Source organism: Pseudomonas sp. TH32 (genome assembly GCF_016650855.1).
Lineage (GTDB): Bacteria > Pseudomonadota > Gammaproteobacteria > Pseudomonadales > Pseudomonadaceae > Aquipseudomonas.
The window spans coordinates 342,391-457,343 of sequence record NZ_JAEKFA010000001.1; the positions used below are offsets into that span (position 1 = coordinate 342,391).

General features: G+C 60.6%; 107 protein-coding genes, 1 tRNA gene and 3 pseudogenes (2 of these 111 only partly in view). 45 read left to right on the forward strand and 66 right to left on the reverse strand.

The window, feature by feature from the left end:
- On the forward strand, positions 1-379 hold the final stretch of the coding sequence (locus JFV30_RS01585; RefSeq protein ID WP_201121610.1) for a TIGR02285 family protein. The gene continues 500 nt to the left of window position 1, outside the view; 379 of the gene's 879 nt are visible here — the last part of the coding sequence; its start codon lies beyond the left edge, outside the window; its stop codon occupies positions 377-379.
- 171 nt (positions 380-550) lie between these two features.
- Here JFV30_RS01585 and JFV30_RS01590 read toward each other — a convergent pair whose 3' ends face one another.
- Positions 551-835 carry a DUF3509 domain-containing protein gene (locus tag JFV30_RS01590; protein ID WP_010176819.1) on the reverse strand — a complete coding sequence of 95 codons (285 nt, stop codon included), beginning with the start codon at positions 833-835 and terminating at the stop codon, positions 551-553.
- Positions 836-1,138: 303 nt separating this feature from the next.
- Here JFV30_RS01590 and JFV30_RS01595 point away from each other — a divergent pair, with 303 nt between their 5' ends.
- Together JFV30_RS01595 and JFV30_RS01600 are read left to right on the forward strand one after the other, a co-directional pair.
- Positions 1,139-1,339, forward strand: a complete 201-nt coding sequence (locus JFV30_RS01595) for a hypothetical protein (RefSeq protein ID WP_177046462.1) — start codon at positions 1,139-1,141, stop codon at positions 1,337-1,339.
- Positions 1,340-1,489: 150 nt separating this feature from the next.
- A complete protein-coding gene (locus JFV30_RS01600; protein WP_169387195.1) occupies positions 1,490-2,143 on the forward strand; it encodes a response regulator transcription factor in 654 nt (217 codons plus the stop codon).
- Here JFV30_RS01600 and JFV30_RS01605 read toward each other — a convergent pair.
- The 11 genes from JFV30_RS01605 to ffh form a co-directional block, all read right to left on the reverse strand.
- Positions 2,112-3,356, reverse strand: a complete 1,245-nt coding sequence (locus tag JFV30_RS01605) for an EAL domain-containing response regulator (protein ID WP_201121611.1) — start codon at positions 3,354-3,356, stop codon at positions 2,112-2,114. The genes JFV30_RS01600 and JFV30_RS01605 overlap by 32 nt on opposite strands.
- A 73-nt stretch (positions 3,357-3,429) precedes the next feature.
- Complete coding sequence (locus tag JFV30_RS01610; protein WP_207201796.1) at positions 3,430-6,978, reverse strand: transporter substrate-binding domain-containing protein; 3,549 nt, start codon at positions 6,976-6,978, stop codon at positions 3,430-3,432.
- Between the two features lie 142 nt (positions 6,979-7,120).
- On the reverse strand, positions 7,121-8,530 hold the full coding sequence (gene thrC, locus JFV30_RS01615) for a threonine synthase (RefSeq protein WP_169387192.1): 1,410 nt from the start codon (positions 8,528-8,530) through the stop codon (positions 7,121-7,123).
- 67 nt (positions 8,531-8,597) lie between these two features.
- On the reverse strand, positions 8,598-9,902 hold the full coding sequence (locus tag JFV30_RS01620) for a homoserine dehydrogenase (protein WP_010176825.1): 1,305 nt from the start codon (positions 9,900-9,902) through the stop codon (positions 8,598-8,600).
- A gap of 127 nt (positions 9,903-10,029) precedes the next feature.
- Positions 10,030-10,761, reverse strand: coding sequence for a bifunctional protein-disulfide isomerase/oxidoreductase DsbC (gene dsbC / locus JFV30_RS01625; protein WP_003209582.1), 732 nt, complete (start codon positions 10,759-10,761; stop codon positions 10,030-10,032).
- Between the two features lie 154 nt (positions 10,762-10,915).
- Positions 10,916-11,812 (reverse strand): site-specific tyrosine recombinase XerD, encoded by an 897-nt coding sequence (gene xerD, locus JFV30_RS01630; RefSeq protein ID WP_010176826.1) that lies wholly within the window; start codon positions 11,810-11,812, stop codon positions 10,916-10,918.
- Positions 11,813-11,923: 111 nt separating this feature from the next.
- Positions 11,924-12,274 (reverse strand): 50S ribosomal protein L19, encoded by a 351-nt coding sequence (gene rplS, locus JFV30_RS01635; protein ID WP_003175895.1) that lies wholly within the window; start codon positions 12,272-12,274, stop codon positions 11,924-11,926.
- 45 nt (positions 12,275-12,319) lie between these two features.
- Positions 12,320-13,030, reverse strand: coding sequence for a tRNA (guanosine(37)-N1)-methyltransferase TrmD (gene trmD / locus JFV30_RS01640; protein ID WP_237151084.1), 711 nt, complete (start codon positions 13,028-13,030; stop codon positions 12,320-12,322).
- Positions 13,031-13,073: 43 nt separating this feature from the next.
- Positions 13,074-13,610 carry a ribosome maturation factor RimM gene (gene rimM, locus JFV30_RS01645; RefSeq protein WP_003175898.1) on the reverse strand — a complete coding sequence of 179 codons (537 nt, stop codon included), beginning with the start codon at positions 13,608-13,610 and terminating at the stop codon, positions 13,074-13,076.
- Positions 13,611-13,615: 5 nt separating this feature from the next.
- Positions 13,616-13,867: a 30S ribosomal protein S16 gene (gene rpsP, locus JFV30_RS01650; RefSeq protein ID WP_003209587.1), complete on the reverse strand. Its 252-nt coding sequence runs from the start codon at positions 13,865-13,867 to the stop codon at positions 13,616-13,618.
- Positions 13,868-14,117: 250 nt separating this feature from the next.
- Positions 14,118-15,494, reverse strand: a complete 1,377-nt coding sequence (gene ffh / locus JFV30_RS01655; protein ID WP_003209589.1) for a signal recognition particle protein — start codon at positions 15,492-15,494, stop codon at positions 14,118-14,120.
- 234 nt (positions 15,495-15,728) lie between these two features.
- On the opposite strand from ffh, the gene JFV30_RS01660 reads away from it, so the two are divergent.
- From JFV30_RS01660 to JFV30_RS01670, 3 genes are all read left to right on the forward strand, one after another.
- A complete protein-coding gene (locus JFV30_RS01660) occupies positions 15,729-16,541 on the forward strand; it encodes a cytochrome C assembly family protein (protein ID WP_010176828.1) in 813 nt (270 codons plus the stop codon).
- A 12-nt stretch (positions 16,542-16,553) separates the two neighbouring features.
- The gene (locus JFV30_RS01665; RefSeq protein WP_201121613.1) at positions 16,554-17,792 is read left to right on the forward strand and encodes a transporter associated domain-containing protein; all 1,239 of its coding nucleotides are present in this window, start codon (positions 16,554-16,556) and stop codon (positions 17,790-17,792) included.
- Positions 17,793-18,014: 222 nt separating this feature from the next.
- Positions 18,015-19,325 carry an MFS transporter gene (locus tag JFV30_RS01670; RefSeq protein ID WP_201121614.1) on the forward strand — a complete coding sequence of 437 codons (1,311 nt, stop codon included), beginning with the start codon at positions 18,015-18,017 and terminating at the stop codon, positions 19,323-19,325.
- A gap of 94 nt (positions 19,326-19,419) precedes the next feature.
- Here JFV30_RS01670 and purT read toward each other — a convergent pair whose 3' ends face one another.
- The 5 genes from purT to JFV30_RS01695 form a co-directional block, all read right to left on the reverse strand.
- The gene (gene purT, locus JFV30_RS01675; protein WP_177083579.1) at positions 19,420-20,601 is read right to left on the reverse strand and encodes a formate-dependent phosphoribosylglycinamide formyltransferase; all 1,182 of its coding nucleotides are present in this window, start codon (positions 20,599-20,601) and stop codon (positions 19,420-19,422) included.
- A 70-nt stretch (positions 20,602-20,671) separates the two neighbouring features.
- A complete protein-coding gene (locus JFV30_RS01680; RefSeq protein ID WP_003209599.1) occupies positions 20,672-21,139 on the reverse strand; it encodes a hypothetical protein in 468 nt (155 codons plus the stop codon).
- Between the two features lie 102 nt (positions 21,140-21,241).
- Entirely contained in the window at positions 21,242-21,457 is a 216-nt protein-coding gene (locus JFV30_RS01685) for a DUF1289 domain-containing protein (protein ID WP_087695119.1), read from the reverse strand.
- Complete coding sequence (locus tag JFV30_RS01690) at positions 21,454-21,978, reverse strand: gamma carbonic anhydrase family protein (protein ID WP_201121615.1); 525 nt, start codon at positions 21,976-21,978, stop codon at positions 21,454-21,456. Before JFV30_RS01690 ends, JFV30_RS01685 begins: the two co-directional genes overlap by 4 nt.
- Before the next feature lie 39 nt (positions 21,979-22,017).
- Positions 22,018-22,620, reverse strand: a complete 603-nt coding sequence (locus JFV30_RS01695) for a CoA pyrophosphatase (protein ID WP_010176834.1) — start codon at positions 22,618-22,620, stop codon at positions 22,018-22,020.
- 146 nt (positions 22,621-22,766) lie between these two features.
- Between JFV30_RS01695 and JFV30_RS01700 the strand changes: the two genes are divergently transcribed.
- From JFV30_RS01700 to JFV30_RS01740, 9 genes and pseudogenes are all read left to right on the forward strand, one after another.
- Positions 22,767-23,315 carry an NUDIX hydrolase gene (locus JFV30_RS01700; protein WP_003209606.1) on the forward strand — a complete coding sequence of 183 codons (549 nt, stop codon included), beginning with the start codon at positions 22,767-22,769 and terminating at the stop codon, positions 23,313-23,315.
- A 43-nt stretch (positions 23,316-23,358) separates the two neighbouring features.
- A complete protein-coding gene (locus JFV30_RS01705; protein WP_010176835.1) occupies positions 23,359-23,862 on the forward strand; it encodes a L,D-transpeptidase family protein in 504 nt (167 codons plus the stop codon).
- A 263-nt stretch (positions 23,863-24,125) separates the two neighbouring features.
- Positions 24,126-24,884, forward strand: coding sequence for a GntR family transcriptional regulator (locus JFV30_RS01710; RefSeq protein ID WP_010176837.1), 759 nt, complete (start codon positions 24,126-24,128; stop codon positions 24,882-24,884).
- Positions 24,885-24,894: 10 nt separating this feature from the next.
- A complete protein-coding gene (gene nagA / locus JFV30_RS01715; protein ID WP_201121616.1) occupies positions 24,895-26,001 on the forward strand; it encodes an N-acetylglucosamine-6-phosphate deacetylase in 1,107 nt (368 codons plus the stop codon).
- Complete coding sequence (locus JFV30_RS01720; protein WP_201121617.1) at positions 25,982-27,004, forward strand: SIS domain-containing protein; 1,023 nt, start codon at positions 25,982-25,984, stop codon at positions 27,002-27,004. The genes nagA and JFV30_RS01720 overlap by 20 nt, the downstream gene beginning before the upstream one ends.
- A gap of 36 nt (positions 27,005-27,040) precedes the next feature.
- Entirely contained in the window at positions 27,041-29,548 is a 2,508-nt protein-coding gene (ptsP, locus tag JFV30_RS01725) for a phosphoenolpyruvate--protein phosphotransferase (RefSeq protein WP_201121618.1), read from the forward strand.
- A gap of 74 nt (positions 29,549-29,622) precedes the next feature.
- The gene (gene nagE, locus JFV30_RS01730) at positions 29,623-31,281 is read left to right on the forward strand and encodes an N-acetylglucosamine-specific PTS transporter subunit IIBC (RefSeq protein WP_207201819.1); all 1,659 of its coding nucleotides are present in this window, start codon (positions 29,623-29,625) and stop codon (positions 31,279-31,281) included.
- Between the two features lie 205 nt (positions 31,282-31,486).
- Positions 31,487-31,669 (forward strand): annotated as a pseudogene (locus JFV30_RS01735) (PTS N-acetyl-D-glucosamine transporter); the annotation flags it as partial.
- A 224-nt stretch (positions 31,670-31,893) separates the two neighbouring features.
- Positions 31,894-32,076: pseudogene (locus tag JFV30_RS01740) on the forward strand (PTS N-acetyl-D-glucosamine transporter); the annotation flags it as partial.
- A 188-nt stretch (positions 32,077-32,264) separates the two neighbouring features.
- On the opposite strand, the pseudogene JFV30_RS32965 reads toward JFV30_RS01740, so the two are convergent.
- From JFV30_RS32965 to purL, 3 genes and pseudogenes are all read right to left on the reverse strand, one after another.
- Positions 32,265-32,446, reverse strand: a pseudogene (locus JFV30_RS32965) (DUF6124 family protein); the annotation flags it as partial.
- 111 nt (positions 32,447-32,557) lie between these two features.
- The gene (locus tag JFV30_RS01745; RefSeq protein ID WP_063032975.1) at positions 32,558-32,869 is read right to left on the reverse strand and encodes a hypothetical protein; all 312 of its coding nucleotides are present in this window, start codon (positions 32,867-32,869) and stop codon (positions 32,558-32,560) included.
- Between the two features lie 4 nt (positions 32,870-32,873).
- Complete coding sequence (purL, locus tag JFV30_RS01750) at positions 32,874-36,770, reverse strand: phosphoribosylformylglycinamidine synthase (RefSeq protein WP_201121959.1); 3,897 nt, start codon at positions 36,768-36,770, stop codon at positions 32,874-32,876.
- 287 nt (positions 36,771-37,057) lie between these two features.
- Here purL and mltF point away from each other — a divergent pair, with 287 nt between their 5' ends.
- Positions 37,058-38,518, forward strand: a complete 1,461-nt coding sequence (gene mltF, locus JFV30_RS01755) for a membrane-bound lytic murein transglycosylase MltF (protein ID WP_201121621.1) — start codon at positions 37,058-37,060, stop codon at positions 38,516-38,518.
- A 151-nt stretch (positions 38,519-38,669) separates the two neighbouring features.
- Here the strand turns inward: mltF and JFV30_RS01760 are convergent, their stop codons facing one another.
- The 5 genes from JFV30_RS01760 to treP all read right to left on the reverse strand — a co-directional run bounded on the left by JFV30_RS01760 (position 38,670) and on the right by treP (position 45,997).
- Positions 38,670-38,966, reverse strand: a complete 297-nt coding sequence (locus tag JFV30_RS01760) for a PTS transporter subunit EIIB (protein WP_201121622.1) — start codon at positions 38,964-38,966, stop codon at positions 38,670-38,672.
- 1 nt (position 38,967) lies between these two features.
- Entirely contained in the window at positions 38,968-41,499 is a 2,532-nt protein-coding gene (gene ptsP, locus JFV30_RS01765) for a phosphoenolpyruvate--protein phosphotransferase (RefSeq protein WP_201121623.1), read from the reverse strand.
- A gap of 48 nt (positions 41,500-41,547) precedes the next feature.
- Entirely contained in the window at positions 41,548-42,768 is a 1,221-nt protein-coding gene (locus JFV30_RS01770) for a maltoporin (RefSeq protein WP_201121624.1), read from the reverse strand.
- Between the two features lie 74 nt (positions 42,769-42,842).
- On the reverse strand, positions 42,843-44,489 hold the full coding sequence (gene treC / locus JFV30_RS01775; RefSeq protein WP_201121625.1) for an alpha,alpha-phosphotrehalase: 1,647 nt from the start codon (positions 44,487-44,489) through the stop codon (positions 42,843-42,845).
- Positions 44,490-44,554: 65 nt separating this feature from the next.
- Positions 44,555-45,997 (reverse strand): PTS system trehalose-specific EIIBC component, encoded by a 1,443-nt coding sequence (treP, locus tag JFV30_RS01780; RefSeq protein WP_201121626.1) that lies wholly within the window; start codon positions 45,995-45,997, stop codon positions 44,555-44,557.
- Positions 45,998-46,233: 236 nt separating this feature from the next.
- On the opposite strand from treP, the gene treR reads away from it, so the two are divergent.
- The gene (gene treR / locus JFV30_RS01785) at positions 46,234-46,938 is read left to right on the forward strand and encodes a trehalose operon repressor (RefSeq protein ID WP_169387175.1); all 705 of its coding nucleotides are present in this window, start codon (positions 46,234-46,236) and stop codon (positions 46,936-46,938) included.
- A 57-nt stretch (positions 46,939-46,995) separates the two neighbouring features.
- On the opposite strand, the gene JFV30_RS01790 is transcribed toward treR, so the two are convergent.
- Positions 46,996-48,228 carry a type II toxin-antitoxin system HipA family toxin gene (locus JFV30_RS01790; protein ID WP_201121627.1) on the reverse strand — a complete coding sequence of 411 codons (1,233 nt, stop codon included), beginning with the start codon at positions 48,226-48,228 and terminating at the stop codon, positions 46,996-46,998.
- Positions 48,221-48,466, reverse strand: coding sequence for a helix-turn-helix domain-containing protein (locus tag JFV30_RS01795; RefSeq protein WP_201121628.1), 246 nt, complete (start codon positions 48,464-48,466; stop codon positions 48,221-48,223). Before JFV30_RS01795 ends, JFV30_RS01790 begins: the two co-directional genes overlap by 8 nt.
- A 557-nt stretch (positions 48,467-49,023) precedes the next feature.
- Between JFV30_RS01795 and JFV30_RS01805 the strand changes: the two genes are divergently transcribed.
- Positions 49,024-51,096: a TerD family protein gene (locus tag JFV30_RS01805; protein WP_201121630.1), complete on the forward strand. Its 2,073-nt coding sequence runs from the start codon at positions 49,024-49,026 to the stop codon at positions 51,094-51,096.
- A gap of 165 nt (positions 51,097-51,261) precedes the next feature.
- On the opposite strand, the gene guaA is transcribed toward JFV30_RS01805, so the two are convergent.
- From guaA to JFV30_RS01825, 4 genes are all read right to left on the reverse strand, one after another.
- Positions 51,262-52,839 carry a glutamine-hydrolyzing GMP synthase gene (gene guaA, locus JFV30_RS01810; RefSeq protein ID WP_003209644.1) on the reverse strand — a complete coding sequence of 526 codons (1,578 nt, stop codon included), beginning with the start codon at positions 52,837-52,839 and terminating at the stop codon, positions 51,262-51,264.
- An 81-nt stretch (positions 52,840-52,920) separates the two neighbouring features.
- Positions 52,921-54,390, reverse strand: coding sequence for an IMP dehydrogenase (gene guaB / locus JFV30_RS01815; protein WP_010176852.1), 1,470 nt, complete (start codon positions 54,388-54,390; stop codon positions 52,921-52,923).
- Between the two features lie 160 nt (positions 54,391-54,550).
- On the reverse strand, positions 54,551-55,099 hold the full coding sequence (locus JFV30_RS01820; RefSeq protein ID WP_003209647.1) for a hypothetical protein: 549 nt from the start codon (positions 55,097-55,099) through the stop codon (positions 54,551-54,553).
- Positions 55,100-55,236: 137 nt separating this feature from the next.
- Positions 55,237-56,004: a sulfite exporter TauE/SafE family protein gene (locus JFV30_RS01825; protein WP_201121631.1), complete on the reverse strand. Its 768-nt coding sequence runs from the start codon at positions 56,002-56,004 to the stop codon at positions 55,237-55,239.
- 99 nt (positions 56,005-56,103) lie between these two features.
- Between JFV30_RS01825 and JFV30_RS01830 the strand changes: the two genes are divergently transcribed.
- The 5 genes from JFV30_RS01830 (at position 56,104) to leuA (ending at position 65,474) form a co-directional block, all read left to right on the forward strand.
- Positions 56,104-56,994: a LysR substrate-binding domain-containing protein gene (locus JFV30_RS01830; RefSeq protein ID WP_201121632.1), complete on the forward strand. Its 891-nt coding sequence runs from the start codon at positions 56,104-56,106 to the stop codon at positions 56,992-56,994.
- A 10-nt stretch (positions 56,995-57,004) separates the two neighbouring features.
- Positions 57,005-58,384 (forward strand): exodeoxyribonuclease VII large subunit, encoded by a 1,380-nt coding sequence (gene xseA, locus JFV30_RS01835; RefSeq protein WP_169387173.1) that lies wholly within the window; start codon positions 57,005-57,007, stop codon positions 58,382-58,384.
- A gap of 3 nt (positions 58,385-58,387) precedes the next feature.
- A complete protein-coding gene (locus tag JFV30_RS01840; protein WP_010176856.1) occupies positions 58,388-59,209 on the forward strand; it encodes a peptidoglycan DD-metalloendopeptidase family protein in 822 nt (273 codons plus the stop codon).
- Between the two features lie 298 nt (positions 59,210-59,507).
- On the forward strand, positions 59,508-63,419 hold the full coding sequence (locus JFV30_RS01845; protein ID WP_342215020.1) for a membrane-targeted effector domain-containing toxin: 3,912 nt from the start codon (positions 59,508-59,510) through the stop codon (positions 63,417-63,419).
- A 375-nt stretch (positions 63,420-63,794) separates the two neighbouring features.
- The gene (gene leuA, locus JFV30_RS01850; RefSeq protein WP_201121634.1) at positions 63,795-65,474 is read left to right on the forward strand and encodes a 2-isopropylmalate synthase; all 1,680 of its coding nucleotides are present in this window, start codon (positions 63,795-63,797) and stop codon (positions 65,472-65,474) included.
- Between the two features lie 202 nt (positions 65,475-65,676).
- Here the strand turns inward: leuA and JFV30_RS01855 are convergent, their stop codons facing one another.
- The 21 genes from JFV30_RS01855 to trmJ all read right to left on the reverse strand — a co-directional run bounded on the left by JFV30_RS01855 (position 65,677) and on the right by trmJ (position 84,504).
- The gene (locus tag JFV30_RS01855; protein WP_201121635.1) at positions 65,677-66,468 is read right to left on the reverse strand and encodes an amidohydrolase; all 792 of its coding nucleotides are present in this window, start codon (positions 66,466-66,468) and stop codon (positions 65,677-65,679) included.
- Positions 66,456-67,604 carry a pyridoxal phosphate-dependent aminotransferase gene (locus JFV30_RS01860; RefSeq protein ID WP_201121636.1) on the reverse strand — a complete coding sequence of 383 codons (1,149 nt, stop codon included), beginning with the start codon at positions 67,602-67,604 and terminating at the stop codon, positions 66,456-66,458. Before JFV30_RS01860 ends, JFV30_RS01855 begins: the two co-directional genes overlap by 13 nt.
- A gap of 108 nt (positions 67,605-67,712) precedes the next feature.
- Positions 67,713-69,182 carry a ribosome biogenesis GTPase Der gene (gene der, locus JFV30_RS01865; protein ID WP_003209661.1) on the reverse strand — a complete coding sequence of 490 codons (1,470 nt, stop codon included), beginning with the start codon at positions 69,180-69,182 and terminating at the stop codon, positions 67,713-67,715.
- A gap of 139 nt (positions 69,183-69,321) precedes the next feature.
- A complete protein-coding gene (gene bamB / locus JFV30_RS01870) occupies positions 69,322-70,473 on the reverse strand; it encodes an outer membrane protein assembly factor BamB (RefSeq protein ID WP_029616169.1) in 1,152 nt (383 codons plus the stop codon).
- On the reverse strand, positions 70,466-71,107 hold the full coding sequence (locus JFV30_RS01875; RefSeq protein ID WP_010176862.1) for a YfgM family protein: 642 nt from the start codon (positions 71,105-71,107) through the stop codon (positions 70,466-70,468). The genes bamB and JFV30_RS01875 overlap by 8 nt, the downstream gene beginning before the upstream one ends.
- A gap of 40 nt (positions 71,108-71,147) precedes the next feature.
- Positions 71,148-72,437 carry a histidine--tRNA ligase gene (hisS, locus tag JFV30_RS01880; protein WP_003209664.1) on the reverse strand — a complete coding sequence of 430 codons (1,290 nt, stop codon included), beginning with the start codon at positions 72,435-72,437 and terminating at the stop codon, positions 71,148-71,150.
- A gap of 23 nt (positions 72,438-72,460) precedes the next feature.
- Positions 72,461-73,570, reverse strand: coding sequence for a flavodoxin-dependent (E)-4-hydroxy-3-methylbut-2-enyl-diphosphate synthase (gene ispG, locus JFV30_RS01885; RefSeq protein WP_003209666.1), 1,110 nt, complete (start codon positions 73,568-73,570; stop codon positions 72,461-72,463).
- A 4-nt stretch (positions 73,571-73,574) separates the two neighbouring features.
- Positions 73,575-74,582, reverse strand: coding sequence for a RodZ domain-containing protein (locus JFV30_RS01890; RefSeq protein ID WP_201121637.1), 1,008 nt, complete (start codon positions 74,580-74,582; stop codon positions 73,575-73,577).
- On the reverse strand, positions 74,582-75,340 hold the full coding sequence (gene pilW / locus JFV30_RS01895) for a type IV pilus biogenesis/stability protein PilW (protein ID WP_010176865.1): 759 nt from the start codon (positions 75,338-75,340) through the stop codon (positions 74,582-74,584). The genes JFV30_RS01890 and pilW overlap by 1 nt, the downstream gene beginning before the upstream one ends.
- Positions 75,341-75,352: 12 nt before the next feature.
- Positions 75,353-76,501, reverse strand: coding sequence for a 23S rRNA (adenine(2503)-C(2))-methyltransferase RlmN (gene rlmN / locus JFV30_RS01900; protein ID WP_003209670.1), 1,149 nt, complete (start codon positions 76,499-76,501; stop codon positions 75,353-75,355).
- Between the two features lie 30 nt (positions 76,502-76,531).
- On the reverse strand, positions 76,532-76,957 hold the full coding sequence (ndk, locus tag JFV30_RS01905; RefSeq protein WP_003175956.1) for a nucleoside-diphosphate kinase: 426 nt from the start codon (positions 76,955-76,957) through the stop codon (positions 76,532-76,534).
- A gap of 90 nt (positions 76,958-77,047) precedes the next feature.
- Positions 77,048-77,248: a Fe-S cluster assembly protein IscX gene (gene iscX / locus JFV30_RS01910; protein WP_010176866.1), complete on the reverse strand. Its 201-nt coding sequence runs from the start codon at positions 77,246-77,248 to the stop codon at positions 77,048-77,050.
- Between the two features lie 14 nt (positions 77,249-77,262).
- Positions 77,263-77,604 carry an ISC system 2Fe-2S type ferredoxin gene (gene fdx / locus JFV30_RS01915; protein ID WP_010176867.1) on the reverse strand — a complete coding sequence of 114 codons (342 nt, stop codon included), beginning with the start codon at positions 77,602-77,604 and terminating at the stop codon, positions 77,263-77,265.
- A gap of 3 nt (positions 77,605-77,607) precedes the next feature.
- The gene (hscA, locus tag JFV30_RS01920; RefSeq protein WP_169387168.1) at positions 77,608-79,470 is read right to left on the reverse strand and encodes a Fe-S protein assembly chaperone HscA; all 1,863 of its coding nucleotides are present in this window, start codon (positions 79,468-79,470) and stop codon (positions 77,608-77,610) included.
- 51 nt (positions 79,471-79,521) lie between these two features.
- A complete protein-coding gene (gene hscB, locus JFV30_RS01925) occupies positions 79,522-80,043 on the reverse strand; it encodes a co-chaperone HscB (protein ID WP_010176869.1) in 522 nt (173 codons plus the stop codon).
- A gap of 8 nt (positions 80,044-80,051) precedes the next feature.
- The gene (iscA, locus tag JFV30_RS01930; RefSeq protein ID WP_003209680.1) at positions 80,052-80,375 is read right to left on the reverse strand and encodes an iron-sulfur cluster assembly protein IscA; all 324 of its coding nucleotides are present in this window, start codon (positions 80,373-80,375) and stop codon (positions 80,052-80,054) included.
- A gap of 28 nt (positions 80,376-80,403) precedes the next feature.
- A complete protein-coding gene (gene iscU, locus JFV30_RS01935; protein WP_003175965.1) occupies positions 80,404-80,790 on the reverse strand; it encodes a Fe-S cluster assembly scaffold IscU in 387 nt (128 codons plus the stop codon).
- Positions 80,791-80,892: 102 nt separating this feature from the next.
- A complete protein-coding gene (locus JFV30_RS01940; RefSeq protein ID WP_008438290.1) occupies positions 80,893-82,107 on the reverse strand; it encodes an IscS subfamily cysteine desulfurase in 1,215 nt (404 codons plus the stop codon).
- Between the two features lie 50 nt (positions 82,108-82,157).
- Positions 82,158-82,649 (reverse strand): Fe-S cluster assembly transcriptional regulator IscR, encoded by a 492-nt coding sequence (iscR, locus tag JFV30_RS01945; RefSeq protein WP_003210305.1) that lies wholly within the window; start codon positions 82,647-82,649, stop codon positions 82,158-82,160.
- Between the two features lie 299 nt (positions 82,650-82,948).
- Positions 82,949-83,731 carry a serine O-acetyltransferase gene (cysE, locus tag JFV30_RS01950; RefSeq protein WP_201121638.1) on the reverse strand — a complete coding sequence of 261 codons (783 nt, stop codon included), beginning with the start codon at positions 83,729-83,731 and terminating at the stop codon, positions 82,949-82,951.
- A 2-nt stretch (positions 83,732-83,733) separates the two neighbouring features.
- Positions 83,734-84,504 (reverse strand): tRNA (cytosine(32)/uridine(32)-2'-O)-methyltransferase TrmJ, encoded by a 771-nt coding sequence (trmJ, locus tag JFV30_RS01955; protein WP_122720278.1) that lies wholly within the window; start codon positions 84,502-84,504, stop codon positions 83,734-83,736.
- A gap of 145 nt (positions 84,505-84,649) precedes the next feature.
- Here trmJ and suhB point away from each other — a divergent pair, with 145 nt between their 5' ends.
- Positions 84,650-85,465, forward strand: coding sequence for a type III secretion system regulator SuhB (suhB, locus tag JFV30_RS01960; protein WP_003175971.1), 816 nt, complete (start codon positions 84,650-84,652; stop codon positions 85,463-85,465).
- Positions 85,466-85,516: 51 nt separating this feature from the next.
- Here suhB and JFV30_RS01965 read toward each other — a convergent pair whose 3' ends face one another.
- The 6 genes from JFV30_RS01965 to queA all read right to left on the reverse strand — a co-directional run bounded on the left by JFV30_RS01965 (position 85,517) and on the right by queA (position 91,596).
- Positions 85,517-86,065, reverse strand: a complete 549-nt coding sequence (locus JFV30_RS01965; protein ID WP_003210309.1) for a glycine zipper 2TM domain-containing protein — start codon at positions 86,063-86,065, stop codon at positions 85,517-85,519.
- 123 nt (positions 86,066-86,188) lie between these two features.
- Positions 86,189-87,103: a protein translocase subunit SecF gene (gene secF, locus JFV30_RS01970; RefSeq protein WP_003210311.1), complete on the reverse strand. Its 915-nt coding sequence runs from the start codon at positions 87,101-87,103 to the stop codon at positions 86,189-86,191.
- Positions 87,104-87,112: 9 nt separating this feature from the next.
- Entirely contained in the window at positions 87,113-88,981 is a 1,869-nt protein-coding gene (gene secD / locus JFV30_RS01975) for a protein translocase subunit SecD (RefSeq protein ID WP_010176872.1), read from the reverse strand.
- 62 nt (positions 88,982-89,043) lie between these two features.
- A complete protein-coding gene (gene yajC, locus JFV30_RS01980) occupies positions 89,044-89,382 on the reverse strand; it encodes a preprotein translocase subunit YajC (RefSeq protein ID WP_003175975.1) in 339 nt (112 codons plus the stop codon).
- Between the two features lie 43 nt (positions 89,383-89,425).
- The gene (tgt, locus tag JFV30_RS01985; RefSeq protein WP_201121961.1) at positions 89,426-90,541 is read right to left on the reverse strand and encodes a tRNA guanosine(34) transglycosylase Tgt; all 1,116 of its coding nucleotides are present in this window, start codon (positions 90,539-90,541) and stop codon (positions 89,426-89,428) included.
- 5 nt (positions 90,542-90,546) lie between these two features.
- On the reverse strand, positions 90,547-91,596 hold the full coding sequence (queA, locus tag JFV30_RS01990; protein ID WP_169387167.1) for a tRNA preQ1(34) S-adenosylmethionine ribosyltransferase-isomerase QueA: 1,050 nt from the start codon (positions 91,594-91,596) through the stop codon (positions 90,547-90,549).
- 108 nt (positions 91,597-91,704) lie between these two features.
- Here queA and JFV30_RS01995 point away from each other — a divergent pair.
- Both JFV30_RS01995 and JFV30_RS02000 read left to right on the forward strand, forming a co-directional pair.
- A tRNA-Leu gene (locus JFV30_RS01995) sits at positions 91,705-91,789 on the forward strand.
- 94 nt (positions 91,790-91,883) lie between these two features.
- On the forward strand, positions 91,884-92,213 hold the full coding sequence (locus tag JFV30_RS02000) for a hypothetical protein (protein WP_201121639.1): 330 nt from the start codon (positions 91,884-91,886) through the stop codon (positions 92,211-92,213).
- On the opposite strand, the gene JFV30_RS02005 is transcribed toward JFV30_RS02000, so the two are convergent.
- On the reverse strand, positions 92,210-92,845 hold the full coding sequence (locus tag JFV30_RS02005) for a LysE family translocator (protein ID WP_201121640.1): 636 nt from the start codon (positions 92,843-92,845) through the stop codon (positions 92,210-92,212). The genes JFV30_RS02000 and JFV30_RS02005 overlap by 4 nt on opposite strands.
- Before the next feature lie 157 nt (positions 92,846-93,002).
- Between JFV30_RS02005 and JFV30_RS02010 the strand changes: the two genes are divergently transcribed.
- From JFV30_RS02010 to JFV30_RS02030, 5 genes are all read left to right on the forward strand, one after another.
- On the forward strand, positions 93,003-93,371 hold the full coding sequence (locus tag JFV30_RS02010; protein ID WP_177075462.1) for a PH domain-containing protein: 369 nt from the start codon (positions 93,003-93,005) through the stop codon (positions 93,369-93,371).
- A gap of 37 nt (positions 93,372-93,408) precedes the next feature.
- Entirely contained in the window at positions 93,409-93,729 is a 321-nt protein-coding gene (locus JFV30_RS02015; protein WP_201121641.1) for a DUF6966 domain-containing protein, read from the forward strand.
- A 125-nt stretch (positions 93,730-93,854) separates the two neighbouring features.
- Positions 93,855-95,018, forward strand: a complete 1,164-nt coding sequence (locus JFV30_RS02020; protein WP_201121642.1) for an S-type pyocin domain-containing protein — start codon at positions 93,855-93,857, stop codon at positions 95,016-95,018.
- A gap of 19 nt (positions 95,019-95,037) precedes the next feature.
- A complete protein-coding gene (locus tag JFV30_RS02025; RefSeq protein WP_342215027.1) occupies positions 95,038-95,310 on the forward strand; it encodes a colicin E3-like toxin immunity protein in 273 nt (90 codons plus the stop codon).
- 9 nt (positions 95,311-95,319) lie between these two features.
- Positions 95,320-95,790, forward strand: coding sequence for a hypothetical protein (locus tag JFV30_RS02030; protein ID WP_201121644.1), 471 nt, complete (start codon positions 95,320-95,322; stop codon positions 95,788-95,790).
- Here the strand turns inward: JFV30_RS02030 and JFV30_RS02035 are convergent.
- Together JFV30_RS02035 and JFV30_RS02040 are read right to left on the reverse strand one after the other, a co-directional pair.
- On the reverse strand, positions 95,747-97,144 hold the full coding sequence (locus JFV30_RS02035) for a sensor histidine kinase (protein WP_201121645.1): 1,398 nt from the start codon (positions 97,142-97,144) through the stop codon (positions 95,747-95,749). The genes JFV30_RS02030 and JFV30_RS02035 overlap by 44 nt on opposite strands.
- Positions 97,141-97,803 (reverse strand): response regulator, encoded by a 663-nt coding sequence (locus tag JFV30_RS02040; protein ID WP_201121646.1) that lies wholly within the window; start codon positions 97,801-97,803, stop codon positions 97,141-97,143. The genes JFV30_RS02035 and JFV30_RS02040 overlap by 4 nt, the downstream gene beginning before the upstream one ends.
- A gap of 147 nt (positions 97,804-97,950) precedes the next feature.
- Here JFV30_RS02040 and JFV30_RS02045 point away from each other — a divergent pair, with 147 nt between their 5' ends.
- The 9 genes from JFV30_RS02045 to phnX all read left to right on the forward strand — a co-directional run bounded on the left by JFV30_RS02045 (position 97,951) and on the right by phnX (position 107,102).
- The gene (locus JFV30_RS02045) at positions 97,951-98,217 is read left to right on the forward strand and encodes a PepSY domain-containing protein (protein ID WP_010176882.1); all 267 of its coding nucleotides are present in this window, start codon (positions 97,951-97,953) and stop codon (positions 98,215-98,217) included.
- Positions 98,217-98,762: a cytochrome b/b6 domain-containing protein gene (locus tag JFV30_RS02050; protein ID WP_201121647.1), complete on the forward strand. Its 546-nt coding sequence runs from the start codon at positions 98,217-98,219 to the stop codon at positions 98,760-98,762. Before JFV30_RS02045 ends, JFV30_RS02050 begins: the two co-directional genes overlap by 1 nt.
- 37 nt (positions 98,763-98,799) lie before the next feature.
- A complete protein-coding gene (locus tag JFV30_RS02055) occupies positions 98,800-100,053 on the forward strand; it encodes a sialidase family protein (protein WP_201121963.1) in 1,254 nt (417 codons plus the stop codon).
- On the forward strand, positions 100,053-100,652 hold the full coding sequence (locus JFV30_RS02060; protein ID WP_201121648.1) for a hypothetical protein: 600 nt from the start codon (positions 100,053-100,055) through the stop codon (positions 100,650-100,652). Before JFV30_RS02055 ends, JFV30_RS02060 begins: the two co-directional genes overlap by 1 nt.
- A complete protein-coding gene (locus JFV30_RS02065) occupies positions 100,652-102,670 on the forward strand; it encodes an LTA synthase family protein (RefSeq protein WP_201121649.1) in 2,019 nt (672 codons plus the stop codon). The genes JFV30_RS02060 and JFV30_RS02065 overlap by 1 nt, the downstream gene beginning before the upstream one ends.
- A 126-nt stretch (positions 102,671-102,796) precedes the next feature.
- Positions 102,797-103,888 carry an iron-containing alcohol dehydrogenase PsrA gene (psrA, locus tag JFV30_RS02070; protein ID WP_201121650.1) on the forward strand — a complete coding sequence of 364 codons (1,092 nt, stop codon included), beginning with the start codon at positions 102,797-102,799 and terminating at the stop codon, positions 103,886-103,888.
- A gap of 93 nt (positions 103,889-103,981) precedes the next feature.
- Complete coding sequence (locus tag JFV30_RS02075; RefSeq protein WP_010176888.1) at positions 103,982-105,277, forward strand: MFS transporter; 1,296 nt, start codon at positions 103,982-103,984, stop codon at positions 105,275-105,277.
- 36 nt (positions 105,278-105,313) lie between these two features.
- Positions 105,314-106,186 carry a LysR substrate-binding domain-containing protein gene (locus JFV30_RS02080; protein ID WP_201121651.1) on the forward strand — a complete coding sequence of 291 codons (873 nt, stop codon included), beginning with the start codon at positions 105,314-105,316 and terminating at the stop codon, positions 106,184-106,186.
- Between the two features lie 88 nt (positions 106,187-106,274).
- Positions 106,275-107,102, forward strand: a complete 828-nt coding sequence (phnX, locus tag JFV30_RS02085) for a phosphonoacetaldehyde hydrolase (RefSeq protein WP_201121652.1) — start codon at positions 106,275-106,277, stop codon at positions 107,100-107,102.
- Between the two features lie 39 nt (positions 107,103-107,141).
- On the opposite strand, the gene JFV30_RS02090 is transcribed toward phnX, so the two are convergent.
- Positions 107,142-108,107 carry an oxidoreductase gene (locus JFV30_RS02090; RefSeq protein ID WP_201121653.1) on the reverse strand — a complete coding sequence of 322 codons (966 nt, stop codon included), beginning with the start codon at positions 108,105-108,107 and terminating at the stop codon, positions 107,142-107,144.
- A gap of 97 nt (positions 108,108-108,204) precedes the next feature.
- Here JFV30_RS02090 and JFV30_RS02095 point away from each other — a divergent pair, with 97 nt between their 5' ends.
- The gene (locus JFV30_RS02095; protein ID WP_201121654.1) at positions 108,205-109,125 is read left to right on the forward strand and encodes an AraC family transcriptional regulator; all 921 of its coding nucleotides are present in this window, start codon (positions 108,205-108,207) and stop codon (positions 109,123-109,125) included.
- A gap of 1 nt (position 109,126) precedes the next feature.
- Here the strand turns inward: JFV30_RS02095 and JFV30_RS02100 are convergent, their stop codons facing one another.
- Genes JFV30_RS02100 through JFV30_RS02110 form a run of 3 tightly spaced genes read right to left on the reverse strand, consistent with a single transcriptional unit; the run spans position 109,127 to position 110,598 of the window.
- Positions 109,127-109,510: a c-type cytochrome gene (locus JFV30_RS02100; protein WP_201121655.1), complete on the reverse strand. Its 384-nt coding sequence runs from the start codon at positions 109,508-109,510 to the stop codon at positions 109,127-109,129.
- Between the two features lie 27 nt (positions 109,511-109,537).
- A complete protein-coding gene (locus JFV30_RS02105) occupies positions 109,538-110,059 on the reverse strand; it encodes a GNAT family N-acetyltransferase (RefSeq protein WP_201121966.1) in 522 nt (173 codons plus the stop codon).
- Between the two features lie 14 nt (positions 110,060-110,073).
- Positions 110,074-110,598, reverse strand: a complete 525-nt coding sequence (locus JFV30_RS02110) for a demethoxyubiquinone hydroxylase family protein (RefSeq protein ID WP_275965049.1) — start codon at positions 110,596-110,598, stop codon at positions 110,074-110,076.
- A gap of 163 nt (positions 110,599-110,761) precedes the next feature.
- Here JFV30_RS02110 and JFV30_RS02115 point away from each other — a divergent pair, with 163 nt between their 5' ends.
- The 4 genes from JFV30_RS02115 to JFV30_RS02130 all read left to right on the forward strand — a co-directional run bounded on the left by JFV30_RS02115 (position 110,762) and on the right by JFV30_RS02130 (position 114,393).
- A complete protein-coding gene (locus JFV30_RS02115; protein ID WP_201121657.1) occupies positions 110,762-111,139 on the forward strand; it encodes a response regulator in 378 nt (125 codons plus the stop codon).
- A gap of 101 nt (positions 111,140-111,240) precedes the next feature.
- Complete coding sequence (locus JFV30_RS02120) at positions 111,241-111,855, forward strand: biliverdin-producing heme oxygenase (protein WP_201121658.1); 615 nt, start codon at positions 111,241-111,243, stop codon at positions 111,853-111,855.
- A complete protein-coding gene (locus tag JFV30_RS02125) occupies positions 111,852-114,080 on the forward strand; it encodes an ATP-binding protein (protein WP_201121659.1) in 2,229 nt (742 codons plus the stop codon). The genes JFV30_RS02120 and JFV30_RS02125 overlap by 4 nt, the downstream gene beginning before the upstream one ends.
- 139 nt (positions 114,081-114,219) lie before the next feature.
- On the forward strand, positions 114,220-114,393 hold the full coding sequence (locus JFV30_RS02130; RefSeq protein ID WP_201121660.1) for a hypothetical protein: 174 nt from the start codon (positions 114,220-114,222) through the stop codon (positions 114,391-114,393).
- A 13-nt stretch (positions 114,394-114,406) separates the two neighbouring features.
- Here JFV30_RS02130 and JFV30_RS02135 read toward each other — a convergent pair whose 3' ends face one another.
- Positions 114,407-114,953 carry the 3' end of an ATP-binding protein gene (locus JFV30_RS02135; protein WP_201121662.1) on the reverse strand. 773 nt of this gene lie beyond the right edge of the window, so 547 of the gene's 1,320 nt are visible here — the last part of the coding sequence; its start codon lies off the right edge, out of view; the stop codon is at positions 114,407-114,409.

Consider the following 114,953-nt stretch of genomic DNA (forward strand, 5'->3'; position numbering starts at 1 on the left):
GCACGCCAGTGCCCACAAGCTGGCACCGCACTACGGCAATGATGCCCTCGGCAGCCTGCTGCAGATGCAACGAAAGGGTCGGCTGGAGGCGGTACTGGGTTACTGGACCGAAGTTCGCTATCAAGCATTGCAACAGGGCATCGATCCACAGGACCTGGTCTTCTACCCCATCAAAGGCACCCCGCCCTATCAACTGACCCGGATTGCCTGCACTGACACCCCGGCGGGCCGCGAGGCCATCGAGCGGATCAACCAGGTGCTGCGCGAGATCCCGCAGGAGCAACTGCGACAGTCCTACGCCTCATGGCTCGACCCGGTCATGCGTGAGCAATACCTCAACGGCAACCCGACGTTTTTCCAGGATGTCCCCGCCCCATGACAAATCGCAGGCAAAAAGAAACCCCGAGCAGTGGGGAGACAACTCGGGGTTAATAAGGGCCTACAAAGACCAGTAACAACGAGCGACAAGCACCGGAGCACAATGCTTGATCTCGCTGTTACAAAATCTGACTCACCTTGCCGTAGGAAGGTTCCCAACAAAAATAAATCTTCATGCGCAGACAATGGGCCGGGTCAGGGCCGCATTGCGCAAGGCCGCTATGACCGAGGGTTCCAGGCGTCCTTCGGCAATCATCAGGTCGCGGTGCAAACAGTCCACCACATCCACCAACGCACGCTTATCGGTCAATTGGGCCTGGTCGACTTCGCGTTCGACCACAATCGCACCGGCTGGATTCTTTACGGTCACAAGGCATTCGCCCTGCACACCCGAGGTGGTCAGCGTGACCTGGTAAGGGCTCAGTGCTTCACCGAGCAATAGGCTGATACTTTCCATCTCGATCACCACTCAATAGTTCGGGAACAATCGTGTAAACGGGAGCTGCATCTATCCTAAGTGACTATTTGTCTCGTAGGAAAGTTCGCTTTTTCGTCTTTCAAGGGTTGCCGGGGATGACGTGTCCAGCATGCGCTTGCAACATGACAAGCAAAAAACGGCGGCACATAACTGCTTACTCAATGGGCCGCTGTTTTGGCGCTGATGCCGAGGGTGAATCCTATACTCGGTGGGTGCTGGTCACGCTGTCATGCAGGCAATAGTGAAGCTCAAAAGGCCCCTAACTTTCGAAGGATGAAGACGATGCTGGAACACAACCAAGAGCAGGCTGCATTGGAAAAGATTCACGCCGACATATCACGCATCTATGCAGAGCAACGCAAACTCAACGCTGAAGCGCACAAGATCACCCGCGAAAATTTCTGGTACCCCATGGGCATCGTCCTCGGCATGTTTACCGCTATCGGCACCATAATGGCCCTGGCGCACAAACTACTGGCGTAAACCATCGCGCCAGCCGGGCCTGCCTGAAACGAAAAGCGCCGTTGTCCCAAGGAAGGGAAGGCGGCGTTTTTGCATAACTGTAAAACCGTACCGCCAATTCATCTCCCGCGTTAACAGGCTAGAATCCCCGAATTACCCCGGGAGCCTGTATTGAAAGAAGCGTCTGAAAAACCATTGCGCATCGTCCTCGCCGACGACCATCCGATTTTCCTCATCGGCCTGCGGGCGGTCCTGGAGCGTGACGAACGGCTAACCATCGTCGGTGAGGCCAATTCTCCCCAGGCCCTCGGCGAGCTGCTGCAACACTGTGCCTGTGACGTAGTGGTCACCGACTTCATGATGCCCGCCGAGCCCCAGGCCGACGGCTTGCGCCTGATTGAACAACTGCGCCGGCATCACCCGGCGCTGCCCATCGTGGTGGTGACCATGCTCAATAACGCCGGGTTGTTTCACGCCATCCTGGAGTTGGGCGTCATGGGTTTGCTGAGCAAGGCCAGTCTGGCGGACGAATTGCCGGAGGCGATCCGTCAGGTGCGCCAGCAGCGACGTTATGTGGCCCAGACCATCAGTCAGTCACTGAACCTGGCAGGCGTCGAGCGCGTGCACTCTCAGGATCAACTGTCACCCCGTGAGCTGGAAGTCATCCGCCTGCTGGCCGGCGGTTTGACGGTAGGCGAGATTGCCGCAAATCTGCACCGCAGCAAGCAGACCGTCAGCGCACAGAAAGTCAGCGCCATGCGCAAGCTGGGCCTGAGCAACGACGCCGCGCTGTTTATCTATGTGCAGGAACACGGACTGGCCTAGCCTGAAACGCGATCCACTGTTTCAGCGCCTCGCCGTCCATGGGCCGGGCGATGTAGCAGCCTTGCAACGATGCCGCGCCCAACTCACTCACCGCGTGATAATCGGCAGCGCTTTCAACCCCGGTCACCACCACACCGACGCCCAAGCGCCTGGCCATGCTCATGGCGCCAGCAACCACTGCCGCCTTGCGATCATCCTTGGCCATCCCGCTGGCAAACGTCGGGGGTATTTTCAGCTCGCTGAAGGGCAGTTCCAGCAAGCGTTGCAGGCTGGTGCCGCCCACGCCGAAATCCCCAATGGACAGCTTGCACCCCATCATCCGCACACGCAGCAAGCCGGTGACGTGGGCGCTGTCCGTCTTAAAGCGCGAGGTTTCCACCAACTCCAGGGTCAAACCATGAGCGGGCACCCCGTGAAGCTGCAGCAGGCCTTGCAGCACCTGGGAAAAGTGCGGGCGCTCCAGCATACGTCCGGGGATGTTCACCGCCACCGGCAGCACCTGGCCGCTCTCGCGCACGACGTGTGCGGCCATGCCCAGCGCCTGCTCCAACACATGCCAGGTAAATGCCTCTTCCATTCCGGCAAACTCCAGCACCGGCAGAAACGCGTCAGGCAACAGCCGTTCGCCTTCAGGCAGTTGCCAACGTGCCAGCGCTTCGACACCTTGCAACGCGCCCGCCTGGCTGACGATGGGCTGATACCAGACAGTGCCGCAACGGGCGATAGCCGCTTGGCTCACATCCGCCGAAGGCGGCAATTGCTCTATGTCGCTCAAGCCCAGCAACTGGCGCACCCGCCCCCAGGACATCACTGGCGGCCCAGGCCGCAAGCGCTCCCGGCACGCCGTCAAGACTTGCCCGATCAGCTTTGCCGACGCCGGTTTGGGCAAACAGCCGAGCACGTTAAGCCCCAGCTGGCGCGCCATGTTCGCCACACCGTCCAGCACATCCGGCTCGGCGTTGCTCAGCAGGATCAATACTTGCGCCAGACGACGCTCAGCCAGTTCGCGGATCAGTTCCAGAGCATCCCCCTGCTCCAGGTACAGATCGCAAATCGCAATGTCCACCGCGCCCTTGCTCTCCAGGGACTGGCGAGCGGCGTCGACACTTTCAGCCGTGCGTACATTGAATACGCCGTTGGCATTGAGCATCTGATGCAGGGCCATCAGCTGGAACGGGTTGTCTTCGAGGATCAGGACATTGAGGGAGCGCATGGAAAACAATACCGGGGAGAAGCGAGGGCGCGAAGACTAGCCAAAACACCGCGCTTTCCCCATAGGACATGTCCTATTTGTGCTGATTCAGATGGCCCTCAAGCTCGCACCGGAACTCGATCAATGCATCGCACAGCGCCAACCAGTGCACGTCAATTTCAGCATTGCGCTGCTCGCGAATACAGCCTTCAAGCGCCACGCAAGCCTTGGCCAACGGCAACGCATCCACCAGGCAGCAAATGCCCTTCAGGCGATGCAGCGAGGCCCCCAGCCGGGCCTGGTCGTGATCCGCCATGGCGGCGGCCAGCACCTGTTGTTCCTGCTCAAGGCTCCTCGCCAGTTCCTCCAACATCCGCTGCAAAACCGGCCCGTCGGCCTGAGTCATGGTGCGCAGCGTCTGGATACTGAACGAGCGCGAAGGCGCCACCCGGGTGAGCACCCGCGTCCAGTGCTCCAGGGTCACGGGTTTGACCAGCAGCTCATCCATTCCAGCCTCCCGGCAGCGCTGCTGTTCATCCTCAAAGGCATTGGCCGTGCACCCCACCAGCGCACTGCGCGGCCTTTGCTCCTGGGCTTCGATCCGGCGTATGGCCTCGCTCAAGGCATAGCCGGACATGCCCGGCATGTTGCAATCGGTGACCAGCACGTCAAACACCTCGTTGCGCCAACGCTGCAGGGCCGCCTCCGCCGAGTCGACGGCCACGACCTGATGGCCGAGGAACTGTAACTGTTGAACCTGCACCATCCGGTTCGCCGGCAGGTCATCCACCACCAACACCGACAGGCTGCGGCTGGCGGCCAGCGGCGCCGTACCCGGTTGCGCCGGCACGTCGTCACTGCCGACCCGGTCCAGGTACAGGTCGATGCACACCACCGTGCCCTCCCCCACAACACTGCTCAGGCTGATGCTGCCGCCCATCAACTCCACCAGTTGCTGGCAGATGCTCAAGCCCAGACCGGTCCCGCCATGCTCGGCAGCGGTCAGCGCGCTGACCTGGATAAACGGCTTGAACACCCGCGCCTGTTGTTCGATACCGATGCCGGGGCCGCTGTCTTCCACGCACAGGTGCAAGTATTCGACGCCCGCGCGGTCAAGCTTGCGGGCGACACTGACCCGAACCTCACCGTGCGGGGTGAATTTGAGCGCGTTGCCCAACAGGTTATGGATGACCTGACGCAGACGCAGCGGGTCGAACCAGTAATACCCCTGGGCGGCCGGGTCGAATGCCAGGGTCAAGTGAAGGCCCTTTTTCTGCGCCATGGTTTCAAACAGGCGCTGTATGTCCTCGAAGAAACCTTTCAACTCAGTGGGCTGCGGTGCCAGTTGCAGATGACCGGCTTCGATCTTGGCCAGATCAAGGCTGTCGCCCATCAACTCAATCAGCTCCCGTGCCGAGCGATGGGCCACCCGCAATGCTTCGGACACGGGGTTGCCTTCAGCCAGGGCACGCTCCTGTTCCAGCTCAAGCAGACCGATGATGGCGGTCATCGGTGTGCGAATCTCGTGGCTCAGGGTCGAGAGAAATGCGCTTTTTGCGTAGTTCGCTTCGTCAGCCGCCTGACGGGCGTCCATCAACTGATTCTCCAGGACCTTGCGCTCATGGATGTCGATCCAGCCACCGAGCAAACCCTGCAGTTGGCCCTTGGCATCAAAGAACGGCACCGTCCACTGATAGACATGAAAAGACCCGCCGTTGAACTCCAACTGCCGGTCGACGAACAACGACCGCTGCGTCGCCAACTGTTCCATATGGCCGGCGTGCAGACGCGCGGCCGTTGCGTCGGGCATCAGCCGGCTTTCCATCAGCGTCAGGCCCTGAATCTGCTCGCGCCGGGTATTCAGTTGTTGTTCATAACTGGTGTTGCAGGTCACCAGGCGGCCGTCCAGATCGCGCACGAACACCGGGTTGGGCATGCCATCCAGCAGCGCGCGCTTGAACGCCAACTGGTCGTTGAGCCGCTGCTCGGCCTGCAGTCGCTGGCGAATCTGACGCTTGAGCCGGCTGTTCCAGGCCAGGGACACCAGCACAAACAGCAGCGCCATGGCGACCGTCCAATAAGCCCATGGCGGCACACGCTGCCAGGCGGGCACCGGGATCGGCACGGCGCCCAGCCAACGCAGGCGCAAGGCGCTCAGCTCCGCCACCGGAAGCGCCTCCAACGCCTTGTTCAAGATGCTCAGCAGTTCGGGTTGGTCCTTGCGCACCGAGAGGCTGTTGGCCGACCACTTGCCCTCGACGCTGCGACCGATGCGCAACTCGTCGGCCGGGTAACTCTGCACTTCCACTTCACTCTGGATGGTCGCCGCCGCCACGCCACGCGTGACCCGTTCACGGGCCTGGGCGTAGTTCTCCACCGATTGCAGCGTGATCCCGGGGTGCTCGCGACGGATATACCCTTCCAGGACATGGCGCGCCGGCAACGCCAGCACCTCGCCTGACAGATCACTGAGGCTGGCCACTGGCGGCGCGTCAGCGCGTTGGATGAACACCCAGCCGGAACCCCCGAAACCATGGCTGAAATTGAGAAAGGCCCGGCGCTCCTGATTCTCGGCCAGGGTGGTGTTCATGTCTGCCCTGCCGGTTTCCAGCAGCGCCAGGGTGTGTGCCGTGGAAGACACTTCCTCCATGACGAACTGCAAGCCGGTCATGCGTGAAATGCGGTTGAGCAGGTCCACATTCAGCCCCACCCACTGGCCGTCCTTGTCCTTGAATACGTAAGGCGACAGTTGCTGGGACGCCACCACCACGTGGGGATGCTGGAGCACCCAGGCCCGCTCCGGGGCCGACAAGGCGATGCGCTCGGCGGCGATACCCACCCCGAGCCCGGTGGTCCAGCGCGCGAGGATTTCCCGGCGCACGGAGTCATCGATACTCGACAGCGCCTGGTCCATCATCGCGCCCAGCTGCGGGTCGGCCTCGCGAGTGGCGAAAGCAAAGCCAATGGGAGCCAGCCGGCTTTCCACCTTGATCTGCAAGCCGAGGTAGGGCCGCAGCGATTTGTAGGCCCGCACAATCACTTCGTTGCCGATAAACGCATCGGCATCGCCTTGCTTCAGCGCTTCCAGGCCGCTGTAGAGATTCGGTGCCAGCATGATGTGGCTGCCGGGATAAGCATGGTGCACATTCTTGACGTTGGCGTAGCCCTCCAGCAGCACCACCTTCTTGTCCTTGAGGTCTTCGTTCTGGGTGGTGTCATCCCGGCGCACGACCACTACCGAACGATCCGGCATGTAGTCTGCGGTAAAACGCAGGCCCGGCACGTCACGTTCATAACCATTGGCGCTGGTGAGAATATCAATGGCACCGGTACGCAAGGCTTCCACTGCCTGCGCCCGTTCGGCGAAACCCAATACCTGCATCGGCGCATTCAGGCGCGCGCCGATCAGACTCAGATAATCGGCGCTGATGCCCTGGTAGCGATTGCGGTCGCGAGTGATATCAATCGGCTGATAGTCATCAATCGAGATGCCCACCTTCAATGGCCGATGCGCCGCCAGCCATTGCTGCTCGCTGGACGTCAGGGGCATGGGTTCCAGGGCAATGAACGCCGGCACCAGCTTGAACGGCAGGCTGACGGCAGCCAGGCTTGCCGAACCATGGCCAAGCAACAGCACGCACATCAGCCACACACGTCCTCGGGTCGATAAACACACCGTGTTGGTTTCCTTGATTATTCTTGTTGGTCGCCGCGCAAGTATGGCTCGCCAGAATGAAAAAGCCCGTCACGAGGACGGGCTTGAGCTACCACGTAAAGCCGTTGGGTCAGAGTGGCTTGCCGCGATTGCCATGCTGGCTGACAAACGCCTGCACAGCTTTCAGGTCATTGGCCAACACGGTGCAACGCTCTTCACGTTCAAACAGGTCAGCCAGGTGCGGTGGCAATTCCAGCGCCTTGCCAACACCCGCCTTCTCCACCGCTTCCGGGAATTTGACCGGGTGCGCGGTGCCGAGGATCACCATCGGGATGTCCAGGCTGCGGCGGCATTCGCGCGCGGCCTTGACGCCAATGGCGGTGTGCGGGTCCAGCAGCTCGCCGGTCTGGGCGTAGACTTCGGCGATGGTCTCGCAGGTTTCGGCGTCGTCCACGGCCAGGGAATCGAACAGCTTGCGGGTCTCGGTCCAGCGCTCTTGCTCGACGCTGAAACCGCCGCCTTGCTTGAAGCTGTCCATCAAGCCGGCCAGGGCCGCGCCGTTGCGACCGTGCATGTCGAACAGCAGGCGTTCGAAGTTCGACGAGACCATGATGTCCATCGATGGCGACAGCGTGGCGTGCAGGGTTTCCTTGACGTACTGGTTGCCGCTCATGAAGCGGTGCAGGATGTCGTTGCGGTTGGTGGCGACGATCAACTGGTTGATCGGCAGGCCCATGTTGCGCGCCAGGTAACCGGCGAAGATGTCACCGAAGTTGCCGGTTGGCACCGAGAACGACACCGAACGCGCCGGGCCGCCCAACTGCAGGGATGCATGGAAGTAGTAGACGATCTGGGCCATGATCCGCGCCCAGTTGATCGAGTTCACCGCCACCAGGCGCGTGCCCTTGAGGAAGCTCTGGTCGGCGAAGCTGGCCTTGACCATTTCCTGGCAGTCATCGAAGTTGCCTTCGATGGCGATGTTGTGGATGTTCTCGCCGAAGATGGTGGTCATCTGGCGACGCTGCACTTCCGACACGCGGTTGTGCGGGTGCAGGATGAAGATGTCGACGTTTTCGCAATGCTTGCAACCTTCGATCGCTGCCGAGCCGGTATCACCGGAGGTGGCGCCGATGATCACCACGCGCTCGCCGCGTTTTTCCAGCACGTAATCGAGCAGGCGACCCAGCAGTTGCAGGGCGAAATCCTTGAACGCCAGGGTCGGGCCGTGGAACAGTTCCAGGACCCATTCGTTGCCGTTCAGTTGGCGCAACGGGGCGATGGCGCTGTGGGAAAACACGCCGTAGGTTTCTTCCAGGATCTTCTTGAAATCCGCATCCGGGATGCTGCCGGTGACGAACGGGCGCATGACCCGGAACGCCAGCTCGTGGTACGGCAGGCCGGCCCACGAAGCGATTTCTTCCTGGGTGAAGCGTGGCAGGTTTTCCGGCACATACAGGCCGCCGTCAGTGGCCAGACCGGCCAGCAAAACGTCTTCGAAATTCAGGGCCGGTGCCTGGCCGCGGGTGCTGATATAACGCATGACTGGCTCCTCTAGAGCATGCTTGAACAAGGGCCGCCGAACGCGTGGGGCCCTTGGCGCAAAACGATTAGTTCAGGTGTTCGACGCGAATCCGCACCACCGGCCCAACCACACCCTGCAACGCTTCAAGCGCGGCGATGGCATCGTTGATGTGCTGTTCCAGCACGCGGTGGGTCAGCAGGATCATGGGCACCAGGCCGTCTTGTTCTTCGACTTCCTTCTGCATGATCGATTCAATGTTGATGCCGCGCTCCGACAGGATGCTGGCCACCTGAGCGAGCACGCCCGGGTGATCCTTGGCCTGGATGCGCAGGTAGTAGGCACTTTCGCAGGCTTCGATCGGCAGGATCGGGTGGGCCGACAGCGAATCCGGCTGGAAGGCCAGGTGCGGTACGCGGTTTTCCGGGTCGCTGGTCATGGCGCGAACCACGTCCACCAGGTCGGCGATCACCGAGGAGGCTGTAGGCTCCATGCCGGCACCGGCGCCGTAGAACAGGGTCGAACCGGCAGCGTCACCGTTGACCATCACGGCGTTCATCACGCCATTGACGTTGGCGATCAGGCGGTCGGCCGGGATCAGCGTCGGGTGCACACGCAGCTCGATGCCGGCCGGGGTGCTGCGCGCCACACCGAGGTGCTTGATGCGGTAGCCCAGGGCTTCGGCGTAGTTCACGTCGGCGGTGGTCAGCTGGGTGATGCCTTCGGTGTAGGCCTTGTCGAACTGCAGCGGGATACCAAAGGCGATGGACGCCAGGATGGTCAGCTTGTGGGCCGCGTCGATGCCTTCCACGTCGAAGGTCGGGTCGGCTTCGGCGTAACCCAGGGCCTGGGCTTCAGCCAGCACGTCTTCGAAGGTACGGCCCTTCTCGCGCATTTCGGTGAGGATGAAGTTACCGGTGCCGTTGATGATGCCGGCGACCCAGTTGATGCGGTTGGCGGACAGGCCTTCACGGATCGCCTTGATCACCGGGATGCCACCGGCCACGGCCGCTTCGAACGCCACGATCACGCCCTTCTCGCGGGCCTTGGCGAAGATTTCATTACCGTGCACGGCGATCAGCGCCTTGTTGGCGGTAACCACGTGCTTGCCGTTTTCGATGGCCTTGAGCACCAGCTCGCGGGCCACGGTGTAGCCGCCCACCAGCTCGATGACGATATCGATTTCAGGGTTGGTGGCAACTTCGAAGACATCGTTGGTAATCGCAATACCGGTCGTCTGGAACTGAGGCTTTGGCGTACGCGTGGCAATTTGTGCCACTTCAATCCCACGCCCTGCACGGCGGGAAATTTCTTCAGCGTTACGCTGAAGTACGTTGAAGGTGCCGCCACCGACGGTCCCTAACCCACAGATGCCTACTTTGACCGGTTTCACTGAAGAACTCCCCATGAAACGGCCGACTCTAGGTCGGCCGTGAAAACAGCCGCACAACTGCGGCTCTCTATTAATGACCCGCCGAATGGTCGGCCGGTCATGATCGTCAAAGGCTCGACGATAGTGCTTACTTTGCGTTCAGTGCCAGTTTGGCAACTTGCGGCGCAGGCTGGTAGCCCGGAATCACCTGACCGTCAGCCAATACGATGGCCGGCGTACCGTTCACACCAATCGACTGGCCGAGGGCGAACTGCTTGGAAACCGGGTTGGCGCACTTGGCGGCCTTGATTTCCTTGCCATCGACCATCTTGTCCATGGCGGCTTTCTTGTCGGCCGAGCACCAGACGGCTTGTAACTGCTCGTCGCCAGGCGAACCCAGGCCCTGGCGCGGGAACGCCACGTAGCGCACTTCAACGCCGAGCTTGTTCAGCTCAGGCACTTCGGCGTGCAGCTTGTGGCAGTAAGGGCAAGTGGTGTCGGTGAACACAGTGATATGGGTCTTGGTCTCGCCAATGGCCGGGTACACCACGGTTTCAGCTACTGGAATGCCGTTGATCAGCTTGGACACGCCCAACCGTTCGGCTTTTTCGGTGAGGTTCACCGGCTTGCCGTCCTTCAGCTGGAACAGGTAGCCCTGGACGATGTACTGGCCATCGGCGCTGGCGTACAGCACGCGGCTGCCCTTGAGCTTGACTTCATAAAGGCCGGCCATCGGGCTGGCGTTGATGCTTTCAATCGGGGTGTCGAGCTGGAGGGCTTCCAGGCTCTTGCGGATAGTCTTCTCGGCGGCGTCGTCGGCGACGGCAAAGGTTGAGACCAACGCAATGGCTGCGATGGCAAAAATCTGGGTCAAGCGCATGGGAACTCCTGAAGGCAGATGCAGGGACGGGAGCAGGAACACCGATCTTCAAACACGGGTTTGGGCCGTCCCCTTTGCGAACCGGCAAAGCCTACCACAGTTGGGCCGCAGGGCAGCCAGTCGCGGGGAAATTGGGCTTTTTCCGGCGTGATTTTCATCCGCGGGGATGATGCTTGGCGTGCATGTCCTGCAAACGTGCCCGCGCGACATGGGTGTAGATCTGGGTGGTGGATAAGTCGCTGTGCCCCAGGAGCATTTGGACCACGCGCAAATCCGCGCCGTGGTTGAGCAAATGCGTAGCGAAGGCATGGCGCAGCGTGTGGGGCGACAGCGACTTACCGATGCCCGCGACCTTGGCCTGGTGCTTGATTCGATGCCAGAAGGTCTGGCGGGTCATTTGCTCGCCGCGCTGGCTGGGGAACAGCACATCGCTGGGGCGGCCGTTGAGCAGCTCGCTGCGGGCGTCGCGCATGTAACGTTCGATCCACACGATTGCCTCTTCGCCCATCGGCACCAGGCGCTCCTTGCTGCCCTTGCCCATCACCCGCAACACGCCCTGGCGCAGATTGACCTGTTCGAGGGTCAGGCTGATCAGCTCGGTGACACGCAGGCCGCAGGCATACAGCACTTCCAGCATGGCGCGGTCGCGCTGGCCGATGGCTTCGCTCAGGTCTGGGGCAGCGAGTAGAGCCTCCACGTCGGCTTCCGACAGGGATTTGGGCAATGGCCGACCCAGCTGTGGCATATCGATTTGCAGGGTTGGGTCGATAGCAATCAGCTTTTCCCGCAGCAGGTAGCGATAAAAGCCACGTACGCCGGAAAGAAACCGCGCAGTGGAGCGGGGTTTGTAGTTTTGCTCCAGGCGCCAGGACAGGTGGTCGAGAATCAGCTCACGACCGGCGTTGAGCAGCTCCAGGTTTTTCTCCTGCAGCCAGCCATTGAACAACGCCAGGTCGCTGCGGTACGCCTGACGGGTGTTGTCCGACAGGCCTTTTTCCAGCCAGAGGGCGTCGAGGAAGCGGTCTATCTGGGGGTGATCAATGGCAGGCATGAGAACTCAGGCTGAAAACGGTGGTGTCGATAGATCCTATCGCGACCACTCAAATCGCGGGCACAAAAAAGCAGCCCGTAGGCTGCTTTTTTCTGCATCGGGAAGCTGGACTTAAGCCAGTTTTTCCTTGATGCGAGCTGCTTTACCGGACAGGTCACGCAGGTAGTACAGCTTGGCTTTACGTACGTCACCGCGACGTTTAACGGCCATGCTGTCGATTTGCGGGCTGTAGGTCTGGAAAGTACGCTCTACGCCAACACCGTTGGAGATTTTACGAACAGTGAAAGCACTGTTCACACCACGGTTACGCTTGGCAATTACCACGCCTTCGAACGCTTGCAGACGCGAACGGTCGCCTTCCTTCACTTTCACCTGAACGACAATGGTGTCGCCCGGGGCAAAGGTAGGGATCTCTTTGGTCATCTGCTCTGCTTCGAGTGCAAGGATGATTTTGTTAGTCATGCTGTGCTCCTAAGGTAAGTCGTCGGACCTACCATCGATACGTTGTTAACTATCGTCCCGCGCGAGGATGTATTCCTCGAGCAGCTTCTTCTCTTCTCCAGAAAGCGAGCGGCTTTCCAGAAGATCGGCGCGTCGTTCATAGGTCCGCCCGAGGGACTGCTGTAAACGCCAACGCCGGATGTGTGCGTGATTGCCACTTAGCAATACGTCGGGAACACGCTGATCCGCATACACCTCCGGTCGGGTGTAGTGCGGGCAATCCAGCAAACCATCCGTGAAGGAATCTTCCTCCGCGGAGTCCGCATGCCCTAAAGCTCCAGGCAGCAGTCGTGTAACCGCATCTATCAGGACCATCGCCGGCAGCTCGCCGCCAGACAGGACATAGTCCCCAATCGACCACTCTTCATCGACATGAGCATCAATAAAACGCTCGTCAATGCCTTCATAGCGACCGGCAATCAGGATTAATGCTTCCAGATTCGCCAACTCGCGTACCGCCGACTGATTCAGCTGACGGCCTTGAGGGGACAGGTAAATTACCTTCGCCTTCTCCCCGGCGGCTGCCTTGGCCTGAACCAATGCATCTTCCAGGGGCTTGATCTTCATCACCATGCCCGGGCCACCGCCAAATGGGCGATCGTCCACAGTGTGATGTCGATCCGTCGTGTAGTCTCGCGGGTTCCAACAGGTAAGCTGCAAGAGCCCCTGTTTCACCGCCCGACTGGTGATGCCGTACTCGCTGATGGCGGAAAACATCTCGGGAAACAAACTGATCACTTCAACGCGCAGGTTAGCCACGTTAGAAGTCCGCGTCCCATTCCACCTTCATCTCGCCCGCTGCCAGGTCGACGGCCAACACGCATTGCTCGGTATAGGGCAACAGGCGTTCGCGATCATCCAGGCTGCCAGCGCAAGGCTTGACCACCATTACATCATTGGCGCCGGTTTCCAGAAGATGATCGATTTTCCCGAGCAGTTGCCCGAGTTGATCAATAACCTTCAGACCTTCCAGCTGGTACCAGTAGTACTCGCCGTCGGTCAATTCAGGGAACAGGTTGCGCGGCACGCAGATCTCATAACCGGCCAGAAGACGAGCTTCCTCACGATCATCAAGACCCTTGAGCTTTGCGACCAGGAACTTGTCGCTCCCGCGTCCACTGACCAGCTCTACCTGCTTCACACTACCTTCGCGCTTGAGCGTCCAGGTCTTGTACTGCAACAGGTTTTCAGTCGGATCAGTAAAGGAATACACCTTCACTTCGCCGCGAACGCCATGAACAGAATAAATCTTGCCGATAACGATCAAATCATCAGCAACCGCTGGCGTCGCGTTCATATTGCTCAGGCCGCAGCCTTAGATGCATCCTTCAACAACTGAGCAACGCGCTCAGAAGGTTGTGCACCAACGCTCAGCCAGTAGGCTACGCGCTCTTGGTTCACGGACAGACGGACTTCTTGACCACGAGCGATCGGGTTGAAGAAGCCTACTTGTTCCTTGTGAGAGCCGTCACGTGGGTTGCGGCTGTCAGTTACGGTCAAGTGGTAAAACGGGCGCTTTTTGGAGCCGCCAAGGGCAAGACGGATTGTTAGCATGTGAACATCGTTCCTGTAGTCGGTGCTGCAAATCTAAATGCACAGCGGGCATAGGTGCCCGAAAGGCCGCATATTCTAAGGAATATCCGGACTTTTGCAAATGTCTTTTTCTGGCGCCTATCAGCGTGCCATTCAGATCTGCTATAGAGCCGTCGGTTAAAACGGCAAGTCAGCTCCCGCCAACGGCGGGTTTGCTGGAGATCCCACATCCCTGTGGGTCGGAGCAAAAGCGGGCTTTTGCTCGAATTCTTTACATCTTCGGCATGCCGCCGCCGGGCAACATACCGCCCATGCCGCGCATCATCTTGGCCATTCCGCCTTTTGCGGAGAATTTCTTCATCATCTTCTGCATCTGCTTGTGCTGCTTGATCAAGCGACCGATGTCCTGCACCTGAGTGCCGGAACCCATGGCGATCCGACGCTTGCGCGAACCGCTGATCAGCTCAGGGTCGCGGCGCTCGGCCGGGGTCATGGAGTTGATGATGGCTTCCATCTGCTTGAATTGCTTCTCTGCCGCGCCCTGGGCGTTGCCCATTTGCGCCAGGTTCACGCCACCGATGTTCGGCAGCTTGTCCATGAGGCCGCCAAGGCCGCCCATGTTCTTCATCTGTTGCAGCTGGTCGCGGAAGTCTTCGAGGTCGAAGCCCTTGCCCTTCTTCAGCTTCTTGGCCAGTTTGTCGGCCTTGTCCTTGTCGAGGGTAGCTTCGGCTTGCTCGATCAGGCTGAGTACGTCGCCCATGCCGAGGATACGCGAGGCGATCCGCTCAGGGTGGAACGGTTCGAGCGCTTCGCTCTTCTCGCCCATACCGATGAACTTGATCGGCTTGCCGGTAATCGCACGGACCGACAACGCGGCGCCGCCACGGGCGTCGCCGTCGACCTTGGTCAGGATCACACCGGTCAGCGGCAACGCATCACCAAAGGCCTTGGCGGTGTTGGCCGCATCCTGGCCGGTCATGGCGTCGACCACGAACAGGGTTTCTACCGGGTTGATCGCGGCATGCAGCGCCTTGATCTCGCCCATCATCTCTTCATCGATGTGCAGGCGACCGGCGGTATCGACGATGACCACGTCGATGAATTTAAGCTTGGCTTCTTTAATAGCTGCCTGGGCAATGTCGACCGGCTTCTGGCTCAGGTCGGACGGGAAGAAGGTCACACCCACTTCGCCCGCCAGCATTTCCAGCTGTTTAATCGCGGCCGGACGGTAAACGTCCGCAGACACCACCATCACCGACTTCTTCTTGCGCTCTTTAAGGAAGCGCGCCAGTTTGCCGGCGGTGGTGGTCTTGCCCGCACCTTGCAGGCCGGCCATCAGCACCACGGCCGGCGGCACGGCGCTGAGGTTCAAATCTTCGTTGGCCGCGCCCATCAGGCTTTCGAGTTCGGCCTGGACGATCTTCACAAACGCCTGGCCCGGGGTCAGGCTGCGGGACACTTCGGTGCCCACCGCGCGCTCTTTGACCGAGTTGACGAAGTCCTTCACCACCGGCAAGGCGACGTCGGCTTCCAGCAACGCCATGCGCACTTCACGCAGGGTGTCTTTAATATTGTCCTCGGTCAGCTTGGCCTTGCCGGTGACATGGCGCAGCGTCTGCGAGAGACGGTCAGTCAGATTTTCAAACATGCGCGATCCTTTCAGGCCCTATTCATCGAAATGCATTGGTAGACCGAGGTAATGGCGGCCCAGGCTGTGGTAAATCGCTATTAAAAACAGCGCTCGGCGAGCCTGCGGCGTGGGCAGGTCGCGGATTATAGCGAAGACTGCCGCCATGCACACCCGCTGTCTGGCCTGAGAGTCTTTCGTGTTACGCAGGTGTATGCCAAACTCAGCGCCTTTCGGGCCTGCTTAACAGGATTTATGCTCCCTTTGTCACCCAGTTTGCTACCCAGCCTCGCCGCCGCCATCTTGTATGCCGCTGCGACCCTCTATCAGGGCACTCGTCTGGCCCAAGGCGCCAAGGCCGACAAACGCCTGTTGGTAGGCCTTGGCGTTCTCGCCCTGCTGGCTCACGCCGCCAGCCTGTTCACGCATTTGATGACGCCGGTGGGCCTGGGCCTGGATTTCTTCAGCGCCGCCAGCCTGATCGCCGCCGCCGTGATCGCGCTGACCCTGATGGCCTGCTACCGGATCCCGGTGGAGAACCTGCTGGTGCTGTTGTTCCCCCTCGGCATGCTGACGGTGCTGCTGGCGCAATTCACCCCGACCGGCACCGTGCAGGTCATTGACGAAGAGCCGGGCATCCTCGCCCACATCCTGCTGTCGATCCTCGCCTACGGCATGTTCACCATCGCGGTGTTCCAGGCCTTGCTGCTGCTGTTGCAAGACCACCAGCTCAAGCACAAGCACCCGTCCGGGCTGATCAAGAACTTCCCGCCGCTGCAAACCATGGAAAGCCTGTTGTTTGGCTTCCTCTGGGCCGGCTGGACGTTGTTGTCGCTGTCGCTGATTTCCGGCTGGCTGTTCGTCGAGAACCTGTTCGCCCAGCACCTGGTGCACAAAACCCTGCTGGCGTGCCTGGCCTGGGTGGTGTTCAGCGTGCTGCTGTGGGGCCGCAACCGCCTCGGCTGGCGCGGGCACAAGGCGATCCGCTGGACCCTGGCCGGTTTCTGCCTGCTGATGCTGGCCTATTTCGGCAGCAAGCTGGTTCGCGAATACATCCTGCATATCTGACGGGCAGCCGACATGGACAACTTGCCCCTGGGGCCGATGCTTGCGGTAGTAGCCTTGCTGGTTTTATGGTCGGCGCTGTTTACCGCCATCGAAGCCGCCCAGCAACATTTGCTGGCCCTGCGCCCCGGCACCCGCCAGGGTGACAAAGCCGCCGCCCGCCTGAATTTCCCGCGCAACAGCCTGATCCTGTGCAACACCCTGTGCCGTGCGGTGGTGGTGATTCTCTGCACCTTGCTGGCGATCTACGCCTGGGCGGAAAACGGCCCGTGGCTCGGCTGGGTGATCTCCAGTGCCGTCCTGTTGGTGCTGGCCGACTACCTGCCCCGCGCCTTGGCCACTCGCCACCCGCAAACCATCCTCGGCTTTGGCAACACTCTGCTGAGCGTGCCGCTGAAAATCCTTTACCCGCTGGCCTGGCTGCTCAACGGCGTCAGCCTGATGCTGCTGCGCCCGTTCGCCCGCAAGGCCGGCGTGGTCAAGAAGAGCGACGAGCCACAGCCGGACCAGGACGACGAGCCGGAAGCCGAAATCCCCAATAGCCGCGCGCCCGGCATGCCAGGCATCCATGCGCTGGACAACATCACCGTCAACGACATCCTGGTGCCCCGCAGCGAAGTGGACGGCATCAACCTGGATGATCCGGTCGAGGAAATCATCGAGCAACTGCGGGTTTCCACGCGCACCCGGTTGCCGGTATTCCACAGCGATATCAACCAGGTCGAAGCCGTGCTCAACACGCGGCAGATTCGCCACCTGCTGCCCGACGCCAGCCTGACCAAGGAAGCGCTGCTGGCGGCCTGCCACGAGCCCTACTTCGTCCCGGAAAGCACGCCGCTGCAGTTGCAATTGCTGAACTTCCACAAGCAACAGCGCCGCCTGGGCATGGTGGTGGATGAATACGGCGAAGTGCTGGGCATCGTGACCCTGGAAGACATTCTTGAAGAAATCGTCGGTGAATTCGAAAGCGAGCACCACCTCGACAACCCCCACATCCAGCCGCAACTGGATGGTCGCTACGTGATCGACGGCGCCGCCTCAATCCGTGACTTGAACAAAACCCTCGGCTGGCACCTGCCCAGCGACGGGCCCAAGACCCTCAACGGCCTGGTGACCGAAGCGCTGGAAACCATCCCGGATTGCGCCGTGTGCCTGAAAATCGGCCGCTATCGCCTGGAAATCCTCGAAACCGAGGACAACCGCGTGGCCAAGGTGCTGATCTGGCACACCAGCACGGTGCCGGTCGCCGCTTAAGCCCCTTGTTGGATCCGCAAACCCCTTCCTATAATCGGGGCGGCTTACCCAAGCCCCGCCCGACCGCGTGCTACCCGCACTGAGCGTGTCCAGGCACCGCTTTACCGTGTCTGACCGGTGTTTGCTCCCATCCCGAGCCGCCCCGCGCACACCCCTGATCCATGGGTGTTCGACCAATAATAATCCGCGTCCAAACGCGCAATGACCGTCAGGGATACCTCCATGAGCACCACCTATAACGAGGCGGCGACCGCTGCCCCGACCAATTCGACGGCCCGGGTCGCCACCGCGAGCATCATCGGCACCGCCATCGAGTTCTACGACTTCTATATCTACGCGACCGCCGCGGCGCTGGTGATCGGCCCGGTGTTCTTCCCGCAAACCTCCGGCACGGCGCAGATGCTGGCTTCGTTCCTGACCTTCGGTATCGCGTTTATCGCGCGGCCGCTGGGTTCGGCGCTGTTCGGCCACTTTGGCGACCGGATCGGCCGCAAGTCCACACTGGTTGCGTCCCTGCTGCTGATGGGCGTGTGCACCACCCTGATCGGCTTGCTCCCCGGGTACGACAGCATCGGGGCGTGGGCGCCGATCCTGCTCTGCGTGCTGCGTTTTGGCCAAGGCCTCGGGCTAGGCGGCGAATGGGGCGGCGCAGCATTGCTGGCCACCGAGAACGCACCGAAGGGCAAACGCGCCTGGTTCGGCATGTTCCCGCAACTGGGGCCGTCGATTGGCTTTCTGGCGGCCAACGGGCTGTTCCTGATCCTGGCCATGAGCCTGAGCGACGAGCAGTTCCGTAGCTGGGGTTGGCGCATTCCGTTCATCCTCAGCGCGGCACTGGTGATGGTGGGCCTGTATGCGCGGCTCAAACTGCATGAAACGCCGGTGTTCGCGAATGCCGTGGCCAAAGAAGCGCCGGTGAAGGTGCCGCTGGTGGAGCTGTTCAGCCAGCACTGGCTGCCGGTGCTGCTGGGCGCGGCGTCGATGGTGGTGTGTTATGCGCTGTTCTATATCACCACCGCGTTTTCCTTGAGCTACGGTGTGTCCACGCTGGGCTATAGCCGTGAAACCTTCCTCGGGTTGCTGTGCTTCGCGGTGCTGTTCATGGGTGCGGCGACGCCACTGGCGGCGTGGGCAAGCGACCGTTACGGGCGTAAGCCGGTGCTGATTGTGGGGGCGATCCTGACCATCCTCTCCGGCTTCACCATGGAACCGTTGCTGACCCACGGTTCAACCTGGGCCGTCGCATTGTTCCTGGCGCTGGAGCTGTTTTTGATGGGCGTGACGTTTGCCCCGATGGGCGCGATGCTGCCTGAACTGTTCCCGACCCGCGTGCGTTATACCGGCGCTTCGGCGGCGTATAACCTGGGTGGGATCGTGGGTGCGTCGGCGGCACCGTTCTTCGCGACCAAGCTGGTGGCGATGGGCGGTTTGAGTTATGTCGGCGGGTATGTGTCGGCGGCAGCGGTCATCAGCTTGATTGCTGTGTTGTGCCTGAAAGAGACGCGCCATAACGATTTGAACAGGGTCGCCTGATAGGCCGCTTTCGGGAGCAAGCCCCCTCCCACATTTGAATGTATTCACAAATCAAAATGTGGGAGCGGGCTTGCTCGCGAAGGGCGCGCCTCGGTTACAGCTCTACAACAACTGCCTTCGACGCACGAGTGGCTTTAGCCCGGGCAGCCTCAATCGACTCATCCCGTGCCAGTGCCACGCCCATGCGGCGCTGACCGTTCACTTCCGGCTTGCCAAACAGGCGCAACGCCGTATCCGGCTCGCTCAAGGCTGCACCCAGGTTGGCAAACGCTGTCTGGGTCGACTGCCCTTCCACCAGGATGACCGCCGAGGCCGACGGCCCGAACTGACGGATCAACGGGATCGGCAGGCCGAGAATTGCCCGTGCATGCAGGGCAAACTGCGACAAGTCCTGGGAAATCAGGGTCACCAGGCCGGTGTCATGCGGGCGTGGCGAGACTTCGCTGAACCACACTTGATCGCCTTTGATGAACAGCTCAACGCCAAACAGACCACGGCCACCCAAGGCCTCGGTCACCGCTTTGGCAACACGCTCGGATTCGGCCAGGGCAATCGGGCTCATGGCCTGTGGCTGCCAGGATTCCTGGTAGTCGCCCTTCTCCTGACGGTGGCCGACAGGCGCACAGAAGGTGGTGCCGCCGATGTGGCGCACGGTCAGCAGGGTGATTTCGTAGTCGAAGTCGATAAAGCCTTCGATGATCACGCGCCCCTTGCCGGCACGGCCGCCTTCCTGGGCGTAGTCCCAGGCTTTGCGCACGTCATCAGCGCTGCGCAGCAGGCTCTGACCCTTGCCCGACGAACTCATCACCGGCTTGACCACACACGGGAAGCCCAGGTCGGTGACGGCCTTGCTGTAGTCCTCGAAGGTGTCAGCGAAGTGGTACGGCGAGGTCGGCAGGTCCAGCTCTTCGGCGGCCAGGCGACGGATGCCTTCGCGGTTCATGGTCAACAACGTCGCGCGGGCGGTCGGGATCACGGTGAAGCCTTCGGCTTCCAGCTCAACCAGGGTCGCGGTGGCGATCGCTTCGATTTCCGGCACGATGAAGTGCGGCTTTTCAGCTTCGATCACGGCACGCAGGGCGGCGCCATCGAGCATATTGATCACGTGGCTACGGTGCGCAACCTGCATGGCCGGCGCGTTGGCGTAGCGATCCACGGCAATCACTTCAACGCCCAGGCGTTGCAGTTCGATTACCACTTCCTTGCCCAGCTCACCGCAGCCACACAGCATTACGCGGGTCGCGGTTGGCGACAATGGAGTTCCGATTCGGGTCATCTCAGGTCCTCAGGGGAGCGGATCATGGTGGAGAAAGGCCGGCATTTTACATGAACTGTAAAGATTGGCTTCAGTTGGCGACGCGCTGCCGGCGCAAACGCCAGGCCATGGCCAGCCATACCACGGTAACGCCGGCGAACTTCGAGACCAGCGCAGTGCCCGCCACCGCAGGCGTCAGCGCGCCGATCAGGCCGAAAAAGATAAAGGTATCGAGGGGAATGCTCAGCGCCGAACTTATCCACAGGCGATCGTGGAGCGGACGCTTGGTGATGCTGAACACCAGCCAGTCGATGCACTCCGACACCGCAAACGCCGTGGCGCTGGCCAGGGCGATGGATGGATCGGACGTGATGTAGGACAGCACCAGCGCCGCCAGCATGGCGATGATCGCGCCATGGCCGAAGCGGGTTTGCACCATGTCCCGCAATACAAACACCAAGCCGCCCCAGGCAGACCAGATGACGTCCAGGTGCGGGGCGGTGGAAAAGGCAAAGTTGATCAGCACGACACTGCTGATGTAGGCAATCAGGAAGAACATGGGGCGAGGGACCTGTGAACAAGGGCCACAGGGTACTGCACAACCCATCAATGTGGCGAGGGAGCTTGCTCCCTCACCACATTAAGTGCAGCCCTCTAGCGATCAGGCGCCGGATTTACCGGGAATCATCCACACCAGCCCACTCGCCTTCGCCCGCTCATGGCACAACCCCAGCACCACCCGGCGCTCGGCGTTGTCCATGCGGCTCCAGCGGGTGATTTCATCCACCGTGCGCTGGCAACCGGTGCAAATATCGTCGTCATCCAGCGCACAAATGCTCACGCAGGGCGAGGCGACGGGGCGTTCCACCGGGTTCATTCTTCCTGCTCAGCCAGGTCACGGGCATAACGCCGGGCGTTATGCACATAGTGCGCAGCGCTGGCCTCAAGCATCTTCTTCTGCACGTCAGTCAGTTCCCGCACCACCTTGCCCGGCGAGCCCATCACCAGCGAACCGTCGGGAATTTCCTTGCCTTCGCCAATCAGCGAATTGGCGCCGATGATGCAGTGCTTGCCGATCTTCGCCCCGTTGAGGATGACCGCATTGATGCCGATCAGGCTGTAATCGTCGACGGTGCAGCCATGCAGCATGGCGTTATGGCCGATGGTCACACCGGTGCCCAGGGTCAGCGGGTAGCCCATGTCGGTGTGCATCACGCTGCCGTCCTGCACGTTGCTGTTCTTGCCGATCAGGATCAGCTCGTTGTCGCCGCGCAACACCGCGTTGAACCAGACGTTGGCGCCCTCCTCCAGCTTGACCTTGCCCACCAGCGTGGCATTGGGGGCCACCCAACTGTCGGGATGGGTTTCGACTCGGGCGTCGCCCAGGCGGTATTTCATAGGTGGTTCCTCACGGCGGAAACGATGGCCATCTGGCTCTTAGGTATTGATGAAGCTTTTCGGCGGTCGATGCAGGCTGATGTCGGCATCGTCATAGAGCAGATTGATCAGCTCGACAATCATGATCGCCGTCAGGCCCCAGATCTTGTATTCGCCAAACCGATAACTGGGCACGTACCAACTGCGGCCCTGGTAATCGATACGGTGGGTATGTTCGCGCGGGTCCTGGCGAAAAAACTCCAGGGGCACGCTGAAAACAGCCGCGATCTCGGCGTCATTCGCCAGGTATTCAACGTAATCAGGAATAACGCCTACATAAGGCGTGACACGGATACCGTGCAGGGAAATCAACGGGCTCAACGGGCCGATGACTTCCACCAGCCCTGGCGGCAGGCCGATTTCTTCTTCGGCTTCACGTAGCGCGGTGAATATCAGGTCGGGATCGTCGGGGTCGCGGCGCCCGCCAGGGAACGCCACTTCGCCGCCATGGGTGGATAACCCGCTGGCGCGCAAGGTCAGGATCAGCTCGGGTTCGTCACTGCGGGTGATCGGCACCAGTACCGCCGCTTCCGGGAAACGACCGTCGGTCTCCAGCGTGTGGGGCGTATGATTGCTTACCCGGCGAAGTAGCTCGTCCAGCATGAGTCATCTCGGTCTGTTGGCTACCTTGCATCATGCACCAAACCTTGCGCACGCCCAACCCCAAAACCCTGGCCATGTCGCTAAACGACAACTTGCAGCCCATACCCGGTCACGCCAAGATAGGCGCACTCTCCAGGAACCCCAGCATGAACTTCTGCAGCCAGTGCGGTAAACCGGTCACCCAGCGCATTCCCGAAGGCGACGCACGCCTGCGTTATGTCTGCGATCACTGTCAGACCATTCACTATCAGAACCCCAATATCGTCGCGGGCACCGTGCCGGTATGGGGCGATCAAGTGTTGCTGTGCCGCCGCGCCATCGAGCCGCGCCTGGGTTTCTGGACCCTGCCCGCCGGCTTCATGGAGAACGGCGAGACCGTCGAGCAGGCCGCCATGCGCGAAACCCTGGAAGAAGCCTGCGCCCGGGTGCGCAACCTGAGCATCTATACCCTGATCGACGTGCCGCACATCAGTCAGGTGCACATCTTCTACCGCGCCGAGCTGATCGACCTGGACTTTGCCGCAGGCCCCGAAAGCCTCGAAGTGCGCTTATTCGATGAAGCCGACATCCCTTGGTCAGAGCTGGCTTTCCGCACGGTCGGGCGTACCTTAGAATGCTTTTTTGCTGACCGCCGGCAACAGTCGTATCCGGTGCGCAGCGAGTCGGTGCCGCCACTGACCCAATTGGCCAAATAACAACTCCAGGCGGCACGTAGTCTTCTCAGGGGATACCGTTTTAATGCGTTGGTTGCTTGCTCTGATCTGCCTGTCGTTTGCCACGCTGTCGCCAGCCTCCACCCAACTGATCCTGGGCGGCAAACCCGTCGAGAAAATCCTGGTGCTCAAGTCCGCCCATCAGTTGCAACTGATCAACGACGGCAAGCCCCTCAAGACCTATCGCATTTCCCTGGGCAAAAACCCCAAGGGCACCAAGCTGATGGAAGGCGACCGTCGAACCCCGGAAGGCTTCTACTGGATCGACTGGCGCAAGACCAGCGACCGCTTCAACCTGGCCATGCACATCTCCTACCCCAACATCAGCGACTCCGCCCGCGCCCGCCGCGAAGGGGTAAAACCCGGCAGCATGATCATGATCCACGGCACCCCCGACGCCGAGGACTACCCCGAAGAGCTGTTCCACACCCTGGACTGGACCGACGGCTGCATCGGCATGCGCAATGTCGACATGCGCGAGGTCTGGAACCTGGTCAAGGACGGCACCATGATCGAGATTCGTCCGTAATTTCCCGCCGCCCGTAAAATAATTCGAAAAAAATTCCTGCCTCGCGCAGCGCTTGCCGGTGAATACCAGTTCACCCCGGCAAGCTGCGTGCTTCTGCCCACAAGAAAGACCTCTCTAATACCACTTGATCTGGCGCACTATTAAGGCGCCCGCAAACACTCGCCTGCACCGTTTTCGCTGCATTGACATGGTATTTAAGTGGTATTAGCTTTCGATCACTACCGGGCGACAACACTCCAATAACCGCATCGGAAACCGACACGATGAACCCCATCCTGACCCTGCGCCCCGACGACAAACAATCGACGCCGCTGTACCTGCAACTGGCCCGCAACCTGGAAGCCGCGATTCATGCCGGCCAATGGAAATCCGAGCAGGCATTGCCTTCGGAACGTGCCCTCAGCGAGCAACTGAGCATTTCCCGAGTCACAGCCCGCAAGGCGCTGGAAGTGCTGTTCGAACAAGGCCTGATCCGTCGCAGCCAAGGCTCCGGAACCTTTATCACGCCACGCCTGGAACAGCCGCTGTCGCGCCTCTCGGGCTTCAGCGAAATGCTCCGGCTCAAGGGGTTTGTGCCGACTTCCCAGTGGCTGGAGCGCGAGATCACCCCGCCGACCCATGAAGAATTGATCCGCCTGGGCCTGTCGCCCAGCGACAAGGTCGCGCGCCTCAAGCGTTTACGTAAGGCCGACGACACGGTGATGGCGATTGAAATGACCGCCATGCCCGCCTCTGTCCTCCCGCACCCGCAGGCCATCGGCAATTCGCTCTACGAATACCTGGAAAGCATCGGCAAGCCCATCGTGCGCGCCCTGCAACACATCCAGGCAATCAACGCCTCGGACGAGTTCGCGGCCCTGGTGGGCATCGCCCCCGGCACCGCCATGCTGCTGATGACCCGGGTGGGCTACACCGCCGACAACACCCCGATTGAAATCACCGACACCTATTGCCGCAACGACTACTACGACTTCGTCGCAGAACTGCGCCGCCACGACTATTCCGCTGAACTGCGAATTTAGAGAACTGCCCATGTCCGAAGACAACATCCTCACGCCCAGCGGCTGGATTCGCGGCCGCCTGGTGCACCAGCACGGCAAGGTGACTGCCGTTGAAGGCAGCCCGTGCGACCCGGCTGACAACGACCTGCCGTACCTGCTGCCAGGCTTTATCGACCTGCACGTACACGGCGGTGGCGGCAAAGACATCATGGAAGGCAGCGACGCCTTTCAGACCATTACCCGCACCCACGTACGATTTGGTACCACCTCCCTGCTGGCCACCACCATGACCGCGCCGGTGGACGAAATTTCCCGCGTGCTCGGCGAAATCGGCACTTACTGCGAAAGCCGCCCGACCGGCACCGCCCGCGTGCTCGGCGTGCACCTGGAAGGCCCCTACATCAATCCGGGAAAACTCGGCGCACAACCTAACTTCGCCCACACCGCGTTGATGGCCGAAGTCGAAGAATACCTGCGCCTGGCGCCGATCCGGGTGATCACCATTGCCCCGGAAATCGCCGGCCACGACGGCCTGATCCGCGCCCTCAGCGAACGCGGCGTGCGCATGCAGATCGGTCACACCCTGGGCAGCTACGAGGAAGGCGTCGCCGCCCTCGCCGCCGGCGCCACCAGCTTCACCCACTTGTACAACGCCATGAGCCCGCTGCATCACCGCGAGCCCGGCATCGTCGGCGCGGCGCTGGCCCACGCCCAATACGCCGAACTGATTCCCGACCTGTTGCACGTGCACCCCGGCGCCATGCGCGTGGCCTTGCGTTCGATACCGTGCCTGTACTGCGTCACCGATTCCACCGCCGCCGCCGGCATGCCCGACGGTGAATACAAGCTGGGCAGCCATACCGTGACCAAGTGCCTGGGCGGCGTACGCCTGGCCGATGGAACGCTGGCCGGCAGCACCCTGACCATGGACCAGGCGCTGCGCAACCTGGTGAAGATCGGCCTGCCGATCAGCGAAGCCTCACAACGCCTGTCGCAATTTCCTGCGGACTACCTGGGCCTCGAAGAACGCGGTCGCCTGCAACCCGGCAGCTTTGCCGACTGCGTGCGCCTGGACCGCTCCCTGAACCTCACCGACGTAATGGTCGAAGGAGAAACCATTGACTTCAAAAATGCTTGAAGAGGCCCTGGCCTCCTGTGAGGCCGTCGAGGCTCAACTGCAGCGCCTGGACCCGTTGCTGGTGGAAGTCGCCGGCCGCCTGCGACGCCAGCCGCCGCAAGTAGTGATGACCATCGCCCGCGGCAGCTCGGACCACGCCGCCAGCTACTTCGCCTACCTGACCATGCAGCACCTGGGGATTCCGGTGGCGTCGTTGCCGATGTCGGTGGTGACCATGCTGCAATCGCCGCTCAAAGTCAGCGGGCAAGTGGCGTTCGGCTTCTCACAGTCGGGGCAAAGCCCGGACCTGGTCAACAGCCTGCGCCTGTTGCGCAAACGTGGCGCCTTGAGCATCTCGATGGTCAACGCCGAAGACTCACCGCTGGAAGCCGCCTGCGAATTCCACGTGCCGCTGTGCGCCGGGCCGGAACGCAGCGTTGCCGCCACCAAAAGCTTTATCGCCACCCTGAGTGCCAGCGCCCAATTGATCGGCCACTGGAACCAGGAAGACGAGTTGCTCCAGGCCTGCAAGGCCTTGCCCGACGGTTTGCGTGAAGCCGCCAAACAAGACTGGAGCGTGGCCATCAACGCCCTGCGCGACTGCCAGCAACTGATGGTGATCGGCCGCGGTGCCGGTTTTGCCATCGCCCAGGAAGCGGCGCTCAAGCTCAAGGAAACCTCGGCGATCCAGGCCGAAGCCTTCAGCAGCGCCGAAGTGCGCCACGGGCCGATGGCCCTGATCGATGACAACTACCCGCTGCTGGTCTTTGCCCCGCGCGGTGCTGAACAAGCCGGCCTGCTGAGCCTGGCCGCCGACATGCGCCAGCGCGGTGCCCGCGTGCTGCTGGCCGCCCCCGACGACATCGCCGAACGCGACCTGACCCTGAGCCGCGCCGAACACCCGGCATTGGACCCGATCCTGGCGATCCAGAGCTTCTATGTGATGGCAGCCGGTTTGGCAGAGGCCCGAGGCATGGACCCGGACCAACCGCGTCACTTGAGCAAAGTGACCCGTACCCACTGAGTTGATTGCAGCGTTTTCCTGATGAGTACCGTGCCCATGTCCAACAACAATAAAGACCTCACCCTCAGCGCTCCCCTCAGTGGGCCGGTGCTGACCCTGGGCAACGTTCCCGACGAAGTGTTCGCCAGTGGCGCCATGGGCGACGGCATTGCCATCGACCCGCTCAACGATTGCCTGCATGCGCCGTGCGATGGGGTGATCATCCATGTCGCCCGCACCGGGCATGCGCTGACCATTCGTGCGGATAACGGCGCTGAGTTGCTGATGCACGTGGGCATCGACACGGTGGAACTGAATGGCGAAGGGTTTGCGCTGCTGGTCAAGCAAGGCGCGCGGGTCAGCAAGGGCCAGGCGCTGGTGCAGTTTGACCTGGACCTGATCGCGCGCCAGTGCAAAAGCCTGGTCAGCCTGATCATCCTGACCAACAGCGAGTTGTTTGAGCTGCGGCCGATCACCTTGAAGACGGTAAAGGTCGGCGAGCCGCTGCTGCACGTGGTTGCGCGGTTGGCCGGGGCGGCGAAGGTAATTGATGAGTCGGTCACCGAAGCCAGCGCGACGATTCGCATCACCCACCGTGGCGGCCTGCATGCGCGCCCTGCTGCCTTGGTCCGCAAGACGGCGCAGGCATTCAGCAGCCAGTCGCAGCTGCACTTCGCCGGCAAGACGGCCTCGTGCGACAGTTTGATCGGCTTGATGGGATTGGGGATTGGCGAGCAGGACGAGGTGCAGGTCACCTGCCGGGGCAAGGATTGTGAAGCGGCGCTGCAAGCACTGGTCGCCGCGCTGTCGGTGGCAGTTGGCGAAGAACATCACGCGCCAGTGGTCATTGCCCCGCGCCGTGCAAATACCGAAGCCGGTGTACTGCAAGGCGTCTGCGCCGCGCCCGGCCTGGTCTGCGGCCCGCTGTTCCGTCTGAACGGAATCGAGCTGCCGGCAGACTTGGGCAATAACGTCCCGGATGAGCAACTGCAGCACCTGGACACCGCCCTGGAACACGTGCGCGGTGAAATCCGCCACACCCTGGACCAGGCCCGCCAGCGCAAGGATGTGGAGGAAGAAGAAATCTTCGCTGCCCACCTGGCGCTGCTGGAAGACCCGACGCTGCTGGAGGCCGCCACCGCCGCCATCGAACACGGCAGCGCTGCCACTCACGCCTGGCGCGACGCGATCCAGGCCCAGTGCGCGGTGCTGCTGGCCCTCGGCAAACCGCTGTTCGCCGAACGCGCCAACGACCTGCGGGACTTGCAACAACGCGTGCTGCGGGCGCTGTTGGGCGAGGCCTGGCATTTCGAATTACCGGCCGGCGCGATCGTCTCGGCCCATGAATTGACCCCCTCGGATCTGCTGCAACTGAGCCAACAACACGCGGCGGGTATCTGCATGGCTGAAGGCGGTGCAACCTCTCACGTGGCGATTCTGGCGCGAGGCAAAGGCTTGCCGTGTGTGGTTGCGCTGGGCACTGAATTGCTTGATGTGCCTCAAGGCCAGCGTGTGGTGCTGGATGCCGCCAATGGCCGGCTGGAACTGACGCCGGATGACGCGCGCCATGCCCAGGTCCACCAGTTGCGCGACGCACAAAAACTGCGCCGCCAGCAGCAACACGCCAACGCCCAAGGCACCGCCAGCACCCAGGATGGCGTGCGGATTGAAGTGGCCGCGAACGTTGCCTCCAGCGCCGAAGCCCAATTGGCCTTTGAGAACGGCGCCGATGGCGTCGGCCTGCTGCGCACTGAATTCCTCTTCGTCGATCGCCGCACTGCGCCCGACGAGCAAGAGCAACGTCAGGCCTATCAAGCCGTGCTGGACGCCATGGGCGACAAGTCCGTAATCATCCGCACCATCGATGTGGGCGGCGACAAGCAGCTCGACTACCTGCCGCTGCCGTTCGAGACCAATCCGGTGCTGGGCCTGCGGGGCATTCGCATGGCCCAGGTGCGCCCGGAACTGCTGGACCAGCAACTGCGCGCCCTGCTGCAAGTCTCGCCACTGGAGCGTTGCCGGATCCTGCTGCCAATGGTCAGCGAAGTCGACGAACTGCTGCAGATCCGCCAGCGCCTCGATGAGTTGTGCACCGAGCTGGAACTGACCCAACGCCCGGAGCTGGGCGTGATGATCGAAGTGCCCGCCGCCGCGCTGATGGCCGAACAACTGGCCGAGCACGCGGACTTCTTGTCCATCGGCACCAATGACCTGTCCCAATACACCCTGGCCATGGACCGCGACCACGCCGGCCTCGCCGCCCGGGTCGACGCCCTGCACCCGGCGCTGCTGCGGCTGATCGCCCAGACCTGCACCGGCGCCGCCAAACATGGCCGCTGGGTCGGTGTTTGCGGTGCGCTTGCGTCCGACCCGCTGGCCACGCCGGTGCTGATCGGCCTGGGCATCAGCGAGCTGTCCGTGAGCCCGCCGCAAATCGGAGAAATCAAGGACCGTGTCCGCCACCTGGACGCAGCCCAATGCCGGCAACTGAGCCAAAGCCTGCTTAACCTGAGCAGCGCCAAAGCCGTTCGCCAAGCCTGTCAACACCACTGGCCGCTGAGCTGAAAACAACAAGAATAGGGAGACACGCCGTGTACCAATATTTTATCGAAGGGCTGCAACGCCTGGGCCGTGCGCTGATGCTGCCGATCGCGATTTTGCCGATCGCCGGCCTCCTGCTGCGACTGGGCGACACCGACTTGCTGAACATCGCGGTGATGCACGACGCCGGGCAGGCGATCTTCGCCAACCTGGCGCTGATCTTCGCCATCGGGATTGCCGTGGGTTTTGCCCGCGACAACAACGGCACGGCGGGCCTGGCGGGGGCCATTGGTTACCTGGTGATGGTCTCCACCCTCAAGGTGATGGACGCCAGCATCAACATGGGCATGCTCGCGGGCATCGCCAGCGGCTTGATGGCCGGCGCGCTGTATAACCGCTTCAAGGACATCAAGCTGCCGGAGTACCTGGCGTTCTTTGGGGGGCGACGGTTTGTGCCGATCGTCACCGGGTTTTCGGCAGTCGCGCTGGGGGTGATCTTTGGTTTGATCTGGCCACCGGTGCAGCAAGGAATCAACAGCTTCGGCGTGCTGCTGATGGAAAGCGGCAGCTTCGGCGCGTTCGTGTTCGGCGTGTTCAACCGCCTGCTGATCGTCACCGGCTTGCACCATATCCTCAACAACATGGCGTGGTTTGTGTTCGGTACCTTTACCGACCCGACGACAGGCGCGGTGGTGACCGGCGACCTGACCCGCTACTTTGCCGGCGACCCCAAAGGCGGCCAGTTCATGACCGGCATGTTCCCGGTCATGCTGTTCGGCCTGCCCGCCGCCTGCCTGGCGATGTATCGCAACGCACTGCCGGAACGGCGCAAGATCATGGGCGGGATTTTCCTGTCGATGGCGCTGACCTCGTTCCTCACCGGCGTGACCGAGCCGATCGAATTCGCGTTCATGTTCCTCGCGCCGTTCCTGTACCTGGTACATGCGCTGTTGACCGGGTTGTCGATGGCGATCACCAACATGCTCAACATCCACCTGGGCTTTACCTTCTCCGGCGGGTTTATCGACATGGTGCTGGGTTGGGGCAAGTCAACCAACGGCTGGCTGGTATTCCCGGTTGGGCTCGCGTACGCGGTGATCTACTACAGCGTGTTCAATTACTGCATCCGCCGCTTCAATTTGAAGACGCCGGGGCGTGAGGATATTCAGGTCGTACAGGCTGAGGCCATGACCGATAACCAGCGGGCCGGGGCTTATATTCGGGCGCTGGGTGGTGCGGAGAATTTGCTCAGTGTGGGTGCCTGCACGACGCGCCTGCGGTTGGACATGGTGGACCGCAACAAGGCGGTGGATGCCGATTTGAAAGCGCTGGGCGCCATGGCTGTGGTTCGGCCGGGTAATGGCGGGAGTTTGCAGGTGGTGGTCGGGCCGATGGCGGACAGCATTGCCGATGAGATTCGGTTGGCGATGCCTTCGTATGTTGGGGTAACGCCGGTCGCTGCTGCGCCGGTTGAGAAGAGCACGCCGGTGAATGTGCACGAGGCCGAGAAATGGCTGAGCGCGCTGGGCGGTCGGGCCAATGTGCTGCAACTGGACGCGGTGGCGATGACGCGGTTGCGGGTGGAATTGGGGGATGGTTCGGTTTTGTCGGAAGCCCAACTGACGGCGCTGGGTTGCCAGGGCGTGAGTCAACTTGAGAGCGGTGTTTGGCACTTGCTGATTGGTGACAAGGCGTCGGGGTTGGGTGAGGCACTGGAACGGTTGGTCAGTGGCCGCGAAGCCGTAACCGGCGCCTAGCAAAATTGTAGTGAGCGGGCTTGCTTGTGGTGAGCGGGCTTGCCCCGCGCTGGGCTGCGCAGCAGCCCCAATAAGAACGCCGCATTTTTTCAGATAGAACCCTGCGGCAGGTTTTAGGGCCGCTGCGCAGCCCAGCGCGGGGCAAGCCCGCTCACCACAGGGTTACTGCCTATAGGGAAGAAATGTTTCTAAACCGGATCCGCCTGTTCGGGTGGAGTTGGGGGATGGTTCGGTGCTGTCCGAGTCCCAACTGACGGCACTGGGTTGCCAGGGCGTGAGTCAACTTGAGAGCGGTGTGTGGCACTTGCTGATTGGTGACAAGGCGTCGGGCTTGGGTGAGGCACTGGAACGGTTGGTCAGCGGCCGCGAAGCCGTAACCGGCGCCTAGCAAAATTGTGGTGAGCGGGCTTGCGTGTGGTGAGCGAGCTTGCTTGTGGTGAGCGGGCTTGCCCCGCGCTGGGCTGCGCAGCAGCCCCAATAAGAACGCCGCATTTTTTCAGATAGAACCCTGTGGCAGGTTTCAGGGCCGCTGCGCAGCCCAGCGCGGGGCAAGCCCGCTCACCACAGGGTGATTGCCTATAGGGAAGAAATGTTTCTAAACCGGATCCGCCTGTTCGGGTGGAATTGGGGGATGGTTCGGTGCTGTCCGAGTCCCAACTGACGGCACTGGGTTGCCAGAGCGTGAGTCAACTTGAGAGCGGTGTGTGGCACTTGCTGATTGGTGACAAGGCGTCGGGGTTGGGTGAGGCACTGGAACGGCTGGTCAGTGGCCGCGAAGCCGTAACCGGCGCTTAGCAAAATTGTAGTGAGCGGGCTTGCTTGTGGTGAGCGGGCTTGCCCCGCGCTGGGCTGCGCAGCAGCCCCAATAAGAACGCCGCATTTTTTCAGATAGAACCCTGTGGCAGGTTTCAGGGCCGCTGCGCAGCCCAGCGCGGGGCAAGCCCGCTCACCACAGGGTTACTGCCTATAGGGAAGAAATGTTTCTAAGCTGGGTCCGCCTGTTCAGGCAACTCATACAAGTCCAGCGTCCGATCCACCATCAACTGAATCCCTCCAGCACCCGACAAATCCCCAGCGCCACATCACGGTGAGAACCGTCGACTTCAAACGCCAGATGAACCGTCAGCGCCTGCACGGAGGCCAAATCCTGAGAGGCGTTGGCCAGCCGCGCAGTCAAATGTGGGAGCCGGGCTTGCCCGCGATAGGGCCCTCACAGCCAACAAAAAACCCGCTGACCAAACTGGCCCAGCGGGTTTCCTGTTTTGCAGCCGACGAATCAAAAATCCGCCAACTGCCACACCTCATAAGCCGGTGTCTCGTACGGATGGCTCAGTTTCAACGCAGCCACCACAGCCACGATCAACTCATCCGCCACCACCAGCTCAACCTTCCATTCCTCAACCACTTCAACCTGGCCCACCTGCCCGATAAACGGCTGGCTGCCGTCCATCGCGCGGAATTGGCCCTGGCCCAGCACTTGCCAGGCGCAGCTGTCGTAGTGGCCGATGCGCCCGCCGCCGGCTGCGAAGACCGCAGTTTTCACCGTCTCCACATGGCTGTCGGGCACAAAGAAGGCGAGTTTGTACACCGTCTTAGTTCACCCACACGCGAGCGTTACGGAACATGCGCATCCACGCGCCGTCTTCGTTCCACTCTTCCGGGCGCCACGAGTTCTGCACGGCGCGGAATACGCGCTCCGGGTGCGGCATCATGATGGTGACGCGACCGTCGCGGCTGGTGAGGCCGGTGATCCCGCGCGGCGAGCCGTTCGGGTTGGCCGGGTAGCCTTCGGTGACCTTGCCGTGGTTGTCGACGAAACGCAGGGCCACGGTACCGGACAGGTCGGCTTCCAGCAGTGCTTCTTCGCTGGAGAACTCGGCATGGCCTTCACCGTGGGCAATGGCGATCGGCATGCGCGAACCGGCCATGCCCTGCAGGAAGATCGAGTTGGATTCCTGCACCTGCACCATCGCCACACGGGCTTCGAACTGCTCGGAACGGTTACGCACGAAGTGCGGCCAGAACTCGCTGCCCGGGATCAGTTCGCTGAGGTTGGACATCATCTGGCAACCGTTGCACACACCCAGGGTGAAGCTGTCGTTACGCTCGAAGAAGCCCTGGAACGCGTCGCGGGCACGGCTGTTGAACAGGGCCGATTTGGCCCAGCCTTCACCGGCACCCAATACGTCGCCGTAGGAGAAACCGCCGCAGGCAACCAGGCCTTTGAACTCATTGAGGTCAACGCGACCGGCGAGGATGTCGCTCATGTGCACGTCGATCGCATTGAAGCCGGCACGATCGAACGCTGCCGCCATTTCCACCTGACCGTTGACGCCCTGCTCACGCAGCACCGCCACTTGTGGGCGGATGCCTTTCTTGATGTAAGACGCGGCGATGTCCTGGTTGACGTCGAAGCTGAGCTTGGTGCTCAGGCCCGGGTTGTCTTCTTCCAGGATCACGTCGAACTCCTGCTCGGCGCAGTCGGCGTTGTCACGCAGGCGCTGGATCTGGTAGCTGGTCTCGGCCCACTGGCGTTGCAGCAAGCGGCGCTGGCCTTCAAACACGGTTTCGCCGTTGAAGACGATGTTGATTTCACCGTTGTTGATCGGCTGGCCCACTACGGCCACGCAGTCGCCCAGGCCAGCGGCGCTGAATTGTGCGAGTACGTCCGGCGTTGCGTCCTGGCGAACCTGGATCACGGCGCCCAGTTCTTCGTTGAACAGGATCGCGGCGATGTCGGCAGAGGTTTCCGCCAGGCCATCGAGGTTCAGGCTCAGGCCGCAGTGACCGGCGAAGGCCATTTCCACGGCGCTGGTCAGCAAACCACCGTCGGAACGGTCGTGGTACGCCAACAGGTGACCGTCGGCGTTCAGGCCCTGGATCACCGCGAAGAAGGCTTTCAGGTCTTCGGCGTCGTCGACGTCCGGAGCCTGCTTGCCGAGCTTGCCGTGCACCTGGGCGAGGATCGAGGCGCCCATGCGGTTCTGGCCGCGACCGAGGTCGATCAGGATCAGGTCGGTGGTGCCCTTGTCCATGCGCAGTTGCGGGGTCAGGGTCTGGCGAATGTCGGTCACTGGCGCAAAGCCGGTAACGATCAGCGACAGCGGCGAGGTAACGCTCTTGTCCACGCCTTCATCGTTCCAGCGCGTGGCCATGGACATGGAGTCCTTGCCCACCGGAATGGTGATGCCCAGCTCAGGGCACAGCTCCATGCCGACTGCTTTCACGGTGTCGTACAGGCGCGCATCTTCACCCGGGTGGCCGGCAGCGGACATCCAGTTGGCCGACAGCTTGATGTCGGAGATCTTGGCGATGCGCGACGCGGCGATGTTGGTCAGGGTTTCGCCAATAGCCATGCGGCCCGACGCCGGAGCGTCCAGCAGGGCCAGCGGAGTGCGCTCGCCCATGGCCATGGCTTCACCGGTGTAGACGTCGAAGCTGGTGGCGGTGACGGCAACGTCTGCCACCGGAACCTGCCACGGGCCGACCATTTGATCACGGGCAACCAGACCGGTAATGGTGCGGTCGCCAATGGTGATCAGGAAGCTTTTGCTGGCAACGGCCGGGTGGTGCAGGACGCGCTCCACGCAGTCGGCGATGGCCAGGGTGGACGGATCGAAATCGTCGCCCAGTTCGTTTTCACGCACGGCCGAACGGTGCATGCGTGGGGCCTTGCCCAGCAGCACTTCCAGCGGCATGTCTACCGGGCTGTTGCCGAAGTGGCTGTCGGTGACCGTCAGTTGCGGCTCGGCAGTGGCTTCGCCGACCACGGCAAACGGGCAGCGCTCGCGTTCGCAGATCGCCTGGAAGCGTTCGAAGTCCGCAGGACCCACCGCCAACACATAGCGTTCCTGGGATTCGTTGCTCCAGATTTCGTGCGGGGCCATGCCCGGCTCGTCGTTTGGAATGTTGCGCAGTTCGAAGCGGCCGCCACGGTCGCCATCGTTGACCAGCTCAGGGAAGGCGTTGGACAGACCGCCCGCGCCCACGTCGTGGATGAAGCTGATCGGGTTCTTGTCACCCAACTGCCAGCAACGGTCGATGACTTCCTGGCAACGGCGCTCCATTTCAGGGTTTTCACGCTGTACGGACGCGAAGTCCAGGTCTGCCGAACTGGTGCCGGTGGCCATGGAGGAAGCGGCGCCGCCGCCCAGGCCGATCAACATGGCCGGGCCGCCGAGGACGATCAGCTTGGAGCCGACCAGAATCTCGCCTTTCTGTACGTGTTCGGCGCGGATGTTGCCCATGCCGCCGGCCAACATGATCGGCTTGTGGTAACCGCGCACTTCATCGCCACGCGGGGTGGTGATGGATTGTTCGAAGGTACGGAAGTAACCGGTCAGGGCCGGACGCCCGAATTCGTTGTTGAACGCAGCGCCGCCCAGCGGGCCTTCGATCATGATGTCCAGCGCGGTGACGATGCGCTCAGGCTTGCCGTACGGCACTTCCCACGGCTGTTCGAAGCCCGGGATCTGCAGGTTGGATACGGTGAAGCCAGTGAGGCCGGCCTTTGGCTTGGCGCCACGACCGGTTGCACCTTCGTCGCGAATCTCGCCGCCGGAACCGGTGGCTGCGCCCGGGAACGGAGCAATCGCGGTCGGGTGGTTGTGAGTCTCGACTTTCATCAGGATGTGCACCGGCTCCTGCACCGCGCCGTACTGGCGGGTTTCAGGGTCCGGGAAGAAGCGGCCAGCCACGCTGCCGACGATCACCGAGGCGTTGTCTTTATAAGCCGACAGAACGCCTTCGCTGTGCATCACGTAGGTGTTCTTGATCATGCCGAACAGGCTTTTTTCCTGGCTCTGGCCGTCGATGTCCCAACTGGCGTTGAAGATCTTGTGACGGCAGTGCTCGGAGTTCGCCTGGGCGAACATCATCAGTTCGATGTCGTGCGGGTTGCGCTTCAGGCCGATGAAGGCGTTGACCAGGTAGTCAATTTCGTCTTCGGCGAGGGCCAGGCCCAGTTCGGTGTTGGCCGTTTCCAGCGCGGCGCGACCACCACCGAGCACGTCAATCGCGGTCAGCGGCTTTGGCTCGGCGTGGCTGAACAGACCGGCGGCCTGTTCCAGCTGGCCTTTGATGATCTGAGTCATGCGGTCGTGCAGGCTGCTGGCGATCAGCTCGGCCTCGGCGTCGCTGAACTGGCCTGCTACATAGAAGGCGATCCCGCGCTCCAGACGCTTGATTTTTTCCAGGCCGCAGTTGCGGGCGATGTCGCTGGCCTTGCTCGACCAGGGCGAGATGGTGCCGAACCGTGGCAGGACCAGGAACAAGCGGCCGTTAGGCTCTTGAACAGGAACGCTGGGACCGTACTTCAGAAGGCGCGCCAGCACTTGCTGTTCGTCGGCGGTCAAAACGCCGTTAACGTCGGCGAAGTGAGCAAATTCAGCATACAAGCCACTGACAGAAGGTACCTTCTGGCTCAGTTGCTCAAGGAGTTTGCTGTGGCGAAAGGCAGAAAGGGCAGGAGCGCCGCGCAGGATCAACATCTTCGGGACAGCCTCGGGAAGGGGGTGTGCTTTGAGGCCGTGCATTCTAGCGTAAACCGTCGCCAACGGCACCCGAAACGGCACCAGTGGCCGCAGCCGGACGTCAGTTGGCATAAATCGCACGATATCAGATGGCCATACCCGCTGTTCCGGGCAGTTATTTTAACCGTCACAATCGGCTGCCAAGCCCCGTTTCTGCGGGCTGCAGCCAAGGTTTACGGGCGCTAGCAGACAAGTGCCCCGCTGTCGAGATATGGCGCCGAGGGTCCTTTGCGTATACTGCGCAGATGTTCTCCCCTACTGCTTTACGCCCGCGAGGCGCCAAATGGCTCCTCGTCACCGGACTCTTCCTGCTGCTCAGCGCCTGTGTGGATAAACCCAACACGCTCGAGCGAATCAAGGAGGATGGCGTATTGCGGGTGGTCACCCGAAACAGCCCGGCCACGTATTTCCAGGACCGAAACGGTGAAACCGGTTTCGAATACGAACTGGTCAAGCGCTTTGCCGACGACCTGGGTGTAAAGCTGGAGATCCAGACCGCCGACAACCTTGACGACCTGTTTTCCCAGATCGGCAAACCCAACGGCCCGGTCCTGGCCGCCGCCGGCCTGGTGAGCAGCGAGCAGCGGCGCCAAGAGGTGCGCTTCTCCCATCCGTACCTGGAAGTCACCCCGCAGATCATCTACCGCAACGGCCAGTCCCGCCCCACTACCGCGGCCGACCTGGTGGGCAAGAAGATTATGGTGCTCAAGGGCAGCACCCACGCCGAGCAACTGGCAGCGCTGAAAAAACAGTTTCCCGGGATTGAATACGAAGAGTCCGACGCCGTTGAGGTGGTCGACCTGCTGCGCATGGTGGACGAAGGCCAGATCGACCTGACCCTCGTCGACTCCAACGAAGTGGCGATGAACCAGGTGTACTTCCCCAACGTGCGGGTAGCCTTTGACCTCGGCGACGCCAGTAACCAGGCCTGGGCCGTGGCGGCGGGCGATGACAACAGCCTGCTCAACGAGGTCAACAACTACCTCGACAAGGTTGAAAAGAACGGCACCCTGCAACGCTTGAAAGACCGTTATTACGGGCACGTCGATGTACTCGGCTATGTCGGCGCCTACACCTTCGCCCAGCATCTGCAGCAGCGCCTGCCCAAATACGAGAAACACTTCCGGGCCTACGCCAAGGAAGAAAAGGTCGACTGGCGCCTGTTGGCGGCCATCGGTTATCAGGAATCACTGTGGCAGCCGGCGGTTACCTCCAAGACCGGCGTGCGCGGCCTGATGATGCTGACCCAGAACACCGCGCAGGCCATGGGCGTGTCCAACCGCCTGGATGCCAAGCAAAGCATCATGGGCGGCGCCAAGTACCTGGCCAAGATCAAGGATGAACTGGACGACAAGATTGCCGAGCCGGACCGCACCTGGTTTGCCCTGGCGGCGTACAACGTCGGCACCGGCCATCTGGATGACGCGCGCAAGCTGGCCGAGAAAGAAGGCCTGAACCCGAACAAGTGGCTGGACGTGAAGAAGATGCTGCCGCGCCTGGCTCAGAAGCAGTGGTACAGCAAGACGCGTTATGGCTATGCCCGCGGCGGTGAGCCGGTGCACTTTGTGGCGAACATCCGGCGCTACTACGACATCCTGACGTGGGTGACGCAGCCCCAGCTGGAAGGCAACCAGGTAGTGGAAGGCAACCTGCATGTGCCGGGCGTGGACAAGACCAAGCCGACGGAAGAAACCCCGAAGCTGTAACTCCCCGATCCTCCAAACACCACAAAATACTGTAGAAGCCGGGCTTGCCCGCGATGGCGGAGTATCAGCCAGCCTATATATCGCTGACACACCACCATCGCGGGCAAGTCGAATCGTCGCACCGCCGCTCCCACATTTGATCTTCTTTGATTTATAAAGCGGTGTTCAGGCCGGTAATCAGGTGCACCACCCCACCCGCCAACACCATCACACCCGGCACACCCGCCGCCTTCAACGCCTTCTCATCCAGCCGCCCCGCCTCCTTCAACTGCACCCGCACCCGGGTCAGTGCCAGCCGCTGCTGCGACTTGAGATTCTCCGCGCCACCCAACGCATTCAACACCGCCGGCGCCAATAGTGATTCGCTCACCGGAGCCGCCTGCGGCGTCTCAAGAATCAAATCCGGGGTCAGGGCCTTCCAGAATGCCCGCTGAAATTTCTCGAACATGTCAGTTCTCCACAACCAATGAGGTTTCAACGGTAGCCGCGTGATACAGGCGCAACGCTTCGCGCACCTGTGACGCCTCTTCCAGGCCCAGCACCTGGCGGGCGATGGATTGGCAGTCCGTCAGGTCCAGCTCGCGCACGGTGGCCTTGATGGTCGGGATCAGCGGCACGCTGACCGACAACTCATCCACCCCCAGCCCGATCAACACCGGCACCGCCAGCGCTTCAGACGCCAGGGCGCCGCACACACCCACCCACTTGCCATGGGCATGGGCGGCCTTGACGGTGGTGGCGATCAGGCGCAGCACTGCCGGGTGGAAGCTGTCGGCCTGGCTGGCGAGGCGCGGGTGATCGCGGTCCATGGCCAGGGTGTATTGGGTCAGGTCGTTGGTGCCGATGGAGAAGAAATCCACCTCCGGCGCAAACACATCCGCCATCAGCGCCGCCGACGGCACTTCGATCATGATTCCCAGCTTCGGCAATTCCATCAGCCCCAGGGCCAGCGCTTCCTCTTCAAGAATCTGCCGCGCCAAGCGCAGTTCCGAGAGCAGGCTGACCATCGGCAACATGATGTGCAGACGGGCGAAACCGGCACTGGCGAGAATCGCGCGGAACTGTTCGCGCAGCAGTTCCGGGCGTTCCAGGCACAGGCGAATTCCACGCAGGCCGAGGAACGGATTGGTCTCTGCGTCCATCGGCACATAGGCCAGCGGCTTATCGCCACCGACGTCCAGGGTGCGCACCACCAGATTGCGCTCGGGGCCCAACGCACGGGCAATGGCGCTGTAGGTGCCCGCCTGTTCTTCGGGACTCGGTGCGCGGTTGCGGTCCAGGTAGAGGAATTCGGAACGCAGCAAACCGACGCCTTCGCCGCCCAGGGACAGCGCTTGTTCCACTTCTTGCAGGGATGCGACGTTGGCCGTCACCTCGACGTGGTGACCGTCGCGGGTGGTAGCGGGCAATGACGCCTGCTCCACTTCGCGCTGGCGGCGCAGTACGTGTTGTTGGCGGGTGGCTTGCAGTTGCTCGATCTCGGCCAGGTCCGGCTCCAGGTGCAACTCGCCCTTGTCGGCATCCAGCAGCACTTGCTTGCCGTTGGCCAGGTCCAGCACCTGCACGGGCACGCCGCAGATCGCGGGCAAGCCCAGGGCCCGCGCCAGGATCGCAACGTGGCTGGTAGCACCGCCGCCCACCGTGACGAAACCCAACACCTTGCGTGTATCGAGGCTGGCGGTTTGCGAAGGGGTGAGTTGTTCGGCAATCAGGATCGCCTGCTCCGGCAAGTCCCAGGCGCTGTCCTTGATCCCGAGGATCAGCTTCAGCACCCGTTGGCCGACGTCGGCCAGGTCCGCCGCGCGCTCGGCGAGCAAGGCGTTGCCCAAGCCCTGGAACAGCGTGGCGGTGGCGACGGTCGCACTGTTCCAGGCAAACGCTGCACTCTTGCCCTGGGCCAGTGATTCATGGGCCTGCTCCAGCAGCGTCGGGTCTTCCAGCAACTCTTGATGAGCGCGGAAAATCTCCGCCTGGGCACCGCCGACCGCCGTGGCCTGCAAGGCTTGCAGTGCCTCGGTCGCTTCGCGCAGGCCACGTTCCAGCGTCGCACGCTCGACCGCTTCACCGGCACCGGCTTCAGTGATATTCAGATCCGGCTCGGCCACCTGAACCACTTGGCCGAACGCCGAACCCGGCGAAGCACACACACCGCGCAGCAGGCTTGCCGATGACACCGGCGCCGCCGGCTCAACGACCTCGACCTGCGCCGCCACCGTCTCTCCGCAGCCGTCTGCCAGCAAGGCAACCAGGGCCGTGATCGCTGCCTCGGCATCGTCGCCCGCCGCACTCACCTGCACGGTATCGCCCTGCACCGTCTGCAACGCCATGATCGCCACCAGGGATTTGGCGTTGGCGCTCTGGGTTTGCTTGTGCAGGTAAATGCTCGCCTTGAAACCCTTGGCTGCCTGGGCAAACACCGCCGCCGGGCGAGCGTGCAGGCCGTTGGCATTGGGCAACGTCAGCGGCTTGGAAAACAGTGCCTCGCCCTGCTCTTCCTCGACCTCGGCCGCGCCCGCCTCAGGCGTTACCTGCAGCAGCGGTTGCCCCACGTCCACCAGGCCCTGCTCCGGGGTCAGCAGCTTGAAGGGCTCGCCACTGACCACCAGCATCAGGGTCAGCAAGCTACGGGCGTTGAGCGCCACGTAGTCGGCATCGAATTCGATCAGCGGCTGCCCGGCGTCCACCCGCTGGCCTTCCTCGACCAATCGGGTGAACCCCTGGCCCGCCAGATTCACGGTGTCCAGGCCAATGTGCATCAGCACCTGGACGCCGTTGTCATCGGTGACGCTCACCGCATGACCACTGTCCTGGATATTGCTGATCACCCCGGCCAGCGGCGCGCAGAGGGTCTGCGAGGTCGGATCGATGCACAGGCCATCGCCGATCAGGCGACTGGAGAACACCGGATCAGGCACTTGGTCCAGGGCGAGCAGCACCCCGGACAATGGCGCCAGCAATTCCAGGGGTTGGGTTGTGGTCATGACTTCACCTGCTGTTTTGTTCTGTAAAAATCATTGGGCACCGGCGGCTTATTTCCACCAATACTCAACCTGCACACCAACGTTGGAACCATGCAACGCACTGCCGTAGCTGCCGGTGTCGGACAACGCCGAACCTGCCGCCAGTTCATTGGCTGCACGCTTGGCCGCTTCGTTCCAGGTCGCGTAGGTGTAATACAAGCGCACTTCCGGCCGCGCCCAGAAATCCGGGCCTTTGGGCGACCAGGTCGGGGCGAAGGTAAATTTGCTCAGCTTGCGCGTGCCACCGGTGGCCTCGACCTGATCATGACCGAGTTCGGTGACCAGTTTGAATTGTTCAGAGATCGCATAGGCCGGGCGTACGCCCACCGACATCCAGGTTTGATCCTGGCTGCCCGGCCGAATGTCTTTCTGGTACACGGCCTCGATCTGCCCGCCAAAACGCGGGGTCACTTGCCAGTCGAAGAACTCCACCGCGCGGTAGCTCTTGCTGCTTTTATCGAGGAACGTATCGCCGGTGTAGCCGAGGCCGGTGCCGGGGCCTTCACCGTACTGCAAGGCGAACTTGTTGCGCCCGCCGAGGAAGGGTTTCTGCACGTGCTGGGCGGTAATGGCCCAGCCGCTGTTGGTGTCGCGGCCACCGGCTTTTTCGATGTAGCTCAAGCCCAGCTCCAGCTCGCCGCCGGGGTTGGTCTTGAAGCCTGCCACGTTGAAGTCGTGACGGGTGGCGTATTCCTTCTGGTACAGGTTGTCCTTGCGGGAAAGCGCATAGCTGTATTTCAGGTCGCCGATTTTCACGTCCTCGATACCGCCGCCCGTGGCGCTCTGGTTCCAGTAGTAGAAGTCGGAGATATGGATGTCGTTTCGTTTGTAGTAACGCCGGCCGGCCCACAGCGAACCGCCGTTGAGGCTGGGCAGGTTCGACCACTGTGCATACATCTGCGGCATGCGCGCCGAGCCGTTGTCTTCACCCTGGAACTTCAGCGCCCGGTCGTACTTGTTGTACAGCGAGGCCATGGCGTCGACGCTGAATACCGAACCGTCGTCGAGGGTCAGCAGGTCCTGGCGCAACTCGAGTTCGGCGTACTGCTCGCATTCGTTGCCCAGGCGGTACTTCGATTGTGCACCCGGCAACTGGAAGCACTGCTGCTTGCCGCTGCCGGTTGAAGTTCCCGCGCCGCTGCGCAAATACCCGGCAAATTCCAATGCCTGGGCGGCCATCGGCAAGGTCAGACAGGATGCAACGAGGCCCAGCTTTATTGTTGTTTTCATGAAGCACTCCGATATTTTTATTATGTTTTTTTAAAGCACCCCGGCGCTCCCACACCGGGGGTAAAGCGGGGTTCTCAGTCCTTGAGGTGCAGCACAAACGATTCATACGGGCGCAACAAGACCTGGCTCGAACGCGGTGGGCAGTCGTCGTAGTTGCTGATCAGCAGGCGTTGCTCGTGCGCCTCAGTCAGCAGGCCATCGGGCAATTCGATTTCGCAGGGCGTGCCGTAAAAGTTGTTCAGCACCAGCAGGCGCTCGCCCTGCCCCTCCCGCAGGTACGCCCACACCTGGGTGTGCTGTGGCAGCAGTTGGCGGTAAACGCCTTCCTGAATCAGCGGCTCGTGCCGACGCAGTTCGATCAGGGCGCGGTAGTGATGCAGCACCGATTGCGGGTCATCCAGCTGGCTTTGCACGTTGATCTGCGCCGCGTTGGCCGGGATGCCGATCCACGGTTCACCGCTGCTGAAGCCGGCATTTTTATCGGCATCCCATTGCATCGGCGTGCGCCCGTTATCGCGGGATTTCTGCATGATCGCGGCCATGCTCGACGCCTCGGACTCACCGGCCTCGCGCTTGAGCCGGTAGATGTTCAGGGTCTCGACATCCCGGTATTGGTCGATGGTGTCGAAGCCCGGATTGGTCATGCCCAGCTCTTCGCCCTGGTACACAAACGGCGTGCCCTGGAGGAAGTGCAACGCAGTGGCGAGCATCTTCGCCGAGACCACACGGTGCTCGCCGTCATCCCCAAAACGCGAGACCACCCGCGGCTGGTCGTGGTTACACCAGAACAACGCATTCCAGCCGCCACCGGCCTGCATGCCGAGTTGCCAGTCAGACAAAATCTGCTTGAGTTGCAGGAAGTCGAAGTCGGCCGCGACCCACTTTTGCAGGTTCGGGTAATCGACTTTCAGGTGGTGAAAGTTGAAGGTCATCGACAGCTCTTTCGACTGCGGATTCGAATAACGAATGCAGTGTTCAAGGCTGGTGGACGACATCTCGCCGACGTTGATCAGGTCTTGCCCCTCGAACACTTCGCGGTGCATTTCCTGCAGGTACTCATGCACGTTCGGGCCGTCGGTGTAGAAGCGCCGACCGTCGGTGTTGTCTTCCGGGAAATCCGCCGGCTTGGAGATCAGGTTGATCACGTCCAGGCGAAAGCCGCCCACGCCTTTGTCGCGCCAGAAGCGCATCAGCTTGAACACTTCGGCGCGCACCTTGGGGTTGTCCCAATTCAGGTCGGCCTGGGTGTGGTCGAACAGGTGCAGAAAGTACTGGCCGGTTTGCGCCTCGTACTCCCAGGCCGAACCGCCGAACTTGGACTCCCAGTTGTTCGGCTGGTCGCGCCAGATGTAGAAGTCGCGATACGGGTTATCAAGGCTGCTGCGCGCCTGCTGGAACCACTCGTGCTCGATCGAGGTGTGGTTGACCACGATGTCGAGCATCAGCGTGATGCCCCGCTTGGCCGCTTCGCTGATCAGCAGGTCGCAATCGGCCATGGTCCCGTAGCTTGGGTCGATGGCGTAGTAGTCACTGATGTCGTAGCCATTGTCGCGCTGGGGTGAACGCAGGAACGGGGTGATCCACAGGCAGTCGACGCCCAGCCACTTCAGGTAATCGAGCTTGTCCACGATGCCCAGCAGGTCACCGGTGGCGTTACCCGCGTGGCTGTGGAAGCTTTTGGGGTAGATCTGGTAGATCACCGAGTGTTGCCAGTCTTGCATGGTGGTTTCCTTCAATTTGAAATGCGATCAACTGTGGGAGCTGGCTTGCCTGCGATGACGCCAGATCAGGCGACCCTGTATCCTGGCCGGACAATCTTCATGCTCAGTGCACAGGTCAAAACAAACGGCACGACAATCGCGACGGCCATGCCGATGACAAAGCTTGGGATGTACTGCGGGATGATCGAGATGAATCCGGGCAAGCCACCGACGCCAATGGCCGAGGCCTGGACCTTGTTCAGCGACAGGAAAATGCTGCCCAGGGCCGAGCCGGTCAGGGCGGCGTAGAACGGAAACTTGAAGCGCAGGTTGACCCCGAACATCGCCGGTTCAGTGATGCCGAAGTAGGCGGAAATCGCCGAAGTGGACGCCATGCTTTTGTCCCGCGCATTGCGGCTCATGTAGAACACACCGAGCGCCGCGCTGCCCTGGGCCAGGTTGGACATGACGATCATCGGCCAGATAAAGGTGCCGCCCTGGGTAGAGATCAGTTGCAGGTCCACCGCAAGGAACATGTGGTGCATGCCGGTGATCACCAGTGGCGCATACAGCAGCCCGAAAATCGCGCCGCCGACCATGGGCGCCAGGTCAAACAGGGTGACCACGCCTTCGGTGATCAGGATGCCGAGATGACGGGTCACCGGGCCGATGATCGCCAGCGCCAGCACGCCGGTGACGACGATGGTGGTGATCGGCACCACCAGCAATTGAATCGCATTCGGCACCCGCGCCCGCAGCCATTTTTCAATCACGCTCATCACGTAGGCGGCCAGCAGGATCGGCAGGATTTGCCCCTGGTAGCCGACCTTCTCGATCTTGAACCAGCCGAAAATATCGAAGTACGGCAGGCTCTGGCCGTCGAGGCCGGCGACTGCCTTGCCGTAGTTCCAGGCGTTGAGCAAGTCGGGGTGCACCAGCATCAGGCCGAGGACGATGCCGAGGATTTCACTGCCACCAAACCGTTTGGCCGCCGACCAGCCCACCAGCGCCGGCAGGAACACAAACGAGGTGTTGGCCATCAGGTTGATCAGGCTCCACACACCATCCAGGTTCGGATAGGCATCGAGCAGGGTCTTGCCCTCGATGAACATGCCCTTGGCGCCCATCAGGTTGTTCACCCCCATGAGCAAACCGGCAATGATCAGCGCCGGCAGAATCGGCATGAACACGTCGGAGAACACCCGCACCAGGCGCTGCATGGGGTTTATTTTTTCGACGCTTTTCTGTTTCACGTCCGCGATGGTCGACGCGGCGAGGCCGGTCTGTTCGCGCAGGGCGGCGTAGACCTTTTCCACTTCGCCGGGGCCGATCACGATCTGGAACAGGCCGCCGGTGAAGAACGAGCCCTTGACCAGGTCGACCTGGTTCAACGCGCCGCTGTTGGCCAGGCTCGGGTCCTTGAGGGCCAGGCGCAGACGCGTCACGCAGTGGGCAGCTTGCTCAAGGTTGTCGCTGCCACCGAGGTTCTCGAGAATCTCGCGGGCAATATTCGGATAGTCGTGGCTCATGCTTGGTATCCACTTGGTTTTTTTTATTGGGGGCGGTCAGAGGCAGCACGCCGAGGGCAAAAGTACTCGTCTGTACGAGTTAAAGCAACAACTCGTCTGTACGAGTTACAAATTGTCTATTTTTCTGATTTTCGAGTCAGGCGTCGCTGATTTACACATTCCGTCGAATGGACAAACCTGACCTCTGCCACTAAGGTTCGTGCCTTGAATGCAATCGCGGCACAGAGCCCTCCTCCATGAGCAAATACAACCAGATCTATACCGATCTGCTTGCCAGCATCACCACCGAACGCCTGCAACGCGGCACGCGCCTGCCCTCCGAAACAGAACTGATGGACGCCTACCAGGCCAGCCGTGGCACGGTGCGCCGGGCGATCGAGCAATTGCAGGAGCGCGGCTTCGCGCAAAAGATCCATGGCAAGGGCACCTTCGTGCTCTCACCCAACCCCATCGAGTTCCAGCTGGGCGGGATTGTCAGCTTTCGCGAAACCCATGCCGCGCTGGGAGACGATGTCAGCACCGAGGTGGTGGAGTTCAGCCAGTTCCCGCTGGAAGGCTCGCTGCTGCAACATATCGAAGCCGAAGCCGGCAGCCTGATTACCCGAGTCAAACGGGTACGGCGCATCGCGGGCAAACGGGTGATCCTCGACATCAACCACTTCGTCGCCGACCTGATTCCGGGGCTCGATCGAGAGATTGCCGAGCAGTCGATCTATGCGTTTATCGAGCAGACGCTGCAGCTGCAGATCAGCTATGCCCAGCGCACCATCGAAGCGCTGCCCCGGGGCAAGGACGATCAACTGCACCTGGACCTGGATGGGCAAAGCCATGTGATCGTGGTGAGCAACCAGACGTTTTTGCAGGATGGACGGCAGTTCGAGTACACCGAGTCGCGGCATACGCTGGATAAGTTTTACTTTTCGGATATTGCGCGGCGGTGAGGGAACAAAGCCGCTAGCGAGTCACCCAGCGCCCGGCAAAAAAAACCGGGCTTCTTATTACACAGCAATACTCCTCGCCAACCCTGCCGCCCAGGCAGCGGTCATCTTTTCCCCCACTGTGTCGAACGCTGGATGGGTGCTTCGATACTCGGAAAGCTCTTCCATGGCGAGGCTCATTCCATCACGCACCCTGGAGAGCAATTCGTTGCAGCGGGCCTCTGTCAAACCACAGGAACTACGCCCGAACTGAACCAGCATCTTGCGCTTTGGCCAGGCTTTCGAACCGCCGAGCAACAGTCCCATGATGTCGTTGCCGCTGTACACAGTGGTGGTCACCAGGTCGTAAGCAGGGGCGAGCCAAACGTCAGCATCCTCGGCACAGTTTTCATAAAGCAGGCCGAAGTTCTTCAAGTGCCCGTCACCGTTCTGGATACCGGCAGACAGCGCCACCATCATGAAGAAGTCTTCCAGCGTTCTGGTTATACGGCTTGGCGTGACAAAAGACCGGATCAGCTTTGCGCATCCCTGGTAACTGCCGTCGTACTTCTTCGCGGTTCCCCACCCCGACAGAACGCACATGTCCTCAAACCCGAGGTAGGCGCTTTCACCGATGTCGAACCGCTTCACCACCAGGAGCTTCCCTTGATGACTGAGCTGGAACTCAGGCACCTCAAGACCGCAATGCAACGCGGCCCGCATGCAGAAGAACTCATTGGCCGCCAGTTGCGGAAACTCTGCCTCGTTGAACGCCTTCACCAGGTGCGTGGCGCCCCGATGGGTGAGACGCTCAATGTCGGCGGCCCCATCGTCAACGTCGCGCACCAGCACCTTCGGTTGAACGCCCGATACCCCCGAGTAGGCCGCGTAGGTGCTCAGAAGGTCATTGAATAGATCTTGCGTCCCGTCATAAACCAACAGCTCGGCAAGCTTGACCTGAGGCAACGCCCCATCTCCGGCTTCATGGGCAACGCTGATGCGACCCAGTTGGTGCGGCCCCACAATGCCCAGCAAGGCGAAGTCGTCAAAGCCGCGCACTGACTTGCTGAAACGTCGCACCAGTTCGTCCTTGAGATGCCCCTCGGGGATGTGCATCTCGAACAGCGGGTGAATCCCATACTCCCAGTTGTAGCTTTCCAGGCGCACCGGCATGGTCAGGGAAACAGCGTTCTCGTCGGCGACTCCCTCGTTATAGGAAAAGACCGAATCACGCCGATTTTCTTCACGCCGCCCCAGCGTTCCGGCAGGTACGCCACCTGCGCCGATGTACAGCCGCTCACGTTGACTAGTCATGGACGTTTCCTGATTTCAGTTCATCGAGGGTTTTACGCCGACGCATGGGGATGGCGGTCAGTTCGTATCCCAAACCCTCAAGGATCGCAGCCACCTTGCGAATACCGATTTCAGGGACGGTGTTGTTCTCAATCCCCGAAATGGTTGCGCGACTCATGCCGTGCCGTTGCGCGAGCTGGCTTTGTGACAGGCCTGCGGCTTTGCGGAGATTCTTGATCAGGATTCCTAAATCGCCCACTTATCTGCATCCTATACAATGCATTAATAGATATAAATTAACATATGCACCGTATACGATGTAGCAAATCCTGAATAGTCCTTTATTTGGGTAAACGACCAGCTGCAGCTCTCGCTTAAACATTCGCATTCCGGAAACACGTGAAGTCGATGGTTTCCATCGCAAGCAGGGCCATGCCCCACGCGTGGCGACGGCAATCACCCAGCACGTCAACCGATTTTACCGACTGGAACTCCACAAACGCCTGACTGAGCTTGTGGGAACTCCACCGACCTTGAAGGCACACTTACTCAATCGTACCGCCACTCGTATGGTCGCTTAACCGCCCTATTATTCTGGCGAAGCAGCTTGTTACCGTTGAGATACGCAGCGACCTGACAAACAGATAAAACCTTTCGTAGAATGCCTTCGTGGCTATGGAACACCTTCCTTCTAACCTCTGATGACCTAGGGGTTCCGCTCTCCACACCGCGCCTGCTTCTTGCAGGCGTTTTTACATCAGTTGCAGAACAATGCTGCAGCTCGTCCACGACGGCGGCCAAGGGAGAAAATCAAGCATGAATCAGGAGCTGTTCCTGCGTCGCCGTAGCAAAGTTCACGTCCCGATGGGCACTGGCGGTGCCACTCGCGCTCAGGTCGCGTCGGCTGTCCGGGAAGTCGCGGCGTTCCGATGCGTACTATCAGAGCCTCTGATTGAGCAAATCGGCATGTTGTCAGCCACAGAGCTAAAGCACTGGCTGCGCGAAATTGTCGGAGTCCTTCGGCGGAAAAATGGCGCTCATGTACACCACAGGCCATTTTATCCAGACTTTCCAGAGCAGGTTCTGGCGGCCTCAGAGGCGGAGTTGTACCTTAACGCCGTCATACACTACCTCACGCGTTGGCGTTTACCCCCGACTGAACACCATCGACCTGCGATGCTTGAAGGCAATTTCATGTCCCGCGTTATCGAACCGGGAAGCGTCTCTGAATTCGAGTCACTGCTTGAGCCGCTGGTTTCATCGCGCACCTCGCTCTCCGAAGAGGAAACTGCCGATGTCGTCTGGTTTATCCGAAAGTACAAAAGCGATGTGTTCCGTCTGCTACCAGAGACCGTTCCGTTCCGGGAGATCCGTGCACAGGTTGGCGGCGCACTTATCCTGCATGTCGCCGGTGATGCACGGGTAGACGAATTCCTGGAACGAAACGTCGAAACGGCGACTGATGTACTACGACTCGCGGTCGCGCTGAGTGGAGGAGACGTGTCACTGACGACAGCTTCGACACGTTTCAAAGCGATGAAGCGCTCAATGCGCCGTCTGCTTTTGCGCCATCTCGACCAAATACCTAACGCTGCAGAAGACGTGATGCGACATGCTGAGCGATGGAAGCGCCTGGCCGAAGTACTGCATCCGGGCGACTACGCCGATAAGTACCCACGAGCACTAGCCGCCATAACGGCTGCACGTCGCAACGAAGCACCAGAGTCATTCGGATCACGTGTCGAAACATTGCTTGCCCAGCGTCACATCTCCACGCTTATGCCCATACTACAGAGCCGTCCTGGTGAGCTCGCACGACGGCTGGACGCGACCCTGAGGCGCTCGACGGAACCAGAGTCGGTTCTCGACGCGTTCGAAACGGTTGCGACGCAGGTGTCCTCACCTGTCCTGCTGCAGTTGCTGGCCCAGGTACGTGCGCCGCGCCCCCTCCCCCTGCGAGCCTTCACACCTAAAGGTGCATTTGCCAAAATCTATGGCATCAAGGATCGACGCGAACCTATTGCCCCCGACGTGTTGGCTCGTGCGGCCAGAATCTGCGAGGGCGCTCTCGTAACGCGTTTTTCGTCGCTACCACCACTCGGTCGCTGCTTCGTCGACCCAGCATTACGCGAATACAAGGTGCCGTTGGCGCAGCGTGCCTCATCGAAATCGCTACGCACGCTGGTGCGGGGCAGTCGGTTACCTATGCCTGACACACGTTTCATTCGCCTGTTCCTGTGGTGGAAGAACGGTCGTGAACGCACTGATATCGACTTGTCCGCAGCTTTTTTCGACGCCAACTTCGTATTCAAACAAACGGTCGCGTACTACAACTTGAAGGGCTTCGGCGGCTACCACAGTGGCGACATCGTCGACGCGCCCGAAGGGGCTTCGGAGTTCATCGACCTTGACCTCAATGTCCTCGTCGAGAAGGGTATCCGCTATGTCGTCACGTCTATCAACTCATTCACCGAACAGCCGTACTGTGACCTTCCAGAATGCTTCGCTGGCTGGATGGCCCGCGCCGACGCGGCGTCGGGTGAAGTATTCGAGCCGCGCTCCGTATTCGACCGTATCGATATCGCATCCGACACAGGAATCTGTCTGCCATTCGTGATGGACTTGCAGGAACGACGCATGATTTGGGCTGATCTGGGGCTGACGTCATCTCCGCGCTGGAACAACGTCCAGACCAACCTCAGTGGCGTATCGCTGATGCTGCGAGCCTTGGTACATACACCAAGGCCGGATTTGGAGACCCTGTTCGATTTACATGTTCGAGCAAGGGGAGAACGAGTAGCCACACCGCAGCAGGCAGAGGCGGTGTTTGCTCCTGATCAAGGGGTAACACCGTTCGATACGGATTTAATTCGATCACAGTTTCTCTAATACCTGCGCCAGCCTTTGCCGCTCATTGCAAGCGACAGCTCTGGCTTCAGAGCGTTGTACCCAAAAACAAAAATGCCAGTCAGCATAACTGACTGGCATAGGCTAAATCCCTTCCTGCGCTACTCCGAATCTAGCGCCGCACTCTAGTCAGTGCCGGGCGCCCTGTTACTCCCACTCAATCGTCGCCGGCGGCTTGCTCGACACGTCATACGTCACGCGCGAAATACCTTCGATCTCATTGATGATACGACCGCTGACGGTTTCCAGCAGTTCGTACGGCAGGTGTGCCCAACGGGCGGTCATGAAGTCGATGGTTTCCACCGCACGCAGGGCAACAACCCAGGCGTAACGACGGCCATCGCCTACAACACCCACCGACTTGACTGGCTGGAACACCACGAACGCCTGGCTGACTTTGTGGTACCAGTCGGCCTTGCGCAGTTCTTCGATGAAGATGTGGTCGGCGCGACGCAGCAGGTCGGCGTATTCCTTCTTCACTTCACCGAGGATCCGCACGCCCAGGCCCGGGCCCGGGAATGGGTGGCGGTAGACCATGTCGTACGGCAGGCCGAGTTCCAGGCCCAGGCGACGCACTTCGTCCTTGAACAGTTCACGCAGCGGTTCTACCAGCTTGAGGTTCATTTCCTCAGGCAGGCCACCCACGTTGTGGTGGGACTTGATCACGTGAGCCTTGCCGCTCTTGGCGCCAGCGGACTCGATCACGTCCGGGTAGATGGTGCCCTGGGCGAGGTACTTGATGTTGTCCAGTTTGTTGGACTGGGCATCGAATACGTCGATGAAGGTGCGGCCGATGATCTTGCGCTTCTTCTCCGGGTCGGACTCGCCGGCCAGGTTGTTCAGGAACTGGTCTTCAGCGTTGGCGCGGATCACCTTGACGCCCATGTTCTCGGCGAACATGGCCATCACTTGCTCGCCTTCGTGCAGGCGCAGCAGGCCGTTGTCGACGAAGACGCAGGTCAGTTGGTCGCCGATGGCCTTGTGCAGCAGGGCCGCGACCACGGAGGAGTCAACACCGCCGGACAGGCCCAGCAGGACGTTGTCGGTGCCGACCTGGGCTCGCACGTTGGCGATGGCGTCTTCAGCGATCTTCGACGGGGTCCACAGCGCTTCGCACTGGCAGATGTCGAGGATGAAGCGCGACAGGATGCGACCGCCTTGCTTGGTGTGGGTCACTTCCGGGTGGAACTGCACGCCGTAGTAGCCGCGCTCGTCGTTGAACATGCCGGCAATCGGGCAGCTCGGGGTGCTGGCCAGGATGTGGAAGTCTTCCGGCATCCGGGTGACCTTGTCACCGTGGCTCATCCATACGTCGAGGCCGAACAGGCCGTCGGCGTCGATGTGGTCTTCGATGCCGTCCAGCAGGCGGCTCTTGCCGACTACGTCGACACGGGCGTAACCGAATTCACGCAGCTCGGAACCTTCAACCTTGCCGCCCAGTTGCTCGGCCATGGTCTGCATGCCGTAGCAGATACCGAAGACCGGCACGCCCAGGTCAAACACTGCCTGCGGGCAACGCGGGCTGTTGGCTTCGTGCACGGACTCGGGGCCGCCGGCGAGAATGACGCCTTTTGGAGCGAATTCGCGAATCGCTTCGTCGTCCATGTCGAACGGATGCAGTTCGCAGTACACGCCGATTTCACGCACGCGGCGGGCGATCAGCTGGGTGTACTGGGAACCGAAGTCGAGGATCAGGATGCGGTGGGCGTGAATGTCGAGGGCCATGGAGTCAGTCTCGTCTATGTAATTCAGAAACAACTCGGGGCTGAAGAACAGCCCCGGTTACTTAACGTTTTGCTGGAAGCATCAACCTACGCGGTAGTTTGGCGCTTCCTTGGTGATCTGTACGTCGTGGACGTGGGATTCGGCCATGCCGGCACCAGTGATCCGCACGAACTCAGGCTTGGTGCGCATTTCTTCGATGTCGGCGCTGCCGGTGTAGCCCATCGAGGAACGCAGGCCGCCCATCAGTTGATGGATGATGGCGCTCAGGGTGCCCTTGTACGGAACACGCCCTTCAATGCCTTCCGGTACCAGCTTCTCGGCGCCCGCGGAGGAGTCCTGGAAGTACCGGTCGGAAGAACCTTGAGCCTGGGACATGGCGCCCAGGGAACCCATGCCACGGTAAGCCTTGTACGAACGCCCCTGAAACAGTTCGATCTCGCCTGGCGCTTCTTCAGTACCGGCGAACATCGAGCCCATCATCACGCAGGAAGCACCGGCCACGATGGCCTTGGACAGGTCACCCGAGAAACGGATGCCGCCGTCGGCGATCAACGGTACGCCAGTGCCTTCAAGGGCAGCGGCGACATTGGCGATGGCGCTGATTTGCGGCACGCCTACACCGGCAACGATACGGGTGGTGCAGATCGAGCCAGGGCCGATACCGACCTTGACCGCGTCTGCGCCCGCGGCAACCAGGGCCTTGGCGGCAGCGCCGGTGGCAATGTTGCCGCCGATCACTTGCACTTCAGGGAAATTCTCTTTGACCCAACGCACGCGGTCGATCACACCTTTGGAGTGACCGTGGGCAGTGTCGACCACCACCACGTCAACGCCGGCCGCTACCAGGGCCGAGACGCGCTCGCCGGTGTCCTTGCCGGTGCCGACCGCAGCGCCAACGCGCAGGCGACCTTGGTCGTCCTTGCTCGCCAGCGGGTAAGCCTTGGCTTTTTCGATGTCGTTGACGGTCATCATGCCTTTGAGGGCGAATTTGTCGTCGACGATCAGTACGCGTTCGATGCGGTGCTTGTGCAACAGCTCGCGAACGTCGTTCTTGTCGGCGCCTTCCTTGACAGTCACGAGGCGCTCTTTAGGCGTCATCACTTCACGGACGGTGACTTCAAGACGGTTCTCGAAACGCACGTCACGGGAAGTGACGATGCCGACCAGGTCGCCATCGTGCAGTACCGGAACGCCGGAGATGTTGTGCAGGCGGGTCAGGTCGAACAGGTCACGAACGGTGGCATCGGCCTCGATGGTGATCGGGTCCTTGACCACACCGGCTTCGTAACGCTTGACCTTGCGAACTTCGGCAGCTTGCTGCTCGATGGTCATGTTCTTGTGGATGATGCCGATGCCGCCTTCCTGAGCCATGGCGATTGCCAAACGGGCTTCGGTGACGGTGTCCATGGCAGCGGAAACCAGAGGAATATTCAGCTCGATGCCACGGGTTAGGCGGGTCTTGAGACTGACTTCGTTAGGAAGCACCTCGGAATAACCGGGCACGAGGAGAATGTCGTCGAATGTCAGAGCTTCTTGGCTGATACGCAGCATCGCGGGGGCTCCCGAGCGGGAAAATGGAAGCGCGCCATTATAGTCAGACACCCCTTCGGGTTCAATGTAAAACTCTGACAAACTTGGTAATACTGATAGAAGGATGATTCTTTCAGCACTGATCGCTCCCACGCGGGAGCGTGGGAACGACCACATCGGGTTAAAGCTCGACTTTGACCCAACTCATCTTCTGGTCAAGCCAGTCGGCAAATTCGTCGATAAAACTCTGCTTGAACCCCGCCTCTGCCCAGTTATTGAAGATGAATCCCAGGTTGGAGAAGCCGCATTCCTGCAGGAACAGAAAGCCGTTGATGTCGTCTTCATGCCCACACAGCGGGCAGGTGAAGTTGTCGGTATGGCCGGGCATCCAGTCTTCCAGGCTTTCGAATAGCGCTTCGCCGACTTCCTTGAGGCACTCGGGGCAGCCGGCTTCTTCGAGGAAACCCTTGGCCGGGGTGTAGATGCAGCGCTTGTAGATGATCTCCAGCCCGTTGATCGGCTCGTTGAACGGCAGTGCGTCGGGGTGCAGCACCACGGCGCGGGCACCGTCGGCCAGTGCGTAACCCATGCGATTGCCGGTGCGCCCGCAGGTGGTGAGTTCTTCCTTGACGATGTTCTTGCGCACCAGCCAGCGCACGATCGCCCGGGCGCGGGGTTCGTGGACAGGGAGCGTGGAGATTTTCGGGACAAGGATGCTTTGGGAATTCATGGGAGTCCTGCGGCGTGGCTACTGGCGCCTTCGCGAGCAAGCCCGCTCCCACAGGGGGAATGCGTTCCAAATGTGGGAGCGGGCTTGCTCGCGAAGAGGCCCTGAAGGCTGGCAGCTTAATCCCTGAAACAATCAGGTCAAGTACTCAAGTACCGGGCAATCAAGGCAATGCCGCTGGCCAGCACCAGCCAGGTCACCAACCGCACGAACGCCTCACGGGACATGCGAAGGGTCAGCCGCCGCCCCGCCCACAACCCGAGCGCCATGGCCGGCAACAGGCACACCGCCAACATCAACAAGGGTAGCTCGGCATACACGCCCGCGATCAAAAACAGGCTCAGGCGCACCACCGTGCTGCAACTGATCAACGCGCTTTGGGTCGCCCGCGCGCCCTCCTTGGGCAAGCGGCTGTTGAGGTAGATCGCATATAAAAAGCCGCCACTGCCGAACAACGCCCCAAAAAGCCCGCCGACAACCCCCATGGGAATCGCCCAACCCGCCGCCATCTGTGTGGGCTTGGCCTTCACCGCCAGGCTGTAGATCGCATAGGCGCTGATAAACAGCCCCATCAACAGCAGCAATAAATCAGAGTGCAGGTTAAGCAGGAAGATCACCCCAAGGGTGCAGCCAATTGCCATGCACGGCAGCAGCCGCAGCAATTCCGGTTTCACCACATCCCGTCGCGACTGCAGGAGGTTGCCGAAGGCCGCGACAAAGTCCAGCAGCACCAGCAGCGGGATGATTTTCGACAGCGGGATGAACAGAATCAGGATCGGCCCCGCCACCAGTGCGGTACCAAAACCCGCAATGCCGAACACGATATAGGCCAGGGCAATCGCCACGCCGATCACCAGCCAGTCCACACCGCCAAACGACCAGTGACTCAACAGTTCGACCGGGCTCATGAAGTATTCCTTATTGGAGATGGCCATCACTTTAGCCATTGGCGAGCGTTGCGACTAATATCTTCAAAGCCCGTCACTCATCTCGAAAAGGCATGACTTGTGATTTCCACCCGGCAATTGCGTTACTTCGTCGAAATCGCCGACAGCGGCAGCTTCAGCGCGGCAGCCGAACGGCTGTTTGTGGCGCAATCCGCCCTGAGCCGGCAGATCAAGGAGCTGGAAAACCTGCTGCAAACGCCACTGTTTGAGCGCACCGCACGCCAGCCAAGGCTGACGGCTGCGGGTGAGGCGTTTTATCCACGGGCACGCAACCTGCTGGGCGAACTGCTCAAGGCCGGTGAAATGGCGACGCAAGTGGGCAATGGCCAGCTCGGCACGTTGCGTATGAGCCATTCAAGCACGGTGCCGATGAGTGGCCGCCTGCTGCGGGGCATCGGTGCCTGGCTGGAACAGTGCCCGGGCGTGTCGATGGACATCGCCAAACTGTCCTCCGAAGCGCAGTTGGAAGAAATCGCCGACGGTCGGCTGGACGTCGGGCTGTTGCGCCTGCCGGTGTTGCGCCAGCGTGAAGGCGTGCGCACCGTGCCTTTATACAGCGAGCGTTTGTTATTGGCGGTGCCGCCGAATCATCGGTTGGCCGGGCACACATCCGGTATCGATTTGGCCCAACTGAAAAACGAAGCGTTTATTTCGATCCCTCACCCCCAGCGCGGAGGGCTGAGTTACCTGTCAGCCGAGTTGTGTATGCGTGCGGGATTTTTCCCCAAGGCCGCCCGGGTAATGTCGCGCAAGACCACGCAATTGCAGCTGATTCAGGCCGGATTCGGGATTGCCCTGCTGCCGGAGTCGATGCAAGACATCGCACCGGCCAATATTCATTTTTTGCCTCTGGCCGATCCCGATTGCCAAAGCACCGTCGCCCTCGCCTGCCAGCAAACGCCGAGTGCGCTGGTGGAGCAGTTCTGTCAAACCCTGCACGAATGCCTATAAACTGCCACCCATGATTAAAGATCCCTTTGCCCGTCTGGGCCTGGACCGTGAAGTCCTGACTGTCAGCCAGCTCAACGGCCGCGCGCGGGTGTTGCTGGAAGACGTGTTCACCAATATCTGGGTCGAAGGCGAGATCTCCAACCTCGCCCGCCCGGCCTCCGGCCACGTGTATTTCACCCTCAAGGACAGCGGCGCCCAGGTGCGTTGCGCGCTGTTCCGGCAGAACGCCGCACGGGTGCGCCAGGCGTTGAAAGACGGCCTGGCGGTAAAGGTACGGGGCAAGGTCTCGCTGTTTGAAGGCCGTGGCGACTATCAGTTGATTCTCGACACGGTGGAGCCGGCCGGTGATGGCGCGTTGCGCCTGGCCTTCGACGCGCTGAAGGAAAAACTCAGCGCCGAAGGCTTGTTCAGTGCCGAGCGCAAGGTGCCGCTGCCCGCCCACCCAAGGCGCATCGGGATTATCAGCTCGCCTACCGGCGCGGTGATTCGTGACATCATCAGCGTATTCCGCCGCCGGGCGCCCAACGTCGAACTGACGTTGATCCCGACGGCCGTGCAAGGCCGTGAGGCCGTGGCGCAAATCGTCCGCGCCCTGAAGCTGGCCGATGCCCGCGGCTTTGACGCGTTGATCCTGGCCCGTGGCGGCGGCTCGCTGGAAGACCTCTGGTGTTTCAACGAAGAAGCCGTAGCGCGTGCGGTGGACGCCTGCGTGACGCCCATCGTCAGTGCGGTCGGCCACGAGACCGATGTGTCCATCAGTGACTTTGTCGCCGACGTGCGTGCGCCTACCCCTTCCGCCGCTGCCGAGCTGTTAGCGCCGGATTCCAGTCACCTGACTCGCCAAGTAGAGAACCTGCACCGCCGCCTGGTGATGCTGATGCGCAACCGCCTGAGCCACGCCCGCCTGCGCCTGGAAGGCATGGCCCGTCGCCTGCGTCACCCGGGCGAACGCCTGCGCCAGCAAGCCCAGCGCCTCGACGACCTGGACATGCGCCTGCGCCGGGCCTTCGAGCGCAGCCTGAATACCCGTCGTGAACGCCTGATCCGCCTCGAAACCCGCCTCGCCGGCCAACACCCCGGCCGCCAATTGGCCTTGCTGCGCCAGCGCCTGGACAGCCTCGCCGAACGCCTGCCCCGTGCCATGCGCGAAGGCCTCAAGGCACGCCGCCTGCAACTGCAAAGCCAGGTGCAGACACTGCACGTGGTCAGCCCGCTGGCCACCCTCGGCCGCGGCTACAGCATCTTGCTCGACGAGCGCGGCCAGGCAATTCGCAACGCCGCACAAACCCATACCGGCCAGCGCCTAACCGCGCGCCTCGGTGAAGGCCAATTGCAGGTGCGGGTGGAAGACAACCACCTGACGCCCGTCACCCTCTCGTTACTGGATTGATTGATGCCACGTTTTTTAAGTGTGTTGATGTTGCTGTGCCTGACCTTCAATGCCCACGCCGACAGCTACATCACCCGGCTGCTGAACAAGCCGGTGCCCGGTGGCGTCGCGGTGATCGACCTCGGCACTTCTGCCACGGCGCCCAAGGCCACTTACCTGAACAGGCCGGTATTGGTGGTGAAGGAGCAGAACAACTGGCTGGCGATTGTCGGCATCCCGCTGACGGTCAAACCCGGCACCCAGCGCATCACCAGCGGCAGCCAGAACCTGCCGTTTATCGTGGGCTTCAAGAAGTACCCCGAACAGCACATCACCTTGAAGAACAAAAGCCAGGTGAACCCCGACCCGGCGCAACTCAAACGCATCGAAGGCGAGTTGGCGGTCCAGCTCAAGGCGTACCGCAGCTTCAGCCCGAACACGCCGAGCAACCTGTTGCTGGACAAGCCGGTGAACGGGCCGCTGTCGAGTAAGTTCGGCGTACGACGTTTCTTCAATGGTGAGGAGCGTAATCCGCATTCGGGCCTGGATTTTGCCGTGGGCGCCGGTACGCCGATCAAGACCCCGGCGGCGGGCAAGGTGATTCTCACCGGTAACTACTTCTTCAACGGCAACACCGTGTTTGTCGACCATGGCCAAGGCTTTATCAGCATGTTCTGCCATATGTCGAAGATTGATGTGAGCGTGGGCCAGCAACTGGCACGCGGTGCCGTGGTGGGCAAGGTCGGTTCCACCGGCCGGGCGACCGGGCCACACATGCACTGGAACATCAGCCTGAACGATGCACGGGTGGACCCGGCGATTTTTATCGGGGCGTTTCAGCCCTGAGTTCTGCGCTGCATCGACGCCGGTGCAGCGCAGTTTGCTTACATTTCCTGCAGGAACCAACCCACCGTGAATACTCACCTACCTGACGACTTACAAGGAGCGTAACAACATTCAAATACTGTGAGGTTTCCCTATGTTTGCTCTCGCTCAAACGTCGATGCAGCGTACCTCGATCCACCTCCCCGCCCTACCTACCGTCCCCCCAACCCCCGTCGTCAACACCAGCCCACCTGGCCTGTTGCCCGACTCGCCAGGAATACCTCCGGAGCAACGCTCAGCACTCGCAGACCATTTCAACGTGAGCGATCAGCAAGCCTTCATCACTCAACACGACACCCTCACGCACGCGATGCAACGGCTGCAGAGCCAGCAGCCGAACTTCAAGGATTTCCTGTTGCAGCAAGTGACAACGATGCTTGCCGACCAACCCCATCTCAATCCAGCAGAGCTGACCTTCAGGCGCTGGATCAGGCAGAGCGATGGCAGTATCAGAACGCTCTCTGAGCAACCTCTTCTGAAGGCACTGGATAAAAAGATTGCAGAACTGTCGAGCCAGCCTGGGAGGAATACTGACGAAGGCACCGGCGTGCAGTCGGGCGTATTCAGCCAAGGCACAGCCAGCCAACCGCCGGCACTCATCGACACAACGCACTCGTTAAACACCATCGCCCAACGCATCACCACACAATATCCCGAGGCGTCACTCGCCTTCTGGACAACACCGCGCCCGTCGAAAACAAACCCGCCGGTACTGAAGACGCCGCAGGACGAACTGTTGACCCTGCACAAGCGCCAACTGTCGACACTGGCGGCACTGCGCGCAAGCGACGGCACCCTGAGCCCGGCAGGCAAACAACTGATCGACGCCGCGCTGCAATACCCCACTCTCGTCGAACGGGAGAAAGTCTTTGCCGATGGCGCCCGTCCGGGTGTGTATCCGCTCACCCTGGATGACGGCACCGAGCGTGGTGCTTTACTCGCAGGCACCTTTCTCATCACTCAGACTGACGGGTCCTTCGCCACTCCGCCGGCCTGGCCCAAAGGCAGATCCCTGGCGCTCAACGATGCCAATGGCCCGGTCGTACTCTATACACCCGGCGAGGGATTCGAAGAGTTCGCAACCTCCGCCCAGGCACGCGAAACGTTGGCGCAACGCCTGGATCAAGGCGGAACAGGCGCCGAGCTGCTGTTACAGACGCTACCGCTATCGTTGCAAAACCGGTCGAACCCACCCACCGGGGACGACCTGATGCTCAGCGCCGAGCCTCTGGCCGGGGAGGTGCTGGCCGAAGGCTTGCCTGAGATGCTCAAGCGCCAGCAGGCCGAAATCAACACGGGCTTTGCCAATATATCCCCCCAATCCACCACGCCATTACACCAAGCCATTGATGAGGCTGCCGACTGGTCATACCTGCTTGATGGCAGCAATGCCATGCAGGCACGCAACCAGAAACTGGCCGACAAACTGCAACCTGAATGGCTGAGAAACTTGCAGCCGGTTCACTACGAACTGTTCAAAAAGTTGGAACATGCCGAGGAAAAAAGCCAGGACAGGTTGACTCCACTTCTGGAAAGCATTCCCTCATTGACCGAGTTTTCCCGGGACAAGATGAATGAGGCGATCAGAAAACTGTACCCAACCGCTCAGGTGAATGCTGACCAATTGAGGGTTCAGGTGCAAAGCAAAACCAGCACTCATACAGGCCGTCCCAGCGGTCACGAGTCACGCTCAGTAAACAACGCGCAGCTATCACTGACTGACCTGGGGTTGAAGAACCCTACTGAGTTTCCAGCCGGCGAGAGCGCAACCCATACCCAGATCACTTTCACGCTGCCCTTGAACGATACCCAAGGCAGACCGATTCTGGACGCTGCCGGCAAACCGGTGGTTCTGGACACGGACCAGCTAAAAACACTGGTCAATACCGCCGATGTCGGTGGCGAATACACCAAGCTGCTCAAACAACAGCTAGCCACAGATGCAGACTCAGGGCCTGCGGGCGTGGTACGCAACACCTGGAAAGCCACCCTGGCCGACGTGATGGAAAAAGAGGCGTTTCTCGCAGACCTCAACCCCGATGCCTATACCGCCAACGCCACTACCGAGACCACTACCAAACGTGGCGCACAGTGGGTTCGCGCGGTACTTGATCATCCCGAGCCGGCAAACCGCCCCACGGTGGATGGAAAGGCCATCATCACCAACACGCTCGTCCAGCATGGCTTAACGGTGCAAGGCGTCATGGTCATCAGCAACCAGATCGACGCTTCGCTGGTGTTGTACACCCCGAACGCGCCAGACGGCGTGGCCTTTCGCGAAGTGGCGGACCAGAATGCACTGAGCACCTTGCTCGAAAAGCCACAATGGAAACTCTACACCGCTGGCCGGAAGTCGCCAGTCGAGAAGAGCGACATCGATAAATACACACAAAAAATAAAATCGAATCCGCTCAACCTACTGACTAACCCTTTGTCCTCCCTGGAGCTCTTGATCGGCGCTGCGAAGCTCAAGGGCGGCGCCACACTCCACCCCATCACCGGAAACGTGCAGGATGAGCTGTACAAACAGCAGGTCCAAATGCTGATAGACAAGGCGGATTATCAGTCCGTCAGCAGCGCGGAAGTCGCGACACAATCAACAACCAACAAGATTCAATTCGGCATTGAGGTAGCCTCTATATTCCTGGATCTGTTGCCGGTAGTTGGTAAAGGCCTGTCGACGGGCCTGCGACTAGGCAAAGCAGGCGTGACGGCCCTGCGGGCCAACGCCAAGGTACTGCCAGGGCTGCTCAAGAAGCCTGGCCTGGGACGTGCGATCTACGCTGATTTTACAACCTCCGCGGCGGGCATCCCGCTGTTTCGCAGCGCGCCGCTGCGGCCGGTAAACAAGGCTTCGATGGCAATCGCTGGAAGCAGTAAAATACCCTTTGCGCAGCGAGCCTTGACGCCAGCGCCAGGCTCATTGCCCGCAGGTACTTCAACCGGCACGCCCGCACCCTCCTTACCCAAGCTACCGAGCCGCGACCTCGGCGCTTACACCGTCCCCGACAGCACGATCAAGGATCACCCCTTAAGAACGGACGGTACCTATAACGTTGGCGACAATTGGTACATTCGCTATACCGACAGCAGAGGGACCCACGATGTTTATCAGATCGACTCAGCGTTCCATGCGCGTAACGGGCAGGTCAATATCGTCGATCCCAATGCACCGCTGAGCGCCCCGAAAAGCAGCCGCATCAAGGCTTCCCTGGAGTCTGCCGGTAACGGGGAATGGCGCCTGAGCGAATTGCCGAGAGGCCGTCGCCACCGGGGAAGACCCACGCCGCCGCCTGATGACTATATGGACCGGATCATTACCGGAAAGGGTGCGAATGACTTTACTGATGCCAGCGGTGCAACGATTGGGCACATCAGGCGCTGGTTCAAACGGGACATGCAAGACTTCTACACCAGCATGGCCAACGGGCAGATGCCTGTTCGCCCTCAGCTAGCGCCGATAGACATTAATGCCACGCCCAAGAGCGCCGTTCAAAGTGCCCTGGCACAGCCGGATGTTAGGGGGTTGGTATTCGGAGAGGTGCACTACGAACCTGCCACGTTTCAACTCCTGATTGACCAAATGCAGACATTCAAAAACAGTGGAGTGACCGTTCTTTACATGGAAAACACGCTCTTTCTTCAGAAAGGGCCGGGGTTTGGCGCAGGCGCCTATACACCATCAGATGCCGTTTATGCATCGCCAAGAGTCTACGATGGAGCCTACTCACCAACGAGCCCAATAGTGTCGGATGTTATTGAGGCGGCAGAAAAAAACGGTATCAAGGTCATAGGCCTCGAGCATAGAGAGCTGACAATGCACAGCGATAACTGGATTAGCAGAATAAGCAATTCACGCTTCTACGATGACCGCTTGCAAGAGTTCAATTATGCCGCTACCCAGCTTATCAATCAGACCCCGGCAGGTGAGAAATACGTCGCGGTTGTCGGCAAGGCGCACATGAATACCTATGACAATATTCCCGGTATCTCGGAGTTAACCGCAGGCGTAAGCGTCTCGATCAGCCCAACACCAAAAGGTGTGTCGACTATCGTCAGCCAGCCGCCCCATACCCCTCCACCCCCGCTCAAGCTGCTGCACGGCACCAGCATCCCTGAGCCAATCGGTGACATTCATATTGACTACAACATTGACAAGATCACCTTGTAGGTTCCTTACCGTATAGCCAACCAGGGTCGCGCCGCCCATAGCGGCGCAACCCACCATTCAAGATTGCGCACCAGCAAAATGAACAGCAATAAAAACAAAGAATATTAATAAAAGAAACAATAAAAAATTGAAAAACCCGAATAACTTGGAAATTATCTCAATTTTTTTCACGGCTTGCCATCTTAACGCCTCACGGTTAGGGTTGGACCTATGAAAACCTCTCACACCCTCATTCAGCTCCGCCAGCACCGCAGCCTGTGCCTCGTCAGCGCACGACTGCCAGGCTGAATCGATCTGCCTCGTCTTTTGCTTTATCCCCAATAACAGTTTTACGGCAGGCCGCCTTTTCTCGGCCCTTAAACAAAGGATTTCCCGATGAGCATGCTCAAAGACCCGTCTTCGAAGTACCGCGCGTTCCCGACCATTGATATCCCGGACCGCACCTGGCCGTCGAAGACCATCACCGCCGCGCCGATCTGGTGCAGTTCCGACTTGCGCGACGGCAACCAGTCGCTGATCGAACCGATGGACGCGGTGAAAAAGCTGCGTTTCTGGAAGACCCTGGTCGCCGTCGGTGTAAAAGAAATCGAAGCCTCCTTCCCGGCCGCCTCGCAAACCGACTTCGACTTCGTGCGCACCCTGATCGAAGACAACCACATCCCCGCGGACACCACCATCCAGGTGCTGACCCAGGGCCGTGAAGACTTGATCGCACGCACGTTCGAATCCCTGCGCGGCGCGAAGAAAGCCATCGTTCACTTGTACAACGCCACCTCGCCGTCGTTCCGCCGCATCGTGTTCAACCAGGACAAGGACGGCATCAAGGCCATCGCGGTCAACGCGGCCAAACTGTTCGTCAAATACGCCGCCCAGCAGCCGGAAACCCAGTGGACGTTCGAGTACTCGCCAGAGACCTTCAGCGCCACTGAGCTGGAGTTCGCCAAGGAAGTCTGTGACGCGGTGATCGAGGTCTGGAACCCGACGCCCGAGCACAAGGTGATCCTCAACCTGCCCGCTACTGTGGAATGTGCCACCCCGAACATCTATGCCGACCAGATCGAGTGGTTCGGTCGCCATATCAACCGTCGTGACAGCGTGATCATCAGCCTGCACACCCACAACGACCGTGGCACTGGCGTCGCCGCCACCGAGCTGGGCCTGATGGCTGGCGCTGATCGCGTCGAAGGCTGCCTGTTCGGCAACGGCGAGCGTACCGGTAACGTCGACCTGGTGACGGTGGCGTTGAACATGTACACCCAAGGCCTCGACCCGCAGCTGGACTTCTCCGACATCGACGGCATCCGCAAGGTCGTCGAAGAGTGCAACCAGATCCCGGTGCACCCGCGTCACCCGTATGTTGGCGACCTGGTTCACACCGCCTTCTCCGGCTCCCACCAGGACGCGATCCGCAAGGGCTTCACCCAGCAGAAAGACGACGCCCTGTGGGAGGTGCCGTACTTGCCGATCGACCCGGCCGACATCGGCCGCAGCTACGAGGCGGTGATCCGCGTCAACAGCCAGTCGGGCAAAGGCGGCATCGCCTATCTGCTGGAGCAGGAATACGGCATCAGCTTGCCGCGCCGCATGCAGATCGAGTTCAGCCAGGTGGTACAGGCCGAAACCGACCGTGTGGGCCTGGAGATGACTGCCGCGCAGATCTACAGCTTGTTGCAGCGTGAATACCTGCAAGCCAACACGCCGTACGCGCTGGTGAGCCATCGCCTGCAGGAAGAGAACGGCAACAGCTCGGTGGAAGTTGAAGTCTCCGGCAAGGGCCAGGGCGAAACCAACCTGCGCTGGCACGGTAAAGGCAACGGCGCCCTGGAAGCGCTGGTGGCCGGGCTGCCGATTGGCGTGGAGATCATGGACTACAACGAACACGCGATTGGCGCGGGCACCCATGCCAAGGCAGCGGCCTACATCGAGCTGCGAGTGAACGGTGAGCGTCCGGTGCACGGCGTGGGTATTGATGAAAACATCACCACGGCGAGCTTCAAAGCCGTGTTCAGCGCGCTGAACCGTTCGTTGAGCCAGCTGGAAGCGAAAGCGGCGTAAGCACTCAACGCTGACATACAAAAGGCCCCGGGATGAGAATCCAGGGGCCTTTTTTGTGGAGTTCGAAATTTGTGGTGACTGTCAGGGCCTCTTCTCGGGCAAGCCCGGCTCCCACAGGGGAATGCATTCCTCCAGACAACTCAGATCAACTGTGGGAGCCGGGCTTGCCCGCGATAGCGATCTCCCACGCGATGGAGGTCCTTCAGGTGAACTCAAAGCTGTCCGCATCCAGGTTCGCCGGGAAGCGTGTGCGGTACGCTGCCAATTCCGCTGCATCCAGGCACACCTGGAACACCCCGTCCGCCTCCCCTGCACTCAGCAGGCTTTCTCCCTGGAAGTCCACGACCTGGCTGTCACCGGTGTAGGCAAAGCCCTTACCGTCGGTGCCCACTCGATTCACCGCCGCCACGTAGCACAGGTTTTCGATGGCCCGGGCCGGCAGCAGGCGGTTCCAGTGCTGGCGTCGTGCGCCCGGCCAGTTGGCGGTGTACAGCAGCAGGTCCGTGTCCTCGGCATCACGGCTCCATACCGGGAAGCGCAGGTCGTAGCAGATCAGCGGACGAATCCGCCAGCCCTTGAGTTCGAACTGCACCTGGCGCTCGCCGGGGGTGTAGTGGTCGTGCTCACCGGCCATGCGGAACAGGTGCCGCTTGTCGTAGTGCAACACCTCGCCATCCGGGCGCGCCCACAGCAGGCGGTTGCGGTGGCTGCGATCGGCGGCCTGGATGATCACGCTGCCGGTGATCACGGCGTTGTACTTCTTCGCCTGAGCCTGCAGCCATTGATGGGTGGGACCGTTTTCAGGTTCGGCGAGGGTTTGCGACTCCATCGAGAAACCGGTGGTGAACATCTCCGGCAGCACGATCAGGTCGGCGCCGCTTGCCTGCTCCAGCAGCAGCTCGAAATGCTCCAGGTTGGCCTGGCGGTCGTGCCAGGCCAGGGTGGTTTGCACCAAAGCAATGTTCAGGTTGGGCAGTGCACTCAGATCACGCATAGTTTCTCGGCTGCTTGACGCAGCGTCTCCTCGCGTTTGGCAAAGCACAGTCGCACCAGGCGCTGGCTTTGCGGTGGGTTCTGGTAGAACACCGAGACCGGGATGGTGGCCACGCCATGTTCGCGGGTCATCCACAGTGACATGGCGACGTCATCCAGGTCCGGGCGAATCTGTGAGTAATCCACCAGTTGAAAGTAAGTACCGGCCACCCGGGTAAAGCTGAAACGCGACGGTTCCAGCAGGTCGCAGAACAGGTCGCGCTTGGCTTGATAAAACGCCGGCAGTTCCTCGACGTGTTCCGGGTGTTCGGCCATGAAGTCTGCCAAAGCGTACTGCAACGGGGTCACACCGCAAAAGTTGACATATTGATGCACCTTGCGCAGTTCGGCGCTAAGGGCCGGGGGCGCGATCACGTAGCCGGTTTTCCAGCCGGTGACGTGGTAGGTCTTGCCGAAGGAGCTGACCACGAAGGCACGCTGGTACAGCTCTTCGTGGGCCAGCACGCTGACGTGGGGCACACCGTCAAATACCAGGTGCTCGTAGACCTCGTCGCTGACCAGGTAGATATCCCGGTCGCGGATCAACTCGGCCAACTGGTCCAGCTCGGCACGGCTGATCAGGGCGCCGGTGGGGTTGTGGGGGCTGTTGAGGATGATCATGCGGGTGCGCGGTGACAGCGCGGCACGCAGTCGCTCGAAGTCCAGGGCGAAGTCAGCCAGGCCCAGTTGCACATGCACGCAGCGACCGCCTGCCAGTTCTACCGACGGCTCGTAGCTGTCGTAGGCAGGATCGAACACGATGACTTCATCACCGCTGCGAATCACCGCCTGGATCGCACAGAAGATCGCCTCGGTGGCGCCAGGGGTGATGGTCACTTCGCTGTCGGCATTCACCGTGGCGCCATAGCTGCGGGCGATCTTGGCCGCCACTTGCTGGCGCAGCACCGGCAGGCCGGTCATGGGCGCGTATTGGTTATGGCCGAGGGCAATGTGCTTGCCCACCGCATCGAGCAAACCTTGCGGCCCGTTGAAGTCGGGAAAACCTTGAGACAGGTTGAGCGCACCGGTTTCGGCGGCGAGTTGCGACATGGTGGTGAAGATGGTGGTGCCGACATTCGGCAGCTTGCTGGTGATCATCGGTGCGCCCCTTGCGGTGAGCCCCAAGTTTTAAGCTGCATGCCGCGTAGGGTCAACCGCCAGGCACAAAAAAGGGCTCTGAAAGAGCCCTTTTTTAACCGATCAGGATCAGCGCTTGTCGCGGCGCTTTTTGTCGGCTTTCTTGTGGTGCGTCATCATCCGGCGCTTTTTGTTTACCTGGCGGTCGGTGAGGCTGTTCTTGTTACCTTCGTACGGGTTCTCGCCACCCTTGAACTCGATACGGATCGGCGTACCGACCAGTTTCAAGACACGGCGATAGGTGTTTTCCAGGTAACGCACGTAGGACTTCGGCACTTTCTCCAGCTGGTTACCGTGGATCACGATAATCGGCGGGTTGGCACCACCCAAGTGGGCGTAGCGCAGCTTGATCCGACGGTTGTTGACCATCGGTGGCGCGTGCTCGCTGACCGCATCTTCAAGAATCTGGGTCAGGCGGTTGGTCGGCCAGCGGGTGACCGCGGACTTGAACGAGTTCTGCACCGACGCGTAGAGGTTGCCCACGCCGGTACCGTGCAGTGCCGAGATAAAGTGAATATCGGCGAACTCGACGAAGAACAGACGACGCTGCAGCTCGACCTTGACGTAGTCGCGCTCGCTTGGCGTCATGCCGTCCCACTTGTTGATCGCAATCACCAGGGCGCGACCGGCTTCCAGGGCAAAGCCCAGCAAGTTCAGGTCGTGGTCTACCACGCCTTCGCGGGCGTCCATGACGAAGATCACCACGTTGGCGTCTTTGATCGCCTGCAGGGTTTTCACCACGGAGAACTTTTCAACTTCCTCGTGGATCTTGCCGCGCTTGCGCACACCGGCGGTGTCGATCAGCGTGTACTTCTCGTCGTTACGCTCGAACGGGATGTAGATACTGTCGCGGGTGGTGCCGGGCTCGTCATAGACGATGACCCGGTCTTCACCGAGCATACGGTTGACCAGGGTCGACTTGCCGACGTTCGGGCGTCCGATGATCGCGATCTTGATACCGTCTTTTTCGCTTGGGCCAGGAATGCGCTTGGCTTCCTCGCCTTCGGCAACGATCTCTTCTTCGCCTTCGACTTCATCCACGTCATCACGCGGGAAGTCGCGCAGGGCGATTTCCAGCATCTGGGTGATGCCGCGACCGTGAGCACCGGCGATCGGGATCGCGTCGCCCAGGCCCATCGGGCTGAATTCGGCGCGGGCCATTTCAGGATCGATGTTGTCGATCTTGTTGGCCACCACGTAGGAACGCTTGTTGCGCTTGCGCAGGTGCTCGCCAATCATTTGGTCAGCGGCGGTGTAGCCCGCGCGGGCGTCCACCAGGAACAACACGACATCGGCTTCTTCAATGGCCAGCAGCGACTGCTCGGCCATCTTTTCGTCCATGCCATGCTCGTCACCGGAGATACCACCGGTGTCGACAATAATGTAGGAGCGCCCTTGCCACTTTGCCTCACCGTATTGGCGATCACGGGTCAGACCGGACAAGTCGCCGACGATGGCGTCGCGAGTCCTGGTCAGGCGGTTGAACAAGGTGGACTTGCCGACGTTCGGTCGGCCCACCAGGGCGATTACGGGAACCATGCGGCTCTCCACTTCGTTATTTCAGAAAATACAAAAGCCGCTGCAAGGCAGCGGCTGGTGCTCGGGGCAGCGCTCGGAAGCGCCGCATGCCCTGCCGAAGCAGGGCCGCCTGGGAATTACCCCAAGCATAGTCAAACCATTACTTGATGGTCAGCGCTTCCAGTTTGCCGCTGTTGCCATACACGTAAAGCATGTTACCTACCACCAGCGGACGGGCACGCAGGCCGTCGCTGTCGATGCGTTCGCGACCGACGAAGCGACCGTCTACCTGGCTCAGCAGGTGCAGGTAACCTTCAAAGTCACCTACCGCTACGTAGCTGGAGAACACTTCCGGTGCCGACAGTTGACGGCGGGCCAGGGAGTCGTTGCTCCACAATGCAGTGGTGGAACGCTCGTCGACACTTTCAACCGTGCCGGACGCCAGGCTTACGTAGACGCTGCCAAACCCTTGGGCGACACCGGCGTAGCTGGAAGCATCACGCTGCCAGTTGATCCGGCCGCTTTGCACGTCCAGTGCCGCAACACGACCCTGATAAGTGGCGACGTAGAGGGTATCACCCGACAGCAGCAAGCCACCGTCGATGTCCACTACGCGGTCCAGTTCCGAACGACCTTGAGGGATCGCGACCCGGGTTTCCCAGGCCGGCACGCCGTTCTGGGTGTCCAGGGCGACCACTTTACCGGTCGACAGGCCTGCCAGTGCCAGGTTGCTGGTCACAACCGGACCGCTGGTACCGCGCAAGGTCAACACCGCCGGCGTGCTGTCGTACAACCAGCGCTGGTTACCGGTGGCGGCGTCGAGGCCGATCACACGGTCATCCTGGGTCTGGACGACAACGACGTCACCGTTGGTAGCCGGTGGCGAGAGCACTTCACTGGTCACGCGAGCGCGCCATTTCTCTTCACCGGTGCTCGAATCCAGCGCCACGACGTCGCCTTTCAGCGTGCCGAGCATCACCATGCCAGAACCCACGCCAACGGCGCCGGACACAGGCAATTCGAGGTCTTTCTTCCACTTGACGTCGCCGTTCATGCGATCCATGGAGACCACAACGCCGGTGGAGTCAGCGGCGAAGATGGTGTCACCGTCGATCGCCGGGACCATCAGGTTGTAAAGATCGCCCTGACCGTCACCAATGGAGCGGCTCCACTGCTTTTGCAGGACCACTTCTTCCTTGAAGCTGGTCAGCTCGGCCGGAGGCAGTTCTTTTTTGCTGTTGCTGCTGCAACCCGCGGCCAAAACGGCCAGAGCCAGCAATGCTGCATGTTTCCAACGGATCACGTCACGCATCCCCTTTGGCCAAGTCGTCGAGCTTGATTTGTAAGCCACCGACCGCCGCTTCATCAGACAGCGCCGCCTTGGCTTTTTGGTACGCAGCATTGGCTTCGTCGGTACGACCCAATTGGACCAGCAGGTCGCCCTTGAGCTCTTCACGAGTAGCCAGGAATGCCTTGTCAGCATCGCCGTCGAGCAGTTTCAGTGCGTCGTCGGCCTTGTTCTGTGCCGCCAGTACCTGAGCCAGACGCTGACGTGCGATTTCACCCAGTGTCGGGTTGGCCGGCTTGTCGGTGATGGCTTTCAGCTCGGAGGCTGCGTCATCCAGCTTGCCGTTGTCGACCGCAACTTTTGCGACGAACAGGCTGCCGTATTGCGCGTAGGTGCTACCGCCGAATTCGCTCTTCAGCTTGCCGGCCAGGTCCGCCACTTGGGCGAGGTCCGGCTTGCCGTTTGGCGTCAGCGTGGTTTCCAGCAATTGCTGATAGATAATCGAGGCGCCTTGCGACTGGTTAGCCTGATACTTGTGCCAGGCTTGCCAGCCGAACACCACTACTAAAGCCAGCAAACCGCCAGTGACCAGGGGCTTGCCGTTGCGCTGCCACCAGTCTTTGAACTCGGCCAGCTGGTCATCATCAGTACTCGACACCCCAATACTCCTTAATCGCTAAATCGGCTGTTTGACAGCTTCAACCCTGCACGATGCAGGTGGCCAGGTGCGCTGCAAGCGCATCAAAGGCAATGCTTTGTTGTTCACCCTGACCACGCAGGGGTTTGAAACTTACCACTTGCTGGGCCAACTCATCATCACCCAGGATCAGTGCATACAGCGCACCGCTCTTGTCGGCTTTCTTGAACTGGCTTTTGAAGCTGCCGGCGCCGGCATTGACCTGCAGGCGCAGGTTCGGCAGTTGGTCGCGCAGCTTCTCGCTCAGGGCCAGGGCAGCCAGTTCGGCCGCCTCGCCAAAGGCACAGAAGTACACGTCCACCTGACGGGAGATTTCTTCGGGAACCTGCTCCAGGGTTTCCAGCAGCAGGATCAGCCGCTCGATGCCCATGGCGAAACCGACACCGGTGGTCGGCTTGCCGCCCATCTGCTCGACCAGGCCGTCGTAACGGCCACCGGCACACACGGTGCCCTGGGCGCCGAGCTTGTCGGTGACCCACTCGAACACGGTCTTGCTGTAGTAATCGAGGCCACGCACCAGTTTGGGATTGATGACGTAAGGAATACCGGCCGCATCCAGGCGAGCCTTGAGGCCCTCGAAGTGGATACGGGATTCGTCGTCCAGGTAGTCGGCCATTTTTGGCGCGTCCACGAGTACGGCCTGGGTCTCGGCGTTCTTGGTGTCCAGTACCCGCAGCGGGTTGGTTTTCAGACGGCGCTGGCTGTCTTCGTCCAGCTTGTCCAGGTGAGCCGACAGGAATTCGACCAGGGCTTCGCGGTAGCGACCCCGGGATTCGCTGGTGCCCAGGCTGTTGAGCTCAAGCTTCACTGCGTCACGGATGCCCAGCATGCCCCACAGGCGCCAGGTCAGTACGATCAGCTCGGCGTCGATGTCCGGACCGTCGAGGTTGAACACTTCCAGGCCGATCTGGTGGAACTGGCGATAACGGCCTTTTTGCGGACGTTCGTGGCGGAACATCGGGCCGATGTACCAAAGCTTCTGCGGCTGGCCACCGCCGGTCAGGCCATGTTCCAGCACCGCACGCACGCAGGCGGCAGTACCTTCCGGACGCAGGGTCAGGGAGTCGCCGTTACGGTCTTCGAAGGTGTACATCTCTTTTTCGACGATGTCGGTCACTTCACCGATGGAGCGCTTGAACAGCTCGGTGAACTCGACGATCGGCATGCGGATCTGCTTGTAACCGTAGTTATCCAGCAGGCGCGCGACAGTGCCCTCGAAGTAGCGCCACAGGGGCGTCTGCTCAGGCAGGATGTCGTTCATGCCACGAATGGCTTGCAGAGACTTGCTCACATCAAATCCTTAAATTCGTTCGATCAGCCGCGCGCGATAACCGCTGCGTCAGCTTCGACCTTTTCGGCCGCTTTCTGGCGGATCAGCCGTTCCAGCTCATCCACCAGATTGTCATTCGTCAGTTTCTGCGACGGCTTGCCGTCGATGTAAATCAGGTTTGGCGTACCACCGGTCAGGCCCACATGGGCCTCTTTGGCCTCACCCGGCCCGTTGACCACACAGCCAATCACCGCAACATCCAGCGGCACCAGCAGGTCCTCGAGGCGTACTTCCAGTTCGTTCATGGTTTTCACCACGTCGAAGTTCTGCCGCGAGCAGCTTGGGCAGGCAATGAAGTTGATGCCACGGGAACGCAAATGCAGGGATTTGAGAATGTCGTAGCCGACTTTCACTTCCTCTACCGGGTCTGCCGCGAGGGAGATGCGAATAGTATCGCCAATCCCGTCGGCCAGCAGCATACCGAGACCCACCGCAGATTTCACTGTGCCTGAGCGTAAACCGCCGGCTTCGGTGATACCCAGGTGCAATGGCTGGACGATTTCCTTGGCCAGCAGGCGGTACGCTTCCACCGCCATGAACACGTCGGAAGCCTTTACGCTGACCTTGAAGTCCTGGAAATTCAGGCGCTCAAGGTGTTCAACATGGCGCAACGCGGACTCGACCAATGCTGCCGGAGTCGGCTCGCCGTATTTCTTTTGCAGGTCTTTTTCCAGGGAGCCGGCATTGACGCCGATGCGGATTGGAATCCCGCGATCACGGGCAGCATCCACCACGGCGCGAACCCGGTCTTCACGTCCGATGTTGCCCGGGTTGATCCGCAGGCAATCGACGCCCAGTTCGGCCACGCGCAACGCGATCTTGTAGTCGAAGTGGATATCGGCGACCAGCGGCACCTTGACCAGTTGCTTGATGCGGCCAAAGGCTTCTGCAGCGTCCATGTCCGGCACGGACACCCGCACGATGTCGACGCCAGCCGCTTCCAGACGATTGATCTGGGCAACGGTGGCCGCCACATCATTGGTGTCGCTGTTGGTCATGCTCTGTACAGCGATGGGGGCATCGCCGCCCACCGGCACCGAGCCGACCCAGATCTTGCGCGATACGCGACGTTTGATTGGAGATTCGCCGTGCATGACTTTATTGTCCCAACTTGAGGCGAGCAGTCTCGCCACTGGTGAACGGCGCCACGTCCACAGGCTGGCCGTTGTAGGCCACTTGCGCGCCACGGGCGAAGCCCAGACGCAGCGTCAAAGGAGGCTTGCCGCCCTGGTCAAGTGTATCTCCCTTACGCTTCAGACCACTGAACAGCACCTTGCCGCTGCCATCGGAGACTTGCGTCCAGCAGTCAGCGACGTAGGTAATTTGTACTCGGCCATCACCGGCGATAAGCACCGGCGTGGTTGGCGCGGAAATCGCCGGGGCTGCCGGGGTGACCGGAGCCGTTGTCGCCGGTGCAGGCACAGCCGGGGCATGGGCCGGAGCGGCTGGCGTGTGAGCCGGAGCAACAGGCGTCGTTGCAACCGCTGGAGCGGGTGCGACCGCAGGAGCGGCAGGGACAGCCCCGGCCTCCGGCGCAGGTTGCTCGGCGCCAGGCTCTGCCTCAGGCGCCGCCTGGCCCTGGGCTACAGCCTGATCTTCCGGCTCGTCCAGCGGATGAATCTGGGTGGTGCCGTCGGCGCTTTCGACTTCGACGTGCTCCATGGCGTTGCTGGACAAGTCCTTGCCGCGCTGGGAGGTCTGGTCCTGCCACCATACAAAGCCACCGCCGATCACGGCGATCAGCAGCAGCAGGCTGACAATTCGCAAAATAGTGTGGGAAACCCGCACAGGCTCTTCTATGCGGCCCAGGCCGTGGACATTGCTGCCCTGGGAATCGGTGCCGGTGATCTGGTCGAATTCCTGGACCAATGCGGCCTGGTCGATACCGAGCAACTTGGCGTAGGCGCGGATATAGCCGCGGGCAAAGGTATGCCCTGGCAGCTTGTCGAACGCGCCAGCTTCAAGGTTGCCCAATGAAGTCGTGGTCAAATTGAGCTTGAGGGCCACTTCTGCCAGCGACCAACCATTGCTTTCGCGGGCCTGACGCAAGGTCTCGCCTGGGTTTCCACGATTAGCTGCTACAACTTCCGGGTGCGCCGCTTTCATCATTGCTCCGACAGGTATTGCTGATATTCCGGCGTACCGGGATAGAGTCGTTCGAGTTGCTGGCCAAAACGTGCGGCCTTGTCGCGTTCTTCATGAACCGTCGCCAGGCGCACACCGAGCAATAGACTACGTGCATTTTGCCCGCTCAGCAGGCTAAAACGCTCGTAATAGTCACGTGCCGGCACATAATGCCTGTCTTCGAAGGACAACTCAGCCATTTCGAGCAATGCTCGTGGCTGGCGCTGGTTCAGGTGCAGGGCTTTTTCCAGTTGCTGGCGGGCGGTGTCGCGCTGGCCAAGAAGCATTGAGGTCACCCCAAGGTTCTCGAAAACCCGCGAGCGCTCAGGATAGAGGGTATCGGCCGCAGCCTGCTGGAAATATTCGGACGCCTGGTCATAACGTTTCTGCGCAAACAAAAAACTGCCGTAATTGTTCAGCAGTCTCGGGTCGCCAGGACGAATGGCCAAGGCCTTGTGGAAATATTGATCGGCCAGTTCGGGCTCGGCCTGGGCCTGGAACACCAAGGCCAATGCAGCATTGGCGTCAGCGTCGCTGGCGTCCAGTTCAAGGGCCTTCTTCAGCGGCAGCTTGGCCTGTTCGGCCATCCCTTGCTGCAAGTACCCCAAGCCCAGCTGCACATAGGCAGCACGCGCTTCGTCACGGCCCTTGCCGGTTTGCAACGGGCTGTCATGACCCGATGAAACACAGCCAGCCGAGAGGCTGGCAACAAGCAAAAGCAGCGCAAGGCGCAAGGGCATAGAGATCCTCTCTCAGGTTCGAGTCGCGGCACTTTGCGGCATATCGTCGGCGGCACTCAATTCACGCACGGCGATATAACGTTCGCTGCGACGGGTGCGATCCAGCACCTGTCCTACCAATTGGCCACATGCTGCATCGATGTCTTCGCCGCGGGTGGTGCGCACGGTGACGTTGAAGCCTGCATGGTGCAGTTGATCCTGGAAACGGCGGATGGCGTTGTTGCTCGGCCGCTCGTAGCCAGAATGGGGAAACGGGTTAAACGGAATCAGGTTGATCTTGCACGGTACATTCTTGAGCAGTTCGATCATCTCGACCGCGTGCTCGACCTTGTCGTTGATGTCCTTGAGCATGGTGTACTCAATGGTCAACACACGTTTTTCGCCCAAGGTCGCCATATAGCGCTGGCAAGATTCGAGCAGCATCTTAAGCGGATACTTCTTGTTGATCGGCACCAATTGGTTACGCAATGCGTCATTCGGTGCGTGCAGCGACAACGCCAGGGAGACGTCGATGTGCTTGGCCAGCTCATCGATCATCGGTACCACGCCGGAGGTCGACAGGGTCACACGGCGCTTGGAGATGCCGTAGCCCAGGTCGTCCATCATCAGGTGCATGGCCGCAACCACGTTGTCGAAGTTCAGCAGCGGCTCGCCCATGCCCATCATCACCACGTTGGTGATGGCACGGTCGGCGGTTGCCGGGATGCTGCCGAACGATTTATTGGCAATCCACACCTGGCCGATGACTTCGGCGGCGGTGAGGTTGCTGTTGAAACCTTGCTTGCCGGTGGAGCAGAAACTGCAATCCAGGGCACAGCCTGCCTGGGACGAAACGCACAGCGTGCCGCGTTTGCCCTGGGGAATGTACACGGTCTCGACGCAGCTGCCGGACGCCACGCGCACCACCCACTTACGGGTGCCGTCGGTGGAAATGTCCTCGCTGACCACTTCGGGGCCGCGAACTTCGGCAATGGCCTTGAGCTTGTCGCGCAGGGCCTTGCTGACGTTCGTCATGGCGTCGAAATCATCGACGCCAAGATGGTGAATCCACTTCATTACCTGAGCGGCACGAAAACGCTTCTCCCCGATTGAGTCGAAGAATTTTTCCATTTCCTGTTGAGTCAGACCCAGCAGGTTGGTTTTTGCAGTCAATGTAGTCATGGATTCACCTTCGCTCTTTTAAGCCAATGCTTAGCGAGCGGTTACTTCAGTAGCAGCGAAAAAGTACGAGATTTCGCGGGCAGCAGCGGCTTCGGAGTCCGAACCGTGAACGGCGTTGGCGTCGATCGATTCAGCGAAGTCAGCACGGATGGTGCCGGCAGCCGCTTCTTTAGGGTTGGTAGCGCCCATCAGCTCACGGTTCAGAGCGATAGCGTTTTCGCCTTCCAGAACCTGAACAACAACCGGACCGGAGATCATGAAGGCAACCAGGTCGCCGAAGAAACCACGAGCGCTGTGCTCAGCGTAGAAGCCTTCAGCTTCAGCCTTGGACAGTTGCTTGAGTTTCGAAGCTACAACCTTCAGGCCGGCTTTTTCGAAACGGGTGGTGATCTCGCCGATGACGTTTTTTGCAACAGCGTCAGGCTTGATGATGGAGAAAGTACGTTGAACAGCCATGGTGTAACTCCAGAAACGGTAATTTGCGAAAAATTAAACCCGCGAATTATACGCGGGTTCTTGGGTATTGCCTAACTGCGTAAAATGGTCCTAGTCCCGCTCATCGTTCCAGGCTGTCTGGATAGCTTCCAGCACCTTCTCGCCGCCTCGATCAGGAATATCATCGAATTCGGGCAGTTCCATGACCATCTGACGCAATTTGACGAAGTTCACCGAATAGGGATCCGTATCCGGGTATTTGTCCGCCAACTGAATAGCAATTTCTTGCACTTCAACCCATTTAAGACTCATGACGCTTCCTTGAATCAGTGCGGCGCTTCGGCGGCATGGTTGAGCGAGTATTTCGGGATCTCGACGGTAAGGTCTTCTGTTCCCACTTTTGCCTGACAGCTCAAGCGCGATGTAGGCTCCAGGCCCCACGCCCTATCAAGATAGTCCTCTTCCAGCTCATCAGCCTCTTCGAGGCTGTTGAAACCTTCGCGGACGATGCAGTGGCAGGTGGTACAGGCGTTGACGCCGCCGCAGGCGCTTTCGATCTCGATGTGGTTGTCGTGAGCGACTTCGAGAATGGACTTGCCGGTCTCAGCCTCCACAACCATACCGTCCGGGCAATGCTCGGCGTGTGGCAGAAAAATGATCTGCGGCATCAGTTAATCCTCAAGTTCGTTCAAGTTGCGGCCCGCCAGGGCGGCTTTCACCGTCTGGTCCATACGACGGGCGGCAAAGGCATCGGTCACTTGCGACAGGCGCTTGGTCTGTTGCTCGATGGCGTAACCATCGGTGCCTTTCATCAATTCAGCCAGTTCCTGCATTTGCAGGTCGATGACCATGCGCTCTTCGGCATCCAGAAGACGCTCACCGTCGGCATCAAGGGCGCCCTGCACCGCTTCAAGCAGGCGCTGGGCGTCAACTTGCTGCTCACGCAACACGCGGGCGACCTTGTCGTCACCGGCGTACTGGAACGAATCCTTGAGCATCTTGGCGATTTCGCCGTCGGTCAGGCCGTAGGACGGCTTGACCTGGATGCTGGCTTCGACGCCGGAGGCCAATTCGCGCGCAGCAACGCTGAGCAAACCGTCGGCGTCGACCTGGAAGGTCACGCGAATCTTCGCCGCACCGGCCACCATCGCTGGAATACCGCGCAACTCAAAGCGCGCCAGGGAACGGCAGTCGCTGATCAGTTCACGCTCGCCTTGCAGCACATGAATCATCATGGCCGTCTGGCCGTCTTTGTAGGTGGTGAAGTCCTGGGCGCGAGCAACGGGGATGGTGGTGTTGCGTGGAATCACCTTCTCCATCAGGCCGCCCATGGTTTCCAACCCCAGGGACAACGGAATCACGTCGAGAAGAAGCAGTTCGCCACCATCGCGTTTGTTACCGGCGAGGGTATCGGCCTGGATCGCGGCACCAATGGCCACCACTTGATCCGGGTCGATTTCGGTCAACGGTTGGCGACCAAAGGCTTCAGCAACAGCTTCGCGGACACGTGGCACGCGGGTCGAACCACCCACCATGACCACGGCAGCCACGTCTTCCAGCTCGACACCCGAGTCACGCACCGCGCGACGGCAGGCTTTCAGGCTGCGCGCGACCATCGGCTCGATCAACGAATCAAAGGCTTCGCGGGTCAGTTGAGCAGACCAACTACCGTAGGAAACCTCAACCGATGCAGCATCAGTCAGAGCCTCTTTAGCGGCGCAGGCGGTTTGCAGCAGGTTACGTTGCGCGCCCGGATCCAGGTCGGCAGACAAGCCGGCACTGGTGATGATCCAGCCAGCAATGGCGTGATCGAAGTCATCGCCACCCAGGGCGGTGTCGCCACCGGTAGCCAGCACTTCGAAGACACCGCCGGTCAGGCGCAGGATCGAAATATCAAAGGTGCCGCCGCCCAGGTCGTAAATAGCGACCAGGCCTTCGGCGTGCTGATCCAGGCCATAAGCCACAGCGGCCGCGGTCGGCTCGTTGAGCAGGCGCAGCACGTTCAGGCCAGCCAGTTTCGCCGCATCCTTGGTGGCCTGGCGCTGAGCGTCATCGAAATACGCAGGAACAGTAATCACCGCCCCCACCAGTTCGCCGCCCAGGGTGGTTTCTGCGCGCTGACGCAGCACCTTGAGGATATCGGCCGACACTTCCACCGGGCTTTTCGGGCCCTGGATGGTGTCGATGAACGGCATATGGGATTCGCCGCCGACAAAGCGGTACGGCAGCTGGTCGCCCAGTTGCTTGACGTCGGACAGACCACGACCCATCAAGCGCTTGACCGACAGCACGGTGTTCAGGGGGTCGGTAGACGCCGCCAGCTTGGCCGACTCGCCCACTTCGGTGCGGTCGGCGTGATAGCGCACGGCAGACGGCAGAATGACTTGGCCATCCGCGTCGGGCAGCGGCTCGGAAAGGCCGCTGCGCAACGCAGCGACCAGCGAATTGGTAGTGCCCAAGTCAATCCCGACCGCCAGACGACGCTGGTGCGGTTGAGGACTTTGACCGGGTTCGGCGATCTGCAGTAGGGCCATGGTAATCAGGACTTATCTGTATATCAGGCGTGCAACCTGGGCGGCACTGGGTTAATCGTCGAGGCGCTCTTCTAACTGGCGCACTTCGTAGGTGAGCTTGTCGAGGAACTGCATGCGCCGCATCAGGCGCTCGGCCTGCTCACGCTGCGCTGCATCATCCCAACAGGCTGCGAAGCTTTCGTTGAGTTCATCCTGGGCCACTTTCAGACGGCGCTTGAAGACTGCGATTCCGGCCAGATCGGCTTCGTCCTGCAGTTCTTCGAGTTCTTCGCGCCATTGCATCTGCTGCATCAGGAAATCAGGGTCCTGGACCGTGACTTCAAGCGGCAGCTCGCGACCGCCCATGGCGAGCAGGTAGCGCGCGCGTTTGGGAGGGTTCTTGAGCGTCTGATAGGCTTCGTTGAGGCTGGCTGATTGCTCCAGCGCCAGGCGTTGCTCACGCTCGGAAGCGTCAGCGAAGCGGTCCGGATGCACCCCACGCGCCAGTTCACGGTAGCGCGTGGCAAGCTGTTCAAGGTCCAGTCGAAAACTCGGCTGCAGCTCGAACAAAGCGAAATGACAAGGAGTACCCACAATCAGCCTCAGATGTTGAAGCTTTCGCCGCAGCCACATTCACCGCGTACGTTGGGGTTGTTGAACTTGAAGCCTTCGTTCAACCCTTCCTTGACGAAATCGAGTTCGGTGCCGTCCAGGTAAGTCAGGCTTTTCGGGTCGATGATCACTTTTTCGCCGTGACTTTCGAACACCTGATCTTCCTCGACCACCTCGTCGACAAACTCCAGCACGTAGGCAAGGCCGGAACAGCCCGTGGTGCGAACACCCAGACGAATCCCCTCACCTTTACCGCGCCCATTCAGGGAGCGGCGAATGTGCTGCGCAGCCGCTTCTGTCATGCTGATAGCCATCGTGACTCCTTACTCGTCGCCAAATTGCTTAGATCAAGCCTTTCTTCTGCTTGTAGTCGCGAACGGCCGCCTTGATGGCGTCTTCTGCGAGTACCGAGCAGTGGATTTTCACTGGCGGCAAGGCCAGTTCTTCGGCCAGCTGGGTGTTGCTGATAGTCACAGCCTCATCCAGGGTCTTGCCTTTCATCCATTCGGTCGCCAGGGAGCTGGAGGCGATGGCCGAACCGCAACCGTAAGTCTTGAACTTGGCGTCTTCGATAACGCCAGCGTCGTTGACCTTGATCTGCAGGCGCATAACGTCGCCGCACGCCGGAGCGCCGACCATGCCGGTGCCGACATCAGGGTCTTCCGCGTTCATCTTGCCGACGTTGCGCGGGTTTTCGTAGTGGTCGATGACCTTTTCGCTGTAAGCCATGGTACTGAATCCTCACTCATCAGGGCCGCTCTGGAACCCTGTAAACACGCCTGCGTTTTCCGCCACGTCTTTACAGAGCCTTTTGGGTGGCGGCTTCTATATTTAGTGTGCCGCCCACTCGATCTTGGAAATGTCGACACCGTCCTTGTACATGTCCCACAGCGGGGACAAGGTACGCAGCTTGGTGACGGCCTCGCAGACTTTCTGCGCGGCGTAGTCGACTTCTTCTTCGGTGGTGAAACGGCCGAACGTAAAGCGGATCGAGCTGTGAGCCAGTTCGTCGTTGCGGCCCAGGGCGCGCAGGACGTAGGACGGCTCAAGGGAAGCCGAGGTGCAGGCCGAACCGGACGAAACCGCCAGATCCTTGAGCGCCATGATCAGCGACTCGCCTTCGACGTAGTTGAAGCTCAAATTCAGGTTGTGCGGTACACGGGCGGTCATGCTGCCGTTGATGTACAGCTCTTCAAGGTGCTCGACCTGCTTGTAGAAGCGATCGCTCAGGGCCTTGATGCGCACGTTTTCGGCAGCCATGTCTTCCTTGGCCACACGGAATGCTTCGCCGATGCCGACGATCTGGTGGGTCGCCAGGGTACCCGAACGCATGCCGCGTTCGTGACCGCCACCGTGCATGGTGGCTTCGATACGCACGCGAGGCTTGCGGCTCACGTAGAGTGCGCCAATGCCTTTAGGACCGTAGGTCTTGTGGGCAGAGAACGACATCAGGTCGACTTTCAGCTTCGACAGGTCGATGTCGACCTTGCCGGTGGACTGAGCCGCATCGACGTGCAGCAACACGCCCTTGGAGCGCGTCAGCTCGCCGATGGCGGCGATGTCGTTGATGGTGCCGATTTCGTTGTTCACGTGGATGACGGAAACCAGGATGGTGTCTTCACGCATCGCCGCTTCGATCATCGCAGGGGTCACGATACCGTCGGTGGTTGGTTCGAGGTAGGTGACCTCAAACCCTTCACGCTCCAGTTGGCGCATGGTGTCGAGGACAGCCTTGTGCTCAATCTTGGTGGTGATCAGGTGCTTGCCCTTGGTCGCATAGAAATGCGCCGCACCCTTGATTGCCAGGTTGTCGGACTCGGTGGCACCGGAGGTCCAGACGATTTCGCGCGGGTCGGCATTCACCAGGTCAGCGACCTGGCGACGAGCGTTTTCCACGGCTTCTTCAGCTTTCCAGCCGAACACGTGGGAACGGGACGCCGGGTTGCCGAAGTTTCCGTCAACCAGCAGGCACTCGCTCATCTTTTGCGCGACACGCGGATCAACCGGGGTGGTCGCTGAGTAATCAAGGTAAATCGGCAATTTCATGGACTTTCTCCTAAATCAGGCTGGCTGGCGTGCCGTTAGCTCTTCGGCTGTCACTCGACGGCGGACGCTTCAATCTTGTCCAGACGCGGCGCCTTGGTGTTGCAACGGCGCTGGTCCTGACGCTGGGCTACTTCTTGCACCTCACGGCGAGTCACAAGATCAGCCAAGCTGATACCACTCAAAAACTCATGGATCTGCAGGCTCAGGTCACACCACAAGTGGTGCGTCAGGCAGGTGTCGCCGGCGTGGCAATCACCCAGGCCCTGGCATTTGGTGGCATCGACGGATTCGTTCACCGCGTCGATCACCTGGGCTACCTGGATGCCCTGCATGTCGCGGGACAGTTGATAGCCGCCGCCTGGACCACGAACGCTGGAAACCAGATTGCTGCGGCGCAATTTGGCGAACAACTGCTCGAGGTAGGACAGGGAAATGCCTTGGCGCTCGGAGATATCGGCCAGGGACACCGGCCCATTTTGCGCGTGCAAGGCCAGATCAAGCATGGCGGTCACCGCGTATCGGCCTTTTGTAGTCAGTCTCATGGACAAGTACCAAGGTGTTTCAGAATGGGAGCAAGTATGCGATTCCCGAGTATTTAAGTCAACTATAAGACCTAGTACTTTAGTCAGGAATACCCGCAAAAAGGGCGCGCGAATAATAGCAGGACGGGGGCGGATGGAACAGCGGGAACAGGGTCAAGCCCCCAACCTCAAGACCAATGGAGATCAAATGTGGGAGCTGGCTTGCCTGCGATAGCGGTTTGCCAGCCAGCCTATCCGGCACTGACTCGCCGCCATCGCAGGCAAGCCAGCTCCCACAGGGATCGCGACCGGCTCAAGAGTCAGCCGGCTTTGGTAGCGCTTTCGTCCTTGATCTCGGCGAAGTCTTCCGTGCGCAGCTCAGGCAGGTCCTTGGCGCAGTAGCTGCTGCCCAGGTCTTTCAAGGCGCCACACATGCCGTCCAGCTTGCCATCCACCGCCTGCAGGTGGTCGAGCAACTGGCCGATGGCACGTGCCACCGGGTCGGGCATGTCTTCGCTGACGCCATAGGCATCGAAGCCAATCTTTTCGGCCATGGCCTTGCGTTTGGCCTCCTGCTCATCACCGACTTCCGGCTTGACGATGATCCGCCCCGGAATGCCGACAACGGTTGCCCCAGGCGGCACAGCCTTGGTCACCACGGCGTTGGAGCCGACCTTGGCACCCGCACCCACGGTAAACGGACCGAGCACCTTGGCACCCGCCCCCACTACAACGCCATCTTCCAGTGTTGGATGGCGCTTACCCTTGTTCCAGGTGGTACCGCCCAGGGTCACACCCTGATACAGGGTCACGTCATCACCAATCTCGGCAGTTTCACCAATAACGATGCCCATGCCGTGGTCGATAAAGAAGCGGCGACCGACCTTGGCGCCCGGATGGATCTCGATCCCGGTCAGCCAGCGACCAAAGTTCGACACCAACCGCGCCAGCCATTTCCAGCCCATATTCCACAAGGCGCCAGACAGGCGATGGATCCAGATCGCGTGCATGCCCGGGTAGCAGGTCAGCACTTCAAAGGCGTTGCGCGCCGCCGGGTCACGGTGGAAAACACTCTGGATATCTTCTCGCAAACGCTCGAACATTTTTAATCCTTCCGCTTAAGAAGCTCGCCACGGGCCGCTTTCTGGGTTTCCGTGAGGATGCCACGCAATATATTCATTTCTGCCCGGCTGACCGAGCTGCGTCCGTATAACCGGCGCAGGCGCGCCATCAAGTGCCGCGGTTTTTCCGGATCGAGGAATTCGATGGCCACCAGGGTCTGCTCCAGGTGCTCATAGAATCGTTCCAGCTCGTCCATGGTGGCCAATTCGCCACTCTTGGTCGATGCAACCTCGTCTTTCTCCACCTTGCTGGGCTGGCCTTCTGCAGCCAGCCAGGCCATGCGCACTTCATAACTCAACACCTGCACCGCTGCCCCGAGGTTCAGCGAGCTGAACTCAGGGTCTGATGGGATGTGCACGTGATAATGACATCGCTGCAGCTCGTCATTGGTCAGGCCGGAGTCTTCACGGCCGAACACCAAAGCGATTTCAGCACCGCCAGCGGCCTCTTCCACGACTTTGGTCCCGCATTCGCGGGGATCCAGCAGCGGCCAGGGGATGCGACGGTCGCGAGCGCTGGTGCCGAGCACCAGGTTGCAGCCGACCAGAGCGTCTTCCAGAGTGGCGACGACCTGGGCTTTTTCGAGAATGTCATTGGCGCCGGACGCGCGGGCATCGGCCTCGTGGTGCGGAAACACACGCGGCTCCACCAGCACCAGGCGCGTCAGCCCCATGTTCTTCATGGCTCGCGCCACCCCGCCGATGTTGCCGGGATGACTGGTATTGACGAGGACGACACGGATGTTTTGCAGCAAGGGAGGCGCTCTCGGACACGGGAAAGGGGAGCAAATCTTACAGAACAGCCTAAGGTTATGCCATGAAAGGTAACGTCGTCCTTCACCTGAAGAAAGTTTCTGCTAGAATGCTCGGCTTTCTTTAACAACCTTAGGTGACACATCCATGCAGCCCATGCTGAATATCGCGCTGCGCGCCGCCCGCAGCGCCAGTGAATTGATCTTCCGCTCCATCGAGCGCCTGGATACCATCAAGGTCGACGAAAAAGACGCCAAGGATTACGTATCCGAGGTGGATCGCGCCGCCGAGCAGAAAATCATCGACGCGCTGCGCAAGGCCTACCCTACCCACGGCATCCTCGGTGAAGAAACCGGCCTGCACAAAGGTAGCGGCGAAGGCGAAGACTACCTGTGGATCATCGACCCACTGGATGGCACCACCAACTTCCTGCGCGGCATCCCGCACTTTGCCGTGAGCATTGCCTGCAAATACCGTGGCCGCCTGGAACACGCTGTTGTCCTGGACCCGGTTCGCCAGGAAGAATTCACCGCCAGCCGTGGCCGTGGCGCCCAACTGAACGGTCGCCGCCTGCGCGTCAGCGGTCGCACCAGCCTCGACGGTGCCCTGCTGGGTACCGGCTTCCCGTTCCGTGACGACCAGATGGACAACCTGGAAAACTACCTGGGCATGTTCCGCGCCCTGGTTGGCCAGACCGCCGGCATCCGTCGCGCCGGCGCAGCCAGCCTGGACCTGGCTTATGTCGCTGCCGGTCGCTTTGATGCGTTCTGGGAGTCGGGCCTGTCCGAGTGGGACATGGCAGCAGGCGCACTGCTGATTCAAGAAGCCGGCGGCCTGGTGAGCGACTTCACCGGTGGTCACGACTTCCTTGAGAAAGGCCACGTGGTTGCCGGCAACACCAAATGCTTCAAGGCAGTACTGACGGCGATCCAGCCGCACCTGCCGGCTTCGCTGAAGCGCTAAGCGAGCGAGCACAAAAAAGCACCCATAGGGGTGCTTTTTTTATACCTGAAATTACTGCTGCGGCTGGTTCTGACCGATAACCAGACGCCCTTCCTTGTCGACCGGGATCTGGTTGCCTGGATCGCGATCCATGCGCACAGAGCCTTCCTTGCCGTCCAGGGTGTAACGCACGTCGTACCCGACAACCTTGTCGCTGATGTCGTTAACGGTGTTACAGCGGGTTTGCGTGGTGGTGTAGGTATCGCGGTTCTGCATACCTTCCTGAACCTTGTTACCGGCATAACCGCCGCCGACCGCACCGGCCACCGTGGCCAGCTTCTTGCCATTACCGCCGCCGACCTGATTACCCAACAGGCCGCCCGCCAGCGCACCGACCACCGTACCGACGATCTGATGCTGATCCTGCACAGGCTTCTGCCGGGTTACGGCAACGTCCTTGCAGACTTCACGCGGGGTTTTAATCTGGGTTTTCACCGGCTGCACCGCCAGCACTTGCGCATACTCAGGGCCGCTTTTTACCAGGCTGTAGGTGGCAACAGCACCCCCGGCAGTCACACCGACAGCACCCAATACCGCACCAACCAGTAACGACTTGTTCACGTGAACCTCCTGACCATCACAAACGGACCGAACGATCCGCGCTATACCCAGCCTTGGAGCAAAAAAAAAGGCGCGAGTTCAATACTCGCGCCTTCTTTGTAACAGCAGATCAACAAACACCCATCAAGGGCGGTCGTCGACCTCCTTGCCGGTGCTGGCAGGAGGGATCAGGTCTTCGCTGTTGAGGTTCAGCCAGATCAGTACCACGTTGGCGATGTAGATCGACGAGTAGGTACCCGCCAGTACGCCGATGAACAGCGACAGCGAGAAGCCCCACAGGTTATCGCCACCGAACACCATCAGCGCGGCAATCGCCAGCAAGGTGGAGATCGAGGTCGCCATGGTACGCAGCAGGGTCTGGGTGGTGGAGATATTGATGTTCTCGATCAACGTCGCCTTGCGCAGTACCCGGAAGTTCTCACGAACCCGGTCGAATACCACGATGGTGTCGTTGAGGGAGTAACCAATGATCGCCAGCACCGCCGCCAATACCGTCAGGTCGAAGGTGATCTGGAAGTAGGCCAGGATGCCCACGGTCACGATCACGTCGTGGATCAGCGACACAATGGCGCCGACACCGAACTTCCACTGAAAGCGGAAAGCCAGGTAGATCATGATGCCAACCAGCGCCATCAGCATGCCGAGGCCGCCCTGGTCGCGCAGCTCTTCCCCTACTTGCGGGCCCACGAACTCGACGCGCTTGACCGACGCCGGGTTGTCACCGCCGACCTTCTGCAAGGCCTCGGCTACCTGGTGACCCAGTTGCGGGTCTTCGCCCGGCATCCGCACCAGCAGGTCGGTGGTTGCACCAAAGCTCTGCACGATGGCTTCGTGATAGCCGGCCTTGACCAGCTCGTTGCGCACCAGGCTAACGTCGGCCGGCTTCTCGTAGGTCAGCTCGATGAGCGTACCGCCAGTGAAGTCCAGACCGTAGTTCAGGCCCTTATGGAACCAGCTGAACAACGCCAGAACGGTAAGGAGCATGGTGAAGCCGAACGCAACGTTGCGAACGCCCATGAAGTTGATTGTACGTAACATGGCAGCCCCTTAAATCCACAACTTCTTGAAGTCACGTCCGCCAAAGATCAGGTTGACCATTGCGCGGGTCACCATGATGGCCGTGAACATCGAGGTAAAGATACCGAGGGACATGGTCACCGCAAAACCTTTGACCGGGCCGGTGCCCATGGCAAAGAGAATCCCGCCGACCAACAGAGTGGTCAGGTTGGAGTCGAGAATCGCGGTAAATGCCCGGCCGAAGCCTTCGTTGATTGCCCGCTGCACGGTCATGCCCGCAGCGATCTCTTCACGAATCCGCGAGAAGATCAGTACGTTGGCGTCCACCGCCATACCCATGGTGAGTACGATACCCGCGATACCTGGCAGGGTCAGCGTTGCACCCAGCAGCGACATCAGGGCCAGCAGCATCACCATGTTGCCCGCCAGCGCGACGGTAGCGATGATGCCGAAGAAGCGGTAGATGGCGATGATGAACAGGGAAACGAACAGCATGCCCCACAGTGCAGCGTCGATACCCTTGGTGATGTTGTCAGCACCCAGGCTCGGGCCGATGGTGCGCTCTTCAGCGAAGTACATCGGGGCCGCCAGGCCACCGGCACGCAGCAGCAGTGCCAGTTCGGACGACTCACCCTGGCCGTTCAGGCCAGTGATGCGGAATTGAGCACCCAGCGGCGACTGGATAGTCGCCAGGCTGATGATCTTCTTCTCTTCTTTAAAGGTTTGTACCGGAACGTCTTTCTCGACGCCGTCGACCACTTGCTTGGTGTAGGTGGTGACCGGACGTTGTTCGATGAAGATCACCGCCATGCTGCGCCCGACGTTGCTGCGGGTTGCGCGGCTCATCAGTTCGCCGCCGTGGCCATCCAGGCGGATGTTCACTTCAGGCGTACCGTGCTCGCCGAAACCGGCCTTGGCGTCGGTCACCTGGTCACCGGTGATGATCAAGCCACGCTCGATCAGTGCAGGCGGACGGTTGCCTTCACGGAACTCGAACTCCTCGGCAGTGGCGCGAGTAGCACCCGGCTCAGCCGCCAGACGGAACTCCAGGTTGGCTGTTTTACCCAGGATACGCTTGGCTTCAGCGGTGTCCTGCACGCCCGGCAGCTCGACCACGATGCGGTTGGCACCCTGGCGCTGAACGATCGGCTCGGCCACACCCAGCTCGTTGACGCGGTTACGTACCGTGGTCAAGTTCTGCTTGATGGAGTATTCACGGATTTCCGCCAGCTTGGCCGGGGTCATCGCCAGACGCAGTACCGCCTGACCATTGAGGTCGGCCGGAACAATGTCGAAATCGTTGAAGTTCTTGCGGATCAGTGCACGGGCCTGTTCGCGGGTTGCTTCGTCAGCAAAACCCAACTGGATGGCACCGTTGAGCTGCGGCAGGCTGCGATAACGCAGGCGCTCTTTACGCAGCAGGCTCTTCACATCGCCTTCGTAGACTTTCAGGCGAGCGTCGAGGGCCTTGTCCATGTCCACTTCCAGCAGGAAGTGCACACCACCGGACAGGTCCAGACCCAGCTTCATCGGGTGTGCGCCAATCGCGCGCAGCCATTTTGGCGTGGTCTGTGCCAGGTTCAGCGCGACGACGTAGTCATCACCCATGACCTTGCGCACAACGTCTTTGGCCGGCAATTGGTCTTCTTGCTTGGTCAGGCGCAACAAGCCGCCCTTCGCATCAGCAGCCAAACTTGCCGCTTTAACCTGGATACCCGCGTCGGTGAGCGCTTTGCTCGCACGGTCCAGATCAGCCTGATTGACCTGCAGCGCAGTGCTGGCACCAGTGATCTGGATCGCCGGGTCATCAGGATAGAGATTGGGAGCGGAATAAATAAAACCGATCGCCAGCACCGCCAGGATCAGTACGTATTTCCACAGAGGGTATTTGTTCAGCATCACGCCGCCCGCTTATAACGCGGGGCGCCTTGCGCGCCCCGTCGATTGGTAAAGGTTGTTACTCAGATCGCTTTGAGCGTGCCTTTTGGCAGCGTGGCGGCGATGGCGCCCTTCTGGAACTTCATTTCTACGGTGTCGGAGACTTCCAGAACCACGAAAGCGTCGGACACTTTAGTGATCTTGCCGGCGATGCCGCCAGTGGTCACGACTTCGTCGCCTTTCTGCAAGCTGCCCAGCAGGTTCTTCTGCTCTTTGGCGCGCTTGGCCTGTGGACGCCAGATCATCAGGTAGAAGATGACCAGGAAGCCGACCAGGAAAATCCACTCAAAACCACCGCCCATAGGACCGGCAGCGGCCGGTGCAGCGGCATCAGCCATGGCATTAGAGATAAAAAAGCTCATTTAGCACTCCAGTTGCAAATAGTGAATCTTAGGGTCGGAAAACTCAGTCCAAGGGCGGCACAGGCAGCCCGCGCTTGGCATAGAAGGCATCGACGAAGGCGGCCAATGTACCCTGTTGAATAGCCTCGCGCAAACCAGCCATCAGGACTTGGTAGTGACGCAAATTGTGGATGGTATTCAACATGCTACCCAGCATTTCCCCGCACTTGTCCAGATGATGCAGATAAGCGCGCGAGAAGTTCTGGCAGGTGTAGCAGTCACAGGTGGGATCCAGCGGCGAATCATCATGGCGATGGAACGCGTTACGGATCTTCAGCACGCCTGTATCGATGAACAGATGCCCATTGCGGGCATTACGGGTTGGCATCACGCAATCGAACATGTCCACACCGCGGCGCACACCCTCTACGAGATCTTCCGGTTTGCCAACGCCCATAAGGTAACGAGGTTTGTCAGCCGGCATCAGGCCCGGCAGGTAGTCCAGCACCTTGATCATCTCGTGCTTGGGCTCGCCCACCGACAAACCGCCGATGGCCAGGCCGTCGAAGCCGATCTTGTCCAGACCTTCCAGCGAGCGCTTGCGCAAGCTTTCATGCATGCCGCCCTGCACGATACCGAACAGTGCAGCGGTGTTATCGCCATGGGCATTCTTCGAACGCTGGGCCCAACGCAACGACAGCTCCATCGACACCCGTGCCACGTCTTCATCGGCAGGATATGGCGTGCATTCGTCGAAAATCATCACGATGTCGGAGCCCAGGTCGCGCTGGACCTGCATCGACTCTTCCGGGCCCATGAACACTTTGGCGCCGTCGACCGGGGAGGCGAAGGTCACGCCCTCCTCCTTGATCTTGCGCATGGCGCCCAGGCTGAACACCTGGAAACCACCGGAGTCGGTCAGGATCGGGCCTTTCCACTGCATGAAGTCGTGCAGGTCGCCGTGCTTCTTGATCACTTCCGTGCCCGGGCGCAGCCACAGGTGGAAGGTGTTGCCCAGGATGATCTCCGCGCCAGTGGCGACGATGTCACGCGGCAGCATGCCTTTTACGGTGCCGTAGGTGCCGACCGGCATAAAGGCCGGGGTCTCGACGGTACCGCGAGGGAAAGTCAAACGGCCGCGGCGAGCTTTACCATCCGTGGCCAGCAATTCAAACGACATACGACTCATGATTGTTCCTCTGGGCCGCGCGGCGCCGGATTACGGGTGATAAACATCGCATCACCGTAGCTGAAAAAACGGTATCCATGCTCGATGGCGGCTTTATAGGCGGCCATGGCTTCGGGATAACCTGCGAACGCCGACACCAGCATCAACAGCGTGGATTCCGGCAAATGGAAATTGGTGACCAGGCAATCGACCACATGGAACGGCCGGCCCGGGTAGATAAAGATATCGGTGTCGCCACTGAACGGCTTGAGCACGCCATCGCGCGCCGCGCTTTCCAGCGAACGCACGCTGGTGGTGCCGACCGCCACCACACGCCCGCCGCGCGCCTTGCACGCATTGACCGCATCCACCACTTCCTGGCTGACTTCCAGCCATTCGCTGTGCATGTGATGGTCTTCGATGTTATCCACACGCACCGGCTGAAACGTGCCGGCCCCCACGTGCAGGGTCACAAAGGCCGACTCGATACCCTTGGCGGCAATCGCTTCCAGCAGCGGCTGATCGAAATGCAGCCCCGCCGTCGGTGCAGCCACGGCGCCCAGGCGCTCGGAATACACCGTCTGGTAGCGCTCGCGGTCCGAGTCTTCGTCCGGGCGGTCTATATAAGGAGGCAACGGCATGTGGCCGACGCGCTCCAGCAGCGGCAACACTTCCTCGGCAAAGCCCAACTCGAACAACGCATCGTGACGGGCGAGCATTTCAGCTTCGCCACCGCCATCAATGAGAATCTTCGAACCCGGTTTCGGCGACTTGCTGGAGCGCACATGGGCCAGCACGCGATGGCTGTCCAGCACCCGCTCCACCAGAATTTCCAGCTTGCCGCCGGAGGCTTTCTGGCCAAAAAGGCGAGCCGGAATCACCCGGGTATTGTTAAACACCATCAAGTCGCCCGGGCGTAAATGCTCAAGCAAATCAGTGAATTGACGGTGTGCGAGGGCACCACTGACCCCGTCCAGGGTCAGCAGTCGACTGGCGCGACGCTCGGCCAAAGGATGGCGAGCGATCAGCGAATCAGGGAGCTCAAAAGTAAAGTCAGCAACGCGCATGATGGGGTTCGTCTAGCAGGGCCGGGAAGTCTAGCGGAAATAGTGAAAATTGACCATGAAACGTGATTGACCAACGGTAATCTCATCTCTATACTTCGCCGCCATTGAGCCCTGATGGCGGAATTGGTAGACGCGGCGGATTCAAAATCCGTTTTCGAAAGGAGTGGGAGTTCGAGTCTCCCTCGGGGCACCATCTTAAAAAAAGACCTTGAAATTCAAGGTCTTTTTTTTCGCCTGCAGGAAAGTGATGATGAGCGGGCGAACGCGAGAAAAGAGGAACCCTGACCGTGGAACTGACGCTGGAAGCTGTAGCGCTTTTTGCTCTCAAGTTGGTGTATGAGACAGAAGGCGCGAGCCCGATTCTTCGGGACGACCTGGTCATGGACGGCTATGAGCGGGAAGTGTTTGGCTTGCTGGTGCGCCAGGGCGATGTGAATGCCATCCAGCAAAAAATCGACGAGTGCCTGGCGTTGGCCCTCGAATCCCTGGGCGGCGCACACACCGTGATGGGCCGCGAGCTGCAACGGCTCGCGGTGGATGTGCGCCAAGCGACGACACTCGAAGCACTCAATGCCCCGCTCAACGCACTCAAGGATTACCTGAAGGCGATCCTTTAACGCCTGCCTTCGACCGCCATGCGTACGGCCAGGCCCATCAGCACCGAGCCCATCAGCCAGCGCTGTACGGTTTGCCAGACCGGTTTGCGGATGAAAAATCCCGCGATCGAGCCCGCCATAAGAGCGATCAGCCCGTTGACGCTCACACTGATCATGATCTGCGTAAAGCCCAGCACCAGGGATTGCGAGAGCACGCTGGCGTGGCCGTTAGGGTCAATGAACTGGGGCAGCAACGACAAATACATCACCGCCACTTTGGGATTCAGCAGGTTGGTGACAAAGCCCATCATGAACAGCTTGCGTGGGCTGTCCTTTGGCAAATCCCGCAACTGAAACGGCGAGCGACCACCCGGCTTGACCGCCTGCCAGGCGAGGTACACCAGATACAACGCCCCGCCGAGCCGCAGCGCGTCGTAGGCATAGGGAACTGCCATCACCAACGCGGTGATACCCAATGCCGCGCAGAACATATAGACGACAAACCCCAGCGCAACGCCGCCCAAGGAAATCAGCCCGGCCACTCGCCCCTGGCAGATCGACCGCGAAATGAGGTAAATCATATTCGGACCGGGCGTCAGCACCATCCCGAGCGAGATCAGGCCATAGGCAAGCAGGCTGGACAGTTCGGGCATGGGGTAGCTCCTTGACGACGTAAAGCTTTGTAGTGTTTGGCGGGTTGTTGGCGCCATGGTAGGGCGATAAAAGAGAGGCCGTTAGATACAGATCCACGAGTAAAACGTCATACACCGGCATAGGCGTTTACCGCACCACTCACCCAAGGAAAGGCAAATGATCGACTTCAACAACAAAGGCTTCTTCAAGCTCAAGCAAAACAACGAATACGCCGAACGCGTCTCGTCCCTGCTGCTGGACGACGAGCAGGTGATCGATTCCTACAAGGCCATGCGCGACGGCGTGGTGTTCACCACCAAGCGCATCATCGCGGTGAACGTGCAAGGGATTACCGGCAGCAAGAAAGACTTCACGTCCCTGCCGTACAAAAACATCGTCGCGTATTCGGTGGAAACGTCCGGGACGTTTGACCTGGATTCGGAGCTGGAGATTTACTTTTCGGCGGTGGGGAAAGTGAAGTTTGAGTTTACGGGGAAGACGTCGATTGTGGAGATATCGAGGGTGATTTCCAAGCATGTGCTCTGAACCAATACGAAAACTCCGCTTGTAAGGACTTCCCACTATGGGCCCGAAAACCGCAGAGCTAATCGATGTGCTTGGGGATCTTGCCACCCTGCTGGAAAGCGACGGGGACAATCACTGGAGCCGCTGGATGCGTAAGGCCAAAACCTTATTGCAAGCATCCGATTACTCCGGAATCACCTATTTGCGCTCTGCATACGGCGGAATGGGTTCGTTCAATGACCTCGTTCTTGGACAAAGCAGCGAAGGCGGCGTTTTTTCCTGGAAGCCGGGATACAAAGAGTTAAACGACCGGTTGGACGAGTTACGCAACAAAGCTGCTCAATTGAGCACGGAGATACAGCGCTCTCAAGGAGAGTAAGTGTACTTGGCTCAATGTAGCGATTGATAAAGTGACATTTCCCACACCTCCCATCGAACAACGAGAATTTCAGGTTCGTCTCCGCTCTCATACGCTCGCTTCCTTGCACAGGGAAGTGAGTCGTCATGACAGAGCGCGCGTATCCGATTACCGAAGAAGAGCAGCTGAAGCGGCGAATTCTGACGCCGCAGCCTAAGCAGATTCCGTATTCACCGTTCATTGATTTGTATGAATCGCCTCCTGTTCCATCGCCTGAACCTGCAAGGATTCCAGGCCATGTGTTCGCCAAGTCCTGCCAACTACCCGTCGGGATCATCAGCTACAACAACCCCACCGGCTATGTGCCGCTTGAGCTGATCAAGGACTACGGCCACTTCACGCTGTTAGGCGGGCACGAGGTGGATAGCCACGGCGGTGTGGCCCTAAAGAAAATCAGTGGTAGTGCCCTACCCGTGGGGCTTGGCAAGCTTGTGCTGCGTACAGCGGTATTGGAGTCCGCGGCTACGGCGGTCGGTGCCGCAGCCGGGAGTTTGCTTGCAGGGCTGGTGGCGCTGGCCTGGCCGTCGGAGCTTGGCGACAGTGCGCTCTATAGCGAAGAGCAGCTTCGTCACCTGCAAAAAGCCCGCTCGCGGATGCGGTTGCATATCGAGCAACGCGCCGACGGGACGCTGAAGGGGTATGGGTTTTATACCGGAAAAAACGCTGACTGGCAGATGATCGATGTGGTGCAGTTTCAGAGTCGTGACAGCCAGTTTGTGGCGGATCTTGGCGAGGGTGTGGAGCTGATTTGGACGCCGGCCATTGATCCTGGCGACACCCTTGCCATTCCGGCATTGGAGGCTGCGCCACAAGCGCCGGTGATGTGGATTTATCCGCCGACGGAGGCGGCCAAACAAATTCTGGTGAACCCGATTTATCCGCCGGAGTATCGGGATTTTATTCTGGTGTTTCCGGTGGAGTCGGGGGTTCGGCCGCTGTATGTGGTGGTTAACGAGCCCAGGAAGGGTTTGAGAAACTCAGATCATGATTATTTTCCTGCTCCTAGAACTGAAGACATCACCGGTTTCCCTGGCTTGATAGAACAAAAGGGGAAAACTCAAAGACGAGGCGGAGGTGGTCTCCGTAAACGTTGGAAAGACGCCAAGGGAAGAACAATTTACGAATGGGATTACGAGAAGGGCGAACTGGAAACCTACCGCAGCAATGACCTAAGCCACCTAGGTTCTTTTGACCCCTATACCGGCGATCGTAGGGGCGAAGCAAAAGATAAGCGCCGCACAAACAAATAAGTGGAGATATTTTATGGTTATGAAAATCAGATTGGCATGGTACGACAAGCGAACCGAAAACCTGGAAGCCGATGAGTACTCGATAAATTTCGAGGACGACAAAAGCATCCTTATCGCACTCGGTTTAGACGAAGAGCCCCAAATTTATGCCGGAGGCTTCGACATTCTCCCAAGTTGGATTGGGACCCTCCAGCCCCACTTCAAGCAGGTGATCAATCCAACGCTTTTCGATTACCAAATCTCTTTCAGTTACCAAGGTACATGGCCACCTCAAGCGTCCAGGCAGCCATAAAGGACCCTAATGAAAAAGCCCCCTCTCTACCGTTCAGTCAACACCCGCACGTACAACGTGCATCACGGAAGTTGCCGCACCTATAGGCAACAACGCCATAGCAAAAGCGAAAAGAACTCCACGCTAAGCCGTGGCTCGATGCACAGCCATCACCGGCACGGCTTCGATTACACGCCATTATTCCGGTTTCTCCTGTCCAAGGTCGGCCATCGGTGGGATGAAGTTTTCAGCGAGGCCAATGCCCGCCTGGATCGCCCGGAACCTGTGTTCTGGATGGTTGCCGTGTGTGAAAGCGACAAAAACGAGTACGTGCGCATCGGCGAGTCCACCTATTACAGCGGCTTATTCGTCGACGATGCGGGCTTGCTACAAAAGGTCAACCCGCAATTGACACCCGCGTTCATGAAGCCGTTTTGCAACTGCTGCACCCACACCTTCAACGGTGTGGTATTCCCACCGGTTTCAGCACGCAGGAGCTAAAACTCAACCGCGCACACAACCCACCCACGTCCCGGTTATACAACTCCAACCGCCCCCCAATCCTCCCCACGATCATCTGCACAATCGCCAGCCCCAACCCCGCCCCATTCGCATTCCCACGACTATAAAACCGCTCGAACAACCGTCCAATCTCCCCTTCATCAATCCCCGGCCCCGCATCCTCCACACACAGCTGCACCACACCCGAATCCGTCCCCCGCACCATCACCCTCACCTCACTCCCCGCCGGCGAGAAATTCAGCGCATTGGTCACCAGGTTCTGCAGCGCAATCGCCAACGCTATCGGGTCCGTTTCAATCCAGCATTCCTCATCTCCTTCCAGCACCAACTCAACGTCTTTCTCCATCGCCAGGGGCGTCAGTTCCGCAAGCTCTTCGCGCACCAACTCCGTCAGCGGCACGCGCACGCGAACGGTGTTGTTCAACTGCGGCTCGATGCGCGCCATGGTCAGCAGTTGGCTGCCAATACGCGTCGCCCGGTCCACGCCATTGACCAGGAAGTCCAACGCCTCTCGCCGCTGTTCCTCGGTTTCCGCGCTCTGGGCGTTCTGCGCGTGAATGCGCAATATCGCCAACGGCGTGCGCAACTCATGCGCTGCGTCCGCAATAAACCGACGCTCCCGCTCCAGCAGGTCATCCACCTGTACCAGCAGGCGGTTCAGCGCGGTTTGCATCGGTTCCAGGTCCGTGGGCAATGGCTCAAGCTGCAGCGGTCGCAACGTATTGCTGTCCCGCCCGCGAATGGCCTGGGCCATGGCGCGCAGGGGTTTGAGGCCCCAGCCGATGGTCAGCCAGATCAACAACGCCAGCAGCGGTACGCCAATCAGGATGGGCCAGAGGGTATGGCGGATGATGCGCTGGATCACGTCCTGGCGAATGTCGTCGCGCTCGCCCACCCAAATGAGCAGGCCTTGTTGCATGTCGGCAAGCATGAACGCGCACCAGTCGTTGCCGTTTTCCATCAGGTCGTGGGGCCCGAGTGTGGTGGGCGGTGTGTTGAGGATCGGTGCGTCAGTGGAACGCACGAGCAGTTGGCCATCGGGGCGCCATACCTGAAAGGTCAGGCGGGTCTCATAAGGGTGCGCGGCGCCGTCTTCGCCGACGCGGCTCATGGCCTGGTCGAAGGCCTGATAGAGGCGGTCCCAGTCGGCATCGCCGGGGTCGCGCTGGCGCAGTACGCCTTGTAGCAAACGGGCGCTTTGGGCGAGTTGGGCGTCGTAGACTTCTTCTATTTCGTGGTGGCTGTCCCGCAGCACGAGCCAGCTGATCAGTCCATCACCCAGCAGGATCAGCACCAGCACCGGGATGAGGATGCGCGCGCGCACCGAGTTCATGACTTGAGCTCCACCACGTAGCCCACGCCGCGCACGGTGCGGATCAGATCGGTGGAGAGCTTTTTGCGCAGGTTGTGGATAAGGACTTCAAGGGTGTTGCTTTCGACGCGGTCCTGCCAGCCGTAAAGCGCGCGGGACAGGCGTTCGCGGGTGACGACTTTGCCGGGGCGCACCATCAGTTGATGGAGCAGTTGGTATTCCATCGGCGTCACCACGATGTCCTGGCCCTGATAACTGACTTGTTGGGTCGCCGGGTCGAGGCTCACGCCCGCATGCTCCAGCATTGGCTGCGCGCGGCCCTGGCTGCGGCGCAACAGCGCGCGTACGCGGGCCTTGAACTCTTCGACATCGAAGGGTTTGACCAGGTAGTCGTCGGCGCCAGCGTCCAGGCCGGCGATGCGTTCGGCGGTGCCGTCGCGGGCGGTGAGGATCAGCACTGGCAGGTCGTATTGCTCGGCGCGCAGGGTTTGCAGGAGTGTCAGGCCGTCGAGGCGCGGCACGCCGAGGTCGAGCAGCAGCAGGTCGAAGCTCTCGGTACGCAACGCGTGCAAGGCGCTGACGCCATCCTGCAACCAGTCCAGGGTGTAGCCTTCGGCACCCAGGGCCACGCGAATCCCTTGGGCGAGGGCGCGATCATCTTCTACCAGCAGCAAGCGCATGAGAGATTCTCTGTTGGAAACGGCGGCATCATGCAGGGTTCTGCGGATGTCTATTCCGGGAAAGATGTTACGGGCCGTTGCCAACTAAGCTTTCGCTAAGGTTGGTTTTGCACAGTGAAATCTCCCACATCTGCTGAGAGCGTTTCCATGCGTAAAATTCTCCTGCTGTCGCTGATTATCGCCAGCCCCCTGGCCATTGCCGGCCCGCAATGCACCACTGCCGAGCGCTCGCAATGGCAGGACCAGAAGGCCTTTCAGGACCAACTCAAAGCCCAGGGCTACGAGATCAGCAAGTTCAAGGTCACCGATGGCAACTGCTACGAGATCTACGGCTTTGACAAGGACAAACGCAAGGTCGAGATCTACCACGATCCAGTCACCGGCAAGGCCGTGAAGACTGAGATCAAGGGCTGATGCCAGCAACCTCCCTGCGCCTCTGGGACCCGGTGGTCAGGGTGTTTCACCTCTCCATCGCCGGCGTCTTTGTGGCCAATTACTTCTTCAACGAAGCAGGCGACGACTGGCATGTGTGGCTGGGCTATTACGCCATGGCCTGGTTGCTGGTGCGGTTGGTGTGGGGATTTGCAGGGCCGCGCAGCGCACGCTGGGCAGATTTTTGGCCGACGCCGGAACGACTCAAAAGCCATGTGCGTTCATTGCTCAACCGCCGACCGCAGCACCGCCTGGGCCACTCGCCCATTGGTGCGCTGGTGATGATTCTGATGTTGCTGGCGCTGCTGACGATCGGCGTCAGCGGCTTTTTGATGCAGGAAGTCGATGCCCTGTGGGGCGCCGATTGGCCGCTGCTGTTGCACGAAACCGCCGCCAATGTGCTGGCGGGTCTGGTTGGCGTGCATGTGCTGGCGGCGGTGTTTGAAAGTATCCAGGTGCGGGACAACCTGCCGTTATCCATGCTCACCGGCCGCAGGAGGCGCCTGCCGGATGACCGTGCGCAGTAATCCTTTTCCCGACAGGTTCTCTATGCGCCCGCTATTCATGATCTGCAGCCTGCTAGTGGTATTTTTCGCCGCCTGGCAAAGTCATCCGCCCCACGTGTTGGCGCCGTTTGCCCTGCCCGCCAAGGACACGTCCCAGGCAGCGGCCACCCCGCAATACAGCAGCCGCTTTGTCTCCTCGCAGCTCAATGACTTCGTGCACTCCTCCTCGGTCACCGCCCTGCCCGGCGGCGACCTGATGGCCGTGTGGTTTGCCGGCTCCCGCGAAGGCGCCGCCGATGTGCAGGTGCGCACCGCGCGCTTTGACGCGAAAAGCGCCGAATGGGGCCCGGAGCAAGTACTCGCCACCCGCGAAAGCACGCGCGACGGCACCCACCGTTACATCCGCAAACTGGGCAACCCGGTGATCGCCCTGGCGCCGGACAACCGCCTGTGGATGTTTTACGTCTCGGTGTCGGTAGGCGGCTGGGCCACCAGTGCGATCAATGTGATGGTCTCGGACGACCTCGGCGCCAACTGGTCGGCGCCTCGGCAACTGATCACTTCGCCATTTTTCAACATCAGCACCCTGGTGCGCGCTGCGCCGGTGTTCCATGCCGACGGTTCCATCGGCCTGCCGGTGTACCACGAGTTCATGGGCAAATTCGCCGAGTACCTGTACTTGAGCGCCGACGGTGCGGTGGTCGACAAATTCCGTATCAGCCGTGGGAAAAATTCGCTGCAACCGACCATCGTCCCGCAGGACGGCCAGCGCGCCATCGCCATGCTGCGTTACGCCGGCGAAACGCATCACCGCGTGCTCGCCAGCCGCACCGAAGACGCCGGCCAAACCTGGAGCGAGCCTTACCCGCTGGAGCCGTCCAACCCCAACTCCTCGTTGGCGGCCGTCAGCACTGAGGGCGACGGTTTGCTGGTGGCACTCAACGACCTGCAGGACGGGCGCTTCAAGCTGAGCCTGTACGGCACCGATGCCAACCTCAACCAGTGGCGCACCGTGGTCGAGCTGGACCAGTCCCCCGACCCGCTGGGCCAACCGTTCTCCCCCGAGGCCTACAAGGAAATCATCGGCGAAGGCTTCCGCGAATCCAGCGGCGCCCGCCGTCTGCCGCTGGAGCAACGCTTCCTCAGCAGCCTGGATTACCGGGTATGCAAACCCCGAGGCTGCGATTTCGAATACGAGTACCCGTACTTCAGCCGCAGCCCGGACGGCATGTACCACCTGGTGTACTCGTGGAATAACACGTTCATCAAACACGTCAGCTTCAACGAAGCCTGGCTGTCGGAGCGCATGTGATGGTTTCTGAATGGCAAGCGCATTTGAGTTTTGTGCTGTTGGGTTTCGTGCTGCTCAGCCTGTTGCGCATCACAACACCCTGGCGCCCATGGCTGCTGCCGGTGTTGGTGGTGGTGAGTTTTATCCCGGTCAACGAACTGCCGTTGGCGGCCTATGTGCGCAGCTTCACTGATGACCTGGCCATCAGCACCCTGGTGCTGTTGGCGTGGGTCAGCCTGTGCCGCCTGGGCGTGGTGCAGCCACTCCAGCACCCGCAGAAGCTCCAGGTGTTGCTGATGTTTGGTGCCCTGAGCCTGGTGCTTTACCCGGCGACGATGGGCCTGACGTATTTCGACCCCTACCGCTGGGGTTTCAACCCTCGGCCGATGATTGTGCTGATAGGCATCGCCGCACTGCTGATGCTCTGGCTGCGTAATACCTTGGTCGTGTGGATGCTCGCGGCGGGCACCCTGGCGTTCGCGCTGCGGCTCAAGGCCTCGGAAAACTACTGGGACTATCTGATCGACCCACTGCTGACAGGCTACTGCCTGGTGGCCGGGTTATGGATGCTGGCGATGGCCGCCTGGCGCCCTCTTATAAAACTGCACAGAGGTCAATGATGGGATGGCTGCACTCGCGCCGCCTGCGCTACGGCGTGGGCGCGATCGGTTTGGTATTTGCGTTGCTGGCGGCACTGCGGCTGGTGTTTGTACTCGGGTTTTCCGGGGTCGACCTCAAGGAACCCGCACTGCTGGAAACCTTCGGGATCGGCCTGCGTTTCGACCTGCGCCTGGCGGTGCTGCTCCTGTTGCCACTGGCCCTGCTCGCCTGGCTACCGCGCTGGAACCTGCTGACCGTCCCCGCCTTGCGCTGGCTCGCGCGGGGTTATCTGCTGGTGGCGCTGGCCGTCGTCGGGCTGGTGTACATCATCGACTTCGGCCACTACGCCTACCTCGGTGTGCGCATCAACGCCACGGTGCTGCGTTACCTGGAGGATGCGCAGATTTCCCAACAGATGGTGTGGGAAACCTACCCGGTGCTGTGGATAACCTTGAGTTGGCTTACGGCCGTCAGCCTGTGGACCTACGCCCTGGTTCGCCTCGAACGCATCACCCTGGACGGCGAACACAAACCCTTCGGCAAGTTGGCCCTGGCCTCGGTGGCCACTGTCGGTGTGATTGTGGTCTTGCTCGCCCTGCTCGGCCGCGTGGCCAACCTCAATCTCGAAAACCCGGTGCCGCTGCGCTGGAGCGACGCGTTCTTTTCCGGCAACAACCAGATCGCGGCCGTGGGCCTCAACCCGGTGCTGTTTTTGTACGACACCCTCAAGGTCGGCCAGTCGCAGTTCGATGAAGGCAAGGTGCGTGAGCATTACCCGCAAGTCGCGAATTACCTGGGGGTCAGCCAACCCGATCCCGAGCAACTGAGCTTCGCCCGTGAACAAGCCGTGCAGCCTTACCGGCTTAAAGGCGATCGCCCGCCAAACGTGATCTTCGTGATGCTCGAATCCCTCGGCACCAGCGCCGTAGGCGCCTACGGCAACCCGCTGAACCCCACGCCGAACCTCGACAAGCTGGCGCAAGAAAGCTGGTTCTTCAAACACTTCTACGTGCCCGTCACCGGCACCGCCAAGACCGTGTGGGCGAGCATCACCGGCGTGCCCGACGTCACCCGCCGGGAGACCGCCACCCGCAACCCGCTGATCACCCGGCAACACACGCTGATCAACGCCTTCGAGAATTATCAGAAGCTCTACATGATCGGCGGCAATGCCGGCTGGGCGAACATCAACGCGCTGATCCGCCAGAGCATCGACGGCGTGAAACTCTACGACGAAAGCCACTGGCGCTCGCCACGGGTGGACGTGTGGGGCGTGTCCGACCTGGACCTGTTCAAGGAAGGCGACGAGCTCCTGCGCGCCATTCCCAAGGACCAGCCGTTTTTCGCCTACCTGCAAACCTCCGGCAACCACCGCCCGTTCACCATCCCCAAGAGCAACGACGGCTTCGTGGTGCATGACCTCACCGTTGAGCAAGTCCAGGCCGCAGGCAGCCGCAGCGTCGAGCAATACAACGCCGTGCGCCTGCTGGATTTCAACATCGGCCGCCTGATGGAAATCGCCAAGGCCGGGGGTTACTACGACAACACCATCTTCGTGTTCTTCGGCGACCACAACACCCGCATCAGCCAGATCCCTCACATGGCGCCAGCGTTCGAACAGCTTGGCTTGGAAAGCAACAACGTACCGATGATGATCCATGCACCCGGCCTGGAACCCCGGGTGATCGAAGAAGCGGTCGGCCTGGCGGACTTGCTGCCCACGGTCGCCGGCATGGCGGGCGTTCCGTTCCGCAATGGCGCCATGGGCCGCGATATCCAGCAGCCTGCGCCGGAAGGCGAGCGGGTGGTGCCGCTGGTACTGCGCGAGGGCACGTTCCCGCTGATCGGCGGCGTGACCAAAGACTTCCTGCTGCAGATGGAACACGACGGCAGTTCGCCGACCCTGCACGACCTGGCGTCGCAAACGCCGAGGGACGATGTAGCCCAGCAGTATCCCGAGGAGTTTCAGCGGTTGCAGGGGCTGACTCGGGGCCTGCATGAAAGTGCACGGTTGATGTTGTTCAGAAACGTTCGTTAAAGGTACCCCGCGGCTGGGCCTTACTATCGGCCCAGCCAATCCAACCCCCCAATCTATCGATTTGAGGTCTATCTCACCCTCCCCGACTATGGCGCCACTTCCAATAACAAAAACCAGGAACCCGCCATGACTGCCCGATTCCACAACCCGGTAGACACCCGCTTCGGCTGGGGCTGCCTGCAAGAACTTGCCGCCCTCACCGAAGGCCAGCGCGTCGCTCTCGTGACCTTCCCCGAAGCCCGTGGGCTCGGTTTGGTAGACCGCATCCAGACCCTGCTGGGTGACCGCCTCGTGTATGTGATCGAAGATGTGCAGCCCAACCCCGACGTGGCCCAACTGCGCGACACCTACGAGCGCTTCTGGCAGCAGGCCGGTGATTGTCAGGTGGTGGTCGCCGTTGGCGGCGGCAGTGCGATCGATACGGCCAAGGCGCTGATCGTCGGCACCGAGTCGGGGGATTTCGACGAATTGCTGGCGCTACTGGCCACCGGCAAACCTTTCGTGCCGGCCCGCCACAAGCAATTGATTGCCGCACCGACCACCGCCGGCACCGGCAGCGAAGTCACGCCATGGGCGACGATCTGGGATTCCGCCAGCCTCAAGAAATACTCGCTGCACCTGGACTGCACCTGGCCCAAAGTGGCAATCATCGACCCGCAGTTGATGCTGACGGTACCGGGTGGCGTCACCGTCTCTACCGGCCTGGATGCCTTGTCCCATGCACTGGAGTCGATCTGGAATATCAACGCCAACCCGGTCTCGGACACCTTCGCCATCTCCGCCATCGAAGACATCCTGGAATGCCTGCCGCGCTTGCGGCGTGATCTCGGCAATCAGGAATTACGCTCACGGATGGCGTTGGCGGCACTGAAAGCCGGCCTGGCCTTTTCCAATACCAAGACCGCCCTCGCCCACTCCATCTCCTACGAGATGACCCTGCACCACGGCCTGCCCCACGGCATCGCCTGTTCCTTCACCTTGCCGCTGGTGCTGGGCCTGGCGTGGGGGCATGACGCCGCGCGGGACCGCACCCTGCAGCGGGTATTCGGCACCGACCTGCACCAGGCCCAGGCGCAGTTGCGCGACTTCCTCCACAGCCTGGACGTGAAGACCGAATTTGCCGACTACGGCGTGAATGCCAGCGAAGCCGACGCGATGATCCGCTTCGCCCTGCAAGGCGCACGCGGCAAGAACTTCATCGGCGCGCAAGCGGCCTAGACTCACCGTAATTCGGTCGTTTCCTGTTGCACCTATCAAGAGTGCCCCCCTGCGGCTGCGGTCGCCGGGGCGAATAACAATAAGGAAAACATCATGAATCGTGCACACGTGCTGCCTGTTCCTGCCGTCCGTACCTCGTCTTTCCGTGTTGCCCAGTGGCGCATGCTGCTGGCGGCGATGTTTTGTTATCTGTTTTTCTATACCGGTCGCCAGACCTTCGGTTTTGCCATCCCCGGGATCCAGGCCGAGTTCGGCCTGACCAAGGAAACCCTCGGCTGGGCCTCGGCCGCCATGCTCTGGGCCTATGCGATTGGACAGGCCATCAACGGCAACCTCGCCGACAAGTTCGGCGGGCGGCGCATCATGACCCTGGGCGCGGTGCTGTCCTGCGGGGCCAATTGGGTCACCAGTTTCGCCAGCGGCTTTGCCGGGCTGATCCTGCCGTGGGGCATCAACGGGTACTTCCAGGCCCTCGGTTGGGCGCCCGGCAGCCGGCTGATTTCCAATTGGTGGAGCGCCGGTGAGCGCGGCAAGGTGTACGGCTTTTATGTGTTCGCCGCCGGCTGCGCCTCGGTCCTGTCGTATGTGACCTCGATCGTGGTGCTGGAAGTGTTTCAACTGGAGTGGCGCTGGATCTTCCGCCTGCCGGTACTCTTGATGCTGGCAGGCGGCATCATCTTCTATCTGGTAGCCCGGGAACGGCCTCAGGACCTGGGCTTCGAACCCCTGGCCGATACCGGCGTGGCCAACGCCGAAGACAAGAATCATGAAGTGGCCCACGGCGAAGTCGAAACCTCGGCACAGCGCTACAAGGCTGTCCTGAAAAACCCGCGCCTGATCATCGCCGCCCTCTCCCTGGGCTTCCAGAACGCTGCCCGCTACGGGCTGATCGTCTGGGTGCCGGTGCACTTCCTGGGCGCCAACTGGAAAAGCGGCGACAGCATGATCGATCCGAAGTGGATCACCGTGGCCCTGCCGGTGGGCATGGCCATCGGCGCCCTGAGCAATGGTTGGGTCTCGGACAAGCTGTTCGGCTCCAAACGCTACCTGGCGATCATGCTCTACATGTTCCTCGGCGCCGCCACCAGCCTGTGGATGTGGAGCCTGCCGCCCCACAGCGCAATCGGCCTGGTGGCGCTGTTCCTGTGCGGGTTCTTTGTGTACGGCCCGGCATCGAGTTTCTGGGCGCTGTGCCCGGACCTGGTCGGCGCCAAGCGTGCGGGTACGGCCACCGGCGTGATGAACTTCTCATCCTATCTGTTCGCCGGCCTGGCGGAACCGCTGATCGGCAGTATGCTCGACAGTACCGGCAATACCTCGCTGATCTTCATCGTCGTGACCTCGGCCTGCCTGTGCAGCGCGGCGGTGGCGTTGTTTATCCGACGTTGATGACCGGCCCGGCGGACCTCAGGAACAGGACTCTTTATGTACCAGTACCACAAGTGGCTGCGCTCGTTTCATGCGGTGGCGAAGACCGGCAGTTTCACCCTCGCCGCCGAGTACCTGAGCGTCGGCCAGCCGACGGTCAGCGAGCAGGTCAACGGTTTGGAGAAGCAGTTCTCGGTGGAGTTGTTCCACCGTCGCGGGCGGTTTATCGAGATGAGTGCGGCCGGGCACGCCCTTTACGGGATCACCCAGGGGCTGTTCGGCCAGGAGGATGAAGCCATGCAACTGTTGCAGAGTTTCAAGCAGCGCAAGACAGGGTTGTTGCGCCTGGGCGCGGTGTCGCCGCCGATTGCGATGAACCTGACTTACGAACTGATGCAGCGCCACCCGGACATCGAACTGGAAACCTCGTTTTCCCCGGAAAAGGAAACCCTGGACCGGCTCTTCAACTTCGATATCGACGTGGCAATCCTGGCCCTCTCGGAATTCGACCAGCGCTTCGATACCCAGCTGTACCGGCGCTATCCGATTATTGCGGTGGTGCGCGATGACCACCCATGGGCGCAACAGAAAGAGGTGCACGTGGAACAGATCAGCCGCGAAAAGTGGGTGATGCGCGAGAAAAGCTCACGCACCCGGCAACTGGTGGAAGAAAGCTGCAAGCGCCAGGGAGTTGCCGTGAACTGCGTGATGCAGTTGAACAGTCGTGAAGCCATCGTGCACGCCATAACCAAGGGCATTGGCATCGGCTTTGTGTCCGCCGTGGAATACGCCGAAACCCCGGGCACCACGCCGATCACCTTCGTCGACCATCCGTTTTTCATCGACTACCACTTGTGTTGCCTGGGCATCCGGCGCAACCGACCGATGATCGCGGAGCTGTTCGAGGCCAGTCCGATCCCGGCCACCTGATCGCCTTACCCGTTTAAACCCTCACCAGGCGCTTACCTCTTCTTCGGCAGAGGGACGGCCTGCTCACACCTGAAAATGGAGACTTGCCATGCACTACCAACAACCTTCCAAGCTGCAAGCTGTGGTCCTGGATTGGGCCGGCACCGTTGTCGACTTCGGCTCCTTCGCCCCCACGCAGATTTTTGTCGAGGCGTTCGGCGAGTTCGGCGTTGCCGTGTCCCTGGAGGAAGCACGCGGCCCGATGGGCATGGGCAAGTGGGATCACATCCGCACCTTGTGCAACCTGCCGCAGATTGCCGAGCGTTATCGGGCGGTGTTTGATCGACTGCCCACCGACGAGGACGTCACGGCCCTCTACGAACGCTTCATGCCGTTGCAGATCGAGAAAATCGCACTGCATTCAGCGGTCATTCCCGGCGCCCTTGAGGCAATCAAAACCCTGCGTGGCCAAGGCTTGAAGATTGGCTCCTGCTCGGGCTATCCGGCGGTGGTGATGGCCAAGGTGGTCGAACTGGCGCGCCACAACGGCTACGTCGCCGACCATGTGGTGGCGACTGACGAAGTGCCCAACGGGCGTCCGCATCCGGCGCAGGCACTGGCCAACGTGATTGCGCTGGGCATCAGTGATGTGGCCGCCTGCGTGAAGGTCGACGACACCTGGCCCGGGATTCTGGAAGGCCGCAGCGCTGGCATGTGGACGGTGGCGTTGACCTGTTCGGGCAACGCCCTGGGCTTGACCTACGAGCAATACAAAGCGCTGCCCGCTGCTGAGTTGGCGCTGGAGCGTGCGCGTATCGCCCAGATGTTCGAAGGCTCCCGGCCACATTACCTGATCGACACCATCGTCGAACTGCCGGCGGTGATCGAAGACATCAATGCGCGTCTGGCGCGCGGGGAAACACCGCAGGGTTCTTGATGGGCCGATGGGGTCAGTGAGCTGACCCCACACTGCGGCCTAGTGTCCGCCGATCAATTGTTCGCTTAACGTCCACAACCGTTGCGCCAACTCGGCATCCACCGCCCACGGCCTGACACCCAGCTGTTCTTCCGAATTCGCGCTCACCGCAACTGCCACATCACAGTTCTCGCAGTACACCCCGCCCATTCCCGCCAACTGCTCGCTCACCGCACACCACACCGTGGTGGCTGCGCCTTGCTCCGGGGTTTTCATGTTCCTCTCAGGGTCGATCACCGGTTGCCGGTGCTCGTCTACATAGCCTGATGCCTGCAAGACTTCTGCCTTCATGTGGCGCACCAGGTCGGTAATGATTCCGCCGGGATGAACCGCAAAAGCCCTCACACCGCTGGCTGCGCCGAGTGTGTCCAGATGCACGGCGAACAGCGCGTTAGCGGTTTTTGACTGACCGTAGGCCTTCCATGGATCGTAGGCCTGACGCTCGAAGTTCCAGTCATCAAAATCGACAGCGCCGTGTACGTGGCCCCGTGAAGACAACGCCACCACCCGCGCACCGTCGGCACGTTGCAGGGCTGGCCACAGGCGCTGGGTAAGCTGAAAATGCCCGAGGTGATTAGTGACGAACTGGGACTCGTAACCCTGTGCATTGCGGCTCAGCGGTGGCGCCATGATGCCCGCGTTGTTGATCAGCAGGTGCAACGGGCGGCCTGTCGCCAGAACGCGCTCGGCAAACTGGTCGATGGAACCGGCATCCATCAGGTCCAGGGATTCAAGTTGCAGCTGTGGATAAGCGTTGAGTGCAGCGCGAGCCTTGGCCGGGTCACGGGCCGGGACGATCACGTGGGCGCCGGCGGCAGCCAGGGTGCGGGCGGTGACCAGGCCAATGCCGGAGTAACCGCCCGTGACAATCGCAACCTTGCCGGAAAGGTCGGCACCTCGGATCACTTCGGCGGCGGTAGTCGCCGCGCCGTAGTCGCTATGGATGGGTTTTTGTGCAGTGGGCATGACAGAGTCTCCATTAGACGTGTGGTTAACACGCTACGCCCCGAAAGCCGTACTCTGAATACTCGAACATCCCGTTTACCTGCGTGAAAGTACGAATATGCACAGCGATCCGTTTTCCGAGATGCTCACCTTCGTGAACGCCCAATCGGTGATGACTGGCGGTTTCAGCGCGGGCGGCGCCTGGGCCCTGCGTTTTCCGGCGCCAGACAAGATCAAGTTTTTCGGTGTGGTGAAAGGACAGTGCTGGTTGTGGCTCGAGGACGAGCCAGCGCCGGTATTGATTGAAGCGGGAGATGTGTTCCTGCTGAGTGCGCAACGCTCGTTTGTGCTTGCAGGCGATGTGTCGGTAGCGCCTTTGGAAGCGCGGCAATTATTCGCTGACGCCGGCCGCTTCCCGCAAATCGGTGACGGCCAAGGCTGTGTGCAAATCGGCGGCTACGTGCGCCTGGACCCGGAAAGTGGCGGGCTGTTGGCCAATGCACTCCCACCCCTGATCCACGTGCGGGCCACGGCGCCGCAAGCGGCAATCGTGCAATGGCTGCTTGGCCAGTTGGCGCATGAGGGCGAATCCCGTTTGCTGGGGGCGAGCCTGGCATCGGCGCAGCTGGCGCAGTTGATGTTTATCCAGATCCTGCGGGCTTACGTCGAAACCTCGGGCGCATTACCCGAAGGCTGGCTGCGCACGGTCAGCGACAAGCGCCTGGCGCCCGCGCTGCGCTTGATGCACAGCGAGCCGGGGAATGCCTGGTCGCTGGAAGCCTTGGCTGCAGCCGCTGCAATGTCGCGCACCACCTTTTCGCAATACTTCAAGAACGTCGCCGGCGTGCCACCGCTGACGTACTTGACCGAATGGCGCATGCGCCTTGCGCAACGGGCGTTGCGCGAGGGGAATCTTTCCGTTGGGGTCTTGGCGCAGTCACTGGGGTACGGGTCTGAAAGCGCGCTCAGCAATGCCTTCAAGCGAGTGACTGGGAAGGCACCGAGGCATTATCGGCAGGCGTGCCGTCAATCAACCTGAATTACTGCGCCTGAAACGTCGCAAGATACGCCAACAAGTTATCGATCTTCTCCTGGTCACTGATCCCCCAGAAAATCATCCGGGTGCCGCTCACCACCTTTTTCGGCGCCTCGATATAGGCGGCCAGTTTGTCCCGCGTCCAGACCACGCCTGAATTCTTCATTGCATCTGAATACTGATAGTCAGTGGTGGTCCCGGCCGGGCGGCCAATGATGCCGTTGAGCTGCGGCCCGAAACCGCCCCGGGCGTTTTCGCCGACGCTATGGCAACCGCCGCAGGTTTTGCTGAATAGCTTCCCACCGGCTTCGGCGTCGCCTTCCGCCATTGCCTGGGCACTGACAAAACCGGACATCAAGGCAAGGGTGAGTAAAACAACAGGCTTCATAAATAGCATTCCATCCGGTGTGCCGGTTCAGGTGGTAACTTGCCACGACATGGCGCAACGACTGCCCGGCGCAAAACCGTGACGATACTCCTCACGCAAAGCCTCTGCCAAACGATGATCCGGCACCAGGGAGTGCTCTTGCCGAAATCCCAGCCGCTGGTAAAACGGGGCATTCCAGGGCACATCACAAAACGTGGTAAGGGTGACGGCCCGCAACTGGCGCGAGCGTGCTTCATTCATCACGGTTTCAAGCAATTGCCGCCCTGCGCCACGGCCTTGCATGAGCTGCGTCACTGACAGTTCATGGATGTGCAGGTCGTTATCAAATACCTCTGCACTGAGGAACCCCTGGAGTTGGCCAGTAGCATCCACCGCCACCCAACACGTACCCAACGCGATGACCTGCAGATGGCGCCCAACACTCATGAGCTCGGCATCGGCAAGCCAGCCCAACGATTCGATGGTGCGGAAGGATTGGGCCGCAGATGCTTCTATCGCAGGCAAAAACGCTGCATCCTCAGAGATAGCGGTCCTAATAACGACAGAGATGAGACTGCAGCCACTCACGAACGCATGCCCATCCAGATCACCGCCTCTGTCCAGGCCGTCACCACCGGGTTCAACGCCCGGCTCCACGGATCGCGCGGGTCGATCTGCGCGGCCGACTGGTCATGGTGCTGCTGCTCTTCTTCCACAATCGAGGCAATCGCCACCACTGCCTGCGGGTCGCTGTCGCGTAAAACGTGAAGTTGATGGGCAAGGTGCTTAAGCACCACGCTTTCGACCGCGACGGTGGTGGCCAGGATCGCCTTGCGCCCGCAAAGCCCGGTCACCAACCCCAACACCAGGCCGCCGAGGCCGCATAGCCAGTAGCTGCGGCAACGCCGCCGGCCACGGCGCTGCAATTCGGACTGGAACACTGCGCGATGGCGCAACTCGTGGGAACGCAGCTCCCTGAGTTCTTCTACCAAACCAGGGGCAACCAGGCGTGCCATGAACAGTTGGCCGCTGTAGATGCAGATCGCGCCATGTTCGCCAGCATGGTCGACCTTGATCATACGGCCGCCGATATCAATCGTACTCGACACTGGATTGCCTTCCATAGCGTGGGGGACGGCATCGTGACGTATCCCGCCCGTTACTCGCAAGCACACCCACCAAATGACCACCCATCGCAAAAAAACATCCAATCGAACCTAATCAACCGCCGTTCACTCCACCTTACTTATCCCGGATGGTGGAGTGGTGATCATGGCTCAGCCATCGATATTGGTACTGGAAGACGACGAAATCATTCGCGCGTTGATGGTGGATGTACTGGAGGATTTCGGTGCGGTGGTGACCTCGTTTCCCTCCGCAGACGAAGGGATGATTTTTCTTGAACGGGCCAGTGATCCGGTGGACCTGATTGTCAGCGATATCCAGATGCCCGGCCTGCTCAATGGCTACGACTTGAGCAAGGTAGTCGCCCATCGCTGGCCGTCGCTGCCGGTGCTGCTGACCTCGGGCAATACCGCAATGGCGTCGCAACTGGGCGGCACGGTGCGCTTCTTGCCCAAACCGTGGAGCGCCGAGCGCTTGCTCGATTGCGTGCAATCGGCGCTGGTACAGGGCCCGCCCATGCATTGATAGCGTAGCGATATCAGCTGCAGCGAACTTCGCGACAGCTCCTGCGGTCAATGATCAGGCAACCCTACATGGCCAGCAGGCCCCCAGTTCGAGTTTACTGAATGCATTCACAGGCCCATGACGTTGGTGCGCCCCCCGTACTTGAAGCCCTGCGCTCAGGTACCGCTTTACTGCACGTCGCCCTGGAAAAACGCTTGCCGTTTTTCTCCCCGCAGCTGGATCACGACGGGTACCGACGCCTGCTCCAGGCCTACTACGGGTTCTACGACCCTCTGGAAGCAACGCTGAACGACAGCGGCTTGATCCCGGTGGGATTCGATCAGGCACTGCGTCTGAAAACGCCTACCTTGCTGACGGACCTCCACGCCCTGGGCCTGGACGACCCTGCCATTGCCGCCCTTCCCCGCTGCACCTCGCTACCGCCCCTCGACACACCTGCCGCCTGCCTGGGTGCGCTGTACGTGCTGGAAGGCGCCACCTTGGGCGGGCAGATCCTGCGCCGGGAAATGGCGCAGCGCCTGGGTCTGGACGCCGACAACGGCGCTGCGTTTCTCAACGTGTATGGCGCCGAAACCGGCCGGCGCTGGAAAGACTTTCTCGATTACCTGAGCCATGTGCCCCTCGACGCGCACGCCAAACTGCGCGCTGTAAACGCGGCCCGCTCGACATTCAGCTGCTTTGAGCAATGGCTCGACAGCCAGGAGGTACTGCTATGAAACCCGATGATTTTGAAGAACTGCTTGCCAACTGTGCGGACGAGCCCATCCGCTTCCCGGGGGCCATCCAGCCCCACGGCGCGCTGCTGACCTTGTCTGAGCCAAGCCTGCATATCGTGCAGGTCAGCGCCAACGTGGCCGGGCTGTTCAATCACGCGCCCGAGTCCCTGCTGGGCCAGCCACTGCATACATTGATCGGTACGGAACATGCGGATGCCGTCCAGGCCATGGTCACGCACAATAGTTTTTTCGACGCCCCACCCTTGCACGTGACGCTCAACGGCGCCGAGTTCGAAGGGTTGCTGCACCGCCATCAGGGTGTGCTGGTGCTGGAGTTCGAGCCGCGCCTCAAGGATTTCCAGCCCAAGGCGCTCAATGGCCGGACCAGCAACCTGGGCAAGATGCTGCAACGTCTGCAAGCGGCGAAAACCCTGCAGGCCTTGTATGAAATCAGCGTCAACGAAATCCAGGCCATGACCGGCTACGACCGCGTGCTGATTTATCGCTTCGAGGAAGAAGGCCACGGCCAGGTGATCGCCGAAGCGTCCGCGCCGTCGATGGAACTGTTCAACGGCCTGTTCTTCCCCGCCTCCGACATCCCCGAACAGGCCCGGGAGCTGTATCGCACCAACTGGCTGCGGATCATCCCCAACGCCAACTATGAGCCGGTACCACTGGTGCCCAGGTTGCGCCCGGACACCGGCCAGCCCCTGGACCTGAGCTTCGCCACACTGCGCAGCGTGTCGCCGATTCACTGCCAGTACATGCAGAACATGGGCGTGCTGTCGTCCATGAGCATTTCCCTGATGGCCGGCGACAAACTCTGGGGCCTGATCAGTTGCGGCAACCGTCAGCCGCTGATGGTGCCCAATGAGTTGCGCACGGCCTGCCAGACCATCGGCCAGGTGTTGTCGTTGCAGATCAGCGCCATGGAGGCCCTGGACCTGAGCCGCCAGCGTGAAGAAAAGGTCGAGGCCCTGGCCCTCCTCAGCCAGGCCATGCAGGCCTCGCCCGCCAATGTCTTCGACGGCCTGGCGCAACGTCCGCAACTGCTGATGGACCTGACCCAGGCCTGCGGTGTGGCGATCATCGAAGACAAGCAACTGCACCGCTATGGCAACTGCCCGGAACCCGGGCAGATCCGTGCCTTGCACAAGTGGCTGCAAGAGACCGGGCAGCCGGTGTTTGCCAGCCATCACCTGGCGTCGGTGTACCCGCCGGCGGCGGAGTACCAGCACGTAGCCAGTGGCGTGCTGGCCATGAACTTGCCCAAGCCGGTGGATAACGGCGTGCTGTGGTTTCGCCCCGAGGCCAAGGAAAACATCAACTGGAGCGGCGATCCCAATAAACCCCTGAACCTGGAAACTTCCGACGCAGGCCTGCGCCTGCGCCCACGTACCTCGTTTGAAATCTGGAAGGTCGAAATGGCCGGCATTTCCACCAAGTGGAGCCATGGCGACCGCTTTGCCGCCAACGACCTGCGTCGCTCGGCCCTGGAAAATGACCTGGCCCGCCAGGTGCTGCGTGAGCAACAAGCGGTGCGCGCCCGGGATGAACTGGTGGCGGTGGTTTCCCACGACCTGCGCAACCCGATGACGGTCATCTCGATGCTCTGCGGCATGATGCAAAAGGCCTTCAGCTCCGACGGCCCGCACACCTCGCGGCGGATTTCCTCGGCCATCGACACCATGCAACAAGCCGCCGGGCGCATGAATGTGCTGCTGGAGGATTTGCTCGACACCTCGAAGATCGAAGCCGGGCGCTACACCGTCAAGCCGGTAGCCCTGGACGTGAGCCAGATGTTCGAGGAGGCCTATTCATTACTGGCGCCCCTGGCGATGGAAAAGGGCATCGATTTGTCGTTCAACGCCGAACCCGGGCTGCAAATCAATGCGGACCCGGAGCGGCTGTTCCAGGTGTTGTCGAACCTGATCGGCAACGCCATCAAGTTCACGCCACGCCAGGGCAATATCGGCATCAGCGCGATGAGTACCGGCGAAGATATTGTGTTTTCGGTGCGGGACTCCGGCGAAGGGATTGCGCCTGAACAATTGCCCCATGTGTTTGATCGCTACTGGACCCAGACCGAAAACAACCCCACCGGCAGCGGCCTCGGGCTGTACATCACCCAAGGCATCGTGCAGGCCCATGGCGGGCGGATCGAGGCTGAAAGTGAGTTGGGCCGGGGCAGCGAGTTTCGGTTTACGGTGCCCAAGCCGGCTTGAAACCGGCCCTGTTCAGACGGCGAAGCAAATGGAAACCCAATGGTCCGGAACGCTGGACCGGGCCAAAGCCACTGATCAGGACGCACTCAAAGGGAGTTGATGCGCACGGCAAACTTCCTATTGATCGAGAGGTACATCCATGATGATCGGCAGCGTTTTTCATACTCAAAACCTGATCCAGGCACTTCAACCCGTCCAGCCTGTTCAACCTGCGTCCAAACCCAAGGAGGAACCCTCGCATAGCGGCGCCAATCAACAAAACGCCCAGTCGAACGGCGGCTCTCTGAGCGGCCTGGGACGCGAGTTGACATGAAGGTTTAAGCCTCCTAAACCGGCAACACCACCACGGCGGCCAACCCGCCGCACGGGCGATTTTCCAAGGTCAGCGTCCCACCGTGTTCCAGCACAATCGCCCGTGCCGTGGAGAGCCCCAAACCGACACCGCCCGTACTTTTATTGCGTGAGCCCTCCAACCGGAAGAACGGCAGGAACACCTGTTCGTGCTGCTCCACCGGGATGCCGGGCCCACGGTCCAGCACCCGCACCGTCACCCTTCCAGGACTCTGTTGCAGTTCAACTTCCGGCGCCAGCCCATAGTGAATCGCGTTGTCCACAAGGTTGGTCATCACCCGTTTGAGCCCCAGCGGTCGGCCGAAATAAACCAGTCGCGGCGGGCCGTTGAAGGTGATGTCGATGGACTGGTCACGGTAGTCATCAATCAAGGTTTGCAGCAACTCGGCGAGGTCCAGTTGGGTGGCCTGCTCCAGGCGTGCATCGTCGCGGAAGAATTCCAGCGCGGTGTTGATCATCGCCTGCATCTCATCGACATCCCGGAACAGGCGGTGCTGCTGGTCGGCATCCTCGACGAATTCT

Coding starts and splice junctions, on each gene's coding strand:
- JFV30_RS01590 (WP_010176819.1), bottom strand. CDS start 835: ATGGAAAGTATCAGCCTATTGCTCGGTGAAGCACTGAGCCCTTACCAG.
- JFV30_RS01595 (WP_177046462.1), top strand. CDS start 1,139: ATGCTGGAACACAACCAAGAGCAGGCTGCATTGGAAAAGATTCACGCC.
- JFV30_RS01605 (WP_201121611.1), bottom strand. CDS start 3,356: ATGCGCTCCCTCAATGTCCTGATCCTCGAAGACAACCCGTTCCAGCTG.
- JFV30_RS01610 (WP_207201796.1), bottom strand. CDS start 6,978: ATGTGCGTGCTGTTGCTTGGCCATGGTTCGGCAAGCCTGGCTGCCGTC.
- thrC (WP_169387192.1), bottom strand. CDS start 8,530: ATGCGTTATATCAGCACCCGCGGCCAGGCACCGGCCCTGAATTTCGAA.
- dsbC (WP_003209582.1), bottom strand. CDS start 10,761: ATGCGCTTGACCCAGATTTTTGCCATCGCAGCCATTGCGTTGGTCTCA.
- xerD (WP_010176826.1), bottom strand. CDS start 11,812: ATGCCTGCCATTGATCACCCCCAGATAGACCGCTTCCTCGACGCCCTC.
- rplS (WP_003175895.1), bottom strand. CDS start 12,274: ATGACTAACAAAATCATCCTTGCACTCGAAGCAGAGCAGATGACCAAA.
- trmD (WP_237151084.1), bottom strand. CDS start 13,030: ATGTTTTCCGCCATCAGCGAGTACGGCATCACCAGTCGGGCGGTGAAA.
- rimM (WP_003175898.1), bottom strand. CDS start 13,610: ATGAACGCGACGCCAGCGGTTGCTGATGATTTGATCGTTATCGGCAAG.
- rpsP (WP_003209587.1), bottom strand. CDS start 13,867: ATGCTAACAATCCGTCTTGCCCTTGGCGGCTCCAAAAAGCGCCCGTTT.
- ffh (WP_003209589.1), bottom strand. CDS start 15,494: ATGTTTGAAAATCTGACTGACCGTCTCTCGCAGACGCTGCGCCATGTC.
- JFV30_RS01660 (WP_010176828.1), top strand. CDS start 15,729: ATGCTCCCTTTGTCACCCAGTTTGCTACCCAGCCTCGCCGCCGCCATC.
- JFV30_RS01665 (WP_201121613.1), top strand. CDS start 16,554: ATGGACAACTTGCCCCTGGGGCCGATGCTTGCGGTAGTAGCCTTGCTG.
- JFV30_RS01670 (WP_201121614.1), top strand. CDS start 18,015: ATGAGCACCACCTATAACGAGGCGGCGACCGCTGCCCCGACCAATTCG.
- purT (WP_177083579.1), bottom strand. CDS start 20,601: ATGACCCGAATCGGAACTCCATTGTCGCCAACCGCGACCCGCGTAATG.
- JFV30_RS01680 (WP_003209599.1), bottom strand. CDS start 21,139: ATGTTCTTCCTGATTGCCTACATCAGCAGTGTCGTGCTGATCAACTTT.
- JFV30_RS01685 (WP_087695119.1), bottom strand. CDS start 21,457: ATGAACCCGGTGGAACGCCCCGTCGCCTCGCCCTGCGTGAGCATTTGT.
- JFV30_RS01690 (WP_201121615.1), bottom strand. CDS start 21,978: ATGAAATACCGCCTGGGCGACGCCCGAGTCGAAACCCATCCCGACAGT.
- JFV30_RS01695 (WP_010176834.1), bottom strand. CDS start 22,620: ATGCTGGACGAGCTACTTCGCCGGGTAAGCAATCATACGCCCCACACG.
- JFV30_RS01700 (WP_003209606.1), top strand. CDS start 22,767: ATGAACTTCTGCAGCCAGTGCGGTAAACCGGTCACCCAGCGCATTCCC.
- JFV30_RS01705 (WP_010176835.1), top strand. CDS start 23,359: ATGCGTTGGTTGCTTGCTCTGATCTGCCTGTCGTTTGCCACGCTGTCG.
- JFV30_RS01710 (WP_010176837.1), top strand. CDS start 24,126: ATGAACCCCATCCTGACCCTGCGCCCCGACGACAAACAATCGACGCCG.
- nagA (WP_201121616.1), top strand. CDS start 24,895: ATGTCCGAAGACAACATCCTCACGCCCAGCGGCTGGATTCGCGGCCGC.
- ptsP (WP_201121618.1), top strand. CDS start 27,041: ATGTCCAACAACAATAAAGACCTCACCCTCAGCGCTCCCCTCAGTGGG.
- nagE (WP_207201819.1), top strand. CDS start 29,623: ATGCTGCCGATCGCGATTTTGCCGATCGCCGGCCTCCTGCTGCGACTG.
- purL (WP_201121959.1), bottom strand. CDS start 36,770: ATGTTGATCCTGCGCGGCGCTCCTGCCCTTTCTGCCTTTCGCCACAGC.
- mltF (WP_201121621.1), top strand. CDS start 37,058: ATGTTCTCCCCTACTGCTTTACGCCCGCGAGGCGCCAAATGGCTCCTC.
- JFV30_RS01760 (WP_201121622.1), bottom strand. CDS start 38,966: ATGTTCGAGAAATTTCAGCGGGCATTCTGGAAGGCCCTGACCCCGGAT.
- ptsP (WP_201121623.1), bottom strand. CDS start 41,499: ATGACCACAACCCAACCCCTGGAATTGCTGGCGCCATTGTCCGGGGTG.
- JFV30_RS01770 (WP_201121624.1), bottom strand. CDS start 42,768: ATGAAAACAACAATAAAGCTGGGCCTCGTTGCATCCTGTCTGACCTTG.
- treC (WP_201121625.1), bottom strand. CDS start 44,489: ATGCAAGACTGGCAACACTCGGTGATCTACCAGATCTACCCCAAAAGC.
- treP (WP_201121626.1), bottom strand. CDS start 45,997: ATGAGCCACGACTATCCGAATATTGCCCGCGAGATTCTCGAGAACCTC.
- treR (WP_169387175.1), top strand. CDS start 46,234: ATGAGCAAATACAACCAGATCTATACCGATCTGCTTGCCAGCATCACC.
- JFV30_RS01790 (WP_201121627.1), bottom strand. CDS start 48,228: ATGACTAGTCAACGTGAGCGGCTGTACATCGGCGCAGGTGGCGTACCT.
- JFV30_RS01805 (WP_201121630.1), top strand. CDS start 49,024: ATGAATCAGGAGCTGTTCCTGCGTCGCCGTAGCAAAGTTCACGTCCCG.
- guaA (WP_003209644.1), bottom strand. CDS start 52,839: ATGGCCCTCGACATTCACGCCCACCGCATCCTGATCCTCGACTTCGGT.
- guaB (WP_010176852.1), bottom strand. CDS start 54,390: ATGCTGCGTATCAGCCAAGAAGCTCTGACATTCGACGACATTCTCCTC.
- JFV30_RS01820 (WP_003209647.1), bottom strand. CDS start 55,099: ATGAATTCCCAAAGCATCCTTGTCCCGAAAATCTCCACGCTCCCTGTC.
- JFV30_RS01825 (WP_201121631.1), bottom strand. CDS start 56,004: ATGAGCCCGGTCGAACTGTTGAGTCACTGGTCGTTTGGCGGTGTGGAC.
- xseA (WP_169387173.1), top strand. CDS start 57,005: ATGATTAAAGATCCCTTTGCCCGTCTGGGCCTGGACCGTGAAGTCCTG.
- JFV30_RS01840 (WP_010176856.1), top strand. CDS start 58,388: ATGCCACGTTTTTTAAGTGTGTTGATGTTGCTGTGCCTGACCTTCAAT.
- leuA (WP_201121634.1), top strand. CDS start 63,795: ATGAGCATGCTCAAAGACCCGTCTTCGAAGTACCGCGCGTTCCCGACC.
- JFV30_RS01855 (WP_201121635.1), bottom strand. CDS start 66,468: ATGCGTGATCTGAGTGCACTGCCCAACCTGAACATTGCTTTGGTGCAA.
- JFV30_RS01860 (WP_201121636.1), bottom strand. CDS start 67,604: ATGATCACCAGCAAGCTGCCGAATGTCGGCACCACCATCTTCACCACC.
- der (WP_003209661.1), bottom strand. CDS start 69,182: ATGGTTCCCGTAATCGCCCTGGTGGGCCGACCGAACGTCGGCAAGTCC.
- bamB (WP_029616169.1), bottom strand. CDS start 70,473: ATGCGTGACGTGATCCGTTGGAAACATGCAGCATTGCTGGCTCTGGCC.
- ispG (WP_003209666.1), bottom strand. CDS start 73,570: ATGCACGGCGAATCTCCAATCAAACGTCGCGTATCGCGCAAGATCTGG.
- JFV30_RS01890 (WP_201121637.1), bottom strand. CDS start 74,582: ATGAAAGCGGCGCACCCGGAAGTTGTAGCAGCTAATCGTGGAAACCCA.
- pilW (WP_010176865.1), bottom strand. CDS start 75,340: ATGCCCTTGCGCCTTGCGCTGCTTTTGCTTGTTGCCAGCCTCTCGGCT.
- rlmN (WP_003209670.1), bottom strand. CDS start 76,501: ATGACTACATTGACTGCAAAAACCAACCTGCTGGGTCTGACTCAACAG.
- ndk (WP_003175956.1), bottom strand. CDS start 76,957: ATGGCTGTTCAACGTACTTTCTCCATCATCAAGCCTGACGCTGTTGCA.
- iscX (WP_010176866.1), bottom strand. CDS start 77,248: ATGAGTCTTAAATGGGTTGAAGTGCAAGAAATTGCTATTCAGTTGGCG.
- fdx (WP_010176867.1), bottom strand. CDS start 77,604: ATGCCGCAGATCATTTTTCTGCCACACGCCGAGCATTGCCCGGACGGT.
- hscA (WP_169387168.1), bottom strand. CDS start 79,470: ATGGCCCTACTGCAGATCGCCGAACCCGGTCAAAGTCCTCAACCGCAC.
- iscA (WP_003209680.1), bottom strand. CDS start 80,375: ATGGCTATCAGCATGACAGAAGCGGCTGCGCAGCACATTCGCCGCTCC.
- iscU (WP_003175965.1), bottom strand. CDS start 80,790: ATGGCTTACAGCGAAAAGGTCATCGACCACTACGAAAACCCGCGCAAC.
- JFV30_RS01940 (WP_008438290.1), bottom strand. CDS start 82,107: ATGAAATTGCCGATTTACCTTGATTACTCAGCGACCACCCCGGTTGAT.
- iscR (WP_003210305.1), bottom strand. CDS start 82,649: ATGAGACTGACTACAAAAGGCCGATACGCGGTGACCGCCATGCTTGAT.
- cysE (WP_201121638.1), bottom strand. CDS start 83,731: ATGTTCGAGCGTTTGCGAGAAGATATCCAGAGTGTTTTCCACCGTGAC.
- suhB (WP_003175971.1), top strand. CDS start 84,650: ATGCAGCCCATGCTGAATATCGCGCTGCGCGCCGCCCGCAGCGCCAGT.
- secF (WP_003210311.1), bottom strand. CDS start 87,103: ATGTTACGTACAATCAACTTCATGGGCGTTCGCAACGTTGCGTTCGGC.
- secD (WP_010176872.1), bottom strand. CDS start 88,981: ATGCTGAACAAATACCCTCTGTGGAAATACGTACTGATCCTGGCGGTG.
- yajC (WP_003175975.1), bottom strand. CDS start 89,382: ATGAGCTTTTTTATCTCTAATGCCATGGCTGATGCCGCTGCACCGGCC.
- tgt (WP_201121961.1), bottom strand. CDS start 90,541: ATGTCGTTTGAATTGCTGGCCACGGATGGTAAAGCTCGCCGCGGCCGT.
- queA (WP_169387167.1), bottom strand. CDS start 91,596: ATGCGCGTTGCTGACTTTACTTTTGAGCTCCCTGATTCGCTGATCGCT.
- JFV30_RS02005 (WP_201121640.1), bottom strand. CDS start 92,845: ATGCCCGAACTGTCCAGCCTGCTTGCCTATGGCCTGATCTCGCTCGGG.
- JFV30_RS02010 (WP_177075462.1), top strand. CDS start 93,003: ATGATCGACTTCAACAACAAAGGCTTCTTCAAGCTCAAGCAAAACAAC.
- JFV30_RS02015 (WP_201121641.1), top strand. CDS start 93,409: ATGGGCCCGAAAACCGCAGAGCTAATCGATGTGCTTGGGGATCTTGCC.
- JFV30_RS02020 (WP_201121642.1), top strand. CDS start 93,855: ATGACAGAGCGCGCGTATCCGATTACCGAAGAAGAGCAGCTGAAGCGG.
- JFV30_RS02025 (WP_342215027.1), top strand. CDS start 95,038: ATGAAAATCAGATTGGCATGGTACGACAAGCGAACCGAAAACCTGGAA.
- JFV30_RS02030 (WP_201121644.1), top strand. CDS start 95,320: ATGAAAAAGCCCCCTCTCTACCGTTCAGTCAACACCCGCACGTACAAC.
- JFV30_RS02035 (WP_201121645.1), bottom strand. CDS start 97,144: ATGAACTCGGTGCGCGCGCGCATCCTCATCCCGGTGCTGGTGCTGATC.
- JFV30_RS02040 (WP_201121646.1), bottom strand. CDS start 97,803: ATGCGCTTGCTGCTGGTAGAAGATGATCGCGCCCTCGCCCAAGGGATT.
- JFV30_RS02045 (WP_010176882.1), top strand. CDS start 97,951: ATGCGTAAAATTCTCCTGCTGTCGCTGATTATCGCCAGCCCCCTGGCC.
- JFV30_RS02050 (WP_201121647.1), top strand. CDS start 98,217: ATGCCAGCAACCTCCCTGCGCCTCTGGGACCCGGTGGTCAGGGTGTTT.
- JFV30_RS02055 (WP_201121963.1), top strand. CDS start 98,800: ATGATCTGCAGCCTGCTAGTGGTATTTTTCGCCGCCTGGCAAAGTCAT.
- JFV30_RS02060 (WP_201121648.1), top strand. CDS start 100,053: ATGGTTTCTGAATGGCAAGCGCATTTGAGTTTTGTGCTGTTGGGTTTC.
- JFV30_RS02065 (WP_201121649.1), top strand. CDS start 100,652: ATGGGATGGCTGCACTCGCGCCGCCTGCGCTACGGCGTGGGCGCGATC.
- psrA (WP_201121650.1), top strand. CDS start 102,797: ATGACTGCCCGATTCCACAACCCGGTAGACACCCGCTTCGGCTGGGGC.
- JFV30_RS02075 (WP_010176888.1), top strand. CDS start 103,982: ATGAATCGTGCACACGTGCTGCCTGTTCCTGCCGTCCGTACCTCGTCT.
- JFV30_RS02080 (WP_201121651.1), top strand. CDS start 105,314: ATGTACCAGTACCACAAGTGGCTGCGCTCGTTTCATGCGGTGGCGAAG.
- phnX (WP_201121652.1), top strand. CDS start 106,275: ATGCACTACCAACAACCTTCCAAGCTGCAAGCTGTGGTCCTGGATTGG.
- JFV30_RS02090 (WP_201121653.1), bottom strand. CDS start 108,107: ATGCCCACTGCACAAAAACCCATCCATAGCGACTACGGCGCGGCGACT.
- JFV30_RS02095 (WP_201121654.1), top strand. CDS start 108,205: ATGCACAGCGATCCGTTTTCCGAGATGCTCACCTTCGTGAACGCCCAA.
- JFV30_RS02100 (WP_201121655.1), bottom strand. CDS start 109,510: ATGAAGCCTGTTGTTTTACTCACCCTTGCCTTGATGTCCGGTTTTGTC.
- JFV30_RS02115 (WP_201121657.1), top strand. CDS start 110,762: ATGGCTCAGCCATCGATATTGGTACTGGAAGACGACGAAATCATTCGC.
- JFV30_RS02120 (WP_201121658.1), top strand. CDS start 111,241: ATGCATTCACAGGCCCATGACGTTGGTGCGCCCCCCGTACTTGAAGCC.
- JFV30_RS02125 (WP_201121659.1), top strand. CDS start 111,852: ATGAAACCCGATGATTTTGAAGAACTGCTTGCCAACTGTGCGGACGAG.
- JFV30_RS02130 (WP_201121660.1), top strand. CDS start 114,220: ATGATGATCGGCAGCGTTTTTCATACTCAAAACCTGATCCAGGCACTT.